Genomic DNA, 96,768 nt, shown 5'->3' with positions numbered 1-96,768 from the left:
GAAGGCCTCGGCTTCCACGTCGCTCTCACCGACGCCGAAGCCCAGGCCGCCTGAGTCACCTCCCAGCGCACCTCTCGGTCATTTTCGAGTGATCGAGTGCCGCTACGGTCTGCATCGTGACCAGCCTGCCGACCTGGGCCCTGTACGCCGTAGGCATCGGCACACCGATCCTGTCGTTCATGGCCGTCTTGATCGGCAACCTGCTACTCCGACGTGGCGCCACCGAGCTCGACATCTGGAGACGTCGCGAAGAGACGATGCGCATGCTGCGGTGGGCAGCCGAGCAGGCCGTCTCCACCGACGATGCAAAGGCGCGACTCGGAGTAGCAGCGCTACAGGCCCTGAGCACATCAGAGTTGCTGCAGGCCCCGGATGACGCCCTCCTTGATGCCGTTCTCGATGCGGTGCTGGCGGGTCCGGTCGAGCAGATCGAGGAGGCCGGTGAAGAAGCGGACGTCGTGGAGGTCGACACCGAAGCCGATGATTGAGACAGTGTTGCGACCCGAGGAGGAGCGAGGCCCGTGGCAAAGCTCGTAAAGGTCACACCAGCTCAAGTCCAGGCCGCTCGCCTGAAGGTCGAGCGTTCCAGGGCCAAGGGCAAACCCGTCTCCGCAAGCGTGACCGCCATCGCGAACGCCCGGAAGGCCAACACGAGCCAGACAGCGCCACCGGCTGGCTCAGCGATTCCTTCCTGACCCGCAAGGCGTCAGCGGGAGCGTCTATGGCGCGCTGGAGCCCCGATCGACTTCCTGAGCCAGTACCGCGTCGGCGTCCTTGAGCCGCCGCAGGCCACTCACCGCTCGTGATGTGCGCGGGTTTGTCGCGAGCATTTCCTGGTGCCGGGCCGTGAACGCCCAGTACCCGCCGGTGAAGGGGCAAGCGTCGTCGCCGAGTCGCTTCTTCGGGTCGTACGGGCAGCGCCCGCAGTAGTCCGACATCTTGTCGATGTAGGCCCCGCCAGACCAGTAGGGCTTGGTGGCCATCACCCCGCCGTCGGCGTGCTGGCTCATCCCGACGACGTTGGCCGCCATCACCCACGCGTACCCGTCGACGAACCGGGTGTGGAACCAGTCGGTCATCTCCTGCGGGTTCCACCCGCGGGCGAGGGCGTACCCGCCGAGCACCATGAGGCGCGGGATGTGGTGCACCCAGCCCTCTTCGCGCACCGTGCCGAGCACGTCGGACAGGCACGCTGCCCGCACCTCGCCCCTGGCGTCCAGGTCGGCGAACCACTCTGGGATCGGCTCGGTGGCGCCCAGCGCGTTGCGCTGGCCGTAGTCCTCCCCGAGGTGCCAGTAGAGGTGCCACACCCACTCGCGCCAGCCGATCACCTGTCGGACGAAGCCCTCCACGCTGGCCAGGCGCGCGCCGTGCTCGCGGTGGCGCGCCTCGGCGCGCTGCACCACCTCCAGCGGGTGCACCAGCCCGAGGTTGAGCGGCACGGACATCAGCGAGTGCGCCATCCACCGGTCGCGGGCGAGCATCGCGTCCTCGTAGGTGCCGAACGCCTCCAGCCGGTGCTCGAGGAAGTCGCGCATCACGTGCAGCGCCTCCCTCCGGGTCACGGCGAAGCGCCGCGGTCCGTCGTCCCCGACGAACTCGACGCCGTCGTCACACGCCATCCGGTCGAGGTCGTCTCGGACCTGCGCGTCGACGTCGTCCTCATCCGGCCACCACGGCTCCGGAACCCCGGCCGCCTGCTCGAGGGTGGGCTGCTTCGGGGCGGGTTCGCGGTTGTCGTGGTCGAAGTTCCACCGACCGCCCAGCGGCTCGCCGTCGGGCTCCAGCAGCAGGTGGTGGTGGCGGCGGACCTCCCGGTAGAAGTCCTCCATGAGCAGGCGTTTCTCGCCGGGCTCACCGCGGCGCCCCGCCCAGTGCGCGAACTCCTCGTGGGTGACCGCCCAGCCCCGCGCGGGCAGCACGTGGACACCGTCCAGCGACCGCACGAAGCGACGCGCGGCGTAAGAGGTGGGGTCGCTCACGGAGAGGCCAGCCGCGCGCTCGTCAGCGGTGAGCTGCTCGGTGGCCTGCGCGAGGCCCTCGCGGTAGGTCGCGGCACGCACGTGGACCGCCTGGTCCCCGAGCTCAGCGGCGCGGTGCCGCATCGCCGACAGCACCAGGTGCGCCTTGCGACGGTGCACCGTGCGGCGGGCGAACACCCTGCTGGACTCGATGAGCACGGCCCGCTGGTCGGGCGTGTCGAGGAAGTGCGGGCCGAGCTGATCAGCGAAGAGCCACCGGACCGTCTGAGGGGTGTGCTGCTCCGACACCCCCACAGCGGATCAGAGGAAGAGGACCGCCGCCAGTCCGAGCACACAGCAGGCGACGACGACGGCGGTCAGCCCCGCGAGCGCGGCCAGGCCGACCAGACCCGCGGCCAGGGCACCTGACGCCGCAGCGGGCACGGAGCTCCCGGAGGCCGCGGCCGTGCGACCGGCGCGCAGACCCGTGACGAGGAGCACGAGGGAGACCAGCGGGTTCACGTCAACCATCCCGTCGAGGAAGCGAGGCGCAGCAGGACAACCGCAGACTCCACCGATAACGGGTCGCCGCACGACGGGGAGAAGACCCGTAGGGCCACGCGGGTGACGCCGAAGGGCCGGTCCACCTCGGCCACGACCCGTCCGGCCGATCAGTACCCGCTGTTCGGCGGTGCTAGCGGTCCGGGCGGCGTCGGCGCCGCGGGGGGCTCGGGCGCCTGCCTCGCGACCTGCGGGGCAACCGCGCGGGTCTCCGGCGTGCTGCGCTCGGCCTCACGGGTGGCGCCCGCCACCTCCTCGCGGGCGGCGCGCAACGCGTCGGTCGGGTCTTCGAGCCGGGTGTCAGCAAAGGCGTCGCCGACGTCGGTACCGGGCTCGCCCAGCGGACGCTCGCGCCGCGGCCGCACCTGAGCGGCCCACCCGGCGTCGGGGGCGCCGTCGCGACCGCCCAGCGCGGCCCCGATGCCGCGCAGCGCCTCGGTGAGCTCGGCGGGGATCACCCACGTGGTGTTGCCCTGGCCTTCGGCGAGCTTGGGCAGCGTCTGCAGGTACATGTAGGCGAGCAGGCCGGGGTCGGGCTCGCCGCGGTGGATGGCGTCGAAGACCTGCTGGATGGCGCGCGCCTCACCTTGCGCCTTGAGGATCGCCGCCTGCGCCGCGCCCTCGGCCCGCAGCACCGCGGACTGCTTCTCGCCCTCGGCGGTGAGGATCTGGCTCTGCTTGGAACCCTCGGCGGTGAGGATGGCCGCGCGGCGGTTCCGCTCGGCGCGCATCTGCTGCTCCATGGAGTCCTGCACGGACGCCGGCGGGTCGATCGCCTTGAGCTCGACGCGGTTGACGCGGATACCCCAGCGGCCGGTGGCCTCGTCGAGCACCCCGCGCAGCTGGCCGTTGATCTGGTCGCGGCTGGTGAGGGTCTGCTCGAGGTCGAGCGAGCCGATGACGTTGCGCAGCGTGGTGACGGTGAGCTGTTCGATGCCCTGGATGTAGTTGGCGATCTCGTACACCGCCGCCCGCGGGTCGGTGGGCTGGAAGTAGATGACGGTGTCGATGTTCACCACGAGGTTGTCGCTGGTGATCACCGGCTGCGGCGGGAACGTCACCACCTGCTCGCGCAGGTCGACGCGGGCGCGGACCCTGTCGATGAACGGCACCAGCACGTGCAGGCCCGCCTCGAGCGTGCGCGAGTAGCGGCCGAGGCGCTCCACGATCAGCGAGGACGCCTGCGGCACGATCCGCACCGCCCGGACCACTGTAATGACCACGAAGACCAGCAGCAGGACGAGGACGACGGTCAGCAGGAAGCCTGTGGGATCCACGGGTCAGCCCTCCGGAGGTCGGGGCGCCGACGGCGAGGAGCCGGCGGCTGGGTCGGTCGGCAGGTCGGTCGACGCGTTGGTCGGTGGGTGGGTGTTCGTGGCGGGTGCGGCGACGACGGCGGTCGCGCCGTCGATGGCGACGACGTGCACGGTGGCGCCCTCGGGGAAGACCGCGGCCGGGTCGGCGCTGCGAGCCGACCACTCCTCGCCCTGCAGCTTGACGCGACCGCCGAGCTCGGAGACCTCGGCGAGCACGCGCGCGGGACGCCCGACGTTGCCTGCGGTGCCGGTAGCCGTGAAGCGCCCTTCGACCTTGAACCGCTTGACGAGCACCGGGCGCACGACGGCCAGGCCGACCAGCGAGACGACGCTGGCGGTGATGGCCTGCACGGTGAAGTCACCGCCGAGCAGGGCCGCCAGGGCACCGGCAAGAGCCCCCACCACGAGCGTGCCGAAGACGAGGTTGAGCGCGAAGACTTCGAGTCCGGCCAGCACGAAGGCCCCGATCACCCACCACAGCGCGGCCATGGAACGACCCTAGGCGGAGGGGATGACACCCGGCGAGACGGCATCACCCGTGAGGCGCCGGGGAGGCCGCGGGCGAGGCATGACGGTCGCCTGGTGGTCTGAGCGCCCGGGACGGTCGCGTCAGCCGATGGCGCGGGCGGTGAACCGCTGCCCCATGCGCTCCACGGCCAGCGGCAGGCCGAAGGCCTTCGAGAGGGGGCCGTCGCGCAGCACCTCCCCGACCGGGCCGGCCTCCACGACCTTCCCTCCGCGCAGGAGCAGCGCGTGGGTGGTGCCCACGGGCACCTCCTCGACGTGGTGGGTGACCAGCACACTCGTGGGGGCCGCCGGGTCCGCGGCGAAGCGCGAGAGGCGGCGGAGCAAGTCTTCACGGGCGCCGAGGTCGAGCCCTGCGGCGGGCTCGTCGAGCAGCAGCAGCTCGGGGTCGGTCATGAGCGCACGCGCGATGAGCACCCGACCGCGCTCGCCGCTGGAGAGGGTGCCGAAGCGGCGGTCGCGCAGGGAGTGCACGCCCATCACTGACAACAGCGCCCCGGCGCGGGTGAGGTCGGCGGTGTCGTACTCCTCGCGCCAGCGACCCACGACGCCGTAGGCGGCGGTGACGACGACGTCGTGCACGCGCTCGGATCGCTGCACCTGTTCGGAGAGGTTGCCGCTCGCCAGGCCGATGCGGGGGCGCAGCTCGAAGACGTCGACCCGACCCAGCTGCTCACCCAGCACGGTGACGGTGCCGCGGGTGGGGTGCATGCGCGTCGCGGCGATCTGCAGCAGCGTCGTCTTGCCGGCCCCGTTCGGGCCGAGCACGACCCACCGCTCACCTTCGTTGACGCGCCAGTCCACCCCCGAGACCAGCTCCTGGCCCCCACGGACCACCGTGACCTGCTCCATCGCGAGGACCTCGACCACGCGGAAGACCCTAGTGGCGCCTACGGTGGCGCCGTGCTGCACCTCCCTCGCTCGGCGCGGCTGGCTGCCTGGGGCAGCGCTGCGCTCACCGGTCGCGCCACCCCAGATGCTGCCGTCCGCGCCATCACCGGCTCCGACGAGCCGCACGACGTCTCGGGAGCGGAAGCCCTGCTCAGCGGCGTGGACGCGGCGGCGGACAGCTCGCCGGGGGGACCTGCGGGCACGGCCGGCGCCACGCTGGTGCAGCTGTTCTCCGTGCTGGCGTCGGCGGGTGCCCGCTGTCTGCGTGTCGCGCTGCCCGCCCCAGGAGACCCGGCCGGCCTCCCCGGCCCGGCGGACTTCAGCGCGGAGGCCGTCGAGGCCGGCGAGGCGGTGCTCGTCGACGGCGAGCTGCTCCTCGCCGAGGGTGTCGGCAGGCTCGGCCTGGTGCCGGAGATCACGTGGTTCGGCTCGGCGTGGGAGCCGGGCGCCGCGGTGACCTGGCGGGTCTTCCCCACCTGGTCGCCCCGGGCCCCCGACGGCACGACGCTCGCCGATGCCGACAGGTCCTTGCGCACCGGGCTGGCGGAGGCCACACGCGTGCTCGCGAGCCTCGACGTGGCGCGCTGGCGCGACGACGCTGCCGACAGGATCACCGCCGTCCGGGAGGGCGCCCTCGCCACCCACGAGCTGCCGCCCGGCTGCCCCGAGCGGGCGGTGCGCGTGGTGGCCTCCGCGGCGCGCGTGCGCGCCATCGTGGAACTGGCCACCGAGGACGACGGCGCCGCCGTGTCCAGCAGCGAGGCACTCGCCCGCGCGCGCTCGCTGCGCGAGGTCGACGGCGTCGCGCGCCGGGCGCTAGCCGTCGCCGTCAACACCGCGACCGCCGAGCTGTCAGGCACCGCCCCCCAGCCCTAACCCTCTTCGTGATCATGGGCGCTGGCCACCCGTGGAGGTGGCCAGCGCCCATGATCACGCTCAGGGGACGGGCCAGGTCAGCGGGTTGCGAGCGCCGCGCGGTAGACGGCGAGGGTGCGCTCGCCGATGGCCTCCCAGCCGAACTCGGCAACCGCGCGCCGCCGTCCTGCCTCACCACGACGGCGGGCCTCGGCGGGGTCGGACGTGGCGGCGGTGAGCGCGGCGGCGAGGTCGGCTTCGAACTTCGCGGGGTCGATCGGACGGCCGGTGCCGTCCTGGACCTGCTCGATGGGCACGAGCCACCCGGTCTCGCCGTCCGCCACGACCTCGGGGATGCCCCCGGTGGCGCTGGCGACCACGGCCGCGCCGCACGCCATGGCCTCGAGGTTGACGATGCCCAGCGGCTCGTACACCGACGGGCACACGAACACCGTGGCCGCCGAGAGCAGCCGGATGACGTCGGTGCGCGGCAGCATCCTGTCGATGAGGACGACGCCGGAGCGGGTCGCCTTCAGGTCCGCCACCAGACCGGCGACCTCGGCGGCGATCTCGGGGGTGTCCGGTGCGCCGGCGGCGAGCACCAGCTGCACGTCGGGCGGCAGCTGCGCTGCGGCGCGCAGCAGGTGCGGCAGCCCCTTCTGGCGCGTGGTCCGCCCGACGAACACGACACTCGGCTTGTCCGGGTCCACGCCCAGCGCACGGACGGCGTCGTGCGCCTCCGGGGACTCGTCACGGCTCCACGCGTCGGCGTCGATGCCGTTGTGCACCACATGCACGCGCTCGGGGTCGAGGGTGGGGTAGCAGCGCAGGATGTCGGCGCGCATCCCGGCGGAGACGGCGATGACCGCGGCGGCGGCCTCGTAGGCGGTCTTCTCCGCCCAGCTGCTCAAGGCGTATCCACCGCCGAGCTGCTCGGCCTTCCACGGACGCAGCGGCTCGAGGGAGTGCGCGGTGACCACGTGCGGCACGCCTGCTAGCAGACCGGAGACGTGCCCGGCGAGGTTGGCGTACCAGGTGTGGGAGTGCACGAGGTCCGTCGACCCGGGGGCTCCGGCATCGGCGGTCACCGCGGCGGCCATCGACAGGTCCACGCCCAGCACGCGCAGGGCCGCGTTGGCCCCGGTCAGTTCGGCCAGCTCGGGGTGGCTCGTCGTCCCCGGCTCGTCGCGCTCCCCATCGGCGAGACCCCACGCCCGCACCCGCACGTCGAGCGGGGGGCCGCCCGGCCCGTCGGGGTGCAGCTGGCGCAGCACCCGCACCAGCTCGGCGACGTGCACCCCCGCCCCGCCGTAGATGTCCGGCGGGTACTCACGGGTCAGGACGTCGACGCGCACGGCACGGAACCTAGACCCTCGACGGTCCGTCGCGCGCCCCGGGCGCACCCGCCTCACACCGTCGGCGGCCGGGATGGGTGACCGGCGTGTGCGCCACGTGACCAGCGCACTAAGGTCAGCGGCATGGCACCGAAGGTGATGGCCATCGTCCTGGCCGGCGGCGAGGGGAAGCGGCTCATGCCGCTGACCGCAGACCGCGCGAAGCCGGCCGTCCCCTTCGGCGGGACGTACCGGCTGGTGGACTTCGCCCTGTCCAACCTCGTGAACTCGCGCTACCTCAAGTCGGTGGTGCTCACCCAGTACAAGAGCCACAGCCTCGACCGCCACATCACCATGACGTGGCGCATGTCGACGATGCTGGGCAACTACGTGACCCCGGTGCCCGCGCAGCAGCGCCGCGGTCCGCACTGGTACCTCGGCAGCGCCGACGCGATCTACCAGAACGTCAACCTCATCAACGACGAGCGGCCCGACATCATCGTCGTGGTCGGCGCGGACAACATCTACCGTATGGACTTCTCGGCCATGGTCGAGAGCCACATCTCCTCCGGTGCGGCGGCCACCGTCGCAGCGATCCGCCAGCCGATCGCTCTGGCCGACCAGTTCGGCGTCATCGACGTCGACCCCACCGACCGCCGCAAGATCCGCGCCTTCCTGGAGAAGCCGAAGGACCCGCAGGGCCTTCCGGACTCCCCCACCGAGGTGCTCGCGTCGATGGGCAACTACGTCTTCGACGCCAAGGCGCTCACCGAGGCCGTCACCAAGGACGCCACCCTCGAAGGCTCCCGGCACGACATGGGCGGCGACATCATCCCGTGGTTCGTCGACCAGGGCCGCGCCGGCGTCTACGACTTCAAGGACAACGACGTCCCCGGGTCGACCCCGCGCGACAAGGACTACTGGCGCGACGTGGGAACGCTCGACAGCTACTACGAGGCCCACATGGACCTCATCTCGGTGCACCCGGTGTTCAATCTCTACAACTACGAGTGGCCCATCTACAGCCAGCAGCCGCCGCTGCCGCCGGCCAAGTTCGTGCACGGCTGGCAGGGCCGCATCGGGCACGCCATCAACTCGGTGGTGGGCCCGGGCTCGGTGGTCTCCGGCGCCCTCGTGGAGGACTCGGTGCTCGCCGCCGGCGTGACGGTGCACTCGTGGGCTTCGGTCGACAGGTCGGTGCTCATGGACGGCGTGAAGATCGGCCGCCACGCGGTGGTGCGCCGGGCCATCCTCGACAAGAACGTCGACGTGCCCGAGGGGGCAACCGTCGGCGTCGACCCCGAGCGCGACAAGGCCCGTGGGTTCACCGTGACGGAGTCGGGCATCACCATCGTCGGCAAGCACCAGGTCGTCGAGCCCTGATCACCTCGAACATCCCCGGCTGGGACGCCGACCCTCGCGTCGCGTCCTGGCCGGGCCTGTCTCCGCTGGACGGAGACGTCACCGCCGACGCCTGCGTCGTGGGCCTGGGCGGCTCGGGCCTGGCCGCTGTCGAGGAGCTCACCGCACGCGGCCTGTCGGTGGTCGGTCTCGACGCGGGCCGCGTGGCCGCCGGAGCCGCCGGCCGCAACGGTGGACTGCTGCTAGGCGGCACCGCCCCGTTCTTCCACGGCGCCGTCCGCGACTGGGGCGCCGAGCCCGCGACCTGGCTCTACCGGCAGACCCTCGCCGAGCTCGACCACCTCCTCGACGTCCTGCCCGCCGGCGTCGTCCGCCGTTCCGGGTCGCTGAGACTGGCGGGTGGAGTAGATGCCGACGACGACGAGCGCGCCCGCGAGCTCGCCGACTGCGCCGCGCAGGCCGCTGCCCTGCGCGAGCACGGCATCGCCGTCGAGGAGGTCTCCGGCGCCTTCGGCGAGGGGCTGTTCCTCCCCGACGACGCCCAGGCCAACCCCGTGGTCCGCCATCTCGGCGTCCTCGCGCACGTGCAGCGTGCGGCCCGTGATCACGGGACTCGGCTCCACCTGCACGAGGGCACCCACGTGCGGCGGATCATGCCCGGCCGCGTGGAGACCGACCGCGGCGTGGTGAGCGCGGGCGTGGTGCTGGTGGCCGTCGACGGCCGGCTCGACGTCGTCCTCCCCCAGCTCGGTGGTGAGCAGCCACGGGTGCGCACCGCGCGGCTGCAGATGCTCGCCACCGCTCCTCTCGACGACGACGACGCCGCGCGCGTCCGCGAGCGCGTGCCGTGCGGCGTGTACGAGCGGTGGGGCTACGACTACGCGCAGCTCGACGACGGCGTTCCGGGTCGGGGCCCGCGCCTGCTCGTCGGCGGTGGGCGCGACGTCGACCCGGAGGCCGAGTGGACGACCACCACCGACCCCACGCCGCGCGTGCAGACGCACGTCGAGCGCGTGGCGGAGCGGCTGCTCGGCCGGACGCTGGGTGCCGGCGAGGTGGCGCACCGGTGGGGTGCGTCGGTCGGCTACACCGCGCCGGATGCGGCCGGGCGGGCGCTGTGCGGCCTCGTCGACGCGCGCGTCGCAGCCGTGGGCGGGTACTGCGGCACGGGCAACCTCGTCGGTGCGGTCGCTGCCCGTGCGGCCGTGCGGCTGCTGCTGGACGGCGAGCGGCCGCCGTCCTGCTTCATCCACCCCCTCCGTGGTCATGGGCAGTAGGCCACCTCGCCGCACGGCCGGGCGCGCAGCGGGCCCGGCGCCGCCGCGCCCGCCCGACGTCGTCCTCCCCGACCTCGACCTCGCCGACCGCTCCGTGCTGCTCTCGGGCCGCTGGGACTGCGCCCTCGTCGACGGCGCGGAGCTCACGCAGGCGCGGCTGGAGGGGCAGGTCGTGCTGGAGTCGTCCGTGGAGGACGCCGTGCTCGACGGTGCGCTGCTCGCGGGGATGCGATGCAGCAGCAGTCGGTGGGAGCGGGTCTCGGCGGTCGCGGCCGACGGCGCGCGCACGCAGTGGGCCGACACGGAGGTGACCGACGCGCGGCTGTCGGCCCTGCGGCTCCCGACCGCGCGACTCGACAGGGTGGTGCTGCGGCGGTGCCGGCTCGACGGCGTCGTCCTCCGCGACGCGTCGCTCAGCGACGTGGTGCTCGACGGATGTGACCTGCGCGGCGCCGACCTCACCGGCGCGCAGCTGAGGCGGGTCTCGTTCGCGGGCAGCGACCTCACCGGGGCCGACCTGGCCGGGTCGCGCTGCGAGGACGTCGACCTGCGCGGCGCGACCTTGGAAGACCTGCGCGGCCTCGACGGGCTGCGCGGATGCACCGTGGATGCGGTGCAGCTGGTGGCGCTGGCGCCCCTGCTCGCCGCCCACATCGGCCTGCGCACCCTCTGACCCGCCCCTCGCTCCTTCCCGCACTTTCCGCGGCAAGTGCGGTTCCCAGGCCTGGGGTGGCGCACTTGCCGCGGAAAGTGCGGGAAGGAGGGGCCGTCAGGGGGCGCGCGTAGCGGCCAGCACCAGACCAGCCGCCACCGCGAAGATCACTCCGCCGACCGTCGCGACGACGGCGAACGCCGACCCCGGCCCGACCAGCGCGACAGCGGCCGCCGCGAACGGGGTGGCCAGGCTCGCGCCACCGAAGATCGCCGCCGAGTACAGGGCGTTGGCCGCCCCGCGCGCCTCAGGGGCGGCGGCCATCACCTCCGTCACGGTGGCAGGAGCTGCGACCGCCACCGCCAGCGCGACCACGGCCAGCGCCACCGCGACCCCCGCCACCACGCCCCCGCCGTCCACCGCACCGGCGGCCGTGGCCACACCCAGCGCCAGCGCTGCGCCGGCGCCCACCGCGAGGGCCCACGCCGCCCGCTTCCGCCCCGCGGTCTTGCTCAGGCGGCCGGCCAGCAGAGGCACCGTCACGAGCACCGGGAGCGCCGCAGCGCGCAGGGCGAGGAGAGCGCCCGGGTCGTCACCCACGCCAGCCGGCGGAGCCAGCTGGAGCGCGGCGAAGAGCCCCACGAACACCGTGAGGTAGCACAGCGCCGCCCCGAGCAGGAGGAGCAGCCGCGGGCGCGCGAGCAGCTGCAGCACCGCCGCGTACGCGCCGACGATCGCTCTCGGGGCCGCTGCCCCCTGGCGCGCACGCTCACTGCCGGTCAACGACAGAGCGACGACGACGGCGACCAGCACCGCCGCCCCGGCTGACGCCGCGAAGAGCCCCCTCACCCCGATCCACGGCGCGGCGACCTGGGCCACCACCTGCGCGACCACAGCCGACGCCATTCCCGCACTGATCACCGAGGAGGTCGCGAGCAGGCGGCCGCCGGGAGCCACCCGGGTGGCAATGAGCACCATGACCGCCGGGGTGAACGGCGCGGCCCCGAGCCCCTGGAGCGCCCGCGCCGCGAGCAGCCAGTCGAGGGTGGGCGCCGCCGCCGCCAGCGCGCAGCCCACCGCGACGAGGACGGCGCTGCCGATCGCCACCGCGCGCGACGCCACCCGGTCCGTGAGCGGCCCCAGCAGGATGAAGCCCGCGGCGTACGGCAGGGCGAAGGCGGTCATCACCGCCGTCCCCGCGCCCGGCCCGGCACCCGGGAGGAGTTCGAGCTGCGGCAGGAGCGGCAGCGGGAGATAGAGCTGCCCGAGCAGCACGAGCAGCCCGGCCGCGCCGACCAACGCAACGCGCACTGTCGAGAGCTCGGTCGGGAGCGGACTCGGTGGCACCGTCGTCGCTTCGACTCCGGTCCGGTGAGCTGCCTGGTGACGGACGTGGTCCGTCGTCGTCCTCGGCACAGCACTCATGGCGGGAGCGTCGTGCCGGGCCACCCTGCTCCGGGAGGGCGAGTTGTGCCTGGCTCCGACAGGGCCACCCAGGACGGCCGCGGTGCGCCGTCCTGCGGCGAGCGGCCCCCGTACGGTCGGCTGCGTGAGCCAGATCCCGCGGTCGGAGATCGGGGAGTTCCTGCGCAGCCGTCGCGCGGCGCTGCGCCCGGGCGACGTCGGGCTGCCAGAGGTGCAGGGCAGCCTGCGGCGGGTGCCGGGCCTGCGCCGCGAGGAGGTGGCGATCGCCGCAGGGGTCAGCGTCGACCACTACCAGCGGGTGGAGCAGGGGCGCGTCACGCCGTCGTCGTCGGTGGTCCGAGCGATCGGCGCCGTGCTGCGGCTCACCGACGACGAGCTGGCGCACCTGGCTCACCTCGCGCGAGTCGGCTCGGGGCCCACCGGGCAGGTCGTTGGGCCGCGGCGCACCGAGGTGTCGCCGCCGCACCTGCGTCACCTCGTCGACGCGCTCGGCCTGCCCGCCTACGTTCTCAACGCCCGCCGCGACGTGCTGGCGTGGAACCGCGAGGCGGCTGCGCTCTTCGTCGACTTCGCCGCGCTGCCGCGCGAGTGCCGCAACCTGGCGTGGCTGGTCTTCACCGACTCCCGCCTGCGCGAGCTCTACGCCGACTGGCACGACACCGCGCGCCGCGTCGCGGGGGTGCTCCGCTGGGCGGAGGGAGAACACCCCGACGACGACGAACTCCGCGCGCTCCTGCGCCGACTCGAGGCGGCGTCGCCGGACTTCCGAAGCATCCGCGCGCTGCGGGAGGTGGCGCGCAAGTGCTGGGGCACCAAGGTGCTGCGGCACCCGGTGGTCGGGCAGCTGGAGCTGATCTACCAGGACTTCGCCGTCACCGGCCACCCCGGTCTCGAGCTGGTGCTGTTCGTGCCGCAGGACGAGCCGACCGCCGAGCGGCTGCGGGTGCTCGGTTCCTGGTCGGCCGCACCGTCCACCTGACCCCGCCCCTTCCCGCACTTGCCGCGGAAAGTGCGAAAGGAGGGGCGCGGTGATGTCAGGGGGTGAGGGCGCCGGACAGCAGGCGTGCTGCGGCGTCGGGGCTACCCGCCAGCGCCACCCGGCCCGATGCGAGCTCCGCGTCGAGGGTGGTGCGACGCCACAGCAGGAGCAGCAGGGCCGGTGCAGGGCCTGACAGCTCCGCAACCGGCTGAGCAGCACCTGCACCTCCGAGCAGGCTCCGCCCGGACGGGCTCTCCAGCGCCAGCGCCCCCGGCAACGGCGGCGTCCGCCCGAGCCTGACCTGCCGCCGCGCGATGACGTCGGCCACCTCGGCGACGCCGTCAGCGGCGACGTCCTCCTCCAGCCACGCGGCCGGGTCGGGCGCCTCGCCGAGGCCGGCCGCTGCCAGCGCGGACTCGGCGTCCCACCGGTGCACGGCCGTCTCGTGCACCTGACGCCGCGCCCAGAAGGACGCCGTCGCCGGAGCCTCCACCGCCGCGAACGTCCAGCACGGCGCCGCCGGGGACAGCGATGCCAGCACCGCCGCGAGCTCCTGCGCGCCCGCGGCGAACCACGCCGGCACGTCGCCGTCGTCGTCGGGCCCTGCGGGCTCGTCGCCGGGGTCCCCGCTCGGCGCGGTGCGCAGGGCGGAGAGCGCCCAGCGGTGCACCCCGCCGGTGTGCCGGGCGAGGCCCGCGAGAGTCCAGTCAGGACATCCGGGGACGACGACGGCGAGCGCCTCCGACCACAGCGCGGCGGCGAGCCGCCCAGCCTCCCGCTCGACCAGGCCTGCGGCGCGCGTCATCTCCACGCGCGGACCGTAGCGAGCGAGACAGCGGCGGCGGCAGGCCCGGACCTGCCAGCGGACGTCGAGATCCTGACAGGCCGTTCGTCACACAGCGTTGACTCGCGGGCGATCGACCCGCTACGGTCCTGCCCAGGTCATGAGCGCCAGCGCCAAGCCCCGGCTCGCTGGCCGGCAACCCTGCTCGTCATGGGGTGCTCCGGGTGAAGACCAGGCGTGTGCCCACCGGCACACGCAAGGACGACGACTTCGAGGAGCCGACGTGCGCACGCACGCCCTTCTGATGTGCCTGACCAGCGGCGACTGTCGCTGGCGACGCGCCTGACCGCAGCACGCTGACCCGCCGGCGACCCCGGCAGCAGCACCCTGCGGCCCTCGCGAGAGCACCCGACGACGGCTGCTCTCGCGAGGTCCCTGCACGGCGCGTCGCACCCCCGCCGCTCCGGCGGCACCTCCACACTTCCCGCTCGCCGTCACTGTGTGTGACTGCCAGCGGGCGATGCCCCCTGCCCGTACATGCCCACCACCCCTTGGAGGCCACGGTGATCGAGCCGTGATCGAGCTCAGGTCGCTCACCAAGACCTACGGCGAGGGCCAGCACGCCACCACCGTGCTGGACTCCCTCGACCTCACGGTCTCCCCCGGCGAGATCACCGCCGTCGTCGGTCCGTCCGGCGCCGGCAAGTCGACGCTCGCCGCCTGCGTCACTCTGCTGGAACGCCCGACCTCCGGCGCAGTACTCGTCGGCGGCCGTGATCTCACCGCTCTGCCCGAGAAGGACCTGCGCGAGGCCCGCCGCGGCATCGGCACGGTGTTCCAGGCCGACGGCCTGCTCACCCGACGCACCGCCGCGCAGAACGTCGAGCTGCCCCTCAAGCACCTCGGTGTGGTGCCCGCGCAGCGCAGGGCCCGCGTGGCGGAGCTGCTGGAGCGGGTCGGCCTGGCCGACAAGGCCCACCGCTACCCGCACGAGCTGTCCGGTGGTCAGCGCCAGCGCGTCGGCATCGCCAGAGCGCTCGCGCTGCGCCCGAGCGTGCTCCTGTCCGACGAGGCCACCTCCGGCCTGGACCCGCAGGCGACCGCGAGCATCGTGGCGCTGCTCAAGGAGCTCCGCGACGACCTGCAGCTCGCCGTCCTGTTCATCACGCACGAGATGGACACCGTCGTCGCGGTGGCCGACACCGTCGCCCGGCTCGACCACGGCCGCATCGTCGAGCACGGCGCCCTCGTCGACCTCCTGCACACCCCGAGTTCACCGCTCGGTCGGGCGCTCCTGCCGCGCCGCGCGCACGCCGGCTCGATCGCCGAGGACGGCGCGACGGGCCCAGCGACCCAGCGGTCGGTGTGGGTGGTCAGCCACGCCGGCCACCGCGTCCCGGCCGACTGGCTGGTCCGCGCCTCCCGGGCCCTCGGCACCGACCTCGAGCTGCTGGGCGCGTCCCTGAGCACGGTGGCGGGGGTGGCTGTGGGCCACGCCGTCATCGGCGCCCCCGGTCACCTCGACGACGACGACGTCGAGGCCGCGCTGATCGGCCTTGGGCTGCACGCCCAGCGTGAAGAGTCCGACGCCGCCGAACAGCGCGCTGCGGCGCGGACGCTCGAGCAGCCGCTGGAGGTCGTCGCATGAGCACTCACGTACTCGCCAGTCCCGTCCTGACGGCCACGAGCACCGACCTGACCTGGGCGGAGATCCCCGCCCTCGTGCTGCCGGCCCTCGGCGACACCCTGGTCATGGTCGGGGTGACGATGGCCATCGTCGTCGCTCTCGGGGTCCCGCTGGGCGTCTCGCTCGACACGCTCGGCCCCGGCGGCCTCACGCCGCGACCCGTGCTGCACCGGGTCATCTCCGCTGTCGTGAGCGTGGGCCGCTCACTGCCCTTCCTCATCCTCATGGCGGCGCTCGTGCCGTTCACGCGGTTCGTCACCGGCACCAACATCGGCATCCCCGCCGCGGTGGTGCCGATGGCCCTGGCCGGCACGGCGTTCTTCAGCCGCATCGTGGAGAACTCCCTGCGGTCGGTGCCGCCGTCGCTGGTCCGCGTGGCCCGCGCCTCCGGCGCCTCGCCGCTGCAGGTGCTCACCAGCGTCAAGCTCTCCGAGGCCGTCCCGTCGATCCTCGGCGGCCTGACCATCAACACCATCGCGATGATCGAGTACTCGGCCATTGCGGGCACCATCGGCGCCGGCGGCATCGGCTACGTGGCCGTCACCTACGGCTACCAGCGGTTCGACCACAACGTGATGATCACGACGATCGTCGTGCTCGTGGCTCTGGTCGCCGTCGTTCAGGCCCTCGGCGACGCCGCCGTGCGCGCCACCACCCCGCACTCGCGCCGCCGCGTCCCGCGCCAGCGCCGCGCCGGCACGTCCGGCGCGACGCCCTCGTCGTCGTCCCCCACCGTCCAGACCAGCGCCAGCGCTTCTCCGAAGGAGCTCACCGATGTCCACCACTGAGACCCGCCCCTCCACCGGCGGCACCGAGAGCCACGGCTTCGAGGTCAAGCAGCGCAAGCGGTGGCCGTGGGTCGCCGGCGGGGCGGTGGCCGTGCTGGCTGTCGCCGTCGCCGTCGTCGTCCCCCGCCTCGGCGGCACCGAGACCGCCAACACCACCCCCGGCGCCACGCTCTACGTGGCCACGGCGGAGGGCAACGCCCGCGAGCAGGCGCTGATCGAGTACATCGCCAAGGAGGTCGCCCCCGACCACGGCATCACGGTCGCGTTCAAGGCCCTCGCGGACTCGAACACCATCAACCGCGCCGTCAGCGACGGCGAGGTGGCCGGCACGATCTACCAGCACAAGCTGTGGCTGGGCCAGGTGCTGGAGGCCAACCCCGACTTCAAGGAGGAGGCCGCCACGCCGGTGTTCCGCTGGGGCTTCGGGCTGTGGTCAGCCAAGTACAAGACCCCGCAGGAAATCCCCCAGGGCGGCACGGTGTCGCTGTACTCCGACCCCGCCAACGAGGCGCAGGGTCTGTACGTGCTGCAGCAGGCCGGGCTCATCACCCTCAAGCCGGGGGTGGACGTCGGCTCCGCGACCGTGGACGACATCGCGTCCAACCCGAAGGACCTGAAGTTCACGCTGCTCGACTTCGGCGCGCAGAGCCGGGCGCTGCCCGACCTCGACGCCGCCGTCGGCTACACCGAGTACTACCTCGCGGCCAAGATCCCGCTCGAGCAGCAGATCTTCGCGCCGACCCCGCCGGACGAGTTCGCCGGGCAGCTGACCATCGGCTCCACCTGGAAGGACGCCGACAACATCAAGAAGCTCGTCGAGACCTTCCAGGACCCGAAGGTCCAGGAGTTCCTCGCGAACGACCCGTCCGTGAAGGGCGTGCTGCTGCCGCTGAACGCGAGCTGACCTACCCTTTCCGCGACGATCAAGGAAGCCGTGCACGCACCCGCGTGCACGGCTTCCTTGATCGTCATCGGGGTTGCAGGGGCTGCCGATGGCGGCCACGCCGTCTCGACGCCGGGGCTGCGCCCGGCGGGAGCGGTGCCTAGGGTCATCGTGTGAGCGAGCAGACTCCCGAGCCCACCCCCGTCGACACCGAGGTCGTCAGCGCCCTGCGCGAGCGCTACCCCGTCCGGATCGCGGTGCAGGTCCAGCCGCAGCACTCCGACTACGCCGGCATCCGCCGCACCGTGGCCGCCGTCGAAGAGGCCGGCGCAGACGTCGCGTTCTCGTGGGACCACTTCTACCCGTTGTACGGCGAGCCCGAGGGCCTGCACTTCGAGTGCTGGAGCCAGCTCGCCGCGTGGGCTGAAGCCACCGAGCGCATCGAGTTCGGCGCGCTCGTGACGTGCAACAGCTACCGCAACCCCGAGCTGCTGGCCGACATGGCCCGCACGGTCGACCACATCTCCGCCAAGGGCGGCGAGGGCCGGCTCATCCTCGGTATCGGCTCCGGCTGGTTCGAGAAGGACTACGATGAGTACGGCTACGAGTTCGGGACCGCTGGCGGCCGCCTCGACGCCCTCGGTGAGGCGCTCCCCCGCATCGAGTCCCGCCTGGCCAGGCTCAACCCCGCACCCACGCGCCACATCCCCGTGCTCATCGGCGGCGGTGGGGAGAAGAAGACGCTCCGCATGGTCGGCAAGCACGCCGACGCGTGGCACTCCTTCGGTGACGCCGAGACCTTCACCCGCAAGAGCGGCATCCTCGACCGCTGGGCGCGCGAGGCCGGCCGGCAGCCGGTGGACGTCGAGCGCAGCATCGGCGTGGAGGGCACCTCCGACCCGGCCGTTGTCGGCGAAGACCTGCTGAGCCGCGGCGCCACGCTGTTCACCATCGGCGCCGGCGGACCCGACTACGACTTCGGCCGTCTGCGCGACTGGCTCGCCTGGCGCGACGAGAAGAACGCCTGAGCCTCCCCCGTCCGTGATCATGGGCCTCCGCCACCCTGAAAGGAGGTGGCGGAGGCCCATGATCACGGTGGGTGGGTAGCGTTCGGGCGTGCCCCAGCCCGCCACGCAGCACCACAGCACCCTGCTTGCGACCTTCACCGGCACGGACCGGCCCGGCGTCACCGCGGCGGTGCTGGGGGCGCTGGCGGGCCGCGGCCTGGAGGTGCTCGACGTCGAGCAGCACGTGGTCCGCGGCCACCTCACCCTTGCACTGCTGACCACGTGCGGCGCCTCCAGGGGAGATGAGGACGACGACGGCGACCGCGTCGCTGAACTCGAGAGCGCGCTGCGCGCCGCGGCCGCCCGCTTCGATCTCGACGTCACCATCACGCCTGGCGGCAGCAGCGACGACCCGGCCGTCGGCGTCGTCGTCCCCAGTGGTCCCCGCTCGCACGTGACGGTCCTCGCGGCGCCCCTGCGCCCCGAGCAGCTGGCGCTGGTGGCCGGCACCGTGGCCGAGGCGGGCGCGTCGATCGACGCCGTCCGCCGCCTGGCTACCGCCACGCCCGACCACCCCGTGACCTGCCTGGAGCTCGACGTCCGCGGTGCGGAGCCCGCCGCGCTGCGCCGTGAGCTGGCCACCGTCGCCGCGAGCGCCGGGGTGGACGTGGCGGTCTCGCCGGCGGGGCTGGTGCGCCACGGGCGGCGACTGGTGGTGCTCGACGTCGACTCGACGCTCATCCAGGACGAGGTCATCGAGCTCATCGCGGCCCACGCAGGCCCGGAGGCGCAGCGCGCGGTGGCGGAGGTGACCGAGCGGGCGATGCGCGGCGAGCTCGACTTCGCCGAGTCGCTGCACGAGCGCGTCAAGGCCCTCGCCGGACTGGATGCGCGGGTGCTCGCCGACGTGCGCGCCGCCGTGCGGCTCACGCCGGGCGCTGAGGTGCTGTGCTCGGTGCTGCAGCGGCTCGGGTTCGTCATGGCGCTGGTGTCCGGGGGGTTCGCGGAGGTGGTGGAGCCGCTGGCGGCGAGCCTGGGCATCGCGCGGGTGCGGGCCAACCGCCTGGAGGTGATCGACGGGAAGCTCACCGGGCGTGTGCTCGGGGAGGTGGTCGACAGGGCCGGCAAGGCGAGCGCGCTGCGCGAGTTCGCCCGCGCGGAGAGGCTGGACCTGGACCGCACGGTGGCTGTCGGTGACGGCGCCAACGACCTCGACATGATCGCCGCGGCCGGCCTGGGCGTGGCGTTCAACGCCAAGCCGCTGGTGCGCGAGCAGGCCGACACCTCACTCAACAACCCCTACCTCGACAGCGTGCTGCACCTGCTGGGCATCAGCCGCGAGGAGGCCGACGAGGTGCAGACCAGCCGTGACGACGACGGCGAACTGCGCGGCCCGGTCGCGCTGCGTCCGCTGCGCCGCGACGACTTCCCCCTGCTCGCCAGCTGGCTCGACCAGCCACGCGTCGCCCGCTGGTGGCCCGACGCGCACACGCTGGAGGACCTCGAGCTCGACTACGGGCCCGGCATCGACGGCACCGACCCGATCCACCTGGCCCTGGCGCTGACGGCCGGGGGCCGCGCGTTCGGCTTCGTGCAGACGTACCGGTACGACGACGAGCCCGAGTCCCGCGCGGCGCTGGAGGCGCTGCTGCCCGTGCCGCCCGGCGCGCTGGGTATCGACTACCTCATCGGCGAGCCCGACCTGCAGGGCCGCGGCCTCGGCGCCGCCGTCATCAGTGCGGCGGTGGCCGAGGGCTTGGTGCGCCACCCCGACGCCCCCGAGGTGCTCGTGTCGGTGCCGCTGGGCAACCGCGCGTCGTGGCGGGCGCTGGAGAAGGCCGGTTTCGAGCGGGCCGCGGAGGGCGACATGGTCCCCGACAACCCCCTCGACCCGCACGACCACGTCGTCTACCGGCTGACCCGGATCGACGGGCGGTCGACGAGCGCCTCCACCTCGACGGACAGCGGCGGTGCTGCTGGGATGGGCGTGTGAGCACCTTCAGCCAGGGCTTCACCGGCCGGCGCGGACGCGACCCCCGGTTGCCTCCGGGCCAGTACGACGTCGGCAGCTCCTTCCCGGTGCTGACCGCCGAGGCCACGCCCAACGTCAGCGCCGCCACGTGGACATTCCGCGTGGACGGAGAGGTCGCCGCGCCCCGCACGTGGACCTGGGACGACGTGCACGCGCTGCCGTCGTCGTCCTACGAGGGCGACATCCACTGCGTCACCACCTGGAGCAAGCTCGGGACGAGCTTCACCGGGGTCAGCCTCGACGCGCTGCTGGACCAGGTCGAGGTGCTGCCCAGCGCCACGCACGTGCTGGCGTGGAGCAGCAGCGGCTACACGACCAACCTGCCGCTGGCCGACGTCACGGGCGGCAAGGCGTGGCTGGTGTGGGAGCACGAGGGGGCGCCGCTGACCGCCGAGCACGGCGGGCCCGTGCGAATGCTCGTGCCGCACCTGTACTTCTGGAAGTCCACCAAGTGGGTCGCGGGGCTGCGCCTACTCGACCACGACGAGCCGGGCTTCTGGGAGCGCAACGGCTACCACGACCGCGGCGAGCCGTGGGCCGAGCAGCGGTACGCCGGTGACTGAGATCGCTGACAGCGCTGAGGGTCTGCCCGGCCTGCCCGCGCTGCCGCAGCTCGACTCCCCCCGCCGCCGCGTCCCCCCGACCGGCGCCAAGCGCTCGTGGCAGACCGGCACCGTGACGGAGGTCCGCCAGGAGACGCCGCACGCGAAGACGTTCCGCATCGAGCTGGAGCAGTGGCAGCCGCACCTGCCGGGGCAGAACTACCTCGTGCGCCTCACCGCACCCGACGGTTACCGCGCGCAGCGTTCCTACAGCGCGGCGAGCCCTCCGGAGGACCCGGGCGTCGTCGAGCTGACCGTCGACAGGCTTCCCGACGGCGAGGTGTCGGGATACCTGCACGACCACGTCTCCGTCGGCGATCCGCTGGAGGTCCGCGGCCCGTTCGGTGGCTGGTTCGTGTGGCGCGGTGACCGACCGGCGCTGCTGGTGGGCGGTGGCTCCGGGCTCGTGCCGCTGGCGTGCGTGCTGCGGTCGCGAGCGGCCCGCCTCGCCGCGGGGCAAGACGCCGCACCCGTGCACCTGGTCGCGGCGGCTCGGACGCGCGAGGAGCTCTTCTACGCCGACGAGCTGACCGGCCGCTTCGCCGACCTCACCACCGTGGTGCTGTCGCGCCAGGACGACGACGCCAGCGGCCGTCCCGCCGGCCGCCTGCGCGCCGAGGACCTGCTGCCCGCTGCCGAGCGCCTCGGTGCTCTGACCGGCAGTGGCGCGGGCGCCGACGTCTTCCTGTGCGGCTCAACCCCGTTCACGACGGCGGCCGAGCAGCTGCTGCAGGAAGTCGGCGTCCCACCCGAGTCGATCCGCGTGGAGCGCTTCGGCCCCTCCTGACCCGCCCCCTTCCCGCAGCCGGGCACTCGCTTGCGGTTCCGCCACCCCCGCGAACCGCAGCCGGGCGCCCGGTTGCGGTCAAGGGGGGGTCCAGTAGGTGAGGATGGTTCTCATGTCGAGCATCCGACTGCTGCGCCGCGCCAGCCCGCTGGTGCGCCTCCTGGTGCTCAGCCAGCTCGCCTTCAACACTGGCTTCTACCTCGTCCTGCCCTTCCTCGCGGTGCACCTCGCCAGCGACCTCGCGCTGGCCGCCGGCACCGTCGCGCTCGTCCTGGGCCTGCGCACGGCCAGCCAGCAGGGCCTGTTCGTGGTGGGCGGGATCCTCGCGGACAGGTTCGGTCCGCGGCCGCTGGTACTGACCGGCTGCGCCGTGCGCGTGGTCGGCTTCGTGCTGCTGGGGACGACGACGAGCGCCGCCGGCGTCATCGCCGGTGCCCTGCTCACCGGTGTCGCCGCGGCGATGTTCTCCCCCGCCGTCGAGTCCGAGCTGGCGCGCGTCACCGGTGCACCGGGCGCGGGCCTGGACCGGCGGGAGGCGTTCGGGCTGTTCTCGGTGGCCGGGCAGGTCGGCGCGCTGGCGGGGCCGGTGCTCGGCTCGGCGCTGCTGCTCGTCGGGTTCCGCGCAGCGTGCCTGAGCGCGGCGGCGGTGTTCGTCGTCGTCCTCCTCGGTCACTGGCGGTTGCTGCCGCGCCGCGACCGCGCGGGCGGCGCCCCGGCAGAGTCCCGCCCGCTCGTCGCCGGTGCGGTCAGCGCGCTGCGCGAGCCGGTCTTCGTGGCAGTCGCCCTCGCCCAGGCGGGCTACCTCGTGGTCTACAACCAGCTCTACCTCACGCTGCCGCTCGAGCTGGACCGCGCGGGCATGGCCCGTGACACGGCGGACGTCGCCGTCGGGGTGCTGTTCGCGCTGTCGGCGGGGCTGGTGGTGCTCGCGCAGATGCCGCTGCTGCGCTGGGCCTCGCACCGGTGGACGGCGCCGGCGGCGCTGCTCGCGGGGCACGCGCTGCTGGTCGCAGCGGTGCTCGCCGGGGCCGCCTCGCGCCAGGTGGGCGGGGCGAGCGCGGCGCTGGTCGGCGCGGTGGCCCTCGTGGTGCTCGTGACGGCGGGGCAGATGCTGCTCATACCCGTGGGTCGTGACGTCGTCGCCGCCCTCTCCCCCGCGGCCGACCTCGGCGCCCGCTACGGCCTGGTCTCGACGTTCGGCGGGATCGCGGTGCTGCTGGGCAGCTGGCTGGTCGGGTCCGTCGTGGACGCGGCCGACCCGTCCGGCGCCGCGCGGTCGCTGCCGTGGCTGGTGCTGGCCGTGGTGCCGCTGGCAAGCGCCGCCCTGGTGCTGGCCGCGCGGCGCCACCTGCCCGCGCTCCCCGCGCTCCCCGCACGGCCGAGCCCGGGCGCCGACGACGCCGAGGCACCCCCCAGCGAGGACAGCGTCACGGCCAGCACCGACAGCGCCACCAGCGAGGCGGCCGGCGCGAGCACCGCCCAGGGCGCGCGCTCCACGTAGGGCATCCCCTCGGCCAGCACGAGGCCCCAGTCGGGTGCCGGCGGCTGCGGCCCCAGGCCCAGGAACCCCAGCGACGCCAGCGCCAGCGCGATGCCCGGCAGGCGCAGCGCGGCGTGGCGCAGCACGGGTGGGAGGACGTCGGGCAGGACGTGCACGAGCAGCAGCCGGGCCCGGCCCACGCCGAGCAGCGGCAGCACCCTCACGTGCGGCTGGGCGCGGGCCTCGGTGACGAGGGCCGCCGTGTGCGCGGCCAGCGGCGCCCAGGAGACGGCCAGCACGGCGATCGCCGCGCTGCCGACCACCTGACCGCCGGGTCCCAGCACCGCCGCCGTGACCAGGCCAGCGAGCACCGGCGGGGCGGCGTTGGCGACCTCGACCGGGCCGGTGGACAGGCGCGGGAGCAGCCCCGCGGCGATGCCGACGACGGCGGCGAGCGCGCACACGAGCACCGCGGTGCCCACCGTGCTGGCGGCTCCGTGGCCGACCCGGGCGAGCAGGTCCCGCCCGGAGGCGTCGGCGCCCAGCGGCAGGGCGAGGCTCGGCGGCTGCAGGCGCCCGTGGGCGGGGGTGAAGGGGTCGCGCAGGAGCCCGGACACCGTCACCGCCACGAGCAGCAGGGCGCAGCACACCGGCACCGCGCGGGCGCCCCAGCCGCGGGCGGCCTCCGGCTCGGCCACGGACAGGCCCGCGGTGCGCAGCGCCCGCCCGAGCACCACCCGCCGCAGCAGCGCGGCGCCGGCGCCGCACACGACGCCGACCACGAGCAGCGCGAGCACGCACGCCTGCAGCAGCGGGGCGTCCTGGGCGGCGGCGGCGCCCAGCGAGGTCCTGCCGATGCCGGGGATGGCGAAGACGCGCTCCACGGGCACGGCGCCGCCGGCCAGCCCCACGAGCACCATCCCCACCTGCGGGGCGACGCCGGGCACGGCCCGCAGCAACAGTCCGCCGACCAGACGGCCCCGCGTGGTGCCGGCGGTGGTCCAGGTGGCCACCCACGGCTCGGCGGAGGCGGAGCTCACGGCGTCGGCGAGCAGGCGGCCCAGCAGACCACCGGCGGGCAGGCCGAGCGCCAGCGCCGGGAGCACGGCGTGGTGCGGGCCCTCCCAGCCGTAGGGCGGCAGCCACCGCAGGTGCACGGCCACCACGACGAGCAGCGCCGTGGCCAGCAGGAACTCCGGCAGGGAGGTCAGCAGCGCGGCCACGGCACCCCCGCTGCGCGTGGCACCACCGCGCACGGCCGCGCGCAGCGCCGGGGCCACGAGGAGGGCGGCCACCACCGCGGCCACCGCGATGGCGAACGCCATGAGGGTCAGCGACACCGCGAGGCCGCCCAGGACGTCGGGCAGCACCGGACGTCCGCTCACCCACGACGTCCCCAGGTCGCCCCGGACCACGCCCGAGGCCCAGCGCAGCAGCTGCCCGCCTGCGGTGGGGGCCAGCCCGAGGTCCTGGCGCACCGAGGCCAGGGCCTCGGGGGTGGCCACCTGCTCCTCCGAGCGCGCCCGCAGCACCGCGAGGGCCGGGTCGCGGCCCGACAGCCACGGCAGGGCGCCGACGACGACGAGCGCCGCCGCCAACGCCCCCAGGCGCGAGGCGCCGACCAGGACGCCCGAGGCCAGCCCCGGGGCGAGCCGCGCGGCTCGCCCCGGGGTGCGCGCCTGGTGGGTCCCGGTCGGCGCGGTGCTCACGAGCTGGCCGCCCCGACCGTCGTGCTCGGGGTGACGAGGGCGCGCTCGCGCGGGTCGCGCGCGGCGTCGGTGACGCCGGGCTGCTCGCCCTGCAGCACGCGCTCGTGGAGCATCGGCACCGCGGCGTCGGCCTCGAGGATGAGCTTCTCGGCGGCCAGCACGGCCGCGCGGCGCTGCGGGCCCGCGGGCGTCGAGGACGCCGCGGCGATGGCCGCGTCGACGGCAGGGTCGCAGAACTGGGAGATGTTGAACGAGCCCGCGCAGCTGAAGTCGCTGGCCAGGTAGGCCACCGGGTCGCCGGAGTCGAGCACCGTGGCTCGGGACAGGATGAAGGCGTCGAACTTCCCCGACAGCGCGTCGGCCTCGATCTGGGCGTACTCGCGCACGTCCTGCTGCACCACGAACCCGGCGGCCTCCAGCTGCGCCTGCAGCTGCACGGCCACCTCGGGGAGCTCGGCGCGGTCGGTGAAGGTGCCGAGGGTGATGACGCGGCCGTTGCCACCGCCTGCCGGTGCCGCGGCCTGCGTGCGCTGCGGGCGGTCGGCGCTCCACGGCAGCGCGGGGCCGAGCAGGCCCTTCGCCACGTCGGCGCGGCCCTCGTAGACGACGTCGACGATGGTCTGGGCGTCCACCGCCGCCCGGGCCGCGGCGCGGGCCGCAGGGTCGGCGAAGACGCCGCTGGCGGTGTTGAGGTACAGCGTGTTGGTGCGGGGCATCTGCACCTCGTGCAGCAGCGCCGGGTCGAGCAGGGACGCCTGGCCCGCGGGCACCGCCTCGACGATGTCGGCGGTGCCGGTGCGCAGCGCCGCGGCGCGGGCGGTGCCGTCCGGCACGAAGGAGGCGTCGATGCCGGAGGCCGCGGCCTTGGTGCCCCAGTAGCCGTCGAAGCGGTCCAGCGTGGCGCTGGAGGTGCCGTTGACGGCCGTCAGCACGAACGGGCCGGTGCCGTGGCGCACCGGGTTGACCTGTCCCCCACCGGACGGGTAGGCGGCGGGCGACATGATCGACAGCTGGGGGCTCGACAGGCGCTGCGGCAGCAGCGGGTCGGCCGCGGCGGTGCGGACCAGCACGGCCTCCTGCGGCGCCGCGGGGTCGACCTGCGCGGTGAGCTGGACGCCGTCGAGGATGCGCGGCGGCGGGGACGCCGCGGCCGCCGCCGTCAGGGACGCGACGACGGCGTCGGTGGTCAGGGGCTGGCCGTCGTGGAAGGTCACGCCCTGGCGGATCTCGAAGCGCCACGTGGTCGGGTCGACCTGCGACCAGGCGGTGGCCAGGAGCGGCTGCGCGTCGCCGTTGTCGTCCAGGACGACGAGCGGCTCGATGTTCGACCAGCGCGCCATCTTGAAGGCGTCGTCGGTGAGCGGGGAGAAGCCCGAGCGCGGCGGCTGCAGGTGGGCGATGCGGATGCGCGCGTCACCGGTGCCCGCGCTGGCACCGGCCGTCGGCGCGGCGTCCTGCGCGCTCCCGGTGGAGCCGGAGAAGCAGCCGGTGAGCAGCAGGAGCCCCGCGGCAGGCACGGCCAGGTGCAGCGCCAGTCGGCGGACGGACCGGGAAGGGGGCAGGGCAGGGCGGGGCAAGGGGTCCTCCAGAGGAGATGGGTGGTGCTGGTGCGGGGAGAGCTCAGGCCGGCTGGGGTGCGCCGTCGACCGAGGGCAGGCGGGGCAGAGCGTCGACGAGCTCGCGGACCGCCTCGTGGCGGGGGTCGGCGAGGAGGTCGCAGGTCGGGCGGTCCTCGACGAGGCGCCCGGCGTGCAGGACCGCGGTCCGCTCGCACAGAGCGGCAACGGCGGCCAGGTCGTGGCTCACCACCACCAGGGCCGTGGTGCTGCGGACCCGCGCCAGCGCGTCGAGGACGTGCTCGCGCAGCGGCGCGTCCAGCCCGCTGACGGGCTCGTCGGCCAGGACGACGACGGGCCGGGGCGCCAGCGCCCGTGCGATCGCCACGCGCTGCGCCTGGCCGCCGGACAACTGGCGCGGCCGGTGGCCGTGCAGGGCCGCACCGACGCCGACGGCCTCGAGGCACTCCGCGGCGCGCTCGGCCGCCGCGACGCTCCCGGCGCGGTGCAGTCCCAGCCGGACCAGCGGCTGCTCGACGGCCTGCAGCGCACTCAGGCGCGGGTCGAGGCTGGCGGCGCTGTCCTGCGGGACGTGCTGGACGGCGCGCCGGTACCAGCGCAGTGCGCCGGTGCGCCAGTGGGGACGGACGCTGCGGCGCTCGTCGTCCCCCACCGCGGCGGTGACGGCGCCGGCGTCGGGAGCTTCCAGGGCCAGCAGGACACGCAGCAACGTGGACTTGCCTGCGCCGGAGCGGCCGAGCAGCGCGAGCGACTCACCACGGTGGACGTCGAGGTCGACACCGTCGAGCACGGTCCGCTCCCCGCCAGGGGCGCGGTAGCGCCGCACCAGGCCGTGAGCGCTCAGCAGGACCCCGCTCACGCGGGCGCCGGTCACGGGGCCACCCCCACCAGGGTGCGAGGCGGCAGCGCGGCGTGTGCGCGGCGGGCGGCCGCCACCAGGGCGCGGGCAGCGGAGCTGGTGGGGGCGGAGAGCAGTTCCGCGACGTGCGCGACCTCGACGAAGCGCCCGCCCTCGACCACCACCACGCGCTGGCACAGCTGGGCGGCCACAGCGAGGTCGTGGGTGATGAAGAGCAGGGCGGGCTGCCCCGGGCCGCCGGTGCGCTCGCGCAGCAGCTCGACGACCCGAGTCTGGGTGACGACGTCGAGTGCGGTGGTCGGTTCGTCCGCCACGAGCAGCGGCCCCGGACGCGCCAGCGCCAGCGCCAGGCACGCGCGCTGGCGCTGGCCACCGGACAGCTCCGCTGGACGTGCGCTCGCGGCGGCGCGGGGGTCGGCGAATCCGACGGCGCCCAGGAGGTCCAGGGCCTGCGCGCGCGCGGCGCTGCGCCGCGCCCCGAGGGCCTGGAGCGGCGCCGCCACCTGGGTCCCCACGGCGACCAGCGGGTGCAACGCACGTGAGGGGTCCTGACCGACGGCGCTGGGCCGGCTCCCGTCAGCCCGGCGCGGGGCGGGGACCCCGAGCACCTCCTGGTCGGCGAGGCGCACCGAGCCGGTCACCTGGACCCCCGGGGGCACACGGCCCAGCACGGCGGCGGCGGTGAGGGACTTGCCGGAACCGGAGGCACCCACGACAGCGGTCCGTGCCCCCGGCATGCCGGCCGCGGGGACGTCGAGGTCGACCCCGTGCAGCAGGGTGCGCCCGGCTGTCACGGCGGTCAGCGAGCGGACCCGGAGCACCTCCACCCTCAAACCATAACGGTTCTCATTTACTCTCGATCTCTCGCCCTGCCTCGGCACGGGCTCCGCCGAACTGCAGCGTCTCGCCCGTCAGAGGTACCGGCGAACGCCACCGAGGGCACGTGCTGGCGCGCCTCGTCGGCCGCTGGAAGGGCGTGGGCGGATGCCGCGCGCGTAGGGTCGGCACGTGACCAGCAGCGCCGTCGACGAGCACGAGGAGCACTCCACCCCTGGCGTCTACTCGAAGCCCGGCCAGGAGTTCACCCGAGACACCCGCTACATCACCGACCGCATCGTCCACGCCACCGGTAGCGCACCCGGCTCCGACCCTGTGGAGGGACCTGGCGGCACCCAGCTGTGGCCCGTCGAGCCAGGGCGCTACCGCCTCGTGGCGGCGCGGGCGTGCCCGTGGGCCAACCGCGCCATCATCGTCCGGCGCCTGCTGGGCTTGGAGGACGCCATCTCCCTGGGCCTGTGCGGTCCCGAGCACGACGAGCGCAGCTGGACCTTCGACCTAGACCCCGATGGCCGTGACCCGGTGCTCGGCTACGAGCGCCTCCAGGAGGCGTACTTCGCGCGTTTCCCGGACTACCCGCGCGGCATCACGGTGCCGGCGCTCATCGATGTCCCGACCAAGGCCGTGGTCACCAACGACTTCGCGCAAATGACGCTGGACCTGTCCACCGAGTGGACCGAGCACCACCGCGACGGCGCGCCGGACCTCTACCCCGAGCACCTGCGCGACGAGATGGACGCGGTGATGCGCCACGTCTACACGGAGGTCAACAACGGCGTGTACCGCGCGGGGTTCGCTGGGTCGCAGGAGTCCTACGACGCCGCGCACGACCGGCTCTTCGCAGCCCTGGACACCCTCGAGGAGCGCCTGACCACCCGGCGCTACCTCGTCGGCGACACCATCACCGAGGCCGACGTGCGCCTGTTCACCACGCTCGCCCGCTTCGACGCGGTCTACCACGGTCACTTCAAGTGCAACCGGAACAAGCTCTCGGAGTTCCGTGCCCTGTGGGCGTACGCGCGCGACCTGTTCACCACGCCGGGCTTCGGTGACACCACCGACTTCGCCCAGATCAAGGCGCACTACTACCGCGTGCACCGCGACATCAACCCCAGCGGCATCGTGCCGAAGGGGCCGGACCTGTCCGGCTGGCTCGAGCCCCACCACCGCGAGCAGCTGGGTGGGCGTCCCTTCGGTGACGGAACACCTCCCCCGGCGCCTCGCCCCGACGTGCAGGTGCCGGCCACCGCCACGCCACTGCGCTGACCGGAGGCCGAGCCGACGTGGGCCTGCGCCGCACGCTGCCGCTGGCGGGCGAGCCCGCGTCGGCGCGCTCCGGACGCGCCGCCGCCACCGAGCTCCTGGGGCGGGTCGGGGCGCCTGAATCGCTGGTGGAGTCGGTGGTGCTCGTGGTCTCCGAGCTCGTGACCAACGCGGTGCGGCACGCTCCTGGCCCGCTGGAGCTCTTGCTCGAGGCCGACGCGACGTCGGCGTCCGTCGGCGTCCGCGACACCTCCGCGGTGCGCCCGGCGCTGGTGGAACCGTACGACGGCGGGGGCCGCGGCATGCTCGTCGTGGCGACGGTGGCCGTTCGCTGGCACGTCGAGGAGGTGCCCGGCGGCAAGGTGGTCTGGGCCCACCTGCACGCGGACTGACCCCCTGCCCAGGGTGGCCACCCGCCCACCATCACCGTGATCATGGGCGGTCGGCCACCCTTGGCGGAACGCCTCAGGGGGTGTAGAGCGCCACCAGCCGCGCTGTCCCCTGCTGCAGCTCGGCCCACGGGTGGTCGAGCTCGAGGACGACGGCGGAGCCGGTGCTCACGCCCGCCAGAACCTGCGCCGCGAGCCGTCCATCGGAGCCCTCACCGGCCAGCGCGGACGCCGCACCCGAGACCACCGGTTCGTGCCCCACGAGCGCGAGAACGGCCACCTCCTCGGGCGTCGCCGCGACGAGATGCACGAGCGCCTCCGCGGAGGTCTCGTAGAGCTCCGGCTCCTCGCGCACCGTCCCGGGGTGCAGGAGGGGAGCCATCACCTGCCACGTCTGCGCCGTGCGCACCGCGGAGGAGACGAGCACGAGGTCGGGGCTGCCGAGACCGCGCTCCACCAGCCAGGCCGCCGTCGCGGCGGCCTGGCTGGCACCGCGCGGCGCCAGTGCACGGGAGTGGTCGGAGCCATCGGCGGAGTCCGCCACGGCCTTGCCGTGCCGCACGAGCACCAGCCGGTGCAGCGGCCCGGCCGTCCCGTCCGGGCCGCCGGTCGCCCCGCTCACGCGTGGACCGCTCAGGCACCGACGGCGTGCACGCCGCCGTCGACGTGGACGATCTCGCCGGTGGTCTTGGGGAACCAGTCGGACAGCAGCGCCACGCACGCCTGCGCCGGGGGCACCGGGTCCTTGACGTCCCAGGCCAGCGGCGCCCGCTCGCTCCAGACACTCTCGAACGCCTCGAAGCCCGGGATCGCCTTGGCGGCGGTGGTGCGGACGGGACCGGCCGCCACGAGGTTGCAGCGCACGCCCTCGCCGCCGAGCTCGCGGGCCAGGTAGCGGCTCACGGACTCGAACGCGGCCTTGGCCACGCCCATCCAGCCGTACACGGGCCACGCCAGCGACGCGTCGAAGGTCAGACCGACCACGCCCGCGCCGGGGGCCAGCAGCGGCCGGCAGGCCACCACGAGCGACTGCAGGCTGAACGCGGAGACCTGCAGGGCGGTGGCGACGTCGTTCCACTCGGCCGACAGGAACCCGTCACCCATGACCGCCTGCGGCGCGAAGCCGATGGAGTGCACGACGCCGTCGAGCTGGACGCCCTCGCCGAGCTGCTCGGTGATGCGCCCCGCGAGCGCGGCCAGGTCGTCGGCGCTGGAGACGTCCAGCTGCACCACCGGAGCGGGCTGCGGCAGGCGGCGCGCGATCACCTCGGTGATGCGCATCTGGCGCCCGAAGCTGCTGAGCACCACGGTGGCGCCCTGCTCCTGCGCGAGCCGCGCGACGTGGAACGCCATCGACGTGTCCGTCAGCACCCCGGTGACGAGCAGGCGCTTGCCCTCGAGAAGTCCAGCCATCAGTGACCCATCCCCAATCCTCCGTCGACGGGGACGACCGCCCCGCTGATGTACCCGGCGGCGTCCGAGGCCAGGAAGGCCACGACGCCGGCGATCTCGTCGACCTCGCCGAAGCGGCCCGCCGGGATGGCCTTCTGGTAGACCTCCTGCTGCGACTCGGACAGCGCGTCGGTCATGGCCGTGTGGATGTATCCCGGGGCGACGACGTTCGCCGTGATGCCGCGGCCTCCGAGCTCACGCGTCAGCGCGCGGGCCATGCCGACCAGGGCCGCCTTGCTGGCCGCGTAGCTGGTCTGGCCCGGAGAGCCGTACAGGCCGACGACGCTGCCGATGAAGACGATGCGCCCGCGCTTGAGGCGGACCATGCCCTTGGCGGCCCGGCGCGCGCAGCGGTGGGCGCCACCGAGGTTGGTGTCCAGGACGGCGGCGAAGTCGTCGTCGGTGGCGCGCAGGAGCAGGGCGTCGCGGGTGACGCCGGCGTTGGCGACGAGCACCTCGACGGGTCCGTGCGCCTCCTCGGCGCGCGTGAACGCGGCGTCGACGGACGTGGTGTCGGTCACATCCGCCTGCACGGCGAGGGCGCCCTCGGGCACGTCCTCGGGCCGCCCGGTGCGATACGTGCCCACCACGCGGTCTCCCGCGGCGACGAAGGCGGCGGCAATAGCCCGGCCGATCCCCCGGTCAGCACCCGTCACCAGCACGCTGCGGCCCTCCGGCACGCGCCACCTCCCGCTCTTGAGCCCGCTCGGCTCTCGTCACCAGTCGTCTCACCATGTGTCGCTGCACGTCGAGCGGCGGTCCGCCATGTCGAGGCGACCGACTCTCGTCGGCGCACGCTACCGGCCCGACAGCCGTACGGTTGACCCGTGGCTCGCTCGCAGACCCCGCGGTCGGAGCGCCGGAGCGCATCGACCACCCCGTCGATCACGTCCGCCGGACGTTCCCACCAGCAGGACATCGACTCCCGGATGCTCCGGTACGGCATCACGATGGGCATCCGTGTCCTGTGCTTCGGGCTCATCTTCGTGCTCGACGGGCCGTGGCGGTGGGTGGCCGCGATCGGCGCCATCTTCCTGCCCTACGTGGCGGTGCTCATCGCCAACGCCGGCCGCGAGCGCCTGCCGGTCAACTGGGGGTCAGGTCGCTCGTTGCGCGACGTCCCCTCTCCTCACCAGGACGAGCAGGTGACCGACCCGGCGGCGCTGCGGCCGGTTCAGGTGGTGCGCGGCGAGACGGTCGATCACCACCCCGCGGCCGACAGCAGCGACGACGCCGGGCGGGCGTCCACTCCGGGGAAGCCTCAGGACGACGACGGTCCGCCGGAGGCCCGCGCCAGCTGACCAGCCGGCTCCCTCACCAGCTGACGGGCGAACCGCCCGGCTCGTGAACCGCCCGGCTCAGCGGCCCGCGGAGCGTCATCGAGCCACGGTGCGTCACGTGACTGCTCCGTCTGCGGCGCCTCGTGCCCCGAGGCGTACCGCAGCGGAGTGATCCAGGCATCGACGGGTTCCCCCCGCACTCCACCCACCGGGACCATCTGAGCAGCGCGACTCGTCCCCCCGTCGGCTCGCGCTGACGCCGGGCGGTCCCCCCCACCGCCCGGCGTCGCTCTTCCCGTCCACCGTTCGGGACGAGCGCGGTTCATCGGCAGGTAACCCACAGGACTCGCGGGGTTCCCTCATGGGGCGCGCGGGTGGGAGAGTGGGGGTCATGGCCTTCGAGCTGCACGAGCCCGCACCGGATCTGGTTTGCAGCGCACGGGGGTGCCGGGGTGTCGCTGACTACGCGCTGCTGTGGAACAACCCCCGCCTGCACACCCCTGAGCGGCGAAAGACGTGGCTCGCCTGCGGCGACCACCGCGAGCACCTCTCCGCGCACCTGCAGGTGCGTGGGTTCCTGCGGGAGGTGGAGGCCGTCTCGGCGCGGCCCTCGCTGGCCGCGCAGCACACCGGCTGACACTGCTTCTCACTGCCTGACGCCGCTCGTCAGCACCTGACGCTGTCGGGGTTCACCCAGACGGTCGCCGTACCGTGGTGGGGTGCACCGGCTGCTGCTGCAGCGGCGATGGCTGAGGGCGATCGCCCTCGCTCTGCTGTTCTCCCTGGCATGCCTCGCGCTGGCGCGCTGGCAATGGGACCGGCGCGTGGAGCGCGTGGCTGCCATCGACCTCGTCGAGGCGAACTACCACCGCTCACCGGTCCCCTTGGCGACCGCGCTCCCCGACTTCACCTCACCGTTGCCCCGGGACCGCACCTGGACCCCCGTCGCGGTGAGCGGTACCTACCTCGCGCAGGCCACCCTCCTCGTGCGGCATCGCCCGCACGAGGGTCAGGGCTACGGCTACGAGGTGCTCGTTCCCCTGAGGCTGGACGACGGCCACCTCCTCGTCGTCGACAGAGGCTGGCTCCCGCCCGACCCGACATCGCTGGACGGCCCCAGCGTCGTCCCGGCTCCCCCGGCCGGCCGCGTCGACGTCGTCGTGCGGCTGCGCCCCTCAGAGCCCGTCGACGGCCGCGACGCGCCCCCCGGGCAGGTACAGGCCATCGACCTGGCCGGATCCGTGGCCTCCGGTATCGCTGCGGCCATCGGCGCCACCGCCGCCACGGTCTCCCCGGAGGTCATCACCGCCGCCTACGGGGAACTCGAGAAGGACGGCGAGACGCCGGCGCCTACCGCCGCCCCCCGTGCTGCCGACGCCCCGAGCCTCGACGAGGGGCCGCACCTCGGCTACACCGTGCAGTGGCTGCTGTTCGCGATCGGTGCGTGGGTGTTCCTCGTCGTCCACATGCGCCGTGCCGCCTACGAGGCCGACGTCGCCGCGGGACGCCGCGAGCGGCGCGCGGAGGTGGTCGTGTACGACCCGAACCGCGCCCCCACCGATGAAGAGGTCGAGGACGCCGCCGTCGAGGCGATGCTGGCCGCCGCGCGGCGCGAGAGCGAGCGCCAGCTCGGCCGTTGATCAGCTCGGCCGTTGATCAGCTGGGCCGTCCGGGTGACACGACCGGACTCAGTCGGCACGTGCCTGGGCCCAGGCTGCAGTTGTGCGGAGTCGACGCTGGTACGACACCGTCCCTGCCGTCAGCGTCGTCTGTGCCATCGGCGCCATCGGCGAACTGCGTGCGGTACAGGTCCGCGTACAGACCGGCGCGGGCGATGAGCTCGGCGTGGGTGCCGCGCTCGACCACCTGCCCGTCGTCGACCACGCAGATGAGGTCGGCGCTGCGCACCGTCGAGAGCCGGTGGGCGATGACGATGCTGGTCCGGCCCACCAGCGCGGCGTCCAGCGCCTCCTGGACCGCGCGCTCGGACTCGCTGTCGAGGTGGGCCGTCGCCTCGTCGAGGATGACGACGCTGGGCGCGCGCAGCAGCAGCCGCGCCAGCGCCACACGCTGCTTCTCCCCACCGGAGAGCCGGTGGCCACGCTCCCCCACGACGGTGTCGAGCCCCTGCGGCAGGGCACGCACGACGGCGTCGGCGCGGGCAGCGGCCAACGCCGTCCAGAGCTCCTCCTCGCCTGCCCCCGGCGAGCCGTAGCGGAGGTTGGCGCGGACCGTGTCGTGGAAGAGGTGCGCGTCCTGGCTGACCACGCCGACGCGGCGGCGCAGCTCGGCCTGGGTGACGTCGCGCACGTCCACGCCGCCGACGCGCACCGCGCCGGAGTCGACGTCGTAGAGCCGCGCCACGAGCGAGGCCAGCGTGGTCTTGCCGGCACCGCTGCGCCCCACGAGAGCCACCACCTCACCCGCCCCGGCGTGCAGGCTCACCCCACGCAGCACCGGCCGGTCCGGCTGGTCGGGCGTGTCAGCTTGCTCGCCGTCGTCGTCCCCGTCCTTGGGGCTCTCGGCGGCGCCCAGAGAAACGAGTGACGGAGTCACGGGGTAGGTGAACACCACGTCGTCGAGCTCGACGTCGAGGGGCCCCTCGGGCAGCGGTACGGGGTGCTCGGGGTCGCGCACGGCGGGTCGCAGGTCGAGCACCTCGAAGACGCGCTCGAAGGAGACCAGCGCCGTCATGACGTCGATCTGGACGTTGGCCAGGCCCGTGATCGGACCGTAGAGGCGGCCCAGTAGCGCCGCCAGCGCCACGAGCGAGCCGGTGGTGACCGCGCCGCTGATGGCCAGCCATCCCCCGACGCCGTAGACCATGGCCGTCGCCAGGGCTGCCAGGGCGGTGAGCCCGGCGAAGAAGACACGGCTGCTCAGCGCCGTGCGCACTCCGACGTCACGCACCGCTGCGACGCGAGCGCGGAACTGGGAGGACTCCTCGGCGTCGTCGCCGTAGGTCTTGACGAGCAGGGCCCCGGCCACGCCGAACCGCTCGGTCATCCGCTCGCCGAGATCGGCGTTGCGCTGCATCGCCTCGCGCCGCAGGGCCGCGAGGCGCCGTCCCACGCGGCGGGCGGGCAGCAGGAACGCCGGCACGACGACGAGGGCCAGCAGCGTCACCTGCCAGCTCAGGAAGAGCATCGCGGTGAGCACCGCGGCCAAGGTCACGGCGTTGGACAGGACGCCCGCCGCGGTCGACGTGAAGGCCTGTTGAGCGCCCACCACGTCGCTGTTGAGACGCGAGACGAGCGCCCCGGTCTGGCTGCGGGTGAAGAAGCCGATCGACTGGCGCTGCACGTGCTCGAAGACGGCGCTGCGCAGGTCGTAGATCAGACCCTCGCCGATGCGCGCCGAGAGCCAGCGCTGCACCAGCGAGAGCGCCGCCTCAGCCAGCGCCACCACCGCCACGAACAGCGCCAGCACGACGACCACGGAGCGGTCACCGGTGCGGACGCCGTCGTCGATGAGGTGGCGCAGCAGAAGAGGCGGCACGGCCACGAGTGCGCCGTCGACGACGACGAGGGCCGTGAAGACGGCCAGGGGCCGCCGGTGCGGACGCGCAAGCGCCGCCACGCGCCGGAGGGTCCCCGGGGCGAGGCGGTGCTCGCGCACCGACCCGTCGCGGCTGAACGACCGCATGGCGGCCCAGCCGCTGGAACTGCTCATCGTGCTGCCCAACCACCGGCGGACGCCGGTACTTCCCGGACGCGGGCCGCCACGCTGCTCGAGCGGGCCCGCCCCGGATCCGGGGTCAGCTCGCCTTGCGCGAACCTCGCGTAGCCCCGCCGCGACTGCGCAGCGAGACATCGCTCTCGGTGAGGATCCGGTGCACGAATCCGTAGGAACGGCCGGTCTCGGCCGCCAGGGCCCTGATGCTGGCGCCCTGGGCGTACTTCGCCTTGAGGTCGTCGGCGAGGGTGGTGCGCTCGCCGCCGGTGATGCGGGCGCCCTTCTTGATCACTGGGTTGTCGCTCACGATAGTGCCCTCCTGAGTCATCCTCGACCAGTCCCCTGCTGGCCGCGTCCATCCACCACAGGTTCTCGGCGGTGTCCGGAACGACCATGGTGCCTCCATGGTGCGGCCTCGTCACACCCGGTGCCACCGGCACTGATCTTGTCGGTCGATATGGGGACCAAAGTCCCGCGTCTCGAGGGGCTCGTACCCCTCAGGCGAGGGAGACCAGCTCGGCGTACTCCGGGCTCCACAAGTCTTCCTGGCCGTCCGGGAGGAGCACCACGCGCTCGGGTTCGAGCGCGTGGACGGCGCCCTCGTCGTGGGTAACCAGGACGACGGCGCCCTCGTAGCGGCGCAGCGCGTCGAGCACTTCCTCGCGACTGGCGGGGTCGAGGTTGTTGGTGGGCTCGTCGAGCAGCAGCACGTTGGCGGCGCTCACCACGAGCATCGCCAGCGCCAGGCGCGTCTTCTCCCCACCGGACAGCACACCCGCAGGCTTGTGGACGTCGTCGCCGATGAACAGGAACGAGCCGAGCACACTGCGCACGCCCGTGTCGTCGAGGTCTGGGGCCGCGGAGCGCATGTTCTCGAGCACGGACCTGGCGACGTCGATCGTCTCGTGCTCCTGGGCGTAATACCCCAGGCGCAGGCCGTGACCGGGGACGACGGCGCCGGTATCGGGGGTCTCCACGCCGCCGAGCAGGCGCAGCAGCGTGGTCTTGCCGGCGCCGTTGAGGCCCAGCACCACGACCTTGCTGCCCTTGTCGATCGCCAGGTCGACCCCGGTGAAGATCTCCAGGGACCCGTAGGACTTCGACAGGTGCTCCGCCGTGAGCGGCGTGCGCCCGCAGGGCGCCGGGGACGGGAAGCGCAGCTTGGCCACCCGGTCGGCCTGGCGCACGTCCTCCAGGCCCGCGACGAGCTTCTCGGCGCGCTTGGCCATGTTCTGCGCCGCCACGGCCTTGGTGGCCTTCGCGCGCATCTTGTCGGCCTGGGCCATGAGCGTGCCGGCCTTCTTCTCGGCGTTGGCGCGCTCGCGCTTGCGGCGCTCCTCGTCGATGCGGCGCTGGTCGAGGTAGAGCTTCCAGCCGACGTTGTAGACGTCCAGCTGGGACCTGTTCGCATCGAGGTGGAACACCTTGGTGACCACGGCGTCCAGCAGGCCGACGTCGTGACTGATCACCACCAGCCCACCGGAGTAGGTCTTGAGGTGGTCGCGCAGCCAGACGATCGAGTCGGCGTCGAGGTGGTTGGTGGGCTCGTCCAGGAGCAGCACTTCGGCGTCGGAGAACAGGATCCGCGCCAGCTCCACGCGGCGGCGCTGACCGCCCGACAGGGTGCCCAGGGGCTGGGCCAGCACCCGCTCCGGCAGGTTGAGGTTGGCGGCGATCCGGTGCGCCTCCGCCTCGGCCCCGTAGCCGCCCGCCGCGGTGAAGCGCGCCTCGAGCTTGGCGTAGCGGTCCATCGCCCTGGCACGGACGGCCGGGTCGTCGCCGGCCATCTCCTCCTCGGCGGCGCGCATCTTGGCGACCACGGCGTCGAGGCCGCGCGCGGAGAGCACGCGGGCGATGGCGGACTGCTGCAGGTCACCGGTGCGCGGGTCCTGCGGGAGGTAGCCGACGGGTCCGTCAGAGGTCACCGAGCCGCCGGCCGGCTGGGTCTCGCCGGACAGCACGCGGGTAAGGGTGGTCTTGCCGGCCCCGTTGCGGCCCACGAGGCCCACCCTGTCGCCGCGCCCGACGCGGAAGGTGGCCCCCGAGACCAGCAGGCGGGCGCCGGCGCGGAGCTCGACGTCGGTCGCTGTGATCATGTCCTGCCCAGTCTAGTCGCCGAAACGCTCCCCCTTGGGCCGCGCGGCACCGGTCTGCCAGGGTGTCCCCGTGGCCATCACCGCTCCTCTGCCCGGACGGCTGCCCCGGCGCGCCGTCCTCGCCGACCTCGTTCCCGCCGTCAGTTCGTCCACCCGCGTGCGCGACGCGCTGCTCGTGACCGGGGGCGCCCTGTTCACGGCACTGCTCGCGCAGATAGTCGTGCCGCTGGGGTTCACGCCGGTGCCGATCACCGGCCAGACGCTGGCGCTCGTCCTCGTGGCCGCCTCGCTCGGCCCGGTGCGAGGCCTGTCCTCGATGGGCCTGTACGCCGTGCTCGGCGGCATCGGGCTGCCGTTCTACTCCGAGGCCTCCAGCGGCTGGGACGTCGTGGCCGGCGCCACCGGCGGCTACATCGTCGGATTCCTGCCCGCCGCGTTCCTCATCGGCCTGGCTGCCCGCTACGGCGCCGACCGCCGCTGGTGGCTGGCGGTGCCCCTGTTCGCCGCCGGCCAGCTCGTCGTGTTCGCCGTCGGCGTGCCGTGGCTGGCCGTGACCACCGGCATGACCGCCGAGCAGGCCATCGCCGCCGGCTTCACACCGTTCCTGCTCGGCGGGCTCGTGAAGGCCGTCATCGCCGGTGTGGCCCTGCCGGGCGCCTGGAAGCTCAGCGCCCGCCTGCGCGGCTGATCCGCCGCGGCGCGCAGCCGCCTGCACGACGAGGGCCCCTCCACCGCGCGGTGGAGGGGCCCTCGTGCGTCACGAGCCAGCCGGCTCAGGAGTCGCCGTCGTCGTCCTGGTCCTCACCCTGCTGGTCGGACTACTGGTCGGACTACTGGTCGGCGGTGGTGCCCGTCTGCTCTCCGGCCTGGGCGCAGGCCGCCTGAAGCTGCTGCACCTGGCCCTGGTCGGGACCGCCGTCGCCTAGCAGCTGGTCGGCCTGGGCGATGACGTCGCCCTCGACGCCGGCGGCCTCGGCGGCGCGCACGGCGGTGCGCAGCGCGTTCAGGTCGGCCTCGCTGAGCTGGCCGTCCTCGACGAGGCCGCAGACCTGCTCGAGCGCCGCCGCCCGTGCGGCACCCACCTCTGCCGAGCTCGCCCCCTCCCCCGCGGCCGAGGCGACGTCGCCGACGGCGGAGCAGCCGGTGAGCGCGAGGGCGAACCCTGCGCCGGCGAGAATGGTCATCACGCTGCGTCGTGTGGTGATCACCTGACCAGGGTGGCACGCGTGGGGCGCGGCGCACGCCGGACGCCGCTGCGGGTGTGGCGATCACCGCACCGGAGCACGCACCTGAGCATCGGTACACCCGGGGCCGCAGCCACCGGGCGCAGGCGGGTGACCGCCCAGGGCACGCGTCGGGGCACACTGCGCGGGTACGCATCGCCGTGGTCGAGCCCCTCCTGACGGGGGCCTTCGCGCGCCGAGGCTCATGAGCTCACGGGCTGGTGAACTCAGCTGTTGGTGGCGACCCGCACGCGGACGCAGCGGGCGCGCGCGGCGACCTCCTCGAGCACCCGGCGGCGCGGGTCGGGTACGTCGAGCAGCGGCCCCCGCGGCAGCTGGTCCAGCCGGTCACGCACCACCGCGGGCACGGCCGCGAGGACGTCGGCCACGAGCTGGCGGTCTCCACCGGGGACGACGACCTCCGGCGGCGGTCCCTGCGCGAGCAGCCGCACCAACCCCTCCGCGGCGGCGCCGACCAGGCCGTCGGCCTGGTTGGCTCGCCGACGGGCGTACCGCTGCTGGCTCCACCCGCCGGCCGCGGTGCGGGACTGCACGTAGCGCGTGCCATGCGTCCCGTCGAGGAGCTCACCGCCGCGCGCCAGGCCCACGGCCCACCCGCCGCGGCGCAGGAGCAGCAGCACCGCCGTCCGGTCGGCGGCGGCGTGAGCGGCGAGCGCGGCGACGCTCGCGCCGACGTCGTCGTCATCCTCAGCGACCGCCGAGGAGGACAACGGCGCACGCAGCGCGGGCCAGGGCACCTCCAGGTCCGCCGTCTCGCCGTCCGCGGCGCGCAGGACCAGCCGCTCCGGCGACTCCGCCAGCTGCGCCGCCCCGTGAGACGCGGTGAAGCGCTGCACCCACCCGGTCAGACGCTCCGGTTCCACCTCGACCAGGCGGCTGCTCACCGCGTGACGCCGAGCGGTGGTACTACCGGCGTGCAGAACCCCGCGGGAAGGCCCTCAACGAGCCTTCCCGCGGGGTTCTGCACGCCGCTGTGACCACCGGTGGTGGTCAGACGTTGAAGCCGAGCGCCCGCAGCTGGTCGCGGCCGTCCGGGGTGATCTTCTGCATGTCCCACGGTGGCATCCACACCCAGTTGATCCGGTGGTCGTCGACGACGCCGGAGAGGACGTCGGCGACCTGCGCCTCGATCTCCTCGGTCAGCGGGCACGCCGCCGAGGTGAGGGTCATGTCGATGACGGCCGTGCGGGGCTCCTCCACGGTCAGGCCGTAGACGAGGCCGAGGTCGACCACGTTGATGCCGAGCTCCGGGTCGACGACGTCCTTGAGGGCCTCCTCGACGTCGGCGACGTCGACGTCAGACATCAGGCGGTCACCGGCGCCGAGCTGTCGAGGAAGCGGTCGTAGCCGTTCTCCTCGAGGTCGTCGGCGAGCTCGGGGCCACCCTCCTCGGCCACCCGGCCGGCCACGAAGACGTGGACGAAGTCGGGCTTCACGTACCGCAGGATGCGCGTGTAGTGCGTGATGAGCAGCAGGCCCGTCTCGCCGGTCTCGCGGACGCGGTTGACGCCCTCGGAGACGATGCGCAGCGCGTCGACGTCGAGGCCGGAGTCAGTCTCGTCGAGGACGGCGACCTTCGGCTTGAGCAGCTCCATCTGAAGGATCTCGTGGCGCTTCTTCTCACCGCCGGAGAAGCCCTCGTTGACGTTGCGCTCGGCGAACGCCGGGTCCATGCGCAGCGCGTCCATGGCGGCCTTGACGTCCTTGGTCCAGTGGCGCAGCGACGGCGCCTCACCGGAGACAGCCGTCTTGGCGGTGCGCAGGAAGTTCGACACCGTGACGCCCGGCACCTCGACGGGGTACTGCATCGCCAGGAACAGGCCGGCGCGGGCGCGCTCGTCCACGCTCATGGCCAGCACGTCCTCGCCGTCGAGGGTGACGGTGCCGCCAGTGACGGTGTAGCGGGGGTGCCCGGCGATCGAGTACGCCAGCGTCGACTTGCCGGAGCCGTTCGGGCCCATGATCGCGTGGGTCTCGCCCGCGCGGACGGTCAGGTCGACGCCGCGCAGGATCTGCTTCGGGCCGGCGTCGGGGGTCTCCACGGAGACGTGGAGGTCTCGGATCTCCAGGGTGGCCATGCGGTGCTCCTCAGGTCAACAGGTCAGATCAGGTCTTCAGCAGCGCTGGTCAGCGCGCTTCGGCGGCGGGGCCGATGTCGGCGGTAGCGTCGACGAGGACGTCGTCGCCGTCCACGGCCAGGGCGTACACGGGCACGGGGTGGACGGCGGGCAGCGCGCTCGGGCGGCCGGTGCGCAGGTCGAACGCCGACCCGTGCAGCCAGCACTCGATCATGCAGCCCTCGACGTCACCCTCGGACAGGGAGACGGCCTGGTGGCTGCAGGTGTCCGAGATGGCGTGCAGGCCGCCGTCCTCGTCGCGGACGACGGCGACGGCCACCGTCCCCGACGGGGTCGGCACCTCGACACGCAGCGCCCCCGGGTCGGGGACGTCGTGCACCGAGCACACGCGCACCATGCTCACTGTCCTGTCAGCTGCCTTGTCCGCCGTCTCGCTCGTGCTCACAGGCGGGCGCCGGCGAGCTCCGCCTCGACGCCGTCGGCCACCACGGGCAGGTCTCCTTCGTCGCCGGAGCCGTCAGCAAGCTCCAGCTCCGCCTCGATGGCGGCCATCAGCTGGTCGGTGATCGAGCGGACGCCGATCTGCTGCAGCACGTCGGCGAAGAAGGCGCGGACCACCATGCGGCGGGCCTGGTCCTCCGGGATACCGCGGCTCTGCAGGTAGAAGAGCTGCTCGTCGTCGAAGCGCCCGGTGGCGCTGGCGTGGCCGGCCCCGACGATCTCGCCGGTCTCGATCTCGAGGTTCGGCACCGAGTCGGCGCGGGCGCCGTCGGTGAGCACGAGGTTGCGGTTGAGCTCGTAGGTGTCGGTGCCTAGCGCGCTCGCGCGGATGAGCACGTCACCGACCCAGACCGCTCGCGCGGTCTCGCCCTGCAGGGCCCCCTTGTACGTGACGTTGGAGCGGCAGTTGGCCGCCTCGTGGTCAACGAAGGAGCGGTGCTCCAGGTGCTGGCCAGCGTCGGAGAAATAGACGCCGAGCAGCGTCGCGTCGCCTCCGGGGCCCGCGTAGCGGACGGTGGACCCGACGCGCACGAGCGAGCCGCCGAGCGTCACCACGACGTGCTTGACGGTGGCGTCGCGCCCGACGAGGAGGTCGTGCTGCGCGAGGTGCACGGCGTCGTCCTCCCACTGGTGCACGCTGACCACCACGAGGTGCGCGCCCTCGCCGACCACGGCCTCCACGCCGCTGCCGACGTGGCCGGAGCCGGAGTGGTCGAGCACCACGGTGGCGCGGCTGTAGGCGCCGGCCCGGACCACGAGGTGGCCCGCCGAGCGGGGGGCGTCGCTGGCGACGCGCACGAGCACCGGCTCGGCCAGGTCGGCCTCGGCGGCGATGTCGACGACGTCGACGGCGCCGGCCGAGGCGGCGTCGGCCCAGGCCACGGCAGCGGCCCGGTCACCGGGCACGAAGCCCTTGCCGGCGCTCGCGTCGGAGCTGCCGCGACGGTGGGTCACACCGTCCGCGGTGGAGACCTCGACCCGCAGGCCGCTGACGCTGGCGCCGGCGGGCTCGAAGAGGTCACGGGCGCGCTCGATGGGGGTGAACCGCCAGTCCTCCTCGCGCCCGCTCGGCACCGGGAAGTCGGCGACGTCGAACGACGTGCGCCGCTCCGCACGGTTGGTGGCCGGCACACCCGCGCCGTGGCTGTGGGCGTTCAAGCCGTGCTGCGCAGGCGCCGAGCCCACGGGCGAGCCGCCGTCGGGCACGGAGGCGCCGGAGAGCGGTGCCGTGAGGGTCGCCGGGGCGCCGCCGGGCAGGTCGAGCGCGAGGTCCTCGCGTCCAGCGTCGAGACCGTCCAGGCCGAGGGCCTCGTCGGTCGGGATGCTGGTGGTGGTGCTGTTGGACGTGTCAGCCATGCTCAGCCGACCGCTCCTTCCATCTGCAGCTCGATGAGCCGGTTGAGCTCGAGGGCGTACTCCATCGGCAGCTCCCGCGCGATGGGCTCGATGAAGCCGCGCACGATCATCGCCATTGCCTCGTCCTCGGCCATGCCGCGGCTCATGAGGTAGAAGAGCTGGTCCTCGGAGACCTTCGAGACGGTCGCCTCGTGGCCCATGGAGACGTCGTCCTCGCGGACGTCGACGTACGGGTAGGTGTCCGAGCGGCTGATCGAGTCGACCAGGAGCGCGTCGCAGCGCACCGTCGAGGCCGAGTGCCCGGCGCCCTCGAGCACCTGCACCAGCCCGCGGTAGGAGCTGCGACCGCCGCCGCGGGCCACCGACTTGGAGATGATCGAGCTGGACGTGTGGGGCGCGGCGTGCACCATCTTGGCGCCGGCGTCCTGGTGCTGGCCCTCGCCCGCGAAGGCGATGGACAGTGTCTCGCCCTTGGCGTGCTCGCCCATGAGGAAGATCGCCGGGTACTTCATCGTCACCTTGGAGCCGATGTTGCCGTCGATCCACTCCATGGTGGCGCCCTCGGCGGCGGTGGCCCGCTTGGTGACGAGGTTGTAGACGTTGTTCGACCAGTTCTGGATGGTCGTGTAGCGCACGCGGGCGTTCTTCTTCACGACGATCTCGACCACCGCGGAGTGCAGCGAGTCGGACTTGTAGATCGGCGCGGTGCAGCCCTCGACGTAGTGCACGTAGGAGCCCTCGTCGGCGATGATCAGGGTCCGCTCGAACTGGCCCATGTTCTCGGTGTTGATCCGGAAGTAGGCCTGCAGCGGGATCTCCACGTGCACGCCTGGCGGCACGTAGATGAACGACCCGCCCGACCACACGGCCGTGTTCAGCGCGGCGAACTTGTTGTCGCCCGGGGGGATCACCGAGCCGAAGTACTCCTGGAACAGCTCCGGGTGCTCACGCAGGCCCGAGTCGGTGTCGAGGAAGATGACGCCCTGGCGCTCGAGCTCCTCGTTGATCTGGTGGTAGACCACCTCGGACTCGTACTGCGCGGCCACACCGGCCACCAGGCGCTGCTTCTCGGCCTCGGGGATGCCGAGCCGGTCGTAGGTGTTTTTGATGTCGGCGGGCAGCTCGTCCCAGCTGGTCGCCTGCTTCTCCGTCGACTTCACGAAGTACTTGATGTTCTCGAAGTCGATCTCGGACAAGTCGCTGCCCCAGTCGGGCATCGGCTTGCGGCCGAACATCTTCAGCGCCTTGAGCCGCATGCGCAGCATCCACTCGGGCTCGCTCTTGCGCGCGGAGATGTCGCGGACGACGTCCTCCGACAGCCCGCGGCGGGCGGTCTCGCCCGCGGCGTCGGGGTCGGCCCACCCGTACTGGTAGGTGCCGAGCCCGACGAGCTCGGGGTTGCGAGCCTCGATGTCGTTGAGCTCGGCGGGGGTCTGGGGGCTGGTGTCTGTGCTCATGCGCTCCGTCCCTGGGTGGCGTGCGACGTCTGGGTGGTCTGCGAGGTGCGCCCCGAAGGGCCTGATGGCGGGACCACGGCTGCTGGGCCGCGGGTGGCTCGAGGTCGGCCGCCCGTGCCGACCTGGCTTGTCGGGCTGGTCGAGCTGGTCGGGCCGATGGGCGTGGTCGTGACGTGGGTCGTGCAGGCGTGGTGGCCGGCGGCCAGGGTGGCCAGGCGCCGCACGGGCGCCCCGATGAGGCGGGCGAACGCCTCGGTCTCGGCCTCGCACAGCTCCGGGTAGCGCGTGGCCACGGCCTGCACCGGGCAGTGACCCTGGCACAGCTGCACCGACGCCGGCACGGCGGTGGCCGCCGAGCCGTGCCCGCGCGGAGCGGGGTGCCCCAGGACGGCGGTCCGAGCGGCGTAGCCGTCGCCCGAGAGGGCCTCCGCCAGCGCCAGCGCACGGGCGGCGGGGGTGCTGCCCGCGGCCTCCACGGACTCGCGGTGGCGGTCGACCAGCTCGTCGGCGCGCTCCCGGGCGAACCGCTCCAGGGCCGGACGCCCCGCCTCGCGCTCCAGCGCCGCGAGGGCGGCGGTGGCGAGGTCGTCGTAGCTGCCCGGTGCGGCGGCGTGGCCGGCGTCGGTGGCGACCCACCCGCGGGCGGGGCGACCGGGACGGCGGCCCGCGGGTCCGGTGAGCAGGGGCGCCTGGCGCACCAGTCCCTCGGCGGCGAGCGAATCGAGGTGGCGGCGCACCGCGGCGGGGGTAATCCCGAGGTCGACCGCGAGCTGGGCTGCCGTCACGGGACCGCGGGAGAGAACGGTGCGCGAGACGCGCTCACGGGTGCTCGCCGCAGACAGCTCCGGAGCCGCGGAGGCGTGCGCGGCGCCTGCGGGGTCTCGGGGGTCCATGGTTTGCACAACACCATGGTGCCCTAATCCCCTTCCCCCGCCGTCCGACGATCGCCCGGGCGTGATCAGACGCACGTCCGGGGCGGGCTGGGTCCCGGGTGGTGTCGGTGGCCCGACCTAGACTCCCGGGCGTGCAGAACCCCCGCGGTGAGGAAGCCGCCGCGCTGGAGGTGCGCGGACTGGTCAAGCGGTACGGGCGGCTCACCGCACTGGACGGGCTCGACCTCGTGGCCCGGCGGGGCGAGGTGACCGCCGTCCTCGGTCCCAACGGCGCCGGCAAGACCACCCTGGTGGAGTGCTGCACGGGGCTGCGCCGCGCCGACTCCGGCCATCTGTCGGTACTCGGCCTGGACCCTCGCCGCGACGGCCGCGCCCTGTCCTCGCGCACGGGCGTGCTCCTGCAGGACGGCGGACTGCCAGGTGGCGCCCCGGCCCTGGCCGTGCTCCGGCTGGTGGCAGCGCAGCACGCCCGGCCAATGGACGTCGACGCCCTGGCGGCCCTGCTGGGAATCGACGGCTTCGGGCGTACCTCGGTGCGGCGCCTCTCCGGCGGGCAGCGGCAGCGGCTGGCGCTGGCGTGCGCCGTCGTCGGCCGTCCTGAGCTGGCCTTCCTCGACGAACCCAGCACGGGGCTGGACCCGCACGCCCGCGCCGTCGTGTGGGACCTCCTGGAGCAGCTGCGCGCCGCGGGCGTCGCCGTCCTGCTCACCACGCACTCCATGGCGGAGGCCGAGCGCCTCGCCGACGCCGTCGTCGTCGTCCGCGAGGGCCGTGCGGTGGCCTCGGGCACCGTGACGCAACTCACCTCGTCCGGCCCGGAGGTCCTGAGGTTCGGCGCGCCGGCCCACCTGCCGCTCGACGGGTTGCGCGCGGCCCTGCCGACCACCGTGACCACCGACGAGACGGCCCCCGGACGGTACGAGGTCACGGCGCTGCGCCCGGGCGCTGTCGACCCGCAGGTCGTGGCCACCGCCGCCTCGTGGTGCGCGGCCCAGGGCGTGCTCCCCGAAGGACTCGTGGTGGGACGACGCTCCCTGGAGGAGGTCGTGCTGGAACTGACGGGAGGTCCCTCGCAGTGGGCAGCGTGAGTTCGCAGGCAGGCCCCGCTGTGCTGGAGCTGGCTCCCGCGGGCGGGGCCGCCCCGGCGGCGCAACGGGTGGCGGCGCAGTCGCGGTTCGAGGTGGGCGTGCTGCTGCGCAACGGCGAGCAGGTGCTCGTGAGCCTGGTGCTGCCGGCGCTGGCCCTGCTGGTGCTCGCGCGGACGCCGGTGGGGGCGGCCGTCGTGCCGGCGTCGCTGGGCGGGCTGCCGCGGATCGACGTCGTCACCCCCGGGGTCCTGGGGCTGGCGGTGCTGTCCACCGCGTTCACCGGCCAGGCGATCGCGCTCGGCTTCGACCGCCGCTACGGCGTGCTACGGCTGCTCGCCACGACACCGCTGGGGCGCTCCGGGTTGCTGCTGGGCCGGCTGGTGGCGGTCCTCGTCGTCGAGGCACTGCAGGTGGTGGTCCTGAGCGCGCTGGCGCTGGCGCTGGGGTGGCGGCCGCTCGCCGCCGGAGGCGCCGCCGTCCCCCTGCTCCTGCTCACCCTCCTGCTCGGCACGGCGGCGTTCGCGGCGCTGGCACTGCTGCTGGCAGGCACGCTGAGGGCCGAGGCCGTGCTGGCGGTGGCCAACCTCGCCTGGGTGCTGCTCGCGGGGGCGGGGCTGCTCGTGCCGCGAGAGGCGGCCGGAGCCGCCGCACCGCTGCTGGCCGTGCTGCCGTCATCGGCCCTGGGGGACGCCGTGAGGGCCGCCACCCTGGACGGCACGCTGGCGCTCGGGCCGTGCGCCGTGCTGCTCGCGTGGGCGGCCGGGGCGGCGGCGCTGGTGGTCCGCACCTTCAAGTGGAGCTGACGCCGCCACGTGGAGCTGACGCCGCGCTCACGGGTCGGGCGGCCGCCACGGCGGAGGCGGTGACGTTCGCCCCAGCAAACCGCGCGGCGCACGGACGGCATCCAACGGGCGCCTACCCTTCTGAGGTGTCGTCGAGCACCGAGCCCCGCCGCCGCGCCCAGGACCCCGGCGCCACCCCGACGACGTCGCACGCCTCCGCGTCTCCGTCGTCCCCAGCGGTCCCGGCCGCTACGGGCGCCCCGGACGGGACCGGCGCGCGGGAGCGGTTCCTCGCCGGCGTCCGCAGCGGTCGCTGGCTGCGGCCGGTGCTGCTAGCGAACCTCGTCGCCGAGGTCGTCATCGTCATCACCGGCGGTGTGGTGCGGCTCACCGGCTCGGGCCTCGGCTGCCCCGACTGGCCGACCTGCGCCGACGGCTCCGTGACCCCGGTCGTCCACCAGGCCGAGGGCTTCCACAAGTACATCGAGTTCGGCAACCGGCTGCTCACCGGCCCCGTCGGGCTGCTCGCCGTCGCCGCGCTGCTCGCCGTGGTGCTCCTGCGGCCGCCGCGTCCGCGGCTGCGGGTGGTGGCGCTGCTGCCGGTGCTCGGCGTGCTCGTGCAGGCCGTGGTCGGTGGCATCACGGTGCACACCGACCTCTCGCCGATCACCGTGTCGGCGCACTTCCTCATCTCGATGGCGCTGATCGCGGTCTCCACGCTGCTGTACCTGCGCGCCGGTGAGGGCGACGGCGACCCGCGACCCGTCGTGCCACCGGCAGTGCGCACGCTCGCGGTGGCCCTTTCGGCGACGACAGCAGCAGTGCTCGTCGTCGGCACCGTCGTCACGGGGTCGGGTCCGCACTCCGGCGACGCCGACCAGCCCGCCCGCTACGGCTTCGACCCGCGCACCGTCAGCTGGCTCCACGCCGACCTCGTGCTGCTGCTCGTAGGTCTGCTCGTGGGTCTGCTCGTGGCGCTGCACGTCGCCCCGTCAACGCCCACCGCCCGGCGCCGGGCCTGGTGGGTGCTCGGCGTCGTCCTCGTCCAGGGGCTCATCGGGTACGTCCAGTACGCCACCGACCTGCCGGTGGTGCTCGTGGCGCTGCACATGCTCGGCGCATGCCTGCTGGTGGTTGCGGTGACGGCGTTGTGGACCTCGCTGCGCGAGCGTACGGACGCGGGCGTCGTCGTCCCCAGTCGCTGAAGCCCGGGTGATGGCCCGAGTGATGCCCGACTGATGCCCGGCACGGCCGGGTAGCTCCACGCGAGGGTTTCGTCGTGGCTGCTTGGTGGCTTCGCGCTGGCGGAGTCCAGGGGCAGGAACGGCCTCCGCGTGCCCCTGGACTGCGCCAGCGCGGGCAGGGACGTGGCCCAGCGCGCGGTCACGCACGCCCTACGGACGGCTGCCGCCGAGCCGACGGCGCCCGTCGTCGTCCTCATCACCCACGGCTGCAGCACTGCCGCGACCCAGAACGACCGCGCCGGGGGGGATCCGCACCATTCCCTCACTGGCACGGGATGGCGCCGCGGAGAGCCGAAGCCCGAGCGCGTCAGGAGAAGAGCGGCTGCAGCGGGAGGACGGCGTCGACGGCGAGCGCCAGGAACAGCAGCGTGAGGTAGCTGATCGAGGTGTGGAAGAGGCGCATGGCGCCGACCTCGTCGGCAGAGGTCACCTTGCGGGCGCGGCGCAGCAGGCCGTGCGACTCGACAAGGAACCAGCCGCCGAGCAGCACCGCGGCGATGGCGTACACCGGGCCGGTGGGGGCGATCGGCACGAGCACCAGGGTGGCCGCGACCATCGCCCACGCGTAGGCGACGACCTGGCGGCCGACGGTCAGCGGCGACGCCACCACCGGCAGCATGGGGACGCCGACCTCGGCGTAGTCGGCGCGGTACTTGATGGACAGCGGCCAGTAGTGCGGCGGGGTCCACAGGAAGATGACGGCGAAGAGCACCCACGGCGCCCAGCTCAGCGACCCGGTGACCGCCGACCAGCCGATGAGCACGGGCATGCACCCGGCGGCGCCGCCCCAGACGATGTTCTGGCTCGTGCGTCGCTTGAGCCCGAGCGTGTAGACGACCACGTAGAACGCGATGGCCAGCGCCGCGAGGAGCGCCGAGAGTCCGTTGACGACGAGCCCGAGCCACGCCACCGACAGCACGCCGAGCGCGAGGCCGAAGACGAGCGCCTCCGGCGGCGTGACCACGCCCGTCACGAGCGGGCGCTTGCCCGTGCGGTGCATCCGCATATCGATATCGCGGTCGATGTAGCAGTTCAGCGCGTTGGCGCTGCCCGCCGCCAGGGTGCCGCCCACGAGCGTCGCGCCGAGCAGCCACAGGGGCGGAAGACCGCGCTGGGCGAGCATCATCGTCGGCACCGTGGTCATGAGGAGCAGCTCGATGATGCGCGGCTTGGTGAGCGCGACGAAACCGGCCACGCGTTGGCGCCGGGTCCAGCGGGTGCGGGCGCCACGGGCGTCCTCGACGGCGGTCACGGGTGGTCGCGGTCCTCGCTGAAGCAGGGGCCTGGCGGGGGCGCGCCAGTGGGCGCGGCACCCCCAGGGCACGGACGAAGCAACTGTACGGCCCAGCGGTCTCAGAAAGTGGCAGACCGCCATTCGGGTGACGTGTCGGCGGTGAGTAGGCTCACAGCAACAGCGAGCCGCACTCCTGGACGACACAACAGCGACAGAGCCGCACCACTGGACGAGATGCGCGCGCGGCAGCCTTTCCCGCGCCGCGCGGAGAGAAGGACAGCTCAGTGACCCAGACCCAGGCCATCGCTCCGAGTACCTCGAAGAGCACCCTCACATGGGACGACGTCGACCAGCGCGCCGTCGACACGGTGCGCGCGCTTGCCGCCGACGCCGTGCAGAAGGTCGGCAACGGCCACCCCGGCACCGCGATCAGCCTCGCGCCGCTGGCGTACCTGCTCTACCAGAAGCTCATGCAGCACGACCCGACCGACACCACGTGGGACGGGCGTGACCGCTTCGTCCTGTCGGCCGGCCACTCGGCGCTGACGCAGTACATCCAGCTGTACCTGGGTGGCTTCGGGCTCGAGCTCGACGACCTCAAGGCGCTGCGCACCTGGGGCTCGAAGACCCCGGGCCACCCCGAGTACAAGCACACCAAGGGCGTCGAGGTGACCACCGGCCCGCTGGGCCAGGGAGTTGCCAACGCGGTGGGCATGGCCATGGCCGCTCGCCGCGAGCGTGGCCTGCTCGACCCGGACGCCGCCCCTGGCGAGTCCGTGTTCGACCACCACGTGTACGCCATCGCCTCCGATGGTGACCTCGAGGAGGGCATCTCCGGCGAGGCGAGCTCGCTCGCGGGCACGCAGGAGCTGGGCAACCTCACGGTCATCTACGACTCGAACTCGATCTCCATCGAGGACGTCACCGACATCGCGTTCACCGAGGACGTCGCCAAGCGGTACGAGGCGTACGGCTGGCACGTGCAGACGGTCGACTGGACCCGCGGTGGTGACCACGGCGACGGCGAGGGCTACAAGGAAGACGTCCAGGCACTGTGGGACGCGCTGCAGGCGGCCAAGGCCGAGACCGGCCGTCCGAGCTTCATCGTGCTGCGCACGATCATCGCGTGGCCCACGCCGAAGCTGCAGAACACCGGCAAGTCGCACGGCGCCGCCCTCGGCGACGAGGCCATCAAGGCCCTCAAGGCCATCACCGGGCTGGACCCGGAGAAGACCTTCGCCGTCGACGACGAGGTGCTCGAGCGCACCCGCGGCCTGGCCGCTCGCACCCAGGCCGTCCGCGGCGGCGCCGACGGGTGGGACGCCCGCTTCGCCGCGTGGCGCACCGCGAACCCCGAGCGTGCCGCGCTGCTGGACCGCCTCAAGACCCGCACCCTGCCCGAGGGCTGGACCGAGTCCCTGAAGTCCTTCCCGGCCGGCAAGGCCGTGTCCACCCGCAAGGCCTCGGGCGAGGTCCTCACCGGCCTCGCCAGCGTGCTGCCGGAGCTGTGGGGCGGCTCGGCCGACCTCGCCGAGTCCAACAACACGACGATGGAGGGCGAGCCCTCCTTCCTCCCGGTCTCGCGCCAGACCCGCTCGTGGAGCGGCGGACCCTACGGCCGCACGCTGCACTTCGGCATCCGCGAGCACGCCATGGGCGCCGCCATCAACGGCATCGTCCTGCACGGCGGCACGCGTGCCTACGGCGGCACGTTCCTGCAGTTCAGCGACTACATGCGCGCCTCGGTGCGTCTGGCTGCGCTGATGGAGATCCCGTCGATCTTCGTCTGGACCCACGACTCCATCGGTCTGGGTGAAGACGGCCCGACCCACCAGCCGATCGAGCACGTCGCCGCGCTGCGTCTCATCCCGGGTCTGGCCGTGGTCCGCCCGGCCGACGCCAACGAGACGGCGTACGCGTGGCGCGGTGCGCTCGAGCACACCGACAGCCCGACGGGTGTGGTGCTCTCGCGCCAGAACCTGCCGGTCTACGACCGCGAGGTCTTCGGCGCTGCCGAGGGCACGCTCAAGGGCGGCTATGTGCTGGCCGACGCCGAGGGTGACCTCCAGGTCATCATCGTGGCCACGGGCTCCGAGGTGGAGATCGCCGTCGCGGCCCGCGAGCAGCTCCAGGCCGAGGGCATCGGCACCCGCGTGGTGTCCATGCCGTGCCGCGAGTGGTTCGCCGAGCAGGACGACGCCTACCGCGCGTCCGTGCTGCCCCCGACCGTGAAGGCGCGCGTGTCCGTCGAGGCGGGTGTCGCCGCCGGTTGGCGCGACATCGTCGGCGACGCCGGCCGCACGGTCTCCATCGAGCACTTCGGCGCCTCCGCCGACGGTGCCCGCCTCATGAAGGAGTTCGGCTTCACCGCCGAGAACGTCGTCGCCAAGGCGCACGAGTCGCTGCAGGCCGTGGCCGGCGGCGACAGCCCCGGTTCGGTCGCGGGCTCTTCGTCGCCGACCGGCGGCACCGGCGACCGCTGACCCACCTCGTGCGCCGGCGGCGGTCCGGTGGCCCGCCGCCGGCGCACGATTTCTCCCGATCGGCCTCTCACCTGCGAGATCGCTCACATTCCGGTCCGCCGCGCCGATCGGCAAGCAGAGACGTCAGACGTCCCGATCCGACTGACCTTGACCTCACCTGGAGCGATCACATGACCAACGCGAACCTCGCCGCCCTCTCCGAGGCCGGCGTCGCCGTCTGGCTCGACGACCTGTCCCGCGAGCTCGTGCAGACCGGGCGCCTCGCCAGCCTCGTCGCCGAGTACAGCGTCGCGGGCGTCACGAGCAACCCCACGATCTTCGCGACCGCCCTCAAGAAGGGCGACCGCTACGAGGACCAGGTCCGCGAGCTCGCGACGGCCGGCGTCGACATCGACGAGGCCGTCTTCCAGATCACCACGCGCGACGTGCGCGAGGCGTGCGACGTGCTGCGCCCGATCCACGACAAGACCGGTGGCAAGGGCGACGGCCGCGTCTCCCTCGAGGTCGACCCGCGCCTGGCGCGCGACACCGCCGCGACCATCGAGTCGGCCCGCGTGCTGTGGTCCGCCGTCGACCGCGAGAACCTCTACATCAAGATCCCCGCGACCGTGGAGGGCCTGCCGGCCATCACCGCGGCGATCTCCGAGGGCATCAGCGTCAACGTCACGCTGATCTTCTCCCTCGACCGCTACCGCGCCGTGATGAACGCCTTCCTCACCGGCCTCGAGCAGGCCCGCGAGAAGGGCATCGACCTGGCCCCCATCGCGTCGGTGGCGAGCTTCTTCGTCTCCCGCGTCGACACCGCGATCGACCCGCAGCTCGACAAGATCGGGACCGACGAGGCGAAGGCGCTGCGCGGCAAGGCCGCCCTGGCCAACGCCCGCCTGGCCTTCCAGGCGTACGAGGAGGTCTTCTCCTCCCCGCGCTGGCAGGTGCTCGCCGAGGCCGGCGCTCAGGTGCAGCGCCCGCTGTGGGCCTCCACCGGCGTCAAGGACCCGGCCTACCCGGACACCCTGTACGTCAGCGAGCTCGTCACCGACGGCGTCGTGAACACCATGCCGGGCTCCACCATGGAGGCCTTCGCCGACCACGGCACGGTCACCGGTGACACGATCAAGGGATCCTACGCCGAGGCCGAGCAGGTCATGGACGGTCTGGAGCGCCTGGGCATCTCCTACACGAAGGTCGTCGAGGACCTCGAGACCGAGGCCGTCGACAAGTTCGAGAAGTCCTGGACCGAGCTCGGCGACTCCGTCCGCGACGAGCTCGAGCGCGCGGCTGCCCTGGCCGGCGGTAGCAGCCACGAGTGATTGTTTCGCTGCAGATCGTTACCGCTCGTCGCATGTCCGGTCAGGTGAACCACTGATGTCCCTCTACCGCCCTGGCCTGGGCACGGGGGTCGCGCAGAACCCGCTGCGCGACCCCCGCGACAAGCGGCTCTCTCGCATCGCCGGTCCCTGCGGCATGGTGATGTTCGGGGTGACGGGCGACCTTGCCCGGAAGAAGCTCATGCCGGCCATCTACGACCTCGCCAACCGCGGGCTGCTGCCGCCGGGGTTCTCCCTGGTGGGCTTCGCTCGGCGCGACTGGGCCGAGCAGGACTTCGGGCGGATCGTGTACGACTCGGTGCGCCAGCACTCCCGCACGCCGTTCCGGGAGGAGGTGTGGGCCCACCTCGCGGAGGGCTTCCGCTTCGTCCCGGGTGAGTTCGGCGACGCCGCGGCGTTCACGCAGCTCGCCGAGGTCGTGCGCGACCTCGACGCCCAGCGCGGCACCGGCGGCAACCACGCCTTCTACCTGTCGATCCCCCCGGGCGCCTTCCCGCTGGTGTGCCAGCAGCTGGCCGCGTCGGGCCTGACCGACCCGGTCGAGGGGTCGTGGCGGCGAGTGGTCATCGAGAAGCCGTTCGGGCGTGACCTCGCCACCGCGCGCGAGCTCAACGCCGTCGTCGGTGGTGTCTTCCCCCAGGACTCGGTGTTCCGCATCGACCACTACCTGGGCAAGGAGACGGTGCAGAACCTGCTGGCGCTGCGCTTCGCCAACCAGATGTTCGAGCCGCTGTGGAACTCCAACCACGTCGACCACGTGCAGATCACCATGGCCGAGGACATCGGCATCGGCGGCCGCGCGGGGTACTACGACGGCATCGGCGCCGCCCGTGACGTCATCCAGAACCACCTGCTCCAGCTCCTTGCACTGACCGCCATGGAGGAACCGGTCTCCTTCTCTGCCCGCGACCTGCGGGCCGAGAAGGAGAAGGTGCTCTCGGCGGTGCGCCTCCCGGCAGACCTCGACGCCCACACCGCCCGCGGGCAGTACGCGCCGGGCTGGCAGGGCAGCGAGCCGGTCAAGGGCTACCTCGAAGAGGACGGCATCCCGCAGGACTCCACCACGGAGACCTACGCCGCGGTGACCCTGGAGGTCGACACCCGGCGCTGGGCCGGGGTGCCGTTCTACCTGCGGACCGGCAAGCGCCTGGGACGGCGCGTCACCGAGATCGCCGTCGTCTTCAAGAAGGCACCCCACCTGCCCTTCGAGTCGACGGCCACCGAGGAGCTCGGGCAGAACGCCCTCGTGGTGCGCGTGCAGCCCGACGAGGGCGTGACCCTGCGCTTCGGCTCGAAGGTGCCGGGCACGCAGATGGAGGTCCGCGACGTCACGATGGACTTCGGGTACGGGCACTCCTTCACCGAGTCCTCCCCCGAGGCCTACGAGCGCCTCATCCTCGACGTGCTCCTCGGAGACCCGCCGCTGTTCCCCCGGCACGAAGAGGTCGAGCTGAGCTGGCGCATCCTCGACCCGGTGATCAAGCACTGGGAGTCGCAGGGCCAGCCCCCGCCGTACGCCTCGGGTTCGTGGGGTCCGCAGCAGGCGACCGACATGCTCGCCCGCGCGGGTCGCACCTGGAGAAGGCCGTGAACGCCAGCGGGGCCTCCTGCACCGACCACTCGTCCGAGGAGGGCGTCCGTTGATCGTCGACATGCCCCGCACCTCGACCGCCGCCATCGCCAAGCGGCTCGTGCACCTGCGTGACAGCGGCGGTGCCGTGGCGCTCGGCCGGGTGCTGACGCTCGTGGTCCCCACCGACGACGAGCACGCCGAGGCCGCCATCGAGGCCGCCAACGACGCCAGCCGGGAGCACCCGTGCCGGATCCTCGTACTGGCAGCCGCCGACGAGCGTGGAACCTCCCGCCTGGACGGTCAGATCCGGGTGGGCGGTGACGCGGGCGCCAGCGAGGTGATCGTGCTGCGCAGCTACGGGCCGCTCACCGGTCACGGCGCGTCGATGGTCATCCCGCTGCTGCTGCCCGACGCGCCCGTCGTGGTGTGGTGGCCCGGCGAGGCGCCCGAGCACCCCGCCACCGATCCCATCGGCTCGATGGCGCAGCGGCGCATCACCGACGCGGCGGCCAGCCCCGACCCGGTGGCTGCGCTGCACCGGCTCGCGGCCCACCACGTGCCGGGCGACACCGACTTCGCGTGGTCGCGCCTGACGCTGTGGCGGGGTCTGCTCGCCGCCGCGTTCGACCAGGTCCCGGCCGACGTCGTGACCTCCGCGACGGTCACCGGCGCCAGCAACAGCCCCAGCACGGAGCTGTTGGCGGCGTGGCTGGCGCTCGCGCTGCAGTGCCCGGTGACGCGAGTCAGCGGGCCCGCCGGGGGCGGCATCGTCGGGGTCCGGCTCGAGCGGCCCTCGGGCGTCATCGAGCTGGCCCGCCCCGACAGCCGCGTGGCCACCCTCACCCAGCCGGGGCAGCCCGAGCGGCGGCTGGCGCTGCCGCGGCGGTCCAACCGCGACTGCCTCGCCGAGGAGCTGCGCCGCCTCGACCCCGACGACATCTACGGCGAGGTGCTCACCCACGGCCTCGCGGTGCTGGACGCCGAGGCCGACAGCCACGTCGGCCTGGCGGAGGCCCATGCAACGGGCCGTGGGCCCGACGTCGCCGAACAGCTGCGCCACGGTGCTGAGCTCGACGCCGCCGCGCACGTCCGTGCCGCGGCCATCCAGGCCACACCGTCCGTCACGGACAAGGCTCCGGCGACTGCGCCGGACAGGACGCCGGAGAAGGTCTCGCAGAAGGCCACCGTCGGAAAGGACGCGTCATGACCTTCGGGTCCCGCTCGGCGGCCGAGGTCGTCGTCCACCCTGACAAGAACTCGTTGGCGGCGGCCGTGGCCGCCCGGCTCGTCGTGCGCGTCCTCGACGCGCAGGTCCGGCGTGGACGCGCGTCCGTGGTGCTCACCGGCGGCACGGTCGGCATCCAGCTGCTGCGCGAGGTGGCCTCCTCCCCCGCATCGCACGCGGTGGACTGGTCACGGGTGGACCTGTGGTGGGGCGACGAGCGGTTCGTGACCTCCGACGACGGCGACCGCAACGCCGTCCAGGCCCGCGAGGCGCTGCTCGACACCCTCGCGACGCAGGGGCTGCGCGAGGACGCCGTCCACGTGATGCCTGCCACCGACGATGCTGACGTCGACAACCCCGCCGATCCCGACGCGGCAGCCGCCCGCTACGCGGCCGAGCTCGCCGAGGCCGCTCGCGCCGAGGGCGTCGGTGGCTCGGTGCCCGTCTTCGACGTGCTCATGCTCGGTGTCGGCCCCGACGGGCACGTGGCGAGCCTCTTCCCGGAGCACCCGTCGCTGAAGGAGGGGCAGGAGGCCGGGCGGGAGGTCATCGCCGTGCGTGACTCCCCCAAGCCTCCGCCCACCCGCCTGTCGCTGACGCTGCCCGTGATCACCTCTGCCGAGGAGGTGTGGCTCGTGGTGGGCGGCGCCGACAAAGCTGACGCGGTGGCCGAGGCCCTCGCTGGCCCCGGCCGGCTGCCGGCGAGCCTGGTCAGCGGCACGCGGCGCACGCTGTGGCTGCTCGATCGCGACGCGGCGAGCCAGCTGTGAGGGCGCTTCGCACGCTCGGCAACGGGACTGACACGTTCTGGGGATCTCCGTCACCCACCTGCCCTAGCGTCTCCTCGTGAGCACTCCTCCTGTGGATCCGACCACCACTTCCGCCTGGGCCGGCCTCACGGCCCACCACGCGGCTGTCACCCCTGACCTGCGCGCCTGGTTCGCCAAGGACCCCGAGCGGGCCCGCAGGCTGACCTTCGACGCTGCCGACCTCCACGTCGACCTCTCCAAGAACCTCATCACCGACGCGACGCTGTCGCTGCTGGTGAAGCTGGCCGAGGAGGTCCGCCTTCCGGAGCGGCTGGCGGCGATGTTCGCCGGGGAGCACATCAACGTCACCGAAGACCGTGCCGTGCTGCACACGGCGCTGCGCCGTCCGCCGCACGCGACGCCGGCGCTGGTCGTCGACGGCCAGGACGTCGACACCGACGTCCAGGAAGTCCTGGCGAAGGTGTCGGCGTTCGCGGACGACGTCCGCTCGGGCGCCTGGACGGGCGTCACGGGCGAGCGGATCCGCACCGTCGTCAACATCGGCATCGGCGGGTCCGACCTGGGACCGGTGATGGCGTACGAGGCGCTGAAGGCCTACAAGCACCCCGAGATCGAGCTGCGGTTCATCTCGAACATCGACCCGACCGACCTGGCCGAGACCCTGGTCGGCCTCGACGCCACCTCGACGCTGTTCATCGTCGCCTCCAAGACCTTCGGGACCCTGGAGACGCTGACCAACGCCCGTCTGGCCCGCGCCTGGCTGTGGGAGCAGCTCATCGCTGCCGGTGCGCTGAAGGACGACGACGACGCCCGCCGCGCGGCCGTCGCGAAGCACTTCGTGGCCGTCTCCACCGCGCTGGACAAGGTCGCCGACTTCGGCATCGACCCGCAGAACGCCTTCGGCTTCTGGGACTGGGTCGGTGGCCGCTACTCCGTCGACTCCGCGATCGGCACCTCACTGGCGGTGGCCATCGGTCCGGACGCGTTCCGGGAGTTCCTCGCCGGGTTCCACGCCATCGACGAGCACGTCCGCACCGAGCCGCTCGCCACGAACGTGCCGGTGCTCATGGGCCTGATCAACGTCTGGTACGTCAACTTCGTCGGTGCCCACACGCACGCGGTGCTGCCGTACAGCCAGTACCTGCACCGCTTCGCCGCGTACCTGCAGCAGCTGACGATGGAGTCCAACGGCAAGTCGGTGCGCTGGGACGGCACCCCGGTGACCACCGAGACCGGTGAGGTCTTCTGGGGCGAGCCCGGCACCAACGGGCAGCACGCCTTCTACCAGCTGATCCACCAGGGCACGCGCATCATCCCGGCCGACTTCATCGCGTTCGCCAACCCGGCGCACCCGCTGCAGGACGGCGACGTCGACGTCCACGCCCTGTTCATGGCGAACTTCTTCGCCCAGACCAAGGCGCTGGCGTTCGGCAAGACCGCCGAGGAGGTGCGCGCCGAGGGCACCGCGGAGGACGTGGTGTCCGCTCGGGTCTTCAGCGGGAACCGCCCCACCACCTCCATCCTCGCGGCGTCGCTGACCCCGTCGGTGCTGGGTCAGCTCATCGCGCTGTACGAGCACATCACGTTCGTCGAGGGTGTCGTGTGGGGCATCGACAGCTTCGACCAGTGGGGCGTCGAGCTGGGCAAGAAGCTGGCCCTGGAGATCGCTCCTGCCCTCACCGGAGACTCCGCGGCGCTGGAGTCGCAGGACCCGTCCACGCGGGAGCTCATCGAGTACTACCTGGCGCAGCGCACGGTCTAGTTGCTCGGGCTGTAGCAGCAGAGCACGCAGAGGGCCCCGGGACGATCGTCCCGGGGCCCTCTGCGTGCTGCGCTGGTGTGAGAGTTCGCTGGTGTCAGAGACCGCTGGTGTCAGAGACCGCGCTTGGCGCGGTGCTTGGCGAGGGCCGCCTCGAGGATGGCCTTGCCGTCGCTCTCGGAGCGGCGCTCCTTCACGTACGCGAGGTGCGTCTTGTACGGCTCGGTCTTGGGCGGCTGGGGCGGGTTCGCCCGGTCCTGCCCGGCCGGCAGCCCGCAGCGCGGGCAGTCCCAGGTCTCGGGGACCTCGGAGCCGGAGTCGTACGCGAAGCTCGGCTGCGTCTCGTGCGAGTTGGCGCACCAGTACGAGACACGGCGCCGCGGGGCGGCGTCACCGCGCTCGGCCTCGCCCATGGGACCGGCGCCGACACGGCTGCCTCGGATCGCGTTGCCACCTGCCACGGTGATCCCTTCGTCTGCAGGAGTGGAGGGTCAGGAACCGCTGGGGTCGAAGCGCTCGACCAGGCCCAGCGCGACGACGACGGCCGCCCAGAGCACGGCGTTGGCCACGGTGATGCGGTTGAGGTTGCGCTCGGCCACCCCGGAACCGCCCACGCTGGCCGACATCCCGCCGCCGAACATGTCCGACAGACCGCCGCCCTTGCCCTTGTGCAGGAGGATCAGCAGGGTCAGGAAGAGGCTCGTCAGCGCCAGGAGAACCTGGAGCACGATCCGCAGGACAGTCACAGCCGACCAGGGTACTTGCTGGTGAGCCCCACGGTGACCGCCATCACGCAGGTGGCGGTGCCCGATGTGGTCCCGGGGAGCGTGCTCGGGACGCCGATCAGGAGGGTGCTCCGCCCGTGACGATGCCGGCGAACTCGCCGGCATCGAGGCTGGCGCCGCCGACGAGGGCGCCGTCGACGTCATCCCCGGCCATGATCGCGGCGACGTTGGACGACTTCACCGAGCCCCCGTAGAGCACGCGGACGGCGTCAGCGACCTCGGCGCCGTGCTGGTCGGCCAGACGGGCGCGCAGCGCCGCGCAGACCTCCTGCGCGTCATCGGGGGTGGCCACCTTGCCGGTGCCGATGGCCCACACCGGCTCGTAGGCGACGACCACCTTGGGCAGGTCTTCCGCGGAGACGCCGGCTAGGGAGCCGTCGAGCTGGCTGACGCAGTCGGCGACGTGCTCGCCGGCCTCGCGGACCTCGAGGCTCTCCCCGAGGCAGACGATCGGGGTCATGCCGTGCTCGAGCACCTTGGCGGCCTTCGCGGCCACGAGGGCGTCGTCCTCGCCGTGGTACTGGCGGCGCTCGCTGTGACCGACGACGACGTACTGCACGCCGAGGCGCGCCAGCATCGAGGCGGCGACCTCGCCGGTGCGGGCGCCCGGCTCGTGGGCGGAGACGTCCTGGGCGCCCAGGCCCAGCTCGAGCTTGTCGCCCTCGATGAGGGTCTGCACCGAGCGCAGGTCGGTGAACGGGGGGATGACGACGGCCTCGACGGCCTTCGGGTCGTGCTTGGCGTCGCGCAGCGTCCACGCGAGGCGCTGGACGAGGGCGGTGGCCTGCACGTGGTCGACGTTCATCTTCCAGTTGCCGGCCATGAGCGGGGTGCGGGCCACGGGGGTCCTCCTGTGCTGGGACGTCGGTGTCGTGGGTCTGTACGTGAGTGAGTCGGTATCAGCGCGTAGGTGGGCTCCCCGCCCGCACGCATCGAGGGGTGCGGGCGGGGAGCCGCGGGACTGCCGTCAGGAGAGGACGGACAGCCCCGGGAGGGTCTTGCCCTCGAGGTACTCCAGGCTGGCGCCGCCGCCGGTGGAGATGTGGCCGAAGTCGCTGTCGGCGAAGCCGAGCGAGCGCACGGCCGCGGCGGAGTCTCCGCCGCCCACCACGGTGAGGCCACCAGCGCGGGTGACCTCGACGAGGGCCTTCGCGAGCTCGCGGGTGCCCTCCGCGTACGGCGCCATCTCGAACGCGCCCATGGGCCCGTTCCAGAACACCGTGCGGGTGTCGGCGAGCTTCTCGGCGAACAGCGCCGAGCTGGCCGGGCCGATGTCCAGGCCCATCCGGTCCGCCGGGATCGCGTCTGCGGCGACGACCTCGTGGTCGGCGTCGGCGGAGAACGCGGTGGCGGCGATGACGTCGACCGGGAGGACGACCTCGACGCCGCGCTCGGCGGCGGTGGCGAGGTAGCCCTTGACGATCTCGATCTGGTCGGCCTCGAGCAGGGACTTCCCGACCTCGTGGCCCTGGGCCGCGAGGAAGGTGAAGACCATGCCGCCGCCGACGAGGAGCCGGTCGGCGGTGCCGAGGAGGTTCTCGATGACGGCGAGCTTGTCGGAGACCTTCGCCCCGCCCAGCACCACGGCGTAGGGGCGGGCCGGGTCGGTGGTGAGGCGCTGCAGCACCGCGGTCTCGGCCTCGACGAGGCCGCCGGCGGCGTGCGGGAGCAGCTGGGCGACGTCGTAGACGCTGGCCTGCTTGCGGTGCACCACGCCGAAGCCGTCCGAGACGAAGAGCCCCTCGTCAGGCCCACCGACCAGCGCGGCGAGCTCTCCGGCGAAGGCGGCACGCGCGGCGTCGTCCTTGCTGGTCTCACCGGCGTTGAAGCGGAGGTTCTCCACGAGCAGCAGCTCGCCGTCGCCGAGGGCGTCGGCGGCCTCCTGCGCGGAGCCGCCCACCGTCACGTCCGCGAAGTGGACCGTGGTGGAGGGCAGCAGCTCGCGTACCCGCTCGGCGACGGGGGCCAGGGAGTACTTCGCCTCCGGGGCCCCCTTGGGGCGGCCCAGGTGCGCGACGACGACGACGCGGGCGCCCGCGTCGAGCAGGCGCTGCCACGTCGGCACGGAGGCACGGACGCGGCCGTCGTCGGTGATGGTCGTGCCGGAGAGCGGCACGTTGAGGTCGGAGCGGACCAGCACCCGGCGGCCGCGCAGATCACCCTGCGCGGCCACCAGGTCGTCGAGAGAGGTCAGAGCCATCTTCGTGAGGAAGGAGGCTCAGGCCCCGACGAGCTTCACCAGGTCGACGAGGCGGTTGGAGTAGCCCCACTCGTTGTCGTACCAGCCGACGACCTTCACCTGGTCGCCGATGACCTTGGTCAGGCCGGCGTCGAAGATGCAGGAGGACGGGTCGGTGACGATGTCCGAGGACACGATCGGGTCGGTCGTGAACTTGAGGTAGCCCTTGAGCGGGCCCTCGGCGGCGGCCTTCACCACGGAGTTGACCTCGTCGACCGTGGTCTCGCGACCGACGGTGACGGTGAGGTCGGTGGCGGAGCCGGTCGGGACCGGGACGCGCAGCGCGTAGCCGTCGAGCTTGCCCTTGAGCTGCGGGAGCACCAGGCCGATCGCCTTCGCCGCACCGGTGGAGGTGGGGACGATGTTGATGGCGGCGGCGCGGGCGCGGCGCAGGTCGGAGTGCGGGCCGTCCTGCAGGTTCTGGTCCTGCGTGTAGGCGTGCACGGTGGTCATGAGGCCGCGCAGGATGCCGAACTCGTCGTCGATGGCCTTGGCCATCGGGGCAAGGCAGTTCGTGGTGCACGACGCGTTGGAGATGATGTTGTGGGCGGCGGCGTCGTAGTCGCCGTCGTTCACGCCCATGACGATGGTGATGTCCTCGTTCTTCGCCGGGGCGGAGATGATGACCTTCTTGGCGCCACCGTCGATGTGGGCCTTCGCCTTGGTGGCGTCGGTGAAGATGCCGGTGGACTCCACGACGACGTCCGCGCCCAGGTCACCCCAGGGCAGCTCGGCGGGGTTGCGCACGGCGAGCGCCTTGAAGCTCTTGCCGTTCACGGAGATCTCGTCGCCAGCGGTGGAGACACCCTCGAGACGGCCGAGCACCGAGTCGTAGGCGAGCAGGTGGGCGAGGGTCGCGTTGTCCGTGAGGTCGTTGACGCCGACGATCTCGACGTCAGCGCCCGACGCCGCGACGGCGCGGAAGAAGTTGCGGCCGATGCGGCCGAAGCCGTTGATGCCCACGCGGATGGTCACAGAGCGCCTCCTGGAAGGGGTGGCATTGGTCGCCCCAGACCCTAGGGCACCTCAGGCGTCGAGCATGTCCGGGGTCAGGTTGGCCTCGGTGCCGGGGATGCCCAGCTCCTGGGCCTTGCGGTCGGCCATGGCCAGCAGCCGGCGGATGCGGCCCGCGACGGCGTCCTTGCTCATCGGAGGGTCGGCCAGGGCGCCCAGCTCCTCCAGGGAGGCCTGCTTGTGCTCCAGGCGCAACGTGCCGGCGATGCGCAGGTGCTCCGGGACGTCCTCGCCGAGGATCTCCAGCGCCCGCTCCACGCGGGACCCGGCGGCCACGGCGGCCCGGGCCGAGCGGCGCAGGTTGGCGTCGTCGAAGTTGGCCAGGCGGTTGGCGGTGGCGCGCACCTCCCGGCGCATGCGCCGCTCCTCCCACACGAGCTTGGCGCCATGGGCGCCCAGGTGGGTCAGGAGGTCACCGATGGCCTCGCCGTCGCGGATGACCACGCGGTCGGTGCCGCGCACGTCGCGGGCCTTGGCCTGGATGTCCAGGCGGCGGGCGGCGCCCACGAGCGCGAGCGCGGCCTCCGGCCCGGGACAGGTGATCTCCAGCGCCGAGGAGCGCCCGGGCTCGGTGAGGGAGCCGTGCGCGAGGAACGCCCCACGCCACGCGGCCTCGGCGTCGCAGACCGCACCGGCCACCACCTGCGGCGGCAGACCGCGCACGGGGCGACCGCGCTGGTCGAGCAGGCCCGTCTGGTGGGCCAGCGACTCGGCGTTGTGCACCACCCGCACGACGTAGCGCGAACCCCGCCGCAGACCGCCACCGGCGACCACGAGCACCTCGCTTGGGGCGCGGTACACGTCTGCGAGATCACGCCGGAGCCGCCGCGCAGCGGCACCGGTGTCGAGCTCGGCCTCCACGACCACGCGGCCCGCGATGATGTGCAGACCCCCCGCGAAACGCAGCAGGGCCGAGACCTCGGCCTTGCGGCAGCAGGAACGCTGGACCGGAAGACGGCTGAGCTCGTCCTTCACCTGTGCCGTCAGTGCCATGTCAGACATGGTGCCATTGCGACACGCCCGGGGAGGCGACTCGCCGAATTCCACCGTTGTGACTAGGTCGACGCGATCAGGAAGGACGGCCCCGGAGCCCTGGTCAGACCTGGTTCATCTGACCGCTGAGCGACCGTCGAACGCCCCTCGAGCGATCGTCACGCGACGTCGCCCCAGGAGCCCTCCAGCACGTCCCGCATGGCTGCGGCGAGCCGCAGCGGGTCGTGGACGGCCGTCCGCCCGCGCCGCACCTGCCGCAGCACCAGGCGCGCCCCGGCCTCCTCGGCGGCCGCCGCGAGCTCCTCGACGTCCTCCACGGCGCTCGGGTCGGCCAGGACGACGTCGAAGCGCAGCCCCCGCGCGTGCGCGGTGAGTGCCCGCACGTGCGCGGCCGGGCTCAGGCCCCGGGTCTCGTTGCGCTCGCTGACGAGGTTGAGCACGAGGCAGCGGCGGGCGGGCGTCTCTCGCAGCGCCGCCGCCAGGTCAGGCACCAGCAGGTGCGGCATGACGCTGGTGAACCAGCTGCCCGGACCGAGCACCACCCAGTCCGCGGCGCGCACCGCTTCGACCACCTCGGGGCGTGCGGGCGGGTCGGCGGGCAGCAGCCGCACCTCCTCCACCGTGCCGCGCGTGGTGGCGACAGCCGCCTGGCCCCGCACCAGCTCCACCCGCGGCGGCGACGAGCGACCTCCGCTGACCCGCACGTCCGCCTCGATGTCCAGCGGCACCGACGACATCGGCAGCACGCGCCCGCGGGCCCCCAGGAGGCGCCCGACGAGGTCGAGGCCCTCCACGCTGTCGCCCAGGCGCTGCCACAGCGCGGCGATGAGCAGGTTGCCGACCGCGTGCCCGGCCAGCGGGCCCTCGCTCGTGAAGCGGTGCTGCAGCACGTCACGCCAGGTGCGACCCCACTCGGTGTCGTCGCACAGCGCCGCGAGCGCCATCCGCAGGTCACCGGGCGGCATGATGCCGAGCTCCTCGCGCAGACGTCCGCTGGAGCCGCCGTCGTCGGCGACGGTCACCACGGCGGTGATGCGGTCGGAGAGGTGACGCAGGGCCTGCAGGGAGGCGGACAGGCCGTGGCCGCCTCCGCACGCCACGACCGCGGGGCCGGTGCCGGGTTGCAGCCCGGCACTCAGCCCGGCGCCGGGTGCGACGCCTGGCCTCACGCCACCCTCACTCTCGGCCTCATTCCCGGCCCAGGTCGCGGTGGGCGACGCGCAGCACGGGCCGGTGGTGCTCTTCGCCCCCCGACGACGAGGACGAGGACGACGACGTGCGCTCCTCGGCGAGTGCCTCCAGCCGGGCTGCGAGCGCCTCGGTCATGGCTACCGAGCGGTGCTTGCCGCCGGTGCAGCCGATGGCGACGGTGGCGTAGCGGCGGTGCTCGCGCTGATAGCCGTCGATGACGGGCTGCAGGGCGGCGGCGTAGCGGGTGAGGAAGTCCTCGGCGCCGTCCTGGCCGAGCACGAAGCTGCTCACCGGCTCGTCGCGGCCGGTGAGGGGCCGTAGCTCGGGGATCCAGTGGGGGTTGGGCAGGAACCTCACGTCGACAACGTGGTCCGCGTCGGTGGGCAGCCCGTACTTGAAGCCGAAGGACAGCAGCGTCAGGCGCAGGCGGGTGGCCTCGGCCTCCCCGAACGCCCGGGTGATCGACGCGGCCAGCTGGTGGACGTTGAGGTCGGAGGTGTCGATGACGACGTCGGCGGCGGCGCGCAGGTCGCGCAGGAGCTCCCGCTCGGTCTCGATGCCGTCGAGGATGCGCCCCTCCTCCTGCAGCGGGTGGGGGCGGCGCACGGACTCGAAGCGGCGCACGAGGGCGGCGTCGCTGGCCTCGAGGAAGAGGATGCTGCGCCGCACCCGGACCGCGGCGAGCGCGGCGGCCAGGTCGGCGGAAAAGCCGCGGCCGCGGACGTCGAGTACGACCGCGACCTTGGGGACCGGGTCGGAGGCCTGGGCGGCCAGCTGCGCCAAGGGGCCCAGCATCTGCGGGGGCAGGTTGTCGACGACGTACCAGCCCAGGTCCTCCAGGACGTGGGCGGTGGTCGACCGGCCGGCACCCGACAGGCCGGTGATGACGAGCAGGTCGTGCTCGCCCTCGGGTGGGCTCTGGTTGCCGTCGGCCCGGCTGCTTTCGGAATGGCTGCTCTCGGCCTGATCGTCGTCCTGGGGCTGCGGGTGCTGCGGCGGCGCGCTCACGCACTCATCCTGGCCCATGGGCGTCAGTCCACGAGCTCCCCGGTGGCGGTGTCGACGGCGGGAGCCGGAGCGTCACCCGCGAGCGCGGCGAGGACAGCGGCCGCCGTGGCGGGGCCCACGCCCGGGACTTCGGCGACCTGCTCGGGGGTGGCCGCGCGCAGCGCCTTCAGCGTGCCGAAGCGCGCCATGAGCGCCTGCTTGCGCGCGGGCCCGAGGCCGGGCACGCCGTCGAGGGCACTCGTGGTCATGCTCTTGCTGCGCTTGGCACGGTGGGCGCTGATGGCAAAGCGGTGGGCTTCGTCGCGCAGGCGCTGCAGCAGGTAGAGGCCCTCGCTGGTGCGGGGCAGGACGACGGGGTGGTCCTCCCCCGGCAGCCACACCTCCTCCAGGCGCTTGGCCAGGCCGCAGAGGGCGACGTCGGTGACGCCGAGGTCCGCGAGCGCTGCCGCGGCAGCCTCGACCTGCGGCTGGCCGCCGTCGACGACGACGAGCTGCGGCGCGTAGGCGAAGCGGCGCGCCCGCCCCGTGGTGGGGTCGATGCCCGGCTGGACCTCGGCGCTCACCGGCCCGCTGACCTGCTCGACGCGCTCACCGCCCCCACCCTCGGCGGCCTGCTGCTCGAGGTGCCGACGGAACCGGCGCCTCAGGACCTCGTTCATCGACGCGAGGTCATCCGTCCTGCCGTCGGGCCCCTCCCCGCGGACGTTGAACTTGCGGTACTCGCTCTTGCGCGGCAGGCCGTCCTCGAAGACGACCATCGAGGCGACCACTTCGGATCCCTGCAGGTGGGAGACGTCGTAGCACTCGATGCGCAGCGGCGCCTCGTCCAGACCGAGGGCCTCCTGCAGCTCCTGGAGTGCCAGGGAGCGCGAGGTCAGGTCGCCGCCGCGGCGGGTCTTGTGGAGGTTCAGGGCGCCGACGGCGTTGCGCTCGACGGTCTCCAGCAGCGCGCGCTTGTCGCCGCGCTGCGGCACGCGCACCTCCACCCGGGATCCCCGCAGCCGCGACAGCCAGGCAGCGGTCTGCTCGGGGTCGGTGGGCTCGACCGGGACGAGCACCTCGCGGGGAACCTGCTCCGATCCGCCAGCAGCACCCCCGCCGTCGTCGTCCTGATCAGCCGAGTCTCCGTAGACCTGCTGCAGCAGGTGGTGGACCAGGTCGGCCGTGGTGAGGTCCTCGACCTTCTCCACCACCCAGCCGCGCTGCCCGCGGACGCGGCCGCCGCGCACGTGGAAGACCTGGACGGCAGCCTCGAGCTCGTCCTCGGCGAGGGCGAAGACGTCGGCGTCGGTGGCGTCGGGCAGCACAACGGCGCTCTTCTCGAGCGCCTTGCGCAGGGCGCCGGCGTCGTCACGGAGCCGGGCGGCACGCTCGAAGTCCATCTCGGCGGCCGCCTCGCGCATGGCCGCCTCGACGCGCTTGACGTACTTGGACGTGGACCCGCCCATGAAGTCGGCGAACTCCTGCGCGAGCGCGCGGTGCTCCTCGGGGGTCACCTTGCCCACGCACGGTGCGGAGCACTTGTCGATGTACCCGAGCAGACATGGCCTGCCCACCTGGCCGGCGCGCTTGAAGACGCCGGGCGAGCAGGTGCGCACCGGGAAGACGCGCAGGAGCAGGTCGACCGTCTCGCGGATGGCCCAGGCGTGGGCGTAGGGCCCGAAGTAGCGGGTGCCCTTGCGCTTGGCGCCGCGCATCACCTGCACCCGCGGGAACTCCTCACCCATCGTCACCGCGAGGTAGGGGTAGGACTTGTCGTCGCGGTACTTGACGTTGAAGCGCGGGTCGAACTCCTTGATCCAGGAGTACTCCAGCTGAAGGGCCTCGACCTCGGTGCTCACCACGGTCCACTCGACGCTCGCGGCGGTGGTGACCATCGTGGCGGTGCGGGAGTGCAGCTGGTGCAGCGGCTGGAAGTAGTTGGCCAGCCGCTGCCGCAGGCTCTTCGCCTTGCCGACGTACACCACGCGGCCCTGCGGGTCGCGGAACCGGTACACGCCCGGGGAGTCGGGCACCTCCCCCGGCTTCGGTCGGTAGGAGGCGGGATTCGTCACCCGTCCAGCGTAAGCAGCGCCGCTGACAACGCTGACAACGCTGACAGCTCCGACTCCTCCGCCGCCACCCCCTGCCGCCGGTCAGCCCATGCGGCGCGGGTCCGCGGGCAGGCGCGGGTTGAGCAGGTGCGCGACGAGCGCCGTCCACCCTGTCTGGTGCGTGGCGCCGAGGCCCTCGCCGGTGTCGCCGTCGAAGAACTCGCTGAAGGTCACCTGGTCACGCCACAGCGGGGAGTCGCTGGCCTCGATGCGGTCTCCGTCGGCGGGGCGCCGCCCGCCCTTGCCGGGGTCGGGGCGGAACAGGGCCGTGAGGCCACCGTCGATGAGGTCAGCGGCCTGGTCGAGGGTCACCACGTTGCCGGAGCCTGTGGGCACCTCGATGGTGAAGGTGTCGCCGTAGTGGCGGCCCATGGTCCGCAGCTTGTCGGCCAGCAGCACGTTCACCGGGAACCAGATCGGGCCGCGCCAGTTGGAGTTGCCGCCGAAGAGCCCGGTGCGGCTCTCCCCCGGCTCGTACTCCAGCGACACGTCACGGCCGCCCACATTGGCGTACACCTGCCCCGTCGAGCGCGACAGCGAGCGGATGCCGTACGGGCTCCAGAACTCCTCGGTGTCGAACATCCGCTGGAGGATCCGGCGCAGCCGCTCGGGGCCCACCAGCGACAGGAGCATCCGCCGTCCGTCGGGTCCGGACCGCGAGCGCAGCGGACCCATGACCTCGGGCCGGCGTCGCTGGAGCCACCGCAGCCGGGTGGTGACGTCGGGGCACTCGGTGGAGATCCACGAGGGCACCTCGGTGGCCCCGAGGATCGGCAGCAGGCCGACCATGGAACGCACGCGCAGCGGCTCGGCGTGACCGGAGGGGTCGACGAGGACGTCGTAGAAGAAGCCGTCGTCGTCGTGCCAGAGCTTCGCGCCCCGCGTACCGAAGCTGTTCATCGCCTCGGCGATGGACAGGAAGTGCTCGAGGAACTTCGTGGCGGTGTCGTCCCAGGCCTTGTCGTGCCGGCTGAGCTCGAGAGCGATCTTGAACATCTGCTGGCAGTAGAACGCCATCCAGCTGGTGGCGTCGGACTGCTCCAGCCGGTACCCGGGCGGCAGCGGCGCGGACCTGTCGAACAGGGCGATGTTGTCCATCCCCAGGAAGCCGCCCTCGAAGAGGTTCGAGCCGGAGGCGTCCTTGCGGTTGACCCACCACGAGAAGTTCAGCAGGAGCTTGGTGAAGACGCGGATGAGGAAGTCGCGGTCGCGGTAGCCGTCGATCCGGTAGACGTGCCAGGCGGCCCAGGCGTGCACGGGCGGGTTGACGTCGCCGAACTCCCACTCGTAGGCGGGGAGCTGGCCGTTGGGGTGCATCGCCCACTCGCGGCACATGAGCACCAGCTGCTCCTTGGCGAAGTCGGGGTCGACGTGCGCCAGGGGGATGGTGTGGAAGGCGGTGTCCCAGGCCGCGAACCAGGGGTACTCCCACTCGTCGGGCATGGAGATGACGTCGGCCAGGGCGACGTGGCGCCAGGTGGTGTTGCGCCGCCCCGTGGCCTCCCGCTCGGCGGGTGCGGGCGCGACCGGGTCTCCGTCGAGCCACTGCGCCACGTCGAAGCGGTACAGCTGCTTGGTCCAGAGCAGACCGGCGTAGGCGCGGCGCGCGATGTGCCGGTCGGCGGCGGGCAGGGACGGGTCGATGACGGTGGTGTAGAACTCGTCGGCCTCGGCGCGACGATTGGCGACGACGTCGTCGAAGCTGCGACCGAACGTGCTCGCTGTCGGGTCGGACGGGGTCAGGCGCAGGCGCACGGTGACGGTCTCACCGGGGGCGACGCTCTTCCAGTGGTACCAGAACGCGGCCTTGGTCCCGGTGTCGGCGGGGTTGATGCCGGAGGAGTCTCCCTGCACCACGGCCCTGTCGATGCCGTCCTTGGGGTAGCGCGCACTGGCGCGCTTGTCGTCGAAGAGCAGCCCGGCGTTGGTCTCGTTGTCGCAGAAGAGCACCGCCGGTGACCCCTCGGCGGCCAGCACGTAGCGGCCCAGGTAGCCGTGCTCGGCCTCGACGGCCTCCAGGCCCGGCACCGTCAGCGTCGGGGCGAGGAGCTGCGTGATCACGCCGCGGCGCATGTCGCGCCCCCACGACCAGGTGTTGCGGAACCACAGCTGCGGGAGCAGGTGCAGCGGCGCGGCCTCGGGGCCGTGGTTGGTGGCCTCGATGACGACGCACACGTCGTCCGGGGCCGCCTTGGCATAGGTCACCGTGACGTCGAAGAACCGGCTCTCGTCGAGCACGCCGGTGTCGGCGAGCTCGAACTCCCGCTCGTGGCGGCCCCGGCGCGCGTTCTCCTCACGCAGCCGCGCGTAGGGGAACTCCGCCTGCGGGTAGCGGTAGAGCCACTGCGCCCAGGAGTGGGTGGGGGTGCCGTCGACGGCCCACCAGTGCTCCTTGGCGTCCTCGCCGTGGTTGCCCTCCTCGTTGGTGAGGCCGAACAGGCGCTCCTTGAGGAACGGGTCCTTGCCGTTCCACAGGGCGACGGCGAGGTTGAGGAAGCCGAACCTGTCGCAGAAGCCGCCCAGGCCGTCCTCGCCCCAGCGGTAGGCGCGCGACCGCGCGTGGTCGAAGGGGAAGAAGCGCCAGGCGTCGCCGTCCTGGGAGTAGTCCTCGCGGACGGTCCCCCACTGGCGACCGGCCAGGTAGGGACCCCACAGGCGCCACGGGCCAGCCGACCCGGTGCACTCGGCCAGGCGGGCGTGCTCCGCGGTCGGTGGGGGCGAGGCGGGCTCGGCGTGGTGGCCGATGGGCGCCGCCGTCTCGTCGACGGGAAGACCCGCCGGCGCGTCCGCGCCGGCAGCCGAGGCCGCACCTGGAGTCGCGGCGGGGACGGCACCCGCAATCGGGCCTGGCGTCACACCTGGGGTCGCGGCGGGCGTCGCGTCAGCGGGCGGGAGGTCTGGCAGACCGGTCGCTGCGGTCGCGGCGGCGTCGCGAGCGGCGCCGGCGGCAGGACCACCGGAGGAAGCGGGGGGCACGGAGACACCCTGCCACCTGCACGCCGAGCGCGTGGTCATCGGCCCACGACCCGCGCGCGTTCATACTTCGGCAACAGGAGTATCTTCGCGATCGTGCCACGGACCGGGCTCCAGGAGCCCTCCTTCCTCGTCCTCACCGCGCTCGCCGCGGGACCGCTGCACGGGTACGCGATCCTCAAGGACGTCGAGACCACGTCCTGCGGCTCCGTACGCCTCGGGGTCGGAACCCTCTACGGGGCGCTCGAGCGGCTGGCCGAGCGCGGTCTGGTGGAGGTGGCCTCCGAGGAGGTGGTCGACTCACGGCTGCGGCGCAGCTACCGGCTCACCGAGGACGGCGCCGGAGTGCTCGCCGCCGAGGCGAGTCGCCGCCAGCAGCAGAGCGCCGCCGCGCTGGCCCGGCTGGGCCGTCGCGGCGCCCTGGGGTGGACCTCGTGAACCGCCGCGGCGCCCGCTCGTCGTCGTCCTCCTCACCTTCCTCCCCCTCGGAGCCGCAGCAGGCGTCGCCGCAGGAGCCGCTGGAGACGTCCTACCGCCGGTGGCTGCGCCTCTTCCCCCGCGACTGGCGCCGCCGGCGCGAGGAGGAGGTCCTGGCCGTCCTCCTCGACGCCGCTGCGGAAGGTCAGCAGCGCGCCACGTCCGCCGAGCGCGCCGACCTGCTCCGAGCCGCCGCGGGAGCGCGGGCGACCGCTGGCGCGCGGGCAGCTCGCCGCGCTCCGGGGAGGACCGCCGGGCTGGTGGTGCTCGTCGTCGGGACAACACTGGCGCTCCTGCCCGCAACGACGGCAAGCACGGTGGGGCCGGAGGCGCTGGCCGCCGGGCTGCCCCGGCAGCTGCCCGGATACTCCTACGCGACGGAGTCCGTCTCCTCGTCGCCGCCGGGCACGGCGCTGGCCCTCTACCAGCAGGGGTACGGCGTCGAGTTCGCCGACTTCCCCCAGGCGGTCGTGGTGGGTGCCGGAGGCTCGGTCCGCCGTCTCGACCTCGCCGAGGGGCGAGGCGAGGGTGCCCAGGGAGACCCGGGCGCGATGCTCCTGTCACCCGACGGCACGCGCGTGGCGGTCGGTCGTTACGACGCCGAGCGAGCCGACGTCGCGATCCAGGACCTGCGTACCGGTGAGGTCGTCCGCAGCCGGGTGCTCGGCAGCGGCGCGGTGCTCCCCGTAGCGTGGTCGCCGGACGGGCGGCAGCTGGTCGCCCTGGTGCTGGCGGCCGGGTTCAATCCCTACGGCGGCGACGGCGGCCCGCCCGCAGGCACCCCGGTGGTCCTGAACGCCGACGGCTCGGCAGGACCCGCGCTCGCCGGCGCCCCGGAGCTCGTCGAGGCAGCGGAGTGGACGCCCGACGGCCGCTCGCTGCTCCTCACGGACGAAGCCGGGGTGGTGACGAAGCTCGGCGCCGCCGCGCCGGAGGACGGTTCGGCCGGCGCACCGGCTGCCGCCCCGTGGACGCTCCCGTTCCCCGCCGGGCCGAACGCCTGGTCACCCGATGGAGCCCTCCTGGCGACGTCGGGGACCTGCCCCTACCGCGGCTCCGACGTCATCCCTCCCCGCGCGCCAGGAGAGGGAATCACTGTGCCGGCGACCGGCCTGGTCCTGGTTCCCACCGGCGGCGCGGCGTCGCCAGCGCCGCACTGCCTTCCCGACGGCCGAGGGTACATGGCGTTCCTGGGGTGGGCCGGAGCGCGGACCGTCGTCGTTGCGGTGAGCGCCGACACCGAAGGGACCGAGACCGACCCCGTGCCGATCATCGCCGTGAACGTGGACACCGGCGAGCGCACCCGGCTCTCGGCGATCCCGACGTCGGGCAACTTCGCGGTGTCGCGCCTTCAGGTGCCCTCGGCGGTGCTGGCAGGGTCCCTCCAGCGGCCGGGGGCGGCGCCAACGACGGCGTGGGACCACGGGCGCGGCGACCTCGCGCTCCGCATCGCCGCCGTGGCGGCGCTGGCGGGCGGTGTGGCACTGGCCGTGGCCGCAGCTGCCGCCGCAGGTCGAAGCGCAGCCGCCCGGCTGCGCGCGTCGAGCAGCCGGGCGAGCAACGGGTCGAGCACCGGACGGGACCCCGGCACCACCTGACGCGCGCCCTGAGGCGCCGCCCGAGGCGCCAGGGCGTCCTGTCAGCCGATGACGAGCTGGTCGCCGTTCGGGGTCACCGTCAGCGACGGCAGCGGAGCGGTAGCCGGACCCTGCGTTACCGCGCCGCCGTCGCCGGCGTCGAAGACGCTGCCGTGCAGGGGGCAGCGGACCTCGGTGCCGCTGTCGGCCTGGACGATGCCGCCGGCGTGGGTGCACACCGCGGAGAACGCGACGTACTGCCCGGCGCTCGGCTGGGCCAGGACGACCTTCTCACCGCCCGCATCGACGACGACGGCCGTGCCCTCGGGCACCTCCGACGCGGCGACCGAGGCCCCCGAGCCCCCGCCCGACCCGGCGGCACTACTCGCCTCGCCGGTACCACCGGACGCAGTGTCGCCCCCCGGGGCCGCGGGCTCGCCCGTGCCACCGCACGCCGCGAGCAGGCCGACCGCGCCGAGTGCAGCCCCACCCACTCCAGCGCGCTGCAGCAGCGCGCGGCGGGAACAGGGGAGCATCCGTGAGTCGGTCGCCGAAGCACTCGGCGCAGAAGCACTTGGCACGGTGGCGTCGGCACGATCAGTCATGGCGGAGCGGGACTCGGCTGTCTGCAGTTCCGTCGTCATGACACGAGGCTAGGCGCTGAAGCTCCGTGCTTCCTGAGATCGAGCTTCTCTTCCCGCTGACGCGCTGCCTCCAGCACCGGCACGAGGAAGCGCCCGGTGTGACTGCCGGTCTTCTCGTGGGTGGTGGCGAGCTGCTCGGGCGTGCCGGCAGCGATGAGTTTGCCGCCTCCGGAGCCGCCCTCCGGGCCCATGTCGAGCACCCAGTCGGCGCTCTTGATGACGTCGAGGTTGTGCTCGATGACGATGACCGTGTTGCCCTTGTCGACGAGGCCCTGGAGCACCTCCAGGAGCTTGCGGACGTCCTCGAAGTGCAGTCCCGTGGTCGGCTCGTCGAGCACGTAGACCGTGCGGCCCGTGGAGCGGCGCTGCAGCTCGCTGGCGAGCTTGACGCGCTGTGCCTCACCTCCGGACAGCGTCGGCGCCGGCTGACCGAGACGCACGTAGCCGAGGCCGACGTCGACGAGGGTGCGCAGATACCTGGCGATGCGGGGGACCGCGGCGAAGAACTCCGCGGCCTCCTCGATGGGCATGTCGAGGACGTCAGCCACGGTCTTGCCCTTGAAGTGCACCTCGAGGGTCTCGCGGTTGTACCGGGCGCCGTGACACACCTCACAGGGCACGTACACGTCCGGGAGGAAGTTCATCTCGATCTTGATGGTGCCGTCACCGCTGCAGTGCTCGCAGCGACCGCCCTTGACGTTGAAGGAGAACCTGCCGGCCTGGTAGCCGCGGACCTTCGCCTCGGTGGTCTCGGCGAACAGCGACCTCACGACATCCCAGACCCCGGTGTACGTGGCGGGGTTTGATCGGGGCGTACGTCCGATGGGGCTCTGGTCGACGTGGACGACCTTGTCGAGCTGGTCGACGCCTTCCACACGCGTGTGGCGTCCCGGCACCTGGCGGGCGCCGTTGAGCCGGTTGGCCAGCACCTTGTAGAGGATGTCGTTGACCAGGCTCGACTTGCCCGACCCGGACACACCGGTCACCGCGGTGAAGACGCCCAGCGGCACCGCGACGTCGATGCCCCGCAGGTTGTTCTCGCGCGCACCCACCACCGTGACGACACGGCCCTTGTCGACAGGGCGGCGCTCGGCGGGCAGGGGGACGGCGCGACGCCCGGCAAGGTAGTCACCCGTCATCGAGGAGGTGTTGGCGAGCAGGTCGGCGACGGGACCGGAGTGCACCACCTGCCCACCGTGCTCACCAGCCCCCGGGCCGATGTCGACCACCCAGTCGGCCACGTGGATGGTGTCTTCGTCGTGCTCGACGACGATGAGCGTGTTGCCGAGGTCACGCAGGCGCGTGAGGGTCTCGATGAGGCGGCGGTTGTCGCGCTGGTGCAGGCCGATGCTCGGCTCGTCGAGCACGTAGAGCACGCCCACCAGGCCCGATCCGATCTGGGTGGCCAGGCGGATGCGCTGCGCTTCACCGCCTGACAGCGTTCCGGAGGCGCGATCGAGGGAGAGGTAGGTCAGGCCGACGTCGACCAGGAACTGGACCCGCGCCAGCACCTCCTTGAGGACGGCGGCCGCGATCTGCGCCTCGCGCGCGGTGAGCTCGAGGGTGTCGAGCCAGGAGCGCAGCTCCGCGACCGGCAGCGCACACGCCTGGGCGATGGACTTCCCGCCGACGGTGACCGCCAGCACCTCCGGGCGCAGCCGCGCGCCGCCGCACACCGGGCACGGCACCTCGCGCATGTACCCCTCGAGACGCTCGCGCGAGCTGTCGGACTCCGTCTCGGAGTGGCGGCGCTTGATGAAGGGCAGCACCCCCTCGAACCCGGTGGTGTAGGAGCGCTCACGGCCCCACCGGTTCTTGTAGGTGACGTGGACGTCGTAGCCCTCGCCGTGGAGCAGCGCCTGCGTGGCCCGCTCGGGCAGCGCCCGCCACGGCACGTCGACGGAGAACCCGAGCTGCTCGGCCAGGCCCCCGATGAGGCGCTGGTGGTACTCGCTGCTGCCTGCCCCGTTCCACGGGGCGATGGCTCCCTGCGCGAGGGTCTGGTCGGGGTCGGGGACGACGAGCTCGGGGTCGACCTCGAGGCGGGTGCCGATGCCGGAGCACTCCGGGCAGGCTCCGTACGGGGCGTTGAAGGAGAACGTCCGCGGCTCGACCTCCTCCAGGGCGAGGGGGTGGTCGTTGGGGCAGGCGAGCTTCTCGGAGAAGCGCATCACGGTCGGCCCGTCGCCCTGGGCGGTCTCCTCACCCGCCCGCGCCACGAGCTCGACCAGGAGGACACCATCGGCCAGGCCCAGCGCGGTCTCCACGGAGTCGGTGAGGCGGCGCTGCACGCCCTCGCGCATGACGAGCCTGTCGACGACGACCTCGATGGTGTGCTTCTTGCGCTTGTCCAGCGAGGGCCTTGACGCTGCATCCGACAGCTGCAGCGTCTCGCCGTCGACCCGCACGCGGGCGTAGCCCTTGGCCTGCAGCTCCGTGAAGAGGTCGACGAACTCGCCCTTGCGGCCGCGCACCACGGGTGCCAGCACCTGGAAACGGGTGGCCTCCGGCAGCTCCAGCAGCCTGTCGACGATCTGCTGGGGCGTCTGGCGGGCCACCGGCTCACCGCAGGTCGGGCAGTGGGCTCGCCCGGCGCGAGCCCACAGCAGGCGCAGGTAGTCGTAGATCTCGGTGATCGTGCCCACCGTCGAACGGGGGTTGCGGCTCGTCGACTTCTGGTCGATGGAGACCGCGGGTGACAGACCCTCGATGAAGTCGACGTCGGGCTTGTCCATCTGCCCGAGGAACTGCCGGGCGTACGCGGACAGCGACTCGACGTAGCGGCGCTGCCCCTCGGCGAAGATCGTGTCGAAGGCCAGGCTCGACTTGCCCGAGCCCGAGAGCCCGGTGAAGACGATCATTTTGTCGCGGGGGAGGTCCAGGGAGACGTCCTTGAGGTTGTGCTCACGGGCGCCCTGGACGACGAGTCGATCCACGGTCGTCAACTGTAGGTCGCACCACCGACAGCGCGACCGAGCGCGACGTCACACCGCGGGGAAGGCCTCGGTCGGCTCCGGTCCGTCGCTGCCGGCGGGGTAGGTCTCCAGCGGCACCTCGTCGGCCTCCCACGCGGCGATGACCGGCGCGAGGATGCGCCAGCAGTCCTCGGCGGTGTCGCCACGCACGGACAGCAGCGGGTCTCCGTCGAGGACGCCCGCGAGCACCTCGCCGTAAGCGGGCAGCTCGGAGTCGCCCAGCTGTGCCGTCAGGGTGGTCTCCTCGAGGTCGAACGGGTCGCCCTCGGCGTTCACCATGAGGTCGAGGTTGATGACCCCCGGTTTGAAGGACAGCCGCAGCCGCGTCGGGCGAGCCTCGCCGTGCAGTCCCGCGACGAGGTGCGGCACCGGCTTGAAGGTGATGACGGCCTCCTTGCGGGCCCGGCCCAGCCCCTTGCCAGAGCGGAGCCGGAACGGAACGCCCGCCCACCGCCAGGTGTCGATGTGGAGCACCACCTCGGCGAGCGTCTCGGTCTGGCGGGACGGGTCCACGCCGTCCTCGGCCTGGTAGTCGGGCAGGTCGCGGTCTCCCATGCGCCCGGCGGTGTAGACCGCGCGGCGGCTGGCCTGGGCGGGCGTGCCCGCGAGGCGGGTGGCGCGCAGCACCTGGGCCTTGCGGTCGCGGAACTCGCGCTCGTCCAGGGCTGCGGGGGCGTCCATGGCCAGCACCGCGAGCACCTGCAGGAGGTGGCTCTGGATCATGTCCTTGAGGGCCCCGGCCTTGTCGTAGTACCGGGCCCGCCCCTCCAGACCGAGGTCCTCGTCGTAGAGGACGTCGACCCGCTCGACGTGGCTGGCGTTCCACGTCGGCTCGAAGAGGCGGTTGGCGAACCGCACCCCGAAGATGTTGAGCACGGTCGACGTGCCGAGGAAGTGGTCGACCCGGTGCACGTGCTCCTCGGGGACGAGCTGCGCGACCACCTCGTTGAGCTGGTGGGCGGAGGCCTCGTCGGAGCCGAACGGCTTCTCCATCACCAGGCGGGTGCTCTCCGGCAGCTGCTGGCCGACGAGCTTCTCGCAGGCCTTCGCCGTGATGCCCGGCGGCAGCGCGAAGTAGACGGCGACCGGCGCCTCGCAGGAAGCCATCAGGGCGGTGAGGGCGTCCGGGTCGGTGACGTCGACCTTCGCGTACCGGCTGGTGTCGCGGACGGCGCACGCCGCGGCCCAGCCCTTGTCGTCGCCGTGCTCCTGGGCACCGGCGAAGGCCTTCGTGACGACCTCGCGCCACCGGTCGTCGTCCCAGTCCTCCGCTCCCGCACCCACGAGGCGAAGGCCATCGCGGCTGTGCTCATGACGGCCGGGACCCTCGTTGCGATCGGACACCAGCAGGCGCGCCAGCCCCGGTAGGAGCAGCCGGGAAGCGAGATCGCCGCTGGCGCCCAGGACGAGGAGCGTGGCCACCGGGTCACCGCCGCTGTGCCCCCGTTCGCCGGACGCGCCGTGACCGCCTCCGCCGGGCTGCTCCGGCCCGGAGCTACCTGCACGACCGCTCTCCGTGCCCCCGGTCGCCTGGCCGTCGACCTGCTGCTGCTCGCTCACGGCCTTCAGCCTGCCGAAGATCGCGGTCAGGTGCACGATGTCGCGGTGCCATCAGCTTCACCCATCCCCCAGGTCGGCCAGCAACCGGACCAGCAACCGGACCAGCAGCCAGACCAGCAGCAAGGTCACCACATCGAGGACTACGCCCTCGTCGGTGACTGCCACACCGCGGCGCTGGTGAGCGACCGCGGGTCGATCGACTGGATGTGCCTGCCCCGCTTCGACTCCCCCGCCGCGTTCGCCGCGCTGCTGGGTGGTCCCGAGCACGGCCACTGGACCATCGCGCCGCCCGACGGCGGACCGGCCGTGGTGTCGGTGGACCGGGAGTACGTGGGCGACTCCTTCGTGCTGCGCACGCGGTGGACGCTGGAGGACGGCGGGGTCGTCGACGTCCTCGACGCCATGCCCATGGGAGACCGCCGCGCCGACCTGGTGCGCCGCGTGGTCGGGGTGGCCGGCCGCGTGGTGCTGCGGCAGGAGCTGGTGATCCGCTTCGGGTACGGCGCCGTCGTGCCGTGGGTGCGACGCATCGGGGGCAAGGGCGACGACGCCCGCGGTCTGCTGGCGAGCGCCGGCCCCGACGCGGTGCTGCTGCGGACCACCGGCACGCTGCCGAAGGCGAAGGGGCGCACGCACGTCGGCATGATCCGGGTGTCGCCGGGGGACGTGGTCGACACGGTGCTGACCTGGTATCCCTCCCACCGCGAGCCCCCGGTGCCCATGGAGGTCGAGAAGCGTCTGGAGAGCACCCGGCGCTGGTGGCAGGACTGGGCCGCCCGCGGCGACGGGCCGGCGGCGGAGGGGCCATACGCGGGTGCGGTGGTGCGGTCTCTGCTGGTGCTGCGCGCCCTGACCCACGAGGACACCGGCGGCATCGTCGCGGCGGCCACCACATCCCTGCCGGAGATGCCCGGCGGCACGCGCAACTGGGACTACCGCTACTGCTGGCTGCGTGATGCGGCACTCACGCTCGAGGCCCTCCTGGCGCACGGGTACACCGAGGAGGCCAGCGAGTGGCGCGGGTGGCTGCTGCGAGCCATCGCGGGCGACCCCGAGGACCTGCAGATCATGTACGCCGTCGACGGCGCCCGAGACCTGCCCGAGCGCGAGCTCGCCCACCTGCCCGGGTTCGGCGGCGCGAAGCCGGTGCGGATCGGCAACGGTGCCGTGGAGCAGTACCAGGCCGACGTGCTCGGCGAGGTGATGGTCGCGCTGGACGCCGCCCGGCGCGCGGGGCTCGTGGAGGACGCGTTCTCCTGGCCGATGCAGCGGGCCCTGCTCGACTTCGTGGTCTCCCACACCGCCCGCAAGGACTCGGGCATCTGGGAGATGCGGGGCGCCGAGCAGTACTACGTGCACTCGCGGGTCATGATCTGGGCGGCGCTGGACCGCGGCGTGCGCGCCGTCCGCGAGCACGACCTCGACGGCCCCGTCGAGCAGTGGGAGGCCCTGCGCGACCAGGTGCGCGCCGAGGTGCTCGAGCACGGTGTCGACACCGGCACGCCGGACCGTCCCGGCCGCGGGTGCTTCGTGCAGCACTACGGCACCCGCGAGGTCGACGCCTCGCTGCTGCAGCTGCCCCAGGTGGGTTTCGTGGCGCCCGACCACCCGGCGATGCTCGCCACGGTGGCGGCCATCGAGTCCGACCTCATGCCGGACGGGCTGGTGCTCCGGTACCGGACCGAGGCGTCCTCCGACGGGCTGCCGCCGGGTGAGCACCCGTTCCTCGCGTGCTCGTTCTGGCTGGTGGAGCAGTACGCCCGCAGCGGACGCCTCGAGGACGGGCACGCCCTCATGCGGCGACTGCTGGGCCTGCGCAACGACGTCGGCCTGCTCTCCGAGGAGTACGACGTGCACGACGGGCACCAGCTGGGCAACACTCCCCAGGCGCTGTCGCACCTCGCGCTGGTCAGGGCCGCCGACGCCCTGGCCGCGGCCGACCGGCGCGCAGGAGGACCCGACGGACAGGAGCTGGAACGCTGATGCTCGACCTACGGACGGTCTCGGTGGGACCGATGGACAACCGTTGCTACCTGCTCACGGACGGACGTGACGGAGCCAGCGGCGCGTGGCTGCTCGTGGACGCCGCCGCTGAACCGGAGCGGCTGCTGGCGCTGCTCGAGGAGGCGCTCCCGACGGCGCAGCGGGGCGAGGGCCTCGTGGTGACCACCCACCGCCACGACGACCACACGGGGGCGCTGGCCCAGGTGGCCGCGGCTACCGGCGCCACGACGGCAGCCGGCGACGACGACGCCGACGCGATCCCGCTGGCGCCCGACCGCCGCCTGAAGCACGGCGACGTCGTCACCGTCGGCGCGCACGAGCTGGGCGTGACGGCTCTGCGCGGGCACACCCCGGGGTCGGTCGCGCTGCTGCTGCCGCCCGGAGCGCTGCCCGGCCCCGACGGTGAGGTGGGGCACCTCTTCACGGGCGACTCGCTCTTTCCGGGCGGACCGGGGAAGACGTGGTCGCCGGAGGACTTCACCTCGCTCATGGACGACCTCGAGGAGCGGGTGTTCGCCGTCCTGCCCGACAGCACCGTCGTCCATCCCGGTCATGGGGAGACGACGACGATCGGCGCGGAGCGACCGCGCCTGGGCGAGTACCGCGCACGCGGCTGGTGACGTCCCGGATCTGACAGCGGGACAAACAGCAGGGTCGGGACCCACCGTGCGGTGGGTCCCGACCCCGAAGTCCAGCTCACCCGTGCGTCGCGCCGGCGTCACGCCTGCCTGGGTCAGGCGTGGTCGCGGCGCTCCAGCTGGCGACTGCGCAGCAGGCTGGCGACCGTGGTGATCGCCAGCACCGAGACGATGAACACCAGCGAGACCCAGATCGGCACCTCGGGCGCCCACGGGAAGGGCTCGCCGCCGTTGAGGAACGGCAGCTCGTTGGTGTGCAGCGCCTCGAGCACGAGCTTGATGCCGATGCCACCGAGCACCACCGCCAGCCCGATGGACAGGTAGACGAGCCGGTCCAGCAGGCCCCCCAGCAGGAAGTACAGCTGGCGCAGCCCCATGAGCGCGAAGAGGTTGGCGGTGAACACGATGAACGGGTCCTCGGTGAGGCCGAAGATCGCCGGGATCGAGTCGAGTGCGAACAGCAGGTCGGTGCTGCCGATGGCGAAGAACACGATGATCATCGGGGTGAACAGCATCTTGCCGTCCACCACGGTCCGGACCTTCGCGCCGTCGTAGTGCTCGGTGAGGGGGAGGATCTTCCGCATCCTGCGGATGAGGGCGTTGTCCTCGTACTCCTCGTCCTCGTTCCTGTCGAGCACCAGCTTGACAGCGGTGTAGATGAGGAACGCGCCGAAGATGTAGAAGACCCAGCTGAACTGCTCGATGACCGCGGCGCCGAGCAGGATGAAGATCCCTCGCAGCACGAGCGCGATGAGGATGCCCACCATGAGGACCTTCTGCTGGTCCTCCGCGGGCACCGCGAACCTCGACATGATGATCACGAAGACGAAGAGGTTGTCGACGCTGAGCGAGTACTCCGTGATCCACCCGGCGAAGAACTCGGAGGCGGGTTCGGTGCCTCCGCCCGGGATGAGCAGCATGACCACGCCGAAGGCAATGGCGAGGGCCACGTAGAAGGAGACCCAGAGGGCACTCTCCTTGGTGGACGGCACATGGGGCCGCCGCCCGACGACCAGAAGGTCGGCGAGCAGCAGCCCCACGAGCGCGATGAGGGTGCCGACCTCGAACCAGGTCGGCAGCTCCTGCACCGTCAGCCGTCCTGGCGGGTGGAGCCCGATCCGGCTCCGGTGGTGGTGCTCACGTTCTTCCCCTCGCGGTCGGAGTTCTTGTCAGCGTCCTTGGAGGACTTGCGCAGGCTCAGCACCGTGGTGACAGCCAGCGCGACGACGATGAACCCTAGCGACAGCGGGGTCGGGATCTCCGGGATGGCGGTGATGGGCTCGCCACCGTTGAGGAACGGCAGCTCGTTCTTGTGCATCGCGTGGATGATCAGCTTGGCGCCGATGAACGCGAGGATCGCGGCGAGGCCGTAGTGCAGGTACACGAGGCGGTCGAGCAGACCGTCGATGAGGAAGTACAGCTGGCGCAGGCCGAGCAGCGAGAACGCGTTGGCCGCGAAGACGAGGTACGGCTCCTGCGTCAGGCCGAAGATCGCCGGGATCGAGTCGACGGCGAAGATGAGGTCGGCGGTGCCGATGGCGATGATGACGACGAGCATCGGCGTGACGAACCGCTTGCCGTCGATCTTCGTCGTGAACTTGTCGCCGTGGTAGTCGTCGGTGGTCGGCAGGATGCGCTTGGTGAAGCGCAGGACCGCGTTCTCCTTGAACTCCTCGTCGTGGTCGTTCTGGGCCCTCACCTGGGCGATCGCGGTGTAGATGAGGATCGCGCCGAAGAGCCAGAAGACCCACGAGAAGTTCTCGATGGCTGCCGCCCCGATGGCGATGAAGATGCCGCGCAGCACGATGGCGATGGCGATGCCGATGAGCAGCACCTTCTGCTGGTATTCACGCGGCACCGCGAAGCTGGACAGGATCAGCACGAAGACGAAGAGGTTGTCGACGCTGAGCGCCTTCTCGGTGATGTACCCGGCGAAGTACTCACCGCCGTACTGACCGCCGTAGAAGACCAGGATCAGCAGACCGAAGACGACGGCGATGCCGACGTAGGCGGCCGACCAGATGGCCGCCTCTCGGATCGAGGGGGCGTGCGGCGTGCGCACGTGCCCGACGAAGTCGTACACGATCATGCCGAGGATGGCGGCGAGGGTGACTCCCCATAGCCAAAGAGGGACGTCCATGCTGGGCCTCCGGGTTTCGATCTGACACGAATCGACCGGAGGTCTCTCCCACCGCCGGAACAGACACCGGTCGGCCGCAGGCCCGGGTCTCCGTCGAGACAGAGATCCGTGATGACGAGCCTGCGCGCAGGGATACTCCCCTCACGTTCTCTTGACCATACCTTGAACATCTCCCGTCGGCACCCCGACAGCCGACGTGTCAGCTGGTCGTGTCAGCTGGTCGTGTCAGACGGTGGTGGCCCGCTGCATCCCCCGCAGCTCCTTCTTGAGGTCGCCGATCTCGTCGCGCAGCCGGGCCGCCAGCTCGAACTGCAGCTCCGCGGCCGCCGCGTGCATCTGGTCGGACAGCTGCTGGATGAGATCGGAGAGCTCCGCGCCCGCGAGGCCAGCCGACGCCCGCCCCTCTGCCCCCTTCGAGGCCATCCCGGGGACCGGCGCCTTGCCCCGCGACTGCTGGCGCCCGCCACCACCGAGCAGGGCCGCGGTGTCGGCATCCTCGCGGGCGATGAGGTCGGTGATGTCCGCGATCTTCTTGCGCAGCGGCATCGGGTCGACCCCGCGCTCACGGTTGTAGGCGATCTGCTTCTCGCGTCGGCGGTTGGTCTCGTCGATGGCCTGCTCCATCGACGGCGTGACCCTGTCGGCGTACATGTGCACCTGACCGGAGACGTTGCGCGCCGCACGGCCGATGGTCTGGATGAGCGAGCGCGCCGAGCGCAGGAAGCCCTCCTTGTCGGCGTCGAGGATGCTCACGAGGCTCACCTCCGGCAGGTCGAGACCCTCGCGGAGCAGGTTGATGCCGACGAGGACGTCGTAGTCGCCCTGGCGCAGCTCGCGCAGCAGCTCCACGCGGCGCAGCGTGTCGACCTCGGAGTGCAGGTAGCGCACCCGCACGCCCTGGTCGAGCAGGTAGTCGGTGAGGTCCTCGGCCATCTTCTTGGTGAGCGTGGTGACGAGCACGCGCTCGTCCTTGGCGGCTCGCTCGCGGATCTGGGCGAGCAGGTCGTCGATCTGGCCCTTGGTGGGGCGCAGGACCACCTGCGGGTCGACCAGGCCGGTGGGGCGGATCACCTGCTCGACGACGTCGCCCTTGACGCGCGACATCTCGTAGTCACCCGGGGTGGCCGACAGGTAGAGCGTCTGCCCGATGCGCTCCAGGAACTCTTCCCAGGTCAGGGGGCGGTTGTCCATCGCCGACGGCAAGCGGAAGCCGTGGTCGACCAGGGTGCGCTTGCGGCTCATGTCGCCCTCGTACATCGCGCCGATCTGCGGGACGGTGACGTGGGACTCGTCGATGACGAGGAGGAAGTCTTCCGGGAAGTAGTCGAGCAGGGTGTTCGGCGCCGTGCCGGGCTCGCGGCCGTCGATGTGGCGGGAGTAGTTCTCGATGCCGGCGCACGTTCCGACCTGTCGCATCATCTCGATGTCGTACGTGGTCCTCATACGCAGGCGCTGCGCCTCGAGGAGCTTGCCCTGCGCCTCGAGCTCCGCCAGCCGCGAGGCAAGCTCGATCTCGATGGTGCCGATGGCGCGCTCCATGCGCTCCGGGCCTGCGACATAGTGCGTGGCCGGGAACAGGTGCATCGTCGACTCGTCGCGCAGCACCTCGCCGGTGAGCGGGTGCAGGAGGTAAAGCTTCTCGATCTCGTCACCGAACATCTCGATGCGGATCGCGTGCTCCTCGTACACCGGGATGATCTCGATGGTGTCTCCGCGCACCCGAAACGTTCCACGGGTGAAGGCGAGGTCGTTACGGGTGTACTGCATGGTGACGAACTGACGGAGCAGGTCGTCTCGCTCCACGGTGTCGCCGACCGTGAGCGTCACCATCCTGTCGACGTACTCCTGCGGCGTGCCCAGGCCGTAGATGCAGGACACCGAGGCGACGACAACGACGTCGCGCCGGGTCAGCAGCGAGTTGGTGGCGGAGTGCCGCAGCCGCTCGACTTCCTCGTTGATGGAGGAGTCCTTCTCGATGTAGGTGTCGGACTGCGGGACGTACGCCTCGGGCTGGTAGTAGTCGTAGTAGGAGACGAAGTACTCGACGGCGTTGTTGGGCAGCAGCTCCCGGAACTCGTTGGCGAGCTGCGCAGCGAGGGTCTTGTTGGGCGCCAGCACGAGCGTGGGCCGCTGCAGCTGCTCGATGGTCCACGCCGTGGTCGCGGACTTGCCGGTGCCGGTGGCGCCGAGCAGCACGACGTCCTTCTCGCCCGCACGGATGCGGCGGGCGATGTCGGCGATGGCCGTCGGCTGGTCACCGGCGGGCGAGAACTCGGACTCGACGGTGAAGGGCGCGACGCGACGCTGGAGATCGGTGACCGGGCGCATGAAGACATCATGGGCGCCACCACCGACATCGCTCCTCCCGAGCGCGGGTCCGGCAGCAGCCGGAACGTCGGTAGCACCGCCGGTGAGCTCAGTGGCGGGACCGCTCCAGCACCTCCGCGATGAACTCCGTCTTGGCGGCGGCGTAGGCCTCGAGGTCGCGGTGCTTGGCCGCCAGGCCGCGTTTGAGCAGCGCGTACGCCTCGCGGGCGTGAGGGTCCGCGCGCAGCGTGTCCCGGAAGGCCAGCACCTCGCGGGCCTCGGGGTTGGTGGCGTCGCGCACGTGGCAGTTCACGCGGCGCCCCGGGTCCGCGTCGAACGCCATCGCCTTGGGTACCCGCCGGTAGTCGGCGCTCCCCTGCCCCCGCCGGGACAGCGGCTCGTCCCACCACTCCCCCTCCCCGGCGACCAGTCCGGCGGCGCGCAGGTCGACGGCCACCTCCCGCGCCGTCGCCAGGTCCGGGCAGACCACCTGGAGGTCGATGCAGTCCTTCGCCAGCAGCCCCGGCACAGCGGTCGACCCGATGTGCTGGACGTCGAGGGCCCGCTCCCCCGCGGCGCGGGACACCCGCGCCACCAGCCGCTCCCCCGCCGCCGCCCACGCCGGGTCCGGCGGCACGAGCACCGGGTGGTCCGGGCGAGCGGCCCGCACGCCGCGGCGCAGGTTCTCCTCGTACGGCCGGAGCCGCCCCACCCACAGCTCCCGTACCTGCTCCGCCAGCTCCTCCGGCGTGCCGGAGCCGTCGAGCAGCACGTCGGCGGCGGCGCGGCGGGCGTCGTCGCCGCACTGCGCGGCGACGCGGGCGCGTGCGTCGTCGTCGTCCATCACCCGTCCCTCCACGAGCCGGCGCAGCCGCACCTCCTCGTCGGCCAGCACGGCCAGCACGAGGTGGTACCGGTCCGTGCGACCCAGCTCGACCAGCAGGGGGATGTCGTGGACGACGACGGCGGCCGGGTCGTCCCGCACGGCGTCGGCCACGAGCTGCTCGGTGCGCTCCAGGACGCGGGGGTGGGTGATGGCCTCCAACACGCGCCGGCGCTGCGGGTCTGCGAACACCACGCGCCCGAGCGCCGGCCGGTCGAGGGAGCCGTCGGGCCGCAGCACACCCCCGCCGAACTCGGCGACGACGGCAGCCAGCCCCGGCGTGCCCGGAGCGACCACCTCACGGGCGATGGCGTCGGCGTCGACCACCACCGCCCCCAGATCACGCAGAGCGGACGCCGCCGTGCTCTTGCCAGCCCCCACACCACCGGTCAGCCCCACGAACAGCACCCGCCGACCCTACGGGCGAGGCCCCGCACCCCCGGAAGGGGTGCGGGGCCTCGTCGTGACCGAGGTCGTCACCGAGCGAAGAGCTCAGCGACCGCTCGACCTGCTGGTCAGCCGCCGGTGAGCTTCTCGCGCAGAGCGGCCAGCGCCTCGTCGGAGGCCAGGGTGCCCTCGACCGCGGGGCCGGAGGAACGGCTCGAGCTCGAGCTGGAGCTGGACTCGACCGGGGCCGAGCTGGAGTAGCTCGTCGGGGCGGCCTCGCCGGAGGTCGCGGCCTCGGCGTCGCGGGTGCGCGCCTCGGCGACCTGCTTGCGGTGCGCCTCCCAACGGGCGTGGGCCTCGGCGTACTGCCGCTCCCACTCCTCGCGCTGCGCCTCGAAGCCCTCGAGCCAGTCGTTGGTCTCGGGGTCGAAGCCCTCGGGGTACTTGTAGTTGCCGGCCTCGTCGTACTCCGCGGCCATGCCGTACAGCGACGGGTCGAAGTCCTCGGACTCCGTGTCGACGCCCTGGTTGGCCTGCTTCAGCGACAGCGAGATGCGGCGACGCTCGAGGTCGATGTCGATGACCTTGACGAAGATGTCGTCACCGACGTTGACGACCTGCTCCGGCAGCTCCACGTGACGCTCGGCCAGCTCGGAGATGTGGACCAGGCCCTCGATGCCCTCCTCGACGCGCACGAACGCACCGAACGGGACGAGCTTGGTGACCTTGCCCGGCACGACCTGCCCGATGGCGTGGGTGCGAGCGAACTGCTGCCACGGGTCTTCCTGGGTGGCCTTCAGCGACAGGGACACGCGCTCGCGGTCCATGTCGACGTCGAGGACCTCGACCTTGACCTCCTGGCCGACCTCGACCACCTCGGAGGGGTGGTCGATGTGCTTCCAGGACAGCTCCGAGACGTGCACCAGGCCGTCCACGCCGCCGAGGTCGACGAAGGCGCCGAAGTTGACGATCGAGGACACGACGCCCGGGCGGACCTGGCCGCGCTGCAGGGTCTGCAGGAAGTTCTGGCGGACGGCCGACTGGGTCTCCTCCAGCCAGGCACGGCGCGACAGCACCACGTTGTTGCGGTTCTTGTCGAGCTCGATGATCTTCGCCTCGAGCTGCTGGCCCACGTAGGGGGCCAGGTCGCGCACGCGGCGCATCTCGACGAGGGAAGCGGGCAGGAAGCCGCGCAGGCCGATGTCGAGGATGAGGCCGCCCTTGACGACCTCGATGACGGTGCCGGTGACGACGCCGTCCTCCTCCTTCAGCTTCTCGATCGTGCCCCAGGCGCGCTCGTACTGAGCCCGCTTCTTGGACAGGATGAGGCGGCCTTCCTTGTCCTCCTTCTGGAGAACGAGGGCCTCGACCTCGTCACCGACGCCGACGACCTCGCTGGGGTCGACGTCGTGCTTGATGGACAGCTCGCGCGAGGGGATGACGCCCTCGGTCTTGTAGCCGATGTCGAGGAGGACCTCGTCGCGGTCGACCTTGACGATGGTGCCGGAGACGATGTCTCCGTCGTTGAAGTACTTGATCGTCTCGTCGATCGCGGCGAGCAGCTCTTCGGCGGTGCCGATGTCGTTGAAGGCGACCTGGGGAGCGCTCGACGTCGGGAGGGTGGCGGTCATGAAGGGGTGGGCTCCGATGCGGACAGGGAATGAGTGGTGGACGGTTGAGCGGGAGCGTCAGACGCTCGACCACCACGGAGGACGCACCGGATCAACACCAGATCAACTGCGGATCAGCATCGGGACAGCACAGCCTGTGACCGCGGCGACCGGCGCCGCCGACCTCGACCTCGCTCAGCGAGACCTCCGACAGCACACGACACACCCAGTGGAGAGACTACCGGAATGACCGGATCGCTTTCCAGCGCGGGCTACGGACCCGCCGGTGCCGACGAGAGCGCGCGCGCCAGCCGCACCCACTGGGACGGCGCCTCCCACAGCTACCTCGAGGAGCACGGCGCCACGCTCGGCACCGACGATCTCGTGTGGGGACCCGAGGGCCTCACCGAGGACGAGGCCCATCTGCTGGGCGCACCGGCCGACCTCGTCGGCCAGATCGTCGTCGAGGTCGGCTGCGGCGCCGCGCAGGGCGCGCGGTGGGCTGCGGCGCGCGGGGCGCTCGCCGTCGGCGTCGACCTGTCCGCCGGCATGCTCGCCCGCAGCCGGGCCCTCGACGCCGCCTCCGGCTCCGCCGTCCCCGTGCTCCAGGCCGACGCCGGCGCGCTGCCACTGGCCGACGGGTGCGCCGCCGTCGCCTTCTCCGCCTACGGGGCGCTGCCGTTCACCGCCGACGCGGGCGGGGTGCTCACCGAGGTGCACCGCGTGCTGCGACCTGGCGGGCGCTGGACGTTCTCCGTCAGCCACCCCGTGCGCTGGGCCTTCCCCGACGATCCCGGCCCGCAGGGCCTGGTCGCCGAGCGGTCCTACTTCGACAGGGCGCCGTACGTGGAACGCGACGAGCGGGGGGCGTTGCTCTACGCCGAGCACCACCGGACCCTCGGAGACTGGGTGCGCCTCCTGCGCTCGGCCGGCTTCCGCCTGCTCGACCTCGTGGAACCCGAGTGGGAGAAGCCCGACCAGCCGACATGGGGCGGGTGGAGCGCGCTGCGAGGCGCGCACCTTCCCGGCACGGCCATCTTCGTGTGCGAGCGATCCCGCTGATCAGGGGCTGATCAGCGGGTGCTCGGGCGTCGCCGTCGTCGTCGATGGAGCGGGCAGCGGGTCGACGTCGACATCGCCGGCCACCGCCCTGTCCCGCCCCTCCGCCTTGGCGCGGTACAGCAGGGCGTCGACGTGGTGGAACGCCGCCGTCCAGGACTCGCGCGGGGTGGGGCGTGCCGTACCCGCGCCGACGCTCAGGGTGAGGGCGCTGACGGGGTCGGTCGGTGCGGCCTCCCGGCGCAACCGGCGCGCCTGCTCCACCAGGTCGTTGGCCACGTCGGCGGCACCGTCGGCGTCCGTCCCGGGCAGCACGAGCGCGAACTCGTCGCCGCCGAGGCGTGCCACCAGGTCACCGGGGCGTCGCGCCAGGGCACCGAGGAGCCCGGCCAGCTCACGCAGCACTGCGTCACCACCGGGGTGCCCGAATCGGTCGTTCACGGCCTTGAAGTCGTCGACGTCGACGAGCAGCAGGCTCAGCGGTCGGCCTTCGCGAGCGCACCGCTCCCACTCGCCACCCAGTTCCTGCTCCCAGCGCCGGCGGTTGGCCAGCTCGGTGAGCGGATCGGTGCCCGACAGGTGGCGGACCAGCTCCTGCTCGGCGAAGAGCAGCCGCTCCCGGACGGCTGACCGGTGCGTGGAGACCAGCCCGATGGCGTTGATGAGCACCATGAGGACGATGCCCTGGAAGAGCACACCCCAGCTCACCTGGCCACCCGGCGGCCCCTGGGAGATGACGACGGCGACAGCGCCCGTGCTCGCGACCGTCCAGAACAGGGTCAGGGACGCGGTGACCACCAGCGGTAGCTGCGCGTGCAGGTAGAGAACGGCCACCGTCATCACGGCGATGAGCACGGCGTTCAGCGGAGGGAGGGTGTGGGCCAGGACCGCCGCCACCGTCGCCCCGGTATAGAGGACCACGCCGGCCACGAGCACCCAGACCGCGGCCCTGTAGGTACGGGTGGTGCGGGCGATCGTGATGGCAGCCACAGCCGCCACGAGCAGCACCGCATTCGTGATCATTCCGTGGAGGGCCGCTCCCACGCCGCCCGCCCGGTGCACCTGGTCGGCGACCGACCAGACGTTGTAGAGGAGCACCGCCGCCGAGACGACCTGCACGTCGCGCCGCAGGATCGGTTGCCCGGTGGCGCGGAACCGCTGCTCCTGCGCAGGGTCGACCAGGACGCCGGTCCAGCGCGAGACCACCGTCCGACCGGCGCTCGTCGCGGAGCCGGCCCCGGGGTGCGCACGGGACTCCACGTCCGTCCATCGGACTCCCGCGCAGGCCGACGAAGCGGCAGTCACCCGATCGGCCGGACGATCAACCACCAGATCAACCGTCAGAGGAGCCTGTCAGTGACCGGCCTCGTGCCACGAAGCGCCGGCACCGACGGACACGTCGAGCGGAACGCTCAGCTGCGTGCGCTCCTGCACGCGGGTGCCCATCTCCTCCCGCAGCAGCGCCTCTACGGCCTCGCGCTCTCCCGCGGCGACGTCGACGACGAGCTCGTCGTGCACCTGGAGCAGCAGCCGCGAGCGCAGGCCCTGGCCGCGCAGGGCGCGCTCGACGCCGAGCATGGCGAGCTTGATGACGTCGGCGGCCGACCCCTGGATAGGCGCGTTGAGCGCCATCCGCTCGGCGATCTCGCGGCGCTGGCGGTTGTCGCTGGTCAGGTCGGGCAGGTAGCGGCGGCGACCGAGCACGGTCTCGGTGAATCCGGTGGCGCGCGCCTCCTCGACGACACCGCGCAGGTAGTCGCGCACGCCGCCGAACCTGGCGAAGTAGTCCTCCATGAGGCCGCGGGCCTCGTCGACGGGAATGGTGAGCTGGCGGGACAGCCCGAACGCCGACAGGCCGTAGGCCAGCCCGTAGGACATCGCCTTGATCTTGGCGCGCATCTCACCGGTGACGTCGGCGGGCTGCACGCCGAAGACCCGGGCGCCGACGAAGCGGTGGAGGTCCTCCCCGGAGCGGAACGCCTCGATGAGGCCCTCGTCGCCGGAGAGGTGGGCCATGATCCGCATCTCGATCTGGCTGTAGTCGGCGGTAAGGAGGATTTCCGCGTCGCGCCCGACGACGAACGCCTCGCGGATCCGGCGGCCCTCCGCGGTGCGGATCGGGATGTTCTGCAGGTTCGGGTCCGTGGAGGACAGGCGTCCGGTGGCCGCGATGGTCTGCTGGAAGGTCGTGTGGATGCGGCCGTCGTCGGCGACGGACTTCAGCAGTCCCTCCACCGTCTGCCGCAGCCGCGAGGCGTCGCGGTGGCGCAGGAGGTGGTCGAGGAAGGGGTGTGGCTGGCGGACGTTGAGGTCGGCGAGGGCCTCGGCGTCGGTGGTGTAGCCGGTCTTGGTCCGCTTGGTCTTGGGCATGCCCAGCTGCTCGAAGAGCACCACCTGCAGCTGCTTGGGCGACCCGAGGTTGATCTTCTGGCCACCGATCGCCGCGTAGGCCTCCTCGGCGGCGTCCGCCACGACCTCCGCGAACTCACCTTCGAGGCGCTCGAGGGCGGAGGTGTCGACGGCGATGCCGTCGGACTCCATCTGCGCGAGCAGTGGGACCAGTGGCAGCTCGAGGTCGCGCAGGAGCGCCGTCCCCCCACGCTGCTCCACCTGCTGCGCCAGGACCCCCGACAGCTCCAGGGCGGCGGCCGCGCGCACGCACGCGAGCTGCCCCTCATCGGGGCCGGACGCGTCGCCGTCGAGGTCGAGCACCCCCTGCTCCTCCCCTGCCTCGGGGGTGGTGTCGTCGACGCGGAGCTCGCGCTGCAGGAACCTCACCGCGAGGTCGGCGAGGTCGTAGCTGCGCTGGTCGGGCTGGCACAGGTAGGCGGCCAGCGCCGTGTCGGCCGCGAGCCCGGCCAGCGGGAGGCCGCGCTCGGCGAGGGCGTGGATGCCGGTCTTCGCGTCGTGCAGGACCTTCGGCGCGCTCTCGTCGGCCAACCACGCCGCGAGCGCGCTCTCGGCCTCCGGGGAGAGCTCGCGCAGGTCGAACCAGGCCGTGGTGCCATCGGCACCCGCCACGGCCAGGCCCCAGGCGTCTCCGGACCCGCCGCTCCAGCGGCCCAGCACCGCCACGCCGGAGGCGGGTCCGCCCGGTGCGGCGTGGGCGGCCAGCCAGGCGGCGGCGTCGTCCCCCGCGGGACGCTCGGCAGTGACGGCGAAGCCGCCGTCCACCTCGGGCTCGTCGGCGGACAGGGTGGCGAACAGCCGGTCGCGTAGGACGCGGAACTCCAGGCCGTCGAAGACCCGGTGCACCTCCTCGCGGTCCCAGGGCCGGACGGCCAGGTCGTCGACGACGACCGGCAGCTCCAGGTCACGCACGGGGGCGTTGAGGCGCTTGTTGCGAAGCACCTGGTCGAGGTGGTCGCGCAGCGACTGTCCCGCCTTGCCCGTGAGCGACCCGACGCCGGCGACGAGGCCCTCCAGGTCACCGTGGGCGGTGAGCCACTTGGCGGCGGTCTTGGGACCGACACCCGGGACGCCGGGCAGGTTGTCGCTGGACTCCCCCACGAGCGCCGCGAGGTCTCCGTACAGCTCCGGGCGCACCCCGTACTTCTCCTCCACCGCCTCCGGCGTCATCCGGGCGAGGTCGGAGACGCCCTTGCGGGGGTAGAGGACGGTGGTGGCCTCGTCGACGAGCTGGAACGCGTCACGGTCTCCGGTGACCACGAGCACCTCGGCGCCCTGCGCGCGGGCGGCGCCGGTGAGGGTGGCGATGACGTCGTCCGCCTCGTAGCCCTCCTTGGTGACCACCGTGATGCGCAGCGCGGCCAGCACCTCCTTGACGAGGTCGACCTGGCCGAGGAACTCCGTCGGTGTGGAGGCCCGGCCGGCCTTGTACTCCGGGTACTCCTCGGTGCGGAAGGTGCGCTTGGAGACGTCGAACGCGACGCCGATGTGCGTGGGCGCCTCGTCCCGCAGGAGGTTGATGAGCATGGAGGTGAAGCCGTAGACGGCGTTGGTCACCTGGCCGGTGGAGGTGGAGAAGTTCTCCGCCGGGAGCGCGAAGAACGCGCGGTAGGCGAGGGAGTGGCCGTCGACCAGGAGCAGGCGGGGGCGGGGGCCCTCCAGCACGGTGTCGTCGCTGGTGGCGCTGCTCGTCGTCGTCACGTCTGCCAGCCTAGGCGGGGTGAGTGACAGCCCGACCATCCCCGCTGACCTCCCCGACCGCCCCCACGGCGACCCCAGCACCGAACTCGCCGCGAACCCCGTGCTCCGCACCGACAACCCCGTGCTCCGCACCGCGGGCACGCTCATCGAGCGGATGGGCATCGAGCTCGACCTCAGCGACCCCGCCCGCCCCTCCGGGACGATGCCCGTCGACGGCAACACCCAGCCCTACGGACTCCTGCACGGGGGCGCGTCCGTGGTGCTCGCCGAGACCCTGGGGTCGGTGGCGGCAGCGCTGGCGGCGGGGCCGGGACGGATCGCGCTCGGCGTCGACATCAACGCCACCCACCACCGCGCGGTGCCCGGTGGGGTCGTCACCGGACGCGCCGAGCCGCTGCACGTGGGGCGGACGGTCGCCAGCTACGAGGTGGTCGTCACCGACGAGCGCGGCCGCCGCGTCTGCACCTCGCGCATCACGTGCCAGCTGCGGGACGCTCCGACGGGCTGACCTGCGAAGGGATCCGAGCGCCACCGCTGAGCTGGCGCCGGCGGCGGGCCAAGAGCTGCTCCAGCGCCGCCCGCCGGCGGGCTCCGAGGGCCGGCGCGCTCGCGGTGGCCGCGGCCAGCCGGGCCCTCAGCAGCGCCAGCGGTGCCACCCGGTGCACCACGGGGTGGGCGAAGCCGAGGCGCGCGAGGAACCGCTGGGCGTCACGCTCACCGGGCGCCGCGACCGCCCATACCTCCTCGGCTCCGGCCGCGGTCGCGGAGGCCGCCGCCGCGGCCAGCAGCTGGTGGCCCACTCCTCGGCGGCGCCAGGCAGGGGCGACCCACAGCTGCTCGACGTGCAGCACCGGCGCCACCGCCGGTAGCAGCGACATGCCGTGCCGGAGGACGACGACGCCGACAGCCTCCTCGGTGCCTTCGTCGTCCCGTCCCGGCTCTCGCGGTGAGAGTGCCAGGTGGAGCTCGGCGCGGGGGTCCTCCAGCAGTGCCCGCAGCGCCTCGGGTCGCGGCTCGCGCGATCGCGGGGCGTCCGGGTCCACGGCCGCCCGCAGCACGTCGTCGACGAGCGCGCTGTCGTGCGGTGTGGCACGACGCACATGGAATGCCATGACCGCCACAGCACCTCCTCGCCGCGAGTCGGCCAAGGTGGCCGCCGTTGTCCTCAGGCGCCCCGTCCGGGCCGCACCAGGGCGGAGGGTAGCGGGATCGCCTGGGTCGCGCCGAGCCCCGCCCGTGGCAGGTGGACGACCGGCCTTTCCTCACAGCTGCGCAACATTCATCGGCCGCAAGGCCCAGGGGGCCAGCTTCTGAGATATATCTCAGCGCCGAACGTCCGGCACCTCGACTCGCCGGAGGTCCGCCACGAGGAGGAAACCCTTGTCCGCAACTTCCATGTCACGCCTCGTCGCCCTCGGGGCGGTGGCGGCGCTGGCTCTGAGCGCCTGCGCAAGCAACACCGACAGCAGCTCCTCCAGCTCCGGCAGCAAGGAGCTGATCATCTCCACCGACCTGCCCCTGCAGGGCTCGTCGGCCACGCAGAGCGGTGACACCAACAAGCTGATCCAGCTGTACCTGGACCAGATTGGCGGCAAGGTCGGCGACTACACCGTCAAGCTGAAGACGTACGACAACTCGACCGCGGCCAAGGGCGCCTGGGACGACGCCGCCTGCGCGAAGAACGCGACCGACCACGTGGCCGACGCCGCCGAGGTCGCGGTGATGGGCACCTTCAACTCGGGCTGCGCCAAGATCGAGGTGCCGACGCTCAACCAGGACAGCACCGGCCCCCTGCTCATGGTGTCGCACGCCGCCACCAACCCGGGCCTGACGAAGGAGTGGGAGACCGGCGAGCCGGCGAAGTACTACCCCACCGGCAACCGCAACTTCGCCCGCGTCGTGACCACGGACGACTACCAGGGCAACGCCGCCGCGGCCTACGCCAAGGGCGACCTCCAGGTCACCAAGTGCTACGTGCTGAACGACAACCAGACCTACGGCCTGGGTGTCGCGAAGGCCTTCGCGACCGCCGCCGCCAAGGAAGGCATCGAGGTCGTCGGCGAGGCGGCCTGGGACGCCAAGCAGCCGAACTACACCGCGCTGTTCCAGACGGTGAAGGCTTCCGGCGCCGACTGCGTCTACCTCGGCGGTATCTACGACAACAACGGTGGCCAGCTCATCAAGGACAAGGTGGCCGTCCTCGGTGACAACGCCGGGGTCAAGCTCATGGCGCCGGACGGCTTCACGGGCTACGCCGACCTGCTCGCCCTGCCGGAGTCCGAGGGCATGTACCTCAGCTTCGCGGGTCTGACCACCGACCAGCTGACCGCCGCCGGAGGCCCGGCCGCCAAGCTCATCGACGCCTTCACACAGAAGTACGGCCAGGCGCCCAGCGGCTCCTACCCGCTGTACGGCGTCGCGGCGACCCAGGTGATCCTCGCCGCCATCGAGAAGTCTGACGGCACCCGCAAGGGCGTCAACGACGCGATCTTCAGCGGTGAGGGCGTCACCATCCCGGCCGCCGACTCGGTCACCGGCAAGGAGATCAAGATCGACCCGAAGACCGGTGACACGGACGCGCGCGACGTCACCATCGAGCTCGTGACGGGCGGCAAGGAGACCTTCGCCAAGGCCCAGTCCGTCGAGGGCTGACCTCCCGGTCACTAAGAGCGTCCGCCAGTAGGTGCGATCTTGGCGAGTGACCCGCTGGAGTTGCGAGCGGGCACGGGGCCCTCCACATCATGGAGTTGCTAACGCTCTG

Annotated in this window: 82 protein-coding genes, 2 pseudogenes and 1 riboswitch; of the genes and pseudogenes, 36 read left to right on the top strand and 48 right to left on the bottom strand. The window is 72.9% G+C overall.

Going from position 1 to position 96,768, the window contains the following annotated elements:
• The first annotated feature begins 116 nt into the window (after positions 1 to 116).
• Positions 117 to 488 (top strand): hypothetical protein, encoded by a 372-nt coding sequence (locus BXY45_RS16415; protein WP_109775589.1) that lies wholly within the window; start codon positions 117 to 119, stop codon positions 486 to 488.
• 231 nt (positions 489 to 719) lie between these two features.
• Here BXY45_RS16415 and BXY45_RS16410 read toward each other — a convergent pair whose 3' ends face one another.
• From BXY45_RS16410 to BXY45_RS16390, 5 genes are all read right to left on the bottom strand, one after another.
• Positions 720 to 2,270, bottom strand: a complete 1,551-nt coding sequence (locus tag BXY45_RS16410; RefSeq protein ID WP_109775606.1) for a cryptochrome/photolyase family protein — start codon at positions 2,268 to 2,270, stop codon at positions 720 to 722.
• Positions 2,271 to 2,282: 12 nt separating this feature from the next.
• Positions 2,283 to 2,483, bottom strand: a complete 201-nt coding sequence (locus BXY45_RS16405) for a hypothetical protein (protein WP_146211243.1) — start codon at positions 2,481 to 2,483, stop codon at positions 2,283 to 2,285.
• A gap of 149 nt (positions 2,484 to 2,632) precedes the next feature.
• Entirely contained in the window at positions 2,633 to 3,799 is a 1,167-nt protein-coding gene (locus BXY45_RS16400) for an SPFH domain-containing protein (protein ID WP_109775587.1), read from the bottom strand.
• Between the two features lie 3 nt (positions 3,800 to 3,802).
• Positions 3,803 to 4,327 (bottom strand): NfeD family protein, encoded by a 525-nt coding sequence (locus tag BXY45_RS16395; protein ID WP_109775586.1) that lies wholly within the window; start codon positions 4,325 to 4,327, stop codon positions 3,803 to 3,805.
• A 120-nt stretch (positions 4,328 to 4,447) separates the two neighbouring features.
• Complete coding sequence (locus tag BXY45_RS16390; protein WP_245961873.1) at positions 4,448 to 5,233, bottom strand: ABC transporter ATP-binding protein; 786 nt, start codon at positions 5,231 to 5,233, stop codon at positions 4,448 to 4,450.
• A 33-nt stretch (positions 5,234 to 5,266) separates the two neighbouring features.
• Here BXY45_RS16390 and BXY45_RS16385 point away from each other — a divergent pair, with 33 nt between their 5' ends.
• On the top strand, positions 5,267 to 6,130 hold the full coding sequence (locus BXY45_RS16385; RefSeq protein ID WP_211319653.1) for a hypothetical protein: 864 nt from the start codon (positions 5,267 to 5,269) through the stop codon (positions 6,128 to 6,130).
• A gap of 77 nt (positions 6,131 to 6,207) precedes the next feature.
• Here BXY45_RS16385 and glgA read toward each other — a convergent pair whose 3' ends face one another.
• Positions 6,208 to 7,464: a glycogen synthase gene (glgA, locus tag BXY45_RS16380; protein ID WP_109775585.1), complete on the bottom strand. Its 1,257-nt coding sequence runs from the start codon at positions 7,462 to 7,464 to the stop codon at positions 6,208 to 6,210.
• 117 nt (positions 7,465 to 7,581) lie between these two features.
• Between glgA and glgC the strand changes: the two are divergent.
• From glgC to BXY45_RS16365, 3 genes and pseudogenes are all read left to right on the top strand, one after another.
• Positions 7,582 to 8,826 (top strand): annotated as a pseudogene (gene glgC / locus BXY45_RS16375) (glucose-1-phosphate adenylyltransferase); the annotation flags it as partial.
• A 98-nt stretch (positions 8,827 to 8,924) separates the two neighbouring features.
• Positions 8,925 to 10,082 carry an NAD(P)/FAD-dependent oxidoreductase gene (locus BXY45_RS16370; protein WP_211319652.1) on the top strand — a complete coding sequence of 386 codons (1,158 nt, stop codon included), beginning with the start codon at positions 8,925 to 8,927 and terminating at the stop codon, positions 10,080 to 10,082.
• Entirely contained in the window at positions 10,072 to 10,755 is a 684-nt protein-coding gene (locus BXY45_RS16365; protein WP_146211242.1) for a pentapeptide repeat-containing protein, read from the top strand. The genes BXY45_RS16370 and BXY45_RS16365 overlap by 11 nt, the downstream gene beginning before the upstream one ends.
• A gap of 96 nt (positions 10,756 to 10,851) precedes the next feature.
• On the opposite strand, the gene BXY45_RS16360 is transcribed toward BXY45_RS16365, so the two are convergent.
• Positions 10,852 to 12,159, bottom strand: coding sequence for an MFS transporter (locus BXY45_RS16360; protein WP_109775582.1), 1,308 nt, complete (start codon positions 12,157 to 12,159; stop codon positions 10,852 to 10,854).
• Between the two features lie 124 nt (positions 12,160 to 12,283).
• Between BXY45_RS16360 and BXY45_RS16355 the strand changes: the two genes are divergently transcribed.
• Positions 12,284 to 13,138, top strand: coding sequence for a helix-turn-helix domain-containing protein (locus BXY45_RS16355; RefSeq protein ID WP_109775602.1), 855 nt, complete (start codon positions 12,284 to 12,286; stop codon positions 13,136 to 13,138).
• A 55-nt stretch (positions 13,139 to 13,193) separates the two neighbouring features.
• On the opposite strand, the gene BXY45_RS16350 is transcribed toward BXY45_RS16355, so the two are convergent.
• Positions 13,194 to 13,943: a maleylpyruvate isomerase N-terminal domain-containing protein gene (locus tag BXY45_RS16350; protein WP_109775581.1), complete on the bottom strand. Its 750-nt coding sequence runs from the start codon at positions 13,941 to 13,943 to the stop codon at positions 13,194 to 13,196.
• Positions 13,944 to 14,078: 135 nt separating this feature from the next.
• Positions 14,079 to 14,190, top strand: a riboswitch (SAM riboswitch).
• Positions 14,191 to 14,496: 306 nt separating this feature from the next.
• Between BXY45_RS16350 and BXY45_RS16345 the strand changes: the two genes are divergently transcribed.
• The 8 genes and pseudogenes from BXY45_RS16345 to BXY45_RS24305 form a co-directional block, all read left to right on the top strand.
• Positions 14,497 to 15,570 (top strand): methionine ABC transporter ATP-binding protein, encoded by a 1,074-nt coding sequence (locus tag BXY45_RS16345; protein WP_109775580.1) that lies wholly within the window; start codon positions 14,497 to 14,499, stop codon positions 15,568 to 15,570.
• Positions 15,567 to 16,397: a methionine ABC transporter permease gene (locus tag BXY45_RS16340; RefSeq protein WP_109775579.1), complete on the top strand. Its 831-nt coding sequence runs from the start codon at positions 15,567 to 15,569 to the stop codon at positions 16,395 to 16,397. Before BXY45_RS16345 ends, BXY45_RS16340 begins: the two co-directional genes overlap by 4 nt.
• A complete protein-coding gene (locus BXY45_RS16335) occupies positions 16,384 to 17,301 on the top strand; it encodes a MetQ/NlpA family ABC transporter substrate-binding protein (protein WP_109775578.1) in 918 nt (305 codons plus the stop codon). Before BXY45_RS16340 ends, BXY45_RS16335 begins: the two co-directional genes overlap by 14 nt.
• A 206-nt stretch (positions 17,302 to 17,507) precedes the next feature.
• On the top strand, positions 17,508 to 18,308 hold the full coding sequence (locus BXY45_RS16330; protein ID WP_109775601.1) for an LLM class F420-dependent oxidoreductase: 801 nt from the start codon (positions 17,508 to 17,510) through the stop codon (positions 18,306 to 18,308).
• An 88-nt stretch (positions 18,309 to 18,396) separates the two neighbouring features.
• Positions 18,397 to 20,280, top strand: coding sequence for a phosphoserine phosphatase SerB (gene serB, locus BXY45_RS16325; RefSeq protein WP_109775577.1), 1,884 nt, complete (start codon positions 18,397 to 18,399; stop codon positions 20,278 to 20,280).
• The gene (locus tag BXY45_RS16320) at positions 20,277 to 20,882 is read left to right on the top strand and encodes a sulfite oxidase-like oxidoreductase (RefSeq protein WP_109775576.1); all 606 of its coding nucleotides are present in this window, start codon (positions 20,277 to 20,279) and stop codon (positions 20,880 to 20,882) included. Before serB ends, BXY45_RS16320 begins: the two co-directional genes overlap by 4 nt.
• Positions 20,875 to 21,708, top strand: coding sequence for an FAD-binding oxidoreductase (locus BXY45_RS16315; protein ID WP_211319651.1), 834 nt, complete (start codon positions 20,875 to 20,877; stop codon positions 21,706 to 21,708). Before BXY45_RS16320 ends, BXY45_RS16315 begins: the two co-directional genes overlap by 8 nt.
• 103 nt (positions 21,709 to 21,811) lie before the next feature.
• Positions 21,812 to 22,780, top strand: a pseudogene (locus BXY45_RS24305) (MFS transporter); the annotation flags it as partial.
• A gap of 104 nt (positions 22,781 to 22,884) precedes the next feature.
• On the opposite strand, the gene BXY45_RS16305 reads toward BXY45_RS24305, so the two are convergent.
• From BXY45_RS16305 to BXY45_RS16290, 4 genes are read right to left on the bottom strand one after another with little or no spacing between them, the layout of a single operon-like run.
• Entirely contained in the window at positions 22,885 to 24,897 is a 2,013-nt protein-coding gene (locus tag BXY45_RS16305; RefSeq protein ID WP_211319650.1) for an ABC transporter permease subunit, read from the bottom strand.
• Positions 24,894 to 26,474, bottom strand: a complete 1,581-nt coding sequence (locus tag BXY45_RS16300) for an ABC transporter substrate-binding protein (protein ID WP_211319649.1) — start codon at positions 26,472 to 26,474, stop codon at positions 24,894 to 24,896. Before BXY45_RS16300 ends, BXY45_RS16305 begins: the two co-directional genes overlap by 4 nt.
• A gap of 43 nt (positions 26,475 to 26,517) precedes the next feature.
• Complete coding sequence (locus BXY45_RS16295) at positions 26,518 to 27,348, bottom strand: ABC transporter ATP-binding protein (protein WP_109775574.1); 831 nt, start codon at positions 27,346 to 27,348, stop codon at positions 26,518 to 26,520.
• Entirely contained in the window at positions 27,345 to 28,160 is an 816-nt protein-coding gene (locus BXY45_RS16290; protein WP_211319648.1) for an ATP-binding cassette domain-containing protein, read from the bottom strand. Before BXY45_RS16290 ends, BXY45_RS16295 begins: the two co-directional genes overlap by 4 nt.
• A gap of 181 nt (positions 28,161 to 28,341) precedes the next feature.
• Between BXY45_RS16290 and BXY45_RS16285 the strand changes: the two genes are divergently transcribed.
• The gene (locus tag BXY45_RS16285; protein WP_109775573.1) at positions 28,342 to 29,436 is read left to right on the top strand and encodes a glutathione S-transferase family protein; all 1,095 of its coding nucleotides are present in this window, start codon (positions 28,342 to 28,344) and stop codon (positions 29,434 to 29,436) included.
• Positions 29,437 to 29,453: 17 nt separating this feature from the next.
• Complete coding sequence (locus BXY45_RS16280) at positions 29,454 to 29,825, top strand: ATP-binding protein (RefSeq protein ID WP_170131561.1); 372 nt, start codon at positions 29,454 to 29,456, stop codon at positions 29,823 to 29,825.
• A gap of 73 nt (positions 29,826 to 29,898) precedes the next feature.
• On the opposite strand, the gene BXY45_RS16275 is transcribed toward BXY45_RS16280, so the two are convergent.
• Genes BXY45_RS16275 through fabG form a run of 3 tightly spaced genes read right to left on the bottom strand, consistent with a single transcriptional unit; the run spans position 29,899 to position 31,954 of the window.
• Positions 29,899 to 30,444, bottom strand: coding sequence for a SixA phosphatase family protein (locus BXY45_RS16275; RefSeq protein ID WP_109775571.1), 546 nt, complete (start codon positions 30,442 to 30,444; stop codon positions 29,899 to 29,901).
• 11 nt (positions 30,445 to 30,455) lie between these two features.
• The gene (fabI, locus tag BXY45_RS16270) at positions 30,456 to 31,235 is read right to left on the bottom strand and encodes an enoyl-ACP reductase FabI (protein ID WP_109775570.1); all 780 of its coding nucleotides are present in this window, start codon (positions 31,233 to 31,235) and stop codon (positions 30,456 to 30,458) included.
• Positions 31,235 to 31,954, bottom strand: coding sequence for a 3-oxoacyl-ACP reductase FabG (fabG, locus tag BXY45_RS16265; RefSeq protein WP_170131560.1), 720 nt, complete (start codon positions 31,952 to 31,954; stop codon positions 31,235 to 31,237). The genes fabI and fabG overlap by 1 nt, the downstream gene beginning before the upstream one ends.
• A 147-nt stretch (positions 31,955 to 32,101) precedes the next feature.
• On the opposite strand from fabG, the gene BXY45_RS16260 reads away from it, so the two are divergent.
• From BXY45_RS16260 to BXY45_RS16245, 3 genes are all read left to right on the top strand, one after another.
• Positions 32,102 to 32,575: a DUF3099 domain-containing protein gene (locus BXY45_RS16260; protein ID WP_211319647.1), complete on the top strand. Its 474-nt coding sequence runs from the start codon at positions 32,102 to 32,104 to the stop codon at positions 32,573 to 32,575.
• A gap of 370 nt (positions 32,576 to 32,945) precedes the next feature.
• Positions 32,946 to 33,191 (top strand): hypothetical protein, encoded by a 246-nt coding sequence (locus tag BXY45_RS16250; protein ID WP_109775595.1) that lies wholly within the window; start codon positions 32,946 to 32,948, stop codon positions 33,189 to 33,191.
• Between the two features lie 82 nt (positions 33,192 to 33,273).
• A complete protein-coding gene (locus BXY45_RS16245; protein WP_109775568.1) occupies positions 33,274 to 34,194 on the top strand; it encodes an SURF1 family cytochrome oxidase biogenesis protein in 921 nt (306 codons plus the stop codon).
• Between the two features lie 16 nt (positions 34,195 to 34,210).
• Here BXY45_RS16245 and BXY45_RS16240 read toward each other — a convergent pair whose 3' ends face one another.
• The 3 genes from BXY45_RS16240 to BXY45_RS16230 form a co-directional block, all read right to left on the bottom strand.
• On the bottom strand, positions 34,211 to 36,226 hold the full coding sequence (locus BXY45_RS16240) for an ABC transporter ATP-binding protein (protein ID WP_109775567.1): 2,016 nt from the start codon (positions 36,224 to 36,226) through the stop codon (positions 34,211 to 34,213).
• Positions 36,227 to 36,311: 85 nt separating this feature from the next.
• Positions 36,312 to 36,536, bottom strand: a complete 225-nt coding sequence (locus tag BXY45_RS16235; protein ID WP_211319646.1) for a helix-turn-helix domain-containing protein — start codon at positions 36,534 to 36,536, stop codon at positions 36,312 to 36,314.
• A 190-nt stretch (positions 36,537 to 36,726) separates the two neighbouring features.
• Complete coding sequence (locus BXY45_RS16230) at positions 36,727 to 38,325, bottom strand: ABC-F family ATP-binding cassette domain-containing protein (protein ID WP_109775565.1); 1,599 nt, start codon at positions 38,323 to 38,325, stop codon at positions 36,727 to 36,729.
• Between the two features lie 70 nt (positions 38,326 to 38,395).
• On the opposite strand from BXY45_RS16230, the gene BXY45_RS16225 reads away from it, so the two are divergent.
• Entirely contained in the window at positions 38,396 to 39,013 is a 618-nt protein-coding gene (locus BXY45_RS16225; RefSeq protein WP_211319645.1) for a biotin transporter BioY, read from the top strand.
• A 142-nt stretch (positions 39,014 to 39,155) separates the two neighbouring features.
• Here the strand turns inward: BXY45_RS16225 and BXY45_RS16220 are convergent, their stop codons facing one another.
• From BXY45_RS16220 to BXY45_RS16185, 8 genes are all read right to left on the bottom strand, one after another.
• Positions 39,156 to 39,533, bottom strand: coding sequence for a hypothetical protein (locus tag BXY45_RS16220; protein ID WP_146211239.1), 378 nt, complete (start codon positions 39,531 to 39,533; stop codon positions 39,156 to 39,158).
• 242 nt (positions 39,534 to 39,775) lie between these two features.
• Positions 39,776 to 40,453: an acVLRF1 family peptidyl-tRNA hydrolase gene (locus BXY45_RS16215; RefSeq protein ID WP_109775563.1), complete on the bottom strand. Its 678-nt coding sequence runs from the start codon at positions 40,451 to 40,453 to the stop codon at positions 39,776 to 39,778.
• A 106-nt stretch (positions 40,454 to 40,559) separates the two neighbouring features.
• Entirely contained in the window at positions 40,560 to 40,874 is a 315-nt protein-coding gene (locus tag BXY45_RS16210) for a metal-sulfur cluster assembly factor (RefSeq protein ID WP_109775562.1), read from the bottom strand.
• Positions 40,874 to 41,647, bottom strand: coding sequence for a Fe-S cluster assembly ATPase SufC (gene sufC / locus BXY45_RS16205; protein ID WP_109775561.1), 774 nt, complete (start codon positions 41,645 to 41,647; stop codon positions 40,874 to 40,876). The genes BXY45_RS16210 and sufC overlap by 1 nt, the downstream gene beginning before the upstream one ends.
• Before the next feature lie 49 nt (positions 41,648 to 41,696).
• Positions 41,697 to 42,044, bottom strand: a complete 348-nt coding sequence (locus BXY45_RS16200) for a non-heme iron oxygenase ferredoxin subunit (RefSeq protein WP_109775560.1) — start codon at positions 42,042 to 42,044, stop codon at positions 41,697 to 41,699.
• Positions 42,045 to 42,088: 44 nt separating this feature from the next.
• On the bottom strand, positions 42,089 to 43,504 hold the full coding sequence (gene sufD, locus BXY45_RS16195; protein WP_109775559.1) for a Fe-S cluster assembly protein SufD: 1,416 nt from the start codon (positions 43,502 to 43,504) through the stop codon (positions 42,089 to 42,091).
• Positions 43,505 to 43,506: 2 nt separating this feature from the next.
• A complete protein-coding gene (sufB, locus tag BXY45_RS16190; protein ID WP_109775558.1) occupies positions 43,507 to 44,961 on the bottom strand; it encodes a Fe-S cluster assembly protein SufB in 1,455 nt (484 codons plus the stop codon).
• A complete protein-coding gene (locus BXY45_RS16185) occupies positions 44,958 to 45,854 on the bottom strand; it encodes a helix-turn-helix transcriptional regulator (RefSeq protein WP_109775557.1) in 897 nt (298 codons plus the stop codon). The genes sufB and BXY45_RS16185 overlap by 4 nt, the downstream gene beginning before the upstream one ends.
• Positions 45,855 to 45,985: 131 nt before the next feature.
• Here BXY45_RS16185 and BXY45_RS16180 point away from each other — a divergent pair, with 131 nt between their 5' ends.
• The 3 genes from BXY45_RS16180 to BXY45_RS16170 all read left to right on the top strand — a co-directional run bounded on the left by BXY45_RS16180 (position 45,986) and on the right by BXY45_RS16170 (position 48,929).
• Positions 45,986 to 46,942 (top strand): ABC transporter ATP-binding protein, encoded by a 957-nt coding sequence (locus BXY45_RS16180; protein ID WP_109775556.1) that lies wholly within the window; start codon positions 45,986 to 45,988, stop codon positions 46,940 to 46,942.
• On the top strand, positions 46,939 to 47,745 hold the full coding sequence (locus tag BXY45_RS16175) for an ABC transporter permease (protein ID WP_245961870.1): 807 nt from the start codon (positions 46,939 to 46,941) through the stop codon (positions 47,743 to 47,745). The genes BXY45_RS16180 and BXY45_RS16175 overlap by 4 nt, the downstream gene beginning before the upstream one ends.
• Before the next feature lie 125 nt (positions 47,746 to 47,870).
• Positions 47,871 to 48,929, top strand: coding sequence for a COX15/CtaA family protein (locus BXY45_RS16170; RefSeq protein ID WP_211319642.1), 1,059 nt, complete (start codon positions 47,871 to 47,873; stop codon positions 48,927 to 48,929).
• Between the two features lie 346 nt (positions 48,930 to 49,275).
• On the opposite strand, the gene BXY45_RS16165 is transcribed toward BXY45_RS16170, so the two are convergent.
• Positions 49,276 to 50,220 (bottom strand): heme o synthase, encoded by a 945-nt coding sequence (locus BXY45_RS16165; protein ID WP_245961869.1) that lies wholly within the window; start codon positions 50,218 to 50,220, stop codon positions 49,276 to 49,278.
• A 266-nt stretch (positions 50,221 to 50,486) separates the two neighbouring features.
• Between BXY45_RS16165 and tkt the strand changes: the two genes are divergently transcribed.
• The 6 genes from tkt (at position 50,487) to pgi (ending at position 59,343) form a co-directional block, all read left to right on the top strand.
• On the top strand, positions 50,487 to 52,685 hold the full coding sequence (tkt, locus tag BXY45_RS16160; RefSeq protein ID WP_109775553.1) for a transketolase: 2,199 nt from the start codon (positions 50,487 to 50,489) through the stop codon (positions 52,683 to 52,685).
• A gap of 170 nt (positions 52,686 to 52,855) precedes the next feature.
• On the top strand, positions 52,856 to 53,995 hold the full coding sequence (gene tal, locus BXY45_RS16155; protein ID WP_109775552.1) for a transaldolase: 1,140 nt from the start codon (positions 52,856 to 52,858) through the stop codon (positions 53,993 to 53,995).
• Positions 53,996 to 54,050: 55 nt separating this feature from the next.
• Positions 54,051 to 55,604 carry a glucose-6-phosphate dehydrogenase gene (zwf, locus tag BXY45_RS16150; protein WP_109775551.1) on the top strand — a complete coding sequence of 518 codons (1,554 nt, stop codon included), beginning with the start codon at positions 54,051 to 54,053 and terminating at the stop codon, positions 55,602 to 55,604.
• Positions 55,605 to 55,665: 61 nt separating this feature from the next.
• A complete protein-coding gene (locus BXY45_RS16145; RefSeq protein WP_245961868.1) occupies positions 55,666 to 56,793 on the top strand; it encodes a glucose-6-phosphate dehydrogenase assembly protein OpcA in 1,128 nt (375 codons plus the stop codon).
• The gene (gene pgl / locus BXY45_RS16140) at positions 56,790 to 57,581 is read left to right on the top strand and encodes a 6-phosphogluconolactonase (RefSeq protein WP_109775549.1); all 792 of its coding nucleotides are present in this window, start codon (positions 56,790 to 56,792) and stop codon (positions 57,579 to 57,581) included. Before BXY45_RS16145 ends, pgl begins: the two co-directional genes overlap by 4 nt.
• Positions 57,582 to 57,657: 76 nt before the next feature.
• Positions 57,658 to 59,343, top strand: a complete 1,686-nt coding sequence (gene pgi, locus BXY45_RS16135; RefSeq protein ID WP_109775548.1) for a glucose-6-phosphate isomerase — start codon at positions 57,658 to 57,660, stop codon at positions 59,341 to 59,343.
• A gap of 110 nt (positions 59,344 to 59,453) precedes the next feature.
• Here pgi and BXY45_RS16130 read toward each other — a convergent pair whose 3' ends face one another.
• The 10 genes from BXY45_RS16130 to BXY45_RS16085 all read right to left on the bottom strand — a co-directional run bounded on the left by BXY45_RS16130 (position 59,454) and on the right by BXY45_RS16085 (position 71,408).
• On the bottom strand, positions 59,454 to 59,801 hold the full coding sequence (locus BXY45_RS16130; RefSeq protein WP_109775547.1) for an RNA polymerase-binding protein RbpA: 348 nt from the start codon (positions 59,799 to 59,801) through the stop codon (positions 59,454 to 59,456).
• A 30-nt stretch (positions 59,802 to 59,831) separates the two neighbouring features.
• Positions 59,832 to 60,086, bottom strand: a complete 255-nt coding sequence (gene secG, locus BXY45_RS16125; RefSeq protein WP_109775546.1) for a preprotein translocase subunit SecG — start codon at positions 60,084 to 60,086, stop codon at positions 59,832 to 59,834.
• Positions 60,087 to 60,183: 97 nt separating this feature from the next.
• On the bottom strand, positions 60,184 to 60,948 hold the full coding sequence (gene tpiA, locus BXY45_RS16120; protein ID WP_342799573.1) for a triose-phosphate isomerase: 765 nt from the start codon (positions 60,946 to 60,948) through the stop codon (positions 60,184 to 60,186).
• A gap of 144 nt (positions 60,949 to 61,092) precedes the next feature.
• Positions 61,093 to 62,325 carry a phosphoglycerate kinase gene (locus BXY45_RS16115; protein ID WP_109775544.1) on the bottom strand — a complete coding sequence of 411 codons (1,233 nt, stop codon included), beginning with the start codon at positions 62,323 to 62,325 and terminating at the stop codon, positions 61,093 to 61,095.
• 18 nt (positions 62,326 to 62,343) lie between these two features.
• Positions 62,344 to 63,339, bottom strand: a complete 996-nt coding sequence (gene gap / locus BXY45_RS16110; RefSeq protein WP_109775543.1) for a type I glyceraldehyde-3-phosphate dehydrogenase — start codon at positions 63,337 to 63,339, stop codon at positions 62,344 to 62,346.
• A gap of 51 nt (positions 63,340 to 63,390) precedes the next feature.
• The gene (gene whiA / locus BXY45_RS16105) at positions 63,391 to 64,371 is read right to left on the bottom strand and encodes a DNA-binding protein WhiA (RefSeq protein WP_109775542.1); all 981 of its coding nucleotides are present in this window, start codon (positions 64,369 to 64,371) and stop codon (positions 63,391 to 63,393) included.
• A gap of 158 nt (positions 64,372 to 64,529) precedes the next feature.
• The gene (locus BXY45_RS16100) at positions 64,530 to 65,540 is read right to left on the bottom strand and encodes a gluconeogenesis factor YvcK family protein (RefSeq protein ID WP_170131559.1); all 1,011 of its coding nucleotides are present in this window, start codon (positions 65,538 to 65,540) and stop codon (positions 64,530 to 64,532) included.
• A 19-nt stretch (positions 65,541 to 65,559) separates the two neighbouring features.
• Positions 65,560 to 66,588 carry an RNase adapter RapZ gene (gene rapZ, locus BXY45_RS16095; RefSeq protein WP_109775541.1) on the bottom strand — a complete coding sequence of 343 codons (1,029 nt, stop codon included), beginning with the start codon at positions 66,586 to 66,588 and terminating at the stop codon, positions 65,560 to 65,562.
• A gap of 5 nt (positions 66,589 to 66,593) precedes the next feature.
• Positions 66,594 to 68,624 (bottom strand): excinuclease ABC subunit UvrC, encoded by a 2,031-nt coding sequence (gene uvrC, locus BXY45_RS16090; protein WP_109775540.1) that lies wholly within the window; start codon positions 68,622 to 68,624, stop codon positions 66,594 to 66,596.
• A gap of 81 nt (positions 68,625 to 68,705) precedes the next feature.
• Positions 68,706 to 71,408, bottom strand: a complete 2,703-nt coding sequence (locus tag BXY45_RS16085; protein ID WP_425468335.1) for an MGH1-like glycoside hydrolase domain-containing protein — start codon at positions 71,406 to 71,408, stop codon at positions 68,706 to 68,708.
• A 324-nt stretch (positions 71,409 to 71,732) separates the two neighbouring features.
• On the opposite strand from BXY45_RS16085, the gene BXY45_RS16080 reads away from it, so the two are divergent.
• The gene (locus BXY45_RS16080; RefSeq protein WP_109775538.1) at positions 71,733 to 72,074 is read left to right on the top strand and encodes a PadR family transcriptional regulator; all 342 of its coding nucleotides are present in this window, start codon (positions 71,733 to 71,735) and stop codon (positions 72,072 to 72,074) included.
• Complete coding sequence (locus BXY45_RS16075; protein ID WP_146211238.1) at positions 72,062 to 73,711, top strand: WD40 repeat domain-containing protein; 1,650 nt, start codon at positions 72,062 to 72,064, stop codon at positions 73,709 to 73,711. Before BXY45_RS16080 ends, BXY45_RS16075 begins: the two co-directional genes overlap by 13 nt.
• A gap of 41 nt (positions 73,712 to 73,752) precedes the next feature.
• Here the strand turns inward: BXY45_RS16075 and BXY45_RS16070 are convergent, their stop codons facing one another.
• The 3 genes from BXY45_RS16070 to BXY45_RS16060 all read right to left on the bottom strand — a co-directional run bounded on the left by BXY45_RS16070 (position 73,753) and on the right by BXY45_RS16060 (position 78,869).
• The gene (locus BXY45_RS16070) at positions 73,753 to 74,226 is read right to left on the bottom strand and encodes a QcrA and Rieske domain-containing protein (RefSeq protein WP_109775536.1); all 474 of its coding nucleotides are present in this window, start codon (positions 74,224 to 74,226) and stop codon (positions 73,753 to 73,755) included.
• Positions 74,227 to 74,330: 104 nt separating this feature from the next.
• Positions 74,331 to 77,270, bottom strand: a complete 2,940-nt coding sequence (uvrA, locus tag BXY45_RS16065; protein WP_177524102.1) for an excinuclease ABC subunit UvrA — start codon at positions 77,268 to 77,270, stop codon at positions 74,331 to 74,333.
• Positions 77,271 to 77,318: 48 nt separating this feature from the next.
• Positions 77,319 to 78,869 carry a glucose-6-phosphate dehydrogenase gene (locus tag BXY45_RS16060; RefSeq protein ID WP_211319641.1) on the bottom strand — a complete coding sequence of 517 codons (1,551 nt, stop codon included), beginning with the start codon at positions 78,867 to 78,869 and terminating at the stop codon, positions 77,319 to 77,321.
• 132 nt (positions 78,870 to 79,001) lie between these two features.
• Here BXY45_RS16060 and BXY45_RS16055 point away from each other — a divergent pair, with 132 nt between their 5' ends.
• Together BXY45_RS16055 and BXY45_RS16050 are read left to right on the top strand one after the other, a co-directional pair.
• Positions 79,002 to 80,852 (top strand): glycoside hydrolase family 15 protein, encoded by a 1,851-nt coding sequence (locus tag BXY45_RS16055; RefSeq protein ID WP_342799571.1) that lies wholly within the window; start codon positions 79,002 to 79,004, stop codon positions 80,850 to 80,852.
• Complete coding sequence (locus tag BXY45_RS16050; protein ID WP_109775533.1) at positions 80,852 to 81,493, top strand: MBL fold metallo-hydrolase; 642 nt, start codon at positions 80,852 to 80,854, stop codon at positions 81,491 to 81,493. The genes BXY45_RS16055 and BXY45_RS16050 overlap by 1 nt, the downstream gene beginning before the upstream one ends.
• A 113-nt stretch (positions 81,494 to 81,606) precedes the next feature.
• Here the strand turns inward: BXY45_RS16050 and BXY45_RS16045 are convergent, their stop codons facing one another.
• From BXY45_RS16045 to rpsA, 5 genes are all read right to left on the bottom strand, one after another.
• Positions 81,607 to 82,599: a TerC family protein gene (locus BXY45_RS16045; protein WP_109775532.1), complete on the bottom strand. Its 993-nt coding sequence runs from the start codon at positions 82,597 to 82,599 to the stop codon at positions 81,607 to 81,609.
• 2 nt (positions 82,600 to 82,601) lie between these two features.
• Positions 82,602 to 83,651 (bottom strand): TerC family protein, encoded by a 1,050-nt coding sequence (locus BXY45_RS16040; RefSeq protein WP_109775531.1) that lies wholly within the window; start codon positions 83,649 to 83,651, stop codon positions 82,602 to 82,604.
• A 225-nt stretch (positions 83,652 to 83,876) separates the two neighbouring features.
• Positions 83,877 to 85,979, bottom strand: a complete 2,103-nt coding sequence (uvrB, locus tag BXY45_RS16035; protein ID WP_109775530.1) for an excinuclease ABC subunit UvrB — start codon at positions 85,977 to 85,979, stop codon at positions 83,877 to 83,879.
• Positions 85,980 to 86,067: 88 nt separating this feature from the next.
• Positions 86,068 to 87,249, bottom strand: a complete 1,182-nt coding sequence (coaE, locus tag BXY45_RS16030) for a dephospho-CoA kinase (protein ID WP_109775529.1) — start codon at positions 87,247 to 87,249, stop codon at positions 86,068 to 86,070.
• Positions 87,250 to 87,356: 107 nt separating this feature from the next.
• Complete coding sequence (gene rpsA, locus BXY45_RS16025) at positions 87,357 to 88,859, bottom strand: 30S ribosomal protein S1 (RefSeq protein WP_109775528.1); 1,503 nt, start codon at positions 88,857 to 88,859, stop codon at positions 87,357 to 87,359.
• Between the two features lie 225 nt (positions 88,860 to 89,084).
• Between rpsA and BXY45_RS16020 the strand changes: the two genes are divergently transcribed.
• Positions 89,085 to 89,900, top strand: coding sequence for a class I SAM-dependent methyltransferase (locus BXY45_RS16020; RefSeq protein WP_109775527.1), 816 nt, complete (start codon positions 89,085 to 89,087; stop codon positions 89,898 to 89,900).
• On the opposite strand, the gene BXY45_RS16015 is transcribed toward BXY45_RS16020, so the two are convergent.
• Positions 89,901 to 91,157, bottom strand: a complete 1,257-nt coding sequence (locus tag BXY45_RS16015) for a GGDEF domain-containing protein (RefSeq protein ID WP_109775526.1) — start codon at positions 91,155 to 91,157, stop codon at positions 89,901 to 89,903.
• A 93-nt stretch (positions 91,158 to 91,250) separates the two neighbouring features.
• The gene (gene polA / locus BXY45_RS16010) at positions 91,251 to 94,046 is read right to left on the bottom strand and encodes a DNA polymerase I (protein WP_109775525.1); all 2,796 of its coding nucleotides are present in this window, start codon (positions 94,044 to 94,046) and stop codon (positions 91,251 to 91,253) included.
• 115 nt (positions 94,047 to 94,161) lie between these two features.
• Here polA and BXY45_RS16005 point away from each other — a divergent pair, with 115 nt between their 5' ends.
• Positions 94,162 to 94,515, top strand: a complete 354-nt coding sequence (locus BXY45_RS16005; protein ID WP_109775590.1) for a hotdog fold thioesterase — start codon at positions 94,162 to 94,164, stop codon at positions 94,513 to 94,515.
• On the opposite strand, the gene BXY45_RS16000 is transcribed toward BXY45_RS16005, so the two are convergent.
• Positions 94,481 to 95,119, bottom strand: a complete 639-nt coding sequence (locus BXY45_RS16000; protein ID WP_245961874.1) for a GNAT family N-acetyltransferase — start codon at positions 95,117 to 95,119, stop codon at positions 94,481 to 94,483. The two genes, BXY45_RS16005 and BXY45_RS16000, sit on opposite strands and share 35 nt — an antisense overlap.
• A gap of 268 nt (positions 95,120 to 95,387) precedes the next feature.
• Here BXY45_RS16000 and BXY45_RS15995 point away from each other — a divergent pair, with 268 nt between their 5' ends.
• Complete coding sequence (locus BXY45_RS15995) at positions 95,388 to 96,659, top strand: branched-chain amino acid ABC transporter substrate-binding protein (RefSeq protein WP_211319638.1); 1,272 nt, start codon at positions 95,388 to 95,390, stop codon at positions 96,657 to 96,659.
• Positions 96,660 to 96,768: the final 109 nt, after the last annotated feature.

It is taken from the genome of Quadrisphaera granulorum (assembly GCF_003149145.1).
GTDB lineage: Bacteria > Actinomycetota > Actinomycetes > Actinomycetales > Quadrisphaeraceae > Quadrisphaera > Quadrisphaera granulorum.
The sequence above is the reverse complement of the archived record's forward strand: the minus strand, read 5'-3'. Positions and strand labels throughout refer to the sequence as shown.

What these genes read in the sequence shown, in the direction of transcription:
- BXY45_RS16395 (WP_109775586.1), bottom strand. Translation starts at nt 4,327, where the DNA reads ATGGCCGCGCTGTGGTGGGTGATCGGGGCCTTCGTGCTGGCCGGACTC.
- BXY45_RS16365 (WP_146211242.1), top strand. Translation starts at nt 10,072, where the DNA reads ATGGGCAGTAGGCCACCTCGCCGCACGGCCGGGCGCGCAGCGGGCCCG.
- BXY45_RS16360 (WP_109775582.1), bottom strand. Translation starts at nt 12,159, where the DNA reads ATGAGTGCTGTGCCGAGGACGACGACGGACCACGTCCGTCACCAGGCA.
- BXY45_RS16350 (WP_109775581.1), bottom strand. Translation starts at nt 13,943, where the DNA reads ATGACGCGCGCCGCAGGCCTGGTCGAGCGGGAGGCTGGGCGGCTCGCC.
- BXY45_RS16340 (WP_109775579.1), top strand. Translation starts at nt 15,567, where the DNA reads ATGAGCACTCACGTACTCGCCAGTCCCGTCCTGACGGCCACGAGCACC.
- BXY45_RS16335 (WP_109775578.1), top strand. Translation starts at nt 16,384, where the DNA reads ATGTCCACCACTGAGACCCGCCCCTCCACCGGCGGCACCGAGAGCCAC.
- fabI (WP_109775570.1), bottom strand. Translation starts at nt 31,235, where the DNA reads ATGGCTGGACTTCTCGAGGGCAAGCGCCTGCTCGTCACCGGGGTGCTG.
- BXY45_RS16250 (WP_109775595.1), top strand. Translation starts at nt 32,946, where the DNA reads ATGGCCTTCGAGCTGCACGAGCCCGCACCGGATCTGGTTTGCAGCGCA.
- BXY45_RS16240 (WP_109775567.1), bottom strand. Translation starts at nt 36,226, where the DNA reads ATGAGCAGTTCCAGCGGCTGGGCCGCCATGCGGTCGTTCAGCCGCGAC.
- BXY45_RS16230 (WP_109775565.1), bottom strand. Translation starts at nt 38,325, where the DNA reads ATGATCACAGCGACCGACGTCGAGCTCCGCGCCGGCGCCCGCCTGCTG.
- BXY45_RS16210 (WP_109775562.1), bottom strand. Translation starts at nt 40,874, where the DNA reads ATGTCTGACGTCGACGTCGCCGACGTCGAGGAGGCCCTCAAGGACGTC.
- sufC (WP_109775561.1), bottom strand. Translation starts at nt 41,647, where the DNA reads ATGGCCACCCTGGAGATCCGAGACCTCCACGTCTCCGTGGAGACCCCC.
- BXY45_RS16200 (WP_109775560.1), bottom strand. Translation starts at nt 42,044, where the DNA reads ATGGTGCGCGTGTGCTCGGTGCACGACGTCCCCGACCCGGGGGCGCTG.
- sufD (WP_109775559.1), bottom strand. Translation starts at nt 43,504, where the DNA reads ATGGCTGACACGTCCAACAGCACCACCACCAGCATCCCGACCGACGAG.
- sufB (WP_109775558.1), bottom strand. Translation starts at nt 44,961, where the DNA reads ATGAGCACAGACACCAGCCCCCAGACCCCCGCCGAGCTCAACGACATC.
- BXY45_RS16185 (WP_109775557.1), bottom strand. Translation starts at nt 45,854, where the DNA reads ATGGACCCCCGAGACCCCGCAGGCGCCGCGCACGCCTCCGCGGCTCCG.
- tal (WP_109775552.1), top strand. Translation starts at nt 52,856, where the DNA reads ATGACCAACGCGAACCTCGCCGCCCTCTCCGAGGCCGGCGTCGCCGTC.
- zwf (WP_109775551.1), top strand. Translation starts at nt 54,051, where the DNA reads ATGTCCCTCTACCGCCCTGGCCTGGGCACGGGGGTCGCGCAGAACCCG.
- BXY45_RS16145 (WP_245961868.1), top strand. Translation starts at nt 55,666, where the DNA reads ATGCCCCGCACCTCGACCGCCGCCATCGCCAAGCGGCTCGTGCACCTG.
- pgl (WP_109775549.1), top strand. Translation starts at nt 56,790, where the DNA reads ATGACCTTCGGGTCCCGCTCGGCGGCCGAGGTCGTCGTCCACCCTGAC.
- tpiA (WP_342799573.1), bottom strand. Translation starts at nt 60,948, where the DNA reads ATGGCCGGCAACTGGAAGATGAACGTCGACCACGTGCAGGCCACCGCC.
- BXY45_RS16115 (WP_109775544.1), bottom strand. Translation starts at nt 62,325, where the DNA reads ATGGCTCTGACCTCTCTCGACGACCTGGTGGCCGCGCAGGGTGATCTG.
- whiA (WP_109775542.1), bottom strand. Translation starts at nt 64,371, where the DNA reads ATGGCACTGACGGCACAGGTGAAGGACGAGCTCAGCCGTCTTCCGGTC.
- rapZ (WP_109775541.1), bottom strand. Translation starts at nt 66,588, where the DNA reads ATGGGCCAGGATGAGTGCGTGAGCGCGCCGCCGCAGCACCCGCAGCCC.
- BXY45_RS16070 (WP_109775536.1), bottom strand. Translation starts at nt 74,226, where the DNA reads ATGCTCCCCTGTTCCCGCCGCGCGCTGCTGCAGCGCGCTGGAGTGGGT.
- BXY45_RS16050 (WP_109775533.1), top strand. Translation starts at nt 80,852, where the DNA reads ATGCTCGACCTACGGACGGTCTCGGTGGGACCGATGGACAACCGTTGC.
- BXY45_RS16040 (WP_109775531.1), bottom strand. Translation starts at nt 83,651, where the DNA reads ATGGACGTCCCTCTTTGGCTATGGGGAGTCACCCTCGCCGCCATCCTC.
- uvrB (WP_109775530.1), bottom strand. Translation starts at nt 85,979, where the DNA reads ATGCGCCCGGTCACCGATCTCCAGCGTCGCGTCGCGCCCTTCACCGTC.
- rpsA (WP_109775528.1), bottom strand. Translation starts at nt 88,859, where the DNA reads ATGACCGCCACCCTCCCGACGTCGAGCGCTCCCCAGGTCGCCTTCAAC.
- BXY45_RS16020 (WP_109775527.1), top strand. Translation starts at nt 89,085, where the DNA reads ATGACCGGATCGCTTTCCAGCGCGGGCTACGGACCCGCCGGTGCCGAC.
- polA (WP_109775525.1), bottom strand. Translation starts at nt 94,046, where the DNA reads ATGGTCGGGCTGTCACTCACCCCGCCTAGGCTGGCAGACGTGACGACG.
- BXY45_RS16005 (WP_109775590.1), top strand. Translation starts at nt 94,162, where the DNA reads ATGGGCATCGAGCTCGACCTCAGCGACCCCGCCCGCCCCTCCGGGACG.
- BXY45_RS16000 (WP_245961874.1), bottom strand. Translation starts at nt 95,119, where the DNA reads ATGGCATTCCATGTGCGTCGTGCCACACCGCACGACAGCGCGCTCGTC.